The organism is Shewanella maritima (assembly GCF_004295345.1).
In the GTDB taxonomy this organism is placed as follows: domain Bacteria; phylum Pseudomonadota; class Gammaproteobacteria; order Enterobacterales; family Shewanellaceae; genus Shewanella; species Shewanella maritima.
The window spans coordinates 749,728-865,070 of sequence record NZ_CP036200.1 but is presented as its reverse complement, the minus strand read 5'-3'; the positions used below and the strand labels follow the sequence as shown (position 1 = coordinate 865,070).

The following is a 115,343-nucleotide window of genomic DNA, read 5'->3' as shown; positions in this document are numbered from 1 at the left end:
CATTTTTGTACACACCAAGGAATATGGATATATAGACTAAGTGGGGGAAGCTGCAGCATCCAAATGCCCTCGGTAAATTGCGGATTGGTTAAAAAATTCTGGCATTAAAACAGCTTGAGTTAGGGTTTACTGACCTTGGTGCGGTATTTAAACATGCTCAGCTAAATCCGACTCAAGCTCTAATGTGAAATCTAATTTAGGCTCTAACTCAAGTGCTAACTAAAATAGCGAGTTGGCTAAATAACGCTTTTGGCTTTAAATGCCTCTAGTAATAAGGCTAGTGCTTTTCCGCGATGACTGATGGCATTTTTCTCATCACTTGATAGCTCAGCGGCCGTTTGTTCATAGCCGTTAGCAACAAAAATTGGGTCATAACCATGGCCCTGCTCACCCACTGGCGCATGATTTATTTCACCTTCCCAAGCAGCCTGACAAATAATTGGTGTTGGGTCATCAGCATGGCGCATGTATACCAGTACGCATTGGAATCTAGCACTCCGGTTTTGCTCACCGCTCATTGCTTGTAATAGCCTTTCGTAGTTTGATTTCGCTGTCGCATCAATACCTGAATAACGCGCAGAATAGATGCCTGGTTGACCATTTAGCGCATCTACCTCAATACCTGAGTCATCAGCAATGGCGGGTTTGCCAGTAATTTTGGCCGCATGACGCGCCTTAATAATCGCATTTTCCACAAAGGTGGTACCGGTTTCGGCGACTTCTGGCACATCAAATTGGCTTTGCGGCAGAACCTGAATGTTAAATTTGGCGAGCATTTGATCAAATTCGGCAAGTTTACCCTTGTTGCCGCTGGCAAGTACGATTTGCTGCATGAAGCACCTCTAGCTAGAAACGATAAATCGGCGCATATCATACTCTGCTATCTGATGGTTTTGAACTGGATTATTGAGTTTGCGGTTAATGAAGCTAGCGGTTAACGCACTTAACAGTAATCAAAAAGAAAAAGGGCAATAAGCCTGCTTTGCTTACTGCCCTTAATAACTCATGACTTGGTTGAGCCTGAAGTTTTCCTTCGAATTGTCGAAGTTAATTTACATAGAATTTTTGCTTGAACTTTAGGCTGGTGTTCAATTCGTTGTCATGGCGAATGGCTAAGTTAAAGTGGATAACTTCTTCATCGCGAAAAGGTACTTGAGCGATGTAGTAAATTGCTTGTCCTTCACGTATTTCTTTAAACTCGAGTTCGGCGCGAGCATCAAGTAAGTTTTTGGCAAAGCCTTTAATATCAACGGCAACTGCAGGGTTGCCGTCTTGGCGCGTATCTAACACGGTAATGTTAACCAAACCATTGTAACGGCTACGCTTTATGCCGTAGGTGCTGGCAACTTCAGGCGTAATGAAGGTGCTGTCTAGCGCTATGTAGTGGATTTCAAACTGACCAACCACTTGCTTTTGTTCAGCATGTACTGAGGCATTGATTAGCGTTAAGGCGGCAAAAACTAAGGCTAAGCTGAGTTGTCTCAACATACTGCATCCTTGATTTGGTGATATAAGTGAAGATAGAAGTGTGATCTAAGTCCGTTCAGGGTAACCGTTTTTAATAACAAAAAAAAGCCGTGAACCAGTAGATGATCACGGCTTATTCATTGATTTAGCTTGGTTGGACTATTCCGATATTAAAGTAAGTAGTTACTTACTGTACCCGAATGAGTACTTGGCTTTGTTTTGATTAAATAAAAGCCCAAAACGGGATGTACTGACTAAACAGAATATTTAAAAAGTTCATCGCGATAAACAGCACCAGTACTGATAAATCCAAACCACCGATAGGTGGAATAATGCGGCGGATAGGCGCGATTAGTGGCTCAGTAAGTTGCCCCATAATCATCACTACAGGGTTGTAGCCCTGGTTGAACCAGCTCAAAATTGCGCGGATTAACAGCATCCAGAACAGCAATACACCTGTCTTTTTAAGCACTGCCACAACTGAATACAAGATAAACGTTAGCGCATCAAACTGGGCTCCAGCCATGAGAGTAAGTACTAACAATTTTGCCATCACCACCAGAATTGCTAGCACAATCGATGAGGTGTCTACGCTTCCAATCGATGGCAGCACGCGACGCATCGGCGCAATAATCGGTTGGGTGGCTTTTACTACAAACTGACTAAACGGGTTGTAGAAATCCGCGCGTACCAGCTGCAGCCAGAAACGTAGGATCACAACCATCAGGTATAAATCAAAAACGGTATCGACAAGAAAAGTCATTGCATCCATATAGAGCCTTTGAATTCATGTTTGTTAAATCAACTTTTGTTAAGGTGCCATATTAGCATTAATGACGCTTGCTGCTGATTAAATTAATATTTAGGTTTAATTTTTGCTATCTCAGCCTATATTCTCTGGCCTCTTAGTGAAAGCTTTTGTGTTTTTTGGGGAGTAGATTCCCGCTCAAAAGCGCTGCGGGAATGACGGTGTTGGGGCGATGGAAATGCCCACCATTCGTCACACTCGAGGTACTTCCCTCTCAATACGTCACACTCGAGGTACTTCCCTCTCAATACGTCACTTTCGAGATGCTTCCTTCATTCGTCACCCTCGAGGCGCTTTTAATCGAGGGTCTATATCGAGGGTCTATGCTGGTGTCGGGAATAGATTCCCGCTCAAAAGCGTTGCGGGAATGACGGTGTCGGATAGGTTGTGTGAATGAACTGGGTTGCATTGCGGGAATGACATGTGGTGGTTTGTTGTGGAATGCCCTTATTGCCGTCCTCGAAGTGCTCCCCTCTCAATACGTCACTTTCGAGATGCTTCCTCTCAATATGTCACTTTCGAGATGTTTCCTTTATTCGTCACCCTCGAAGCGCTTTTAATCGAGGGTCTCTCAGTAATAGGCCTCTTAGCAATCTAAAAGGTTTGCGCCATCTCTTTTGCTCGTGCAACACAGTTGTGCATTGCTTTATCAACTAGGCCACGTAGATCGCCTTGCTCAAAGGTGTTCACTGCCTGCGCGGTTGTGCCACCTTTCGAGGTAACGTTGTTTCTTAAGGTTGCCAGCGATTGCTCTGGGTTTTGAATAACCATTTTCGCCGCGCCCAATGCCGCTTGTTGAGCGAGCTCGCGCGCTTGTTGCTCGCTCATACCCATTTTTATGCCGGTTTCAATCATGGATTCGATAAACAAGAAAAAGTACGCTGGAGAACTGCCAGCAAGCGCAATCACCTGATCAAGCTCATCTTCCTGTTCAACCCAAACCACCTTACCGCCACTTTGCATTAGCAGCTCACAGATTTGTTTGTGCTCATCACTGATATTGTCTTGCGCGTGCAGACCTGTCATGCCATAACCAATTTGAGTTGGCGTGTTAGGCATAGTGCGGATTAGTTTAATCGGCTGTTTTAAGTAATCTTGATAACGCTTGGCTGGAATACCTGCTGCGATAGTCACCACAAGCTTATTGCTTAGATCTAACTGGGCTAAATGATTGCATACTTGCTCCATTAGTTGTGGCTTGACGCTAAATACAATAACGTCACATTGTTTTGCGACCGCTAAATTGTCGTTACTAGTATTAATGCCAAAGTCAGCTTGTAAGGCATCGAGTTTTGGTTGGCTAGGGTTGCTTGCGTAAATCAATTTAGGGTCATAGCCATTATTTACCATGCCGCTGATAATACTGCGGCTCATGTTGCCGGCACCGATGAAGCAAACGCTTGCTTGAGTCATATTTATGTTGTTCCTGAATAATTAGTTTTGTTCTTTTAATTGTTTAAGAGGTTGTCAGTTTTCTTTGAGAGCAAACGATCAACCATCCATATAGAAATTAATTTCGTTTACCAAAAATGGCGCTACCAATACGCACCATAGTTGAGCCTTGTTCAATGGCGATATCTAAATCGTTACTCATCCCCATCGATAAGATATTGACTTGATTATATTTAGCTTTAAGCTGCTTGAATGCTTCATTTAATGCTGCGAATTCTTGTCGCTGTAGCTCTGTATCATCGGTCGCTGTCGGAATAGCCATAAGCCCGCGAAGTACAAGGTTACCTTGCTGATGAATATGCTCAGCGAGCTCTGTGAGTTCAGTTAATGCGATTCCCGACTTAGATTGTTCATTGCTGACATTAACTTGAATACAAACGTTAAGTGGCGATTTATTCGCTGGGCGCTGCTCACTCAACCGTGTGGCAATTTTGGCGCGGCTAACTGTATGCATCCAGTCAAAGTTCTCTGCAACGATTTTGCTTTTGTTAGATTGCAGTGGGCCGATAAAGTGCCACTCGATGTCAGGGTATTGCGCGCTCAGCTCAGCAATCTTTTGCTCGCCTTCCTGGACATAGTTCTCGCCGAATTTACGCTGCCCAGCTTCATAAGCTTCTATAATGTCAGCTACAGGTTTAGTTTTACTCACGGCAAGCAGCGCAATATCTTGTTGTTGGCGTGCACATTTTTGCGCCGCTTGATGAATTCTACTCTGGGCGATTGATATTCTGTCTGCTATTGTTGTCATAGTGTTGATTATATGGATGTCATTTAAATGGAAATCACTGAATTACTAGCCTTTAGTGTAAAACACAAGGCGTCAGATTTGCACCTTTCTGCAGGTGTTTCACCTATGATCCGTGTTGATGGTGAAGTGCGTAAAATTAACGTGCCAGCACTCGATCATCAAGGTGTTCATAGCTTAGTTTATGACATCATGAACGATAAGCAGCGTAAAGACTATGAAGAGCACCTTGAAATTGACTTTTCGTTTGAAGTACCTGGTCTTGCGCGTTTTCGTGTAAACGCATTTAACCAGTCTCGCGGTGCTGGTGCTGTTTTCCGTACTATTCCCTCTGAAATCTTAACTCTTGAGCAGCTAGGCGCGCCTGAAATCTTTAAAAAGATCTCTAGTTTCCCTCGTGGCCTAGTGCTGGTCACTGGCCCTACTGGTTCGGGTAAGTCAACCACGCTTGCTGCTATGGTCGACTATATTAACGAGAATCGTCACGACCACATTTTGACCATTGAAGACCCTATTGAATTCGTGCACCAGAACAAACAATGTTTGGTTAACCAACGTGAGGTGCACAAACATACTCATAGCTTCAACGCTGCGCTACGTAGTGCACTGCGTGAAGACCCTGACGTTATTCTTGTGGGTGAGATGCGTGACCTTGAAACCATTCGCCTAGCAATGACGGCAGCAGAAACCGGTCACCTAGTGTTTGGTACCTTACATACCACCTCAGCGGCAAAAACCATTGACCGTGTGGTTGACGTATTCCCAGCGGGTGAAAAAGACATGGTAAGAACCATGTTGTCAGAGTCACTACAGGCGGTTATTTCGCAAACTCTTATCAAGAAAATCGGTGGCGGGCGAGTCGCCGCTCACGAGATCATGATGGGTACGCCAGCTATTCGTAACCTCATTCGTGAAGATAAAGTCGCGCAAATGTACTCGGCAATTCAAACTGGTATGGCTCATGGCATGCAGACGCTTGAGCAATGTTTGCAAAACCTGGTTAACCGCGGCCAAATTACCCGTGAAGATGCGATGTCGAAGAGCTCGAATAAACAAGCTAACTTTTAATTGATAGATTAGCGAGATAATAAAAGGACTACCCAATGGATGTCACACCATTTCTAAAAGTAATGGTTGAGAAGAAAGCCTCGGATTTATTTATCACTGCAGGCTTTCCACCCAGCGCCAAAATTGATGGTGAGCTACGTGCGTTAAGTGAGCATAGCTTTAACTCTGAGCAGTCATTAGATTTCGTAGAATCGCTAATGACAGATGCGCAAAAACAAGAGTTTAAAGATACCAGCGAGTGTAACTTTGCATTTGCTGCTAAAGAACTTGGCCGTTTTCGTGTTAGCGCATTTTGGCAGCGAGAATCTGCAGGTTGTGTGATGCGTCGTATCGAAACGCGCATTCCTGAAGTGGAAGAACTAAAACTACCGCCAATTTTAAAAGACCTAGTTATGAGTAAACGTGGTCTTATTATTATGGTTGGTGGTACAGGTACGGGTAAGTCTACCTCGCTTGCAGCCTTGGTTGGTTATCGTAATGCTCACGCTCGCGGGCACATTTTAACCATTGAGGACCCGGTAGAATTTGTGCACGATCATCGTAAAAGCATTATTACTCAGCGCGAGGTGGGTATTGATACTGAATCGTTCGATGCTGCGCTTAAAAGCTCATTGCGTCAGGCACCTGATGTTATCTTGATTGGTGAGATCCGTACTCAAGAGACCATGGAGTTTGCACTGTCGTTTGCTGAGACGGGCCACCTTTGTATGGCAACGCTTCACGCTAACAACGCTAACCAGGCATTAGACCGTATTATGCACCTTGTGCCAGAGAATAAGCACAACCAGTTATTGTTCGATTTATCTTTGAACTTACGCGGTATTGTGGCGCAGCAGCTTGTTGCTAAGTCTGACGGCAGCGGACGTCGCGCTGCGATTGAAATTTTGATTAATACGCCGCGTGTTGCCGACCTAATCGCTAAGAATGATCTACACTTGCTTAAAGAGACCATGGCAAAATCAAATGAGCAAGGGATGCAGACATTCGACCAAGCGTTATTAGCCTTATATCTTGAGGGTGAAATTAGTTATGCTGATGCACTACACCATGCTGACTCACCAAATGATTTACGCTTGATGATCAAGCTACAAAACAACGATACCTCAAGTACTGGTGGCTTTATGGAAGGTGTCACCTTAGATTTGGATTAGCCCTAACATATAGGTCAATAGAATATTTAGCTAAAGCTCGTAATGAGTTTAAGACGACTGATATACAAAATGCCGTAACTTTAAGTTACGGCATTTTTGATCGAATTAGTGCCTTAAAGCGTATAAAGTGAGTACATATTTAACAACTAATTCATGCAGTTTGAGTTCAAAATGAATTGTTTAATACCAATTGGGATAAATAGGTGATCAAGTATTACGCAGGAAAAGTCGCTTAGAACAAGGCTGAAATTGCAGTTAGCTAGTTGCTCTACCTACAAAATTTCTAACGAAGTTATAAGCGACTTTAACCAGTAAGAATGATCATATACTTGTGCTAATTGGTATAAGCTGCAGGTTAAGGGAAATAACATGACTTCAGTTTTATCTTCATCGCAATCAAATCTTAAAATCGTCAAGTCACTTTTTACCGGTTCGCTGGTGCTGTCAGCGCTAAGCTTATCAACGGCGCAAGCGGCAAGCTGCCCAGATTACCTGGATGTAAAAGCACGCAAACTACACTCTGAAGATGTGGTGGATTTGTGTGATCTGACCCAAGGCAAACCTGTGCTTATTGTTAATACAGCATCAAACTGTGGTTTTACCCCGCAATTTGAAGCGCTTGAAGCGGTGCATAAGCAATATAAAGATGACGGACTTGTGGTTATTGGTTTTCCGTCTGATGACTTTTTCCAGGAAGAAAAAGATGAAGCCAAAACCGCAGATGTGTGTTTTGTTAACTACGGCGTAACTTTCACCATGGTAGCAACATCTGAGGTTCGCGGTGATGGTGCGAACTCAGTTTTTCAACATTTGAATGACAAAACCTCTTCGCCTAAATGGAATTTCTATAAGTATCTTGTCAGCGGTGATGGCAAGCAAGTTCAACAGTTTAACTCGCGTGTTAAGCCAGATAGCGCAGAGTTAAAACAGGCGATAGAGTCTGTTCTCTAATAGCACTGACACACAAAGTTGAATTTGTTAAACCTTATCTCGTGTTAAGGTTAATTAGTAACTGTGATTTAAAGCTAAGTTTACAACTAAGACTGCACAATGGTGCGATGGTTTTGATAACATCCAAGCACTGTGCAGTCTTTTGTTATTTACTCAACAATAATGAGTAAGACTATGATTACTTGGAGTCAATTGTGTATAAGTTTTCTGGGTTAGATAAAGATACTGGTCATCAAGCCAGAGGGAAGAAAGGCGTGTTATTAATGAATTTAGGAACGCCGGATGAGCCAACAACGCCATCAGTGAGGCGTTACCTTGCTGAGTTTTTGTCTGACCCGCGCGTGGTGGAAATCCCAAGATTGGTTTGGCTAACTATTTTGCACGGTATTATTCTGCGTACACGCCCAGCCAAATCTGCCGCACTTTATAAAGAGATTTGGACTGAAAACGGTTCGCCTTTGATGGATATTAGTAAACGCCAACAAGCAAAGTTACAAGCACAACTTGATGAGCAAGGTATCGATGCTAAAGTGTATTTAGCGATGCGTTACGGCAACCCATCTACCGCGTCGACGTTACAACAAATGCATAAAGAAGGCGTAGATGAAATCACAGTACTGCCGCTTTATCCTCAATATGCCGGCCCAACGAGCGGCACGGTATTTGATGCCATCGCGCGTGAGTTGATGAAGTGGCGCTTTGTGCCGTCGATTAACTTCATTAATACTTATCATGATAACCAGGACTATATTGATGCTTTAGCTGAGTCGATTGAGCAAGACTTTGCTATGCATGGCAAGCCTAAAAAGTTGGTTATGTCGTATCACGGTATGCCAAAGCGCAATCACTTGCTTGGCGACCCATACTATTGCTTCTGTGCTAAAACAACGCGTTTAGTGGTCGAGAAGTTAGGGTTAACAGAAGATGACTATGTGATGACCTTCCAGTCTCGCTTTGGTAAAGCGGAGTGGTTAGGGCCATACACTGACGCCACAATTGAACAGTTAGGTAACACAGGCGTTGATGACATAGCTGTTATCTGCCCTGCGTTCAGTGCCGACTGCTTAGAAACTCTTGAAGAAATCAAGGGTGAGAACCGTGAAGTGTTTGAAGAGGCCGGCGGTAAGCAGTTCCGCTATATCGAAGCATTGAATGACCACCCAAGTCACATCAAGATGATGCTAGGTTTGGTTGAGCCGTACTTAAAGTAAAGCCGTTTTTACTGCACCCGGCGGGACCATAAGCTTTTGATGCATGTGGCGCTAGAAAAGTGTGCAGAAGAATGAAAGAGGTGAGAGTGGATCTCGCCTCTTTTATTTTGGTTTGGTAAACTCAAACTATCCTATCTGTATAGAAGTAAAGCCAATCTCATGAGAATTGATCCTAATATTTCACTGGTGTTCAGCACTGACAAAGGTCGTATTGAACAAGAAAAGCCGGTGGAAGAAGTCCCTCAAGGTGACGGTATTGTCCGTATCCATAAAGATAGCAAAGGTCGTAAAGGCAAAGGTGTTAGCGTTATTAAGGGCCTTGGGCTAAATGCGAAAGAGCTGAAAGCGCTAGCACAAAAGCTTAAAAAGCAATGCGGCTGTGGTGGCACGGTGAAAGAGTTCAATATCGAGATCCAAACCGATAACCGTGAACAAATTAAAACGTTACTTGAAAAAATGGACTACAAAGTAAAACTAGCGGGCGGCTAGGCTTTACTCTGCATTAAGCGCAGCCAACACAGGAAGCATTTATGGAAAGCTTGCAAGATCATCTACTTATCGCCATGCCATCTCTTAACGACACCTTTTTTGAGAAGAGTGTGATTTATATCTGTGAGCATGATGACAAAGGCGCAATGGGGCTCGTTATTAATCGCCCCGTTGGTATTGATGTTGAAAGCTTGCTTGAACAAATGGCCATGGCAACCGATGATGAAGACGTTGTCGCGGTAGTAGCCCCATCGACGTCAAGTAACAAGCTCGCCGCTCAGGTTGTGGTCGGTGGACCTGTTGCGCCAGAGCGCGGCTTTGTATTGCACACACCTAAAAAAGCCTGGAGTAATAGTTTTCAGGTGAGTGACTACTGTGTGCTCACTTCATCAAGAGATGTACTCAGTTCGCTAGCAACAGAAGACGCGCCAGATAACTATATTGTTGCTTTGGGCTATTCAGGTTGGGGCAAAGATCAACTTGAGCAAGAGCTTGCAGACAATACCTGGTTAACCATTAAAGCAACGCCCGAGCTACTTTACGATTTAGATTACGATAGCCTCTGGCAAAAAGCGGCGAAACAATTAGGTATTGATATTTGGCAATTGACTGATCAAGTTGGCCATGCTTAAGGTAAAATGCGCTATTGCCTAATTTTGTGGTGAAAAACTTTTTTGTTAATTAAGTCACCTTTTATTTCTTATTTTACTGCTCTTAGTTTAAGTGGCTTATTCAATTTACATCGCCCTTCGAACTAATATTTAAACTTCCCATAATTAATCACATTTGAGACAGACATATGTTGCCACAAACGGTTTTAGGCTTTGACTTTGGTACAAAAAGTATTGGCATTGCTATTGGTCAAGGCGTTACAGCAACTGCTAGGCCGTTGTTATCAATAAAAGCGACTGACGGCATTCCTAATTGGGATAAAATCGGTGAGCTGATTAAAGAATGGCAACCTGATCTTGTTGTAGTTGGCCTGCCACTTAACATGGATGGCACAGAGCAAGAGATGACGCAACGAGCTCGAAAATTTGCCAACCGTATTAATGGTCGATTTGGGATCAAGGTAGCAACTCAGGATGAGCGTTTAACCACCGCCGATGCTAAAGCGCGTTTATTTGAATTAGGGGGTTACAAGGCGCTGACCAAAGAGCAAGTTGACGCTGTATCTGCTGTACTGATTGTTGAAAGCTACTTTGAGAATAGCTTTAGTTAACTAAGTACGACCGCATAAGACCCTCGATTAACAGCTTCTCGAGGGTGACGTTTGAATATAGCAACGAAACCCACAAGTCATTCCCGCAACGCTTTTGAGCGGGAATCAATTCCTAATTAATAAGCTAAACTTTCTTATTTGCTAAAACTTAATGCAAGGATTGCAAGTGCCTATAGGATATGTGTATATGATGGCCAATAAAAAGGATGGTTCAATTTATATCGGCGTCACCTCTAATTTGATCAATCGTGTTTATCAACATAAAGCGAAGTTGGTGAAAAGCCATACTCAGAAGTACAATATTAACCTGCTTGTATATTATGAAGTGCATGATGAAATTGGCTCTGCTATTGAACGAGAAAAGAAGCTAAAGCGGTGGAGGAGATCTTGGAAGTGTCAATTAATAGAAAAGCAAAATCCTGATTGGTTAGATTTATATCAAGAAATCTTATAATCGGCTGTAGAATACGTTTTGTTTGGGTTTTCCTATTTGCTCAGAGTTAACAACATAAGACCCTCGATTAACAGTTTTTCGAGGGTGACCAACCACACGTCATTCCCGCAATGCTTTTGAGCGGGAATCAATTCCAGCCTCCAACATAAGACCCTCGATTAACAGTATATCGAGTGTGACGTTTGGATATAGCAACCCAAACCACAAGTCATTCCCGCAAAGCTTTTGAGCGGGAATCTATTTCAACGACCAACATAAGACCCTCGATTAATAGCTTCTCTAGGGCGGTGCGAATGCCATTCACAACGACATGTTGCACTGACTTGGTGCAACAAATACTAAATCAGTACTTCAAATGGCAGACTTGATCCTTACCTCTTTAGTTATATTCAGCCTTTTTTTAATTAATAGTGTTTAAAATTAGTTACTTACGCCAACTTCACCCTGTCACCTCACAGCTCTACGTTAGCTGGCATAGTTCCTGAACCCATTTTAGTACCGAATCAGAGCGGGAACATGAACATATCATTGCACCTTTTAAGATATGAATGAGCTTTTTGGAAGCCAGTCTCTTTAGCAGGGATGCTAAAGCGGAGCTATCAGGGATGGTTTTACGGCGTCTTGAGCTTTCAAAGTTCATTTACTCCCTGTGCAATCGTAAATGCTCATGTTCTTGCCTAGGAATCGAGTTAGTTCAAAAAACTATCGAGCAAAATGGGGAAGGGTATGACAAAACAGCCAATAATCTATACCGATATGGATGGCACCTTGCTAGATCATTACGACTATAGCTTTACCGAGGCTATACCAGTAATGGAGGCTCTAGCTGAACGCAAAATTCCTATCATTGCCAACACCTCTAAAACCTTCGCTGAAATGGAATCTATTCAGCAAACCTTAGGCTTTAACGCGCCCTTTATTTGTGAAAATGGCGCTGCCGTTTACATTCCCAAAGGTTATTTCACCACACAACCGCAAGATACAGAGGAGCGTGGCTATTACTGGGTGAAATCGTTTTGCCAGCCTCGTAGTCACTGGATTGAGGTGCTTACGACCCAGGTTACTGAGTTCAAAAAATACTATGTTGGATTTTCTGCAATGACGGTTGAGTCGTTGTGCAGTGTGACTGAGCTAACCCCTGCAAAAGCCAAGCTTGCGCTGATGCGCGAACACACTGAGCCATTACTGTGGCTTGGAAGTGAGAATATCAAACAACAATTTATCGAAAAAATGCAGCAGCTTGGCGCTGAGATGCTAGAAGGTGGCCGCTTTTTGCATGTTGGTGGCCAGTCTGACAAAGCCCAAGCGATGAATTGGTTGACCATGCTATATGCCTTTGAGCGGGCTCAAACCATGTACACCATTGCATTAGGTGACAGTGGTAATGATATTGCCATGCTTAACGCTGCAGACGTGGCGGTGCAAATTAAATCTCCAGTTCATGATTTCCCCTTGTTGCATACCAAAAAGCCGGTGCTTAAAAGCCCGTATCCAGGTCCAAGAGGCTGGGCTCATTGTTTAAGTGAGCTGTTGCTTACTCCAAGCCTAGTCGAAATATGTGACCGCGCAGCTAATCAAGGTGCTTAACAAAGAGGGAAAATGAAATGGCTGATTTTTATCAAAATGGCATAGTGACCACATTACATAATCTTTCCCAACGAAGTGACGAAGCACTTGAAGCTGAGTTAATAAAGTTCGCCAAGGTGCGACCATTGGGTTTAATACTACCTTCATTGTTTTCAGAGCTCGAAGGCGAGGCAATGCCTGACATCGTTAGTAAACTTGCTCAGGTGCCATATCTTAGTGAAATCGTTATTGGTTTAGATAGAGCTGACAAAGCACAATACCAGCATGCACTTACATTCTTTAAGGATTTGCCTCAGCATCATAGAGTGCTGTGGAATGATGGCCCAAGACTAAAAGAACTTGATGCCAAGCTAGAAAAGCTTGGACTGGCACCGCAAGAAATGGGCAAAGGGCGCAATGTTTGGTATTGCATGGGCTACATTCTGGCGTCAGGTAAATCTGAATCTATTGCGCTGCATGACTGCGATATAGTGACATACGAGAAATCACTGCTTTCAAGGTTGTTATACCCAGTAGCTAACCCGCAATTTAACTATGAATTTACCAAAGGCTATTATGCGCGGATCGCCAACGGCAAGATCAATGGCCGCGTTTCCAGGTTGCTGGTAACACCGTTAATTAAAGCCTTAAAGCGAGTTGTTGGTTATAACGATTATTTAGAATACATGGATAGCTTTCGCTACCCGCTAGCGGGGGAGTTTTCTTTTAGGCGGGATGTACTCAATGACCTGCGTATTCCCAGTGACTGGGGACTTGAAATCGGCGTGCTTAGTGAAATGCAGCGCAATTATGCTCACAACCGCATTTGTCAGGTTGATATTGCAGATAACTACGATCACAAGCATCAGGACTTATCGCTAGATAACACTGAAGCTGGTTTGTCGAAAATGTCGATTGATATTACTAAGGCGTTTTTCCGCAAGCTTGCTACCCAAGGTGAAACCTTCAGCTGTGAAACCTTCCGCTCGTTAAAAGCGACTTATTATCGAATTGCCCTGGATTATGTTGAGAACTATCACAATGACGCGTTAATGAACGGGTTGACCACTGACATTCACCTGGAAGAAAAGGCGGTGGAGATGTTTGCGCAAAATATCGTTACGGCAGGGCAGCGATTTTTAGACAATCCAATGGAAACACCATTTATGCCAACTTGGAGCCGGGTGATAAGTGCGATGCCAGATGTGCTTACAAAACTCAAAGCGGCAGTTGATGCAGATCATGCGGAGTTTATGTAGCTTTGTGATTGCATGTCTGGCGGTTTTAGTTATAAGTCAGTCTATACGTTAGTGGTTCCAAGCATAAGCTATTCAGAATCAAGGGTAAGTGATATGTACAACACTAAACTCCAAGTTACTGATAATACATCAGGTGAGAGTTTAATTAATGAGAATAACTCAGCACATAGTGATGTGAGAAAACAAGCCAAATTACTGGATAGCTTAATTGCTAAATTAATCCAGCAATTGGCAATCATTTATGCAAACGTTGAGTTACAGCAAAACTACAGCGCTATTGCCGGAAATCTCGTTGAAACTATGGGATTGGATGCAGATTGCCATGAGCCAACGCCATACAGTAATTTGTGGAGCGAGCAAGATATTGTGCTCATTACTTATGGTGATAGCGTGTTTACAACATCATCAACCAGCAGCAGTGCACCTTTAGCGACCCTGGATAAGTTTTGTGACGAGTATTTACCTGAACTGACCGGTATCCATGTTTTGCCATTTTTTCCATATAGCTCAGACGATGGCTTTGCGGTAATGGATTATTCTACAGTGAATCCTTCCTTAGGAGATTGGCAAGACATTAATCGTATTGCGAGTAAGCGTAGGTTAATGGCCGACTTGGTGATTAATCACTGCTCAAGTCGCAGTGTATGGTTTGATAACTTCATTAAGCAAAAAACACCTGGCAAAGATTACTTTTTTACTGTTGACGAAGATGCCGATATCTCAGATGTCGTGCGTCCAAGGGTATCGCCTCTATTGCGGGCAACCCGAACAGAAAATGGTGTAAAGCAGGTGTGGGCGACCTTTAGTCACGATCAAGTCGACTTTGATTTTCGTAATCCTGAGGTGTTAATCCAATTTGTGAGGATCATTCGTCTGTATTTGGATATGGGCGTCAATATATTCAGGTTAGATGCAGTGGCATTTTTGTGGAAGGTCACTGGTACTAAGTGCATCAACTTGCCACAAACCCATGAGGTTATTCGTCTACTGCGCACGCTGGTGGAACACGCTCAGCCAGATGCGATGATCATTACCGAAACTAATATCCCTAACACTCAAAATTTAACCTACTTTGGTAATGCTAATGAGGCACATGGTATTTATAACTTTTCTCTGCCGCCGTTGTTAGTTAATACCCTGATTACCGGAAGCTGCTTATATCTAAAACGCTGGTTAATGAGCATGCCGCCAGCACAGAATGGCACTACGTATTTCAACTTCATTGCTTCCCACGATGGAATAGGCCTAAGGCCTGTCGAAGGGTTACTGCAGCAAGAAGAGGTGGATACATTAGTGGAAACCATGGAGCTGTTTGGCGGTAAAGTGTCATGGCGAGCAGATAAAGAGGCTCAAAAAGCCTATGAAATCAATATCGCGTTAATCGACGCTCTCAAAGGCACGATTAAGGGAGAAGACCACCTCGGCTTCGAGCGTTTTATTTGCGCCCATACCATCATGCTAGCACTTGAAGGCATACCGGGAATTTATATCCATTCACTATTGGCCACTCGCAATGATTACCAAAAGGTAGCTGCAACCGGGCAAAATAGGGCAATCAATCGCCATCGCTGGGATATAAATGAATTAATCGAATTGCTTGAAGATAAGCATAGCCAGCACCATCAAGTACTAAGCAGCCTTAATCATTTAATTAAGCTACGTAAACAACAGGCAGCATTTCATCCAAACGCGACTCAGTTCACCTTGCATCTAGGGTTACAGCTGTTTGGAATTTGGAGGCAAAGTCAGGACAGGCAGCAAAGCATTTTCTGTATCAGTAATGTGAGTGATCAAGACGTGACTTTACCGCTAACCGAAATCAACCTTATTGTGTCAGAGTCTTGGTATGAGCTAATTACAAGCACCAAATTAGAAGCGGATATGACCAGCATGACGCTAGCGCCATATCAGACGGTATGGATAAGCAATATTGCAACATAAGACCCTCGATTAACAGCGTTTCGAGGGTGACACTTGATGGAGCTGCACTTCCTGGGGGAACAACAACCATTCACTCCTACAACCTAACCCACATGTCATTCCCGCAATGCCTTTGAGCGGGAATCAAATCCAGCTGCCACTATAAGACCCTCGATTAACAGCACCTCGAGGGTGACATAAGGAGATAAACACCCGAGGGTTACGTATAAGGGGAAGCTGCATCTCGAGTACAATCCGGCGTTCATTCCCAAAACGTAACCAATCAGTCATCCTTATCTACAACCTACACGTCATTCCCGTAACGCTTTTGGGCGGGAATCTTGCCCGTCAATCACTATCCATTACGTTAACTAGTACTCGGATCAAAGCCATATTACAACGTTGAAAAATAAAAAAGTGGTGAGTAGCAACTAGATTGTGTAGCAGTCAGCTAAGGTTCAGCTAGCTAAGATATAATTAAGTTACTTTTAAAGCTGAAAGAAACCTTTAGCTGAGCAAATTGGTGCCGAACTTTCTGTCAACCCAAGCTTGTATGCCACCCGAGTTGTTTATCAGCTCAAGCTATAGTCGAGCTAAGTCGCATTCAAAATCTTCTACATGTGGTTATGTGAAAGAATTTAAGTGAGCCTACACATCGTTGTAGCGCTGAATGTAAATACATTAACTATGCTTGACTTGCCATACTGCGCAGATAAGCTAAAGAGAATCAACCTGTTGTTGGAGCAACACATGAAAAAATTATTTGCCTTTATCGCCATCGCTGCACTTTCTGCGTGTAGCTCGTTAAAAACTAACTCTGACTTCGATCCGGGTGTGTCATTTGACCAATACAAGAGCTTTGCCTGGATTGAAAAGAAATCAGATAGCCAGTACCACCTTGATGGCCTAATGGACCAACGTGTTCGCAATGCGGTAAATAACGAAATGACGGCAAAAGGGCTAAAACAAGTCGGCGCTGAATCTGCAGACTTATTAGTTAACTACTTAACCAAAGTAGACAAGAAGATTAATGTAGACACCTTCCATACGAACTATGGTTATAACCCATATTACTACCGTGGTTGGGGTTACGGTGGCAGCATGCAAAGCCACACAACCGTGCGCGAGTACGAGGTAGGCACATTGATTATCGACTTAGTTGATAATAAAACTGACAAACTAGTATGGCGTGGTACAGTTGCTGACACCATCAAAAACAAGAGCACACCTGAAGAGCGAGAGCAGCTGATCAATGAAGCGATCAACAAAGTGATGTTAAACTTTCCTCCTAAGCCAGAAAGCTAATCATCCGATGAGCTGAGTAACCTAGATAGTGTTTGAGAGCTGCTTATTAAAGCAGCTCTTTTTATGTTACCTAAGTATATGTTTAGTAGACTTAATCCGTCGTTAATTTCTGGGTTACTTTTGATAGGGGAAATAAGCTCAAGCTAGTACAAACAGGTAGTTAGATTATTCTAAAAAACTTCATACATATTTACTCAAATGAGGTATACTTTTGCTGTTACACTAGCTCTGCCCTAGAAAGTGATTGATATTGCATCGTATTGCGTTGATGTTACACAGCTACAAGCATAGGAAGTGTTTGTAAAGGACAGGTTTTAGATACTCATAATAGCGACCGGTAAAAACTGAATCACTGCAAAGGAAAACTTAAGGACAAGTATGGATTATTTTATTCCCCTTTTGAGTAGCTTTATCATTGCGTTCACCACAATTCGACTCTGTAAACCCATTGCCATTCGAACTGGCTTAGTAGACTCTCCAAACGCTAGAAAAATACATGTAGGCGAAGTACCCCTAGTCGGAGGTTTTGGGATATTTATCTCAATTCTTACCGCATCAATGCTGTTTATCGACAATAGCCGCCATTTAAATCTCTATCTGATCGCTTCCGCGCTAATTCTATTCTTAGGTACATTAGATGACCGTTACGACTTGAGTGTTAGAGTCAGACTCGTATCTCAAGTTATTGTAAGTTCGCTAATCATATTTGGTACTGAAATACACTTAACTAGCTTAGGCAACCTTTTTGGGGTGTTTGAAATACAACTAGGGTACATAGGCGCGCTAGTTACAGTGGTAGGGATTATTGCAGGAATTAATGCATTCAATATGATTGACGGTATTGATGGACTAGCTGGCTCGACTAGCATTATTACTTTTTGCTCTCTAGCTTATTTATTCGCTGATAGCGCAAATGAACTCTTTTTATTACCTGTTTTATTCATCGCGGCACTTGCGGCCTACTTAATGTTCAACCTTGGGTTGCACCGGTCACTATCTAAAGTGTTTATGGGTGATTCCGGTAACATGCTTATTGGACTGACAATAGTTTGGCTTATGGTGATTGGCGTTCAGTCAGAACAACAGTATCTAAGGCCTGTCACAGCCCTATACTTAATCGCGATTCCATTGATGGATATGGCGGCGATTATGATTAGAAGAGTAAAGCGAGGAGTCTCGCCGTTTAAAGCCGACCGAGAGCATCTGCACCATATTTTTGAAAGAGCAGGGTATTCACGTAAGCAAACCTTGTGCATCATCAGTCTGATGAGCGTGTTTTTCGCGGTAATAGGTTGTTGGTCAGAAGTTGAGCAAGTACCTGAGTGGATAATGTTTTTCACGTTTTTAATTGTATTTGCCATGTATAATTGGGCATTACAGAATATTTGGACAATTTTGACTTGGCTTCGCAAGAAGAGTTAACAGATGAAATTTAGATGTAATCTAGTAAGTATTGTTGGTGTATTGCTAATGGCGGGATGCTCGATGTCTCCACCTATTGTTGAGCCTAAAGTGAGCTTGGTTGAACAAGCTCCAGATATTTCCCGTTATCGACAAGTACCACAGCAGTATTGGGCAGACTTAAATCATGCATCATCGGGTACAGAGATAGTCCACAACAACAATGTGATTTCAGTTGGTCAACACTACTTCTCTGCGTTAGGGATGAGCTGTCGAAACTTAAATGTAAGTAAAGCAGCATCGATGAGCGAGCAACTAGTCGTTTGCAAAGATACAAACGCTGCATGGTATATCGTGCCACAAATTATTGACCGAGAATCGCAACCTGTCTTTGCGGAACAATAACAATAACAATAAACTGATAGATTTATCACTATGACAAAATTACTGAACGTTGCAGGCGCTATTTCACTATTGTTAGGCTTTATTGTGAGCTCAAATGCGGTCGCTGTTGATGAGCAACCTCAAAGCCTAAGCCAACTTCAATCTTTGGGTAACAATAACCAAAACATTTCTAATTCTAGCTTACAGCAGGGTACGTTTAATAAGACTAATCGCTCAGGTGTTTTGTTGCCAGGTGAGGCTAGTGCGCAAGAGTTACTTCCTGCCGCAGAAGAAGGATTGCCGCCGCCATTTGGTGCCAACTTATTCGCTGGTGGGTATGAGAGTGAACGCTCTGACGGCTTAAACGATGATTACGTAGTTGCACCAGGCGATAAAGTGTCTGTTTGGCTTTGGGGGGCAGTGAATCAATCAGAGGTACTAACGGTTGATAATCAGTCGAACCTGTTTATTACCAATGTCGGCCCAATAAATGTGGCCAATGTCAAAGCTAGCCAGCTCAACCAAGTGGTTACCGAGCGTATTAAACAAGTCTACAAGTCCAGTGTGAGCATCTATGTAAATCTACTTACAGCAACTCCTGTGAGTGTCTATATCACTGGAAGTGTTATTCGGCCTGGGCAATATGCTGGGGTAGCTTCTGACAGTGTACTGTATTATTTGAAACGTGCTGGAGGTATAGACTCAGAGCGAGGTAGTTATCGCTCTGTCAAGGTGCTAAGAAACAACGAAGTGATTAAAGAGATTGATTTATATGACTTCGTATTAGGTGGTTATTTACCTCGATTTAATTTTAAAGACGGCGATGTCATTTTAGTTGAACGTCAGCAGGCGACTATTTTGGTGACAGGGTCAGTAAGAAACCCATTTCGATTTGAGCTTGATAAAGACGAGTCGATAGGTACTGATCTAATTAAAATTGCGCGTCCATACGCCAAGGTAAGCCATGTAGGTGTTGTTGGCGATAGAGCTGACGGCCCATTTTCAATCTATGTACCTTTCGCCGAGTTTGCGCAGTTTCAGCTAAAAGACGGTGACCGCGTGTTTTTTAACGATGATATCAGAGCACAAATCTTCGACATTCAGGTTGCCGGCAGCTATTTAGGTCCATCGTATTTCGCAGTCAAAAAAGATACTCGTCTGTATGATCTTTTAGCACATATTGAAGTAGACCCTAACTTAGCTGATTTTCAATCTGTTTATATCCAACGTAAGAGTGTTGCTCAAAAGCAAAAGGAGCTTATCGATCAGTCTTTAGAGCGACTTGAGCGAAGTGTATTTACTGCACCAGCGTCTTCAGATGGTGAAGCAAGTATCAGGTTGCAAGAAGGGCAAATGATTCTGCAATTTACTGAGCGTGCGAGAAAAATTGTACCACTAGGCAAGGTAGTTATTGCAGAAAACGGCAAAATAGCCAACGTTTTGCTTGAGCAGGGAGACATTGTCCATATCCCTGCCAAAAGCGACCTTGTTCAGGTTGGTGGCGAAGTGATGATGCCGCAGGCCTTGGTGTACAACGAAAATGCAACTGTAGAAGATTACATTGCGTGGGCTGGTGGATATAGTGAGCGAGCTAACTATGAGCAGATTATGGTGATCAATCCAAATGGTATGGTTAGATTAAACGCAACAGGCGCGCTTAAGCCTGGAGACCAGATCCTAGTCCTACCGAAAGTTGACGCCAAGATCATGCAAAATGTTAAAGACATCACGCAAATTATCTACCAAATTGCTGTAGCGGCTAACGCGATTAAATAATATGACGACGTTAATAAAGCGCAATAATTGGCAGGTCTGGAAAGATGTTGTTTTTGCGCTTTTTGTAAGAGAAATTAGAACCGGATTTAACGACAAGTTTGGATTAGCCTGGGCGGTAATTAACCCTGTTGTATTCATTTTTGCGCTTGCCTACGGCCGTTCATTAATTTCAGGCCCTGAAACCCATAGTATGCCTGGATTTACCTTCATGGCACTAGGCTTGCTGATGATCCAGCTGTTTCTTGAAGTGCTAAATAATACGTCTAATGCAATTAAGAAGAACAAGGCTCTATACGCGTTCAGACAAGTTCAACCAATAAGTGGGATTATCGCTTCAGGTGTGTTTCAGTTGTTGGTGAAATTGGTTGCTATGTTAGTGATTGCCCTGCTGATGTTCCTGATGGGGATTGAATTGCGATTTGATAACCCGTTACTAATGCTTAGCAATATCTTAATGTTGTGGCTAATTGCTATGTCAATAGGGTGCACTTTTGCAATCATGGCTTGCTATGTAGAAGAGATGCAAAAGGTCTTAAGTTTACTGTCGCGGCCTTTATTTTTTATCTCGTGCGTATTCTTCTCACTTCAAGATGTTCCTAGGGAATACTGGCCATATTTAAATTGGAATCCTATTGCTCATGCAATTGAGCTTACTAGGTATGGGGCATATACCAGTTATGGGTTAGAGGGTGTAAGTCAACTGTTCTTGGCAATGTGTACGCTAACAACGGTATTTTTGGCTTGCTGCAGTTACTTCGTTAGCTGGAAACAAGCTATAAGCAGGTAGTCAATTGATTGTTATTGATAATCTAACGAAATTCTATCCTTCAAAACTTGGAAACCAATACGTTTTTAAGGATTTGTCTTTTGTTATTCCTGGCGGGCATAACATTGCTATTTTAGGTCGCAATGGTGCAGGTAAGTCCACGTTATTTAGGATCCTTGCAGGCAGTGAGTATCCAAATAAAGGGCGAGTGATTACTGATTTAAACTTGTCTTGGCCAGTTGCACTGACAACTGGAATACACCCGCAGATGACAGGGCAAGAGAATACGCGTTTCATCGGTACCATTAACGGCGTAGCCAATTTAGATGAGTTTGAGGACAAGGTTAGGGAGTTTGCGCAGTTAGGGGAAAGATACCTGTTACCTGTTCGAACATACTCTAGTGGCATGAGGTCTCGTCTTGCATTTGCATGTTCAATAGCGATTGATTTCGATGTCTATTTAATTGATGAAGTAACCTCGGTGGGTGATATGAAGTTTCGAAAGCGCACTAAGGATGCACTTACCGAAAAGAGTAAGCAAGCTAATGTAATTATGGTCAGCCATGAGATGAATGAATTGCGACACTTCTGTGATAGCGCTTTAGTTTTAAATCAAGGGCGACTCACGTTTTACGATGACCTCGAAGAAGGTATTGCAAATTATCAGGCGCTATAAAATATGAGCTCAAAAGAAATTAGTGATTTAACAGAACAAAAATTCGAGCAGCTTGAAAAACAGCAAGATGCAAAAGTTTGGAATAGTTGGCAAGATTTGCTGAATCTAGCAAATGACCTTAAAGGTGAAGATATTTATCTTGCAAGGCGAGTGTTGTGGCGCGCGAAGTTTTTGGCACCGGAGAATGAAGAGCAAGTGTTAGCCGCGATTAAGACAACTCAAAGAGAAATTAAAGCTGACGAAGTTGGGTCTGAGTATGATGAAGGTGAATCAAATTCTGGCGGTAAACGTCGAGCAACGTCACTGTTAGCAAAATTTGCTTTTCTGCTAGGAGAAACTGAGCAGCAAGATAAGGCTAGGCAAGTAGTTAAGCAACCATGGTTTATTTTTGTAGTTGCCCCCTTCTTATTATTTGCGTTTTATCAAATCGTTTGGTCTAGTCCACGCTATGAAAGCCGTGCTCAACTAATCGTTCAGCAACCTGATAGCATGGCTACAATGGATGCTTCGATGGCGTTGTTAACAGGGTTGGGGTGAGTAATGCAGGCGGTACTGATTCGGAATTGGTGAAAGCCTACATCAACTCAGAAGACATGTTAAATCACTTAAATTCTGAGCTTGGGTTGTTTGAGCATTACACCTCTGGCAATGTCGACTTTTTCTCAAGACTTGCCTCTGATGCCACTAAGGAAGAGTTTTACGAGTATTACTTGAAACGCACGATAGTCACTATTGATGACAAATCTGGTGTGATTAGTGTTTTTTCTCAGGGATTTTCTCCAGAGTATGCTCATCAGCTGACAGTTCAAATTATTGATAGAGCAGAGTGGTACATTAATTCAATAGGTCATCAGCTAGCGGAAGCTCAACTAAAGTTTATCCGACAAGAGCACAGCAAGGTTGAAAACCGATTACATGATGCCAAGAAACAGTTGATTGGTTTCCAGCAAAACAACAACTTATTAGATCCCGAAGCCGAAGGCATAGCATTGCAGCAAATTGCTTATGGTATGGAGGCTGAAGTTGCTAAAAAACGAGCTGAGCTTAAAACATTGAAGTCAATTATGACTGATCAGGCTCCACAGGTCATGATATTGCAAGCTGAGTTGGACGCTCTTGAAAAGCAGTTAGCTACTGAAAGGCAACGCTTGTCTTTAGCACAGAATGAAACCGCAGTCGTTGAAGGAAATTATTCTGGCGAGCCCAAAGCCATTAGCCAAGTTTTAGCGAATTACTCAGATTACAAGATTGAGCTTGAGTTAGCGTTGCAAGCATACACGTCTTCAGAGATCTCGCTTGAAAAATCAAGAATCGAAGCGTACCGACAATTAAAGTATTTAATTGTAGTGGAGTCGGCTACGACTCCTGAAGATTACCAGTATCCGCAGATTATTTATAATCTTACGTTATTTGCGGTGATACTGATAATGTTGTTTACCGTTGGTAAGATCGTACTCGCGACTGCGAGGGAACTTAATTAGTCCGATAGTGGGGTTCCATAGTTTAAGCGGCTAATAGAAATAGCATAACAGATTATTTTTAGGTGTAATTATTAATAACTTAAGCCCAATAAGTCGTTTGCCATCTTGTAAAGGTATTATCCTTGCCGGGGGACGGGAACGCGCTTGTACCCATTGACGCAAGTCGTTAGTAAACAGCTCATGTCTGTATATGACAAGCCGATGATTTATTACCCTATATCGACCCTACTGCTGGCAGGTGTAAAAGAGTTTTTGTTGATTGTTACGCCAGAAGAGCTTCATCGCTTTCAACGGCTGTTAGGCGACGGCTCTCATTGGGGGATCAGCATTGAATATACGGTGCAACCAAGTCCCGATGGTTTAGCTCAAGCATTTATTTTGGCTGAAGAATTTCTACAAGGAGCCCCAGCGGCACTAATTCTTGGTGACAACTTGTTCTATGGCCATGACTTGTCCAGCTCTTTGCAGCGCGTCGCTCAAAAAAGTTCAGGCGCAACAGTGTTTGGCTACCATGTATCTAACCCACAAGCCTATGGTGTGGTTGATTTTGATGGCTCTGGCAAAGCGGTATCGGTAGAAGAAAAACCCAGCAAACCTAAATCAAACTACGCAATCCCCGGCGTTTACTTCTTCGACAATAAGGTTGTTGAATTAGCGAAGACAGTTACCCCTTCCTCTAGGGGGAGCTAGAAATAACGGATTTAATTCATTTGTATCTCGAGCGCGGGGAATTAGATGTAGAAATCATGGGGCGAGGCACTGCTTGGCTTGATACTGGTACGCTTGACGACCTGTTAGACGCGGCCAACTTTGTTCGCTCTATTGAAAAAAGGCAAGGGTTAAAAATTAGTTGCCCTGAAGAAATTGTCTATCGAATGGGCTATATCGATAGCGAGCAGCTAAGACGCTTAGCACAACCATTACAAAAGTCTGGCTACGGTCAGTACTTGTTAGATGTATTAGAACAATCTTACTTTAGCGCTGCAAAAAATGAAGTTTATTGATACAGAAATTGAAGATGTAAAAGTAATTGAGCCTGTCGTTTTTGGCGATGAACGAGGTTTTTTTATGGAAACCTTTAGGGCGGATTTGTTTGCGCTTAATTGTGGCCAAACTGAGTTTGTTCAGGAAAACCATAGTAAGTCGACAAAAGGGGTGCTAAGGGGCCTACATTACCAGACTCAAAATACCCAAGGAAAACTTGTTCGGGTCACACAAGGTGAAGTGTTTGATGTAGCAGTCGATTTGCGAATAAATTCTAAAACTTTTGGTAAATGGGTTGGAGTTAATTTATCTGACACAAACAAGCGACAGCTATGGATACCAGAAGGTTTTGCGCATGGGTTTTATGTGTTAAGTGAGACGGCGGAGTTTGCGTATAAATGTACAGATACTTATAACCCTAATGCCGAAGTATCGATTAGCTGGGATGACCCCGATATTGCCATTGATTGGCCGATTTTAGATAACTTACCAGTTCAGTTATCAGGTAAAGATATAGCCGGGATTAGTTTTACCGAGGCACCTAAATTCGATGACTGACGCTATTAAAGTTCTAATTACCGGTAAAGGCGGGCAATTAGCAACCGAGCTAATTAAAGTATTCCCTAACAAATTCGACGTAGTTGCTTTGTCATCCCACGAGCTCGATATTGTTGATGCTGAGTCTGTTGAACGTTCAATTGCTGCTGTTAAACCAGCCATTGTGATTAATGCTGCAGCTTATACTGCAGTAGATAAAGCTGAAGACAATCAGCAACGTGCTTTTGATGTGAATTATTTGGGCTGTGAAAACTTAGCTCATGCATGTAAGGCTGCTGGTTGTAGCTTGATACATGTTTCAACAGACTTTGTATTTGATGGTAAAAAGGCGACGCCTTATTTTGTTGATGATGTGCCCAATCCTATTAACGTTTATGGAGCGTCAAAGCTGAGAGGTGAGCGGGGTATTACCAATGTGCTTGAGGATGCAGTTGTGATTCGCACTGCATGGGTTTATTCCGGCACTGGGAATAACTTTGTAAAAACCATGCTTTCGTTGATGCAAAATAAGCCTGAGTTAAGCGTGATATGTGATCAAATAGGTACGCCAACCTGGGCTAATGGTTTGGCGCAGTTTATTTTGCATATCGCATCAAAGTATGGCGAAGGCGAACGCCAATCACTTGTACCCAAGCCGGTTACTTATCATTGGACTGATGCCGGTGTGGCCTCTTGGTATGACTTTGCCGTTGCAATAAGGGATTTAGGCATAGAAAAAGGGATTCTGAAGCAGGCGATCCCTATTAACCCAATACCCGCGAGTCAGTATCCTCTTCCAGCCGAAAGGCCTAGCTTTAGTGTACTGGATAAGACAGAAACGGAAGGTTCGACTGGATTTAAGACCACACATTGGCGACACCAGCTTGATAAGATGCTGGATGAATATACTGAAGATAGTAAATTGTCAGAAGGCAAAACGTAAATTTAGGTTACAGCACAGTAAGTCAAAATCAGGTTAAGAAAATAATTAATGGAAACGAGAAAAATACTTGTCACCGGCGGTGCAGGGTTTATTGGAAGCAACTTTGTTCATTATTGGTTGCGTAAAAATCCGCAAGATAAACTTATTGTGTTAGACGCATTAACCTATGCAGGCAACCTCAACAATTTGAGTCATATCGACTGTGATAACTTTATCTTTGTTCAAGGTGATATTAACGATACCAAATTGGTGGAGCAGTTATTGATTGAGCATCACCTTAATACCATAGTGCATTTTGCTGCTGAGTCTCACGTTGACAGGTCAATTTTGGGGCCAGATGCCTTTATCGAAACCAATATTTTAGGTACACATAGTTTACTCAAAGCGGCAAAAAAAATATGGATTGATGTACCACAGGAAAATGGTGACCCAATTAAGGCCCATCGTTTTCATCACGTGAGCACCGATGAAGTATATGGTTCACTCGAAAAGGACGCCTCAGGTTTTACCGAGAAACATGCTTACGAGCCTAACTCACCTTATTCGGCCTCAAAGGCTGCGTCTGATCACCTTGTTAGGGCTTACCATCATACATATGGTCTTGAAGTGACGACATCTAATTGCTCCAATAATTATGGTCCGTTTCACTTTCCTGAAAAGTTAATACCGCTGGTGATTACTAATATTTTGCAAAATAAAGCATTGCCTATATACGGTGACGGTTTACAGATCCGCGATTGGTTATTTGTAGAAGACCATGCTAGAGCCATTGAGCTTGTTCTTGATAAAGGCGATGTTGGACAAACCTATAATATTGGAGGCAATAATGAATGGGCAAATATCGATATCGTAAAACTGATTTGTGATAGAGTTAACGCTCGGTTTAGCCATAACCCAAGCCTTGCTCGTAAATTCCCTAACGCGCTAGAAGCAATTAAAGGAAGTAGTGAAAATCTAATCTCCTATGTTACCGACAGAGCAGGGCATGACAGACGATATGCAATTGATGCTCAAAAAGTGCAAGATGAACTTGGCTTTGAACCTGAGCATTCATTCGAAACTGGTTTTGACAAAACGTTAGATTGGTTTTTAGAAAATACTTTATGGTGGCAGCAAATACTTGATGGAAGCTACCAGGACAATACTTAATCGGAAGGAACTAATGAAATTAACTCCAGTAATCATGGCAGGTGGTTCAGGAACTCGACTATGGCCGTTGAGTCGCTCACTGTTTCCAAAACAATTCTTAACGCTGGCTTCAAGTGTCAGTATGCTGCAGCAAACGGTTAACCGTACATTAAACCTACCATCTGAAGATTGTATTTTGCTGTGTAATGAAGAACACAGGTTTTTAGTTGCAGAGCAACTTAGAGAGCTTAATTATCAAAATGGTCGCATTATGCTGGAGCCAGCAGGTCGCAATACTGCTCCTGCCATTGCATTAGCTGCATTTGATATCGCCGAAAAAGATGGTGATGCATTGATGATGGTGATGGCGGCCGATCATGTTATCGAAAATCAGAGCGCGTTTGAAAAAGCCATTCTTAATGCCATTCCGTTAGCTGAAGACAATAAGTTAGTGACCTTTGGTATTGTGGCAAACTCGCCAGAAACAGGTTATGGCTATATCAAGCGTGGTAAAACGTTATCTGATGATGCTTTCGAGGTTGAACGTTTTGTAGAAAAACCAAATTTAGCTACCGCAAAAGATTATCTAGAATCAGGTGAATATTACTGGAATAGCGGCATGTTTATGTTCAAAGCAAGTGTCTACCTTGAAGCTTTGAAAACAAACGCTCCAGAAATTTTCCTAGCGTGTGAAGCAGCTTACAAAGCAAAAAGTGAAGACTTAGACTTTATTCGTGCAGGTAAGCAAGAGTTTCTCCAGTCGCCTGATGACTCCATTGATTATGCCATTATGGAGCATACAACTGACGCGGTTGTTGTCCCTATGGATGCGGGGTGGAGTGATGTTGGGTCATGGTCAGCCCTTTGGGAAATCGATAAAAAAGATGGCAACGGCAACGCGACCAATGGTGATGTTATTTTACATAACACATCAGACTGTTTAGTTCATGCAACCAGCCGTTTAGTATCTACTGTGGGCTTAAAAGACGTGGTTATAGTTGAAACTAAAGATGCAGTGTTGGCCGCGCATAAAGATCAGGTTCAAGATGTTAAAGAAATCGTCTCTAAGCTAAAAGCTGATGAACGCACGGAGTTTAAACATCACCGCGAAGTATACCGCCCATGGGGGCATTATGACTCGATTGATTGTGGTGAGCGTTACCAAGTTAAGCGCATTACAGTCAAACCTGGGGCTAAACTATCCGTACAGATGCATCATCACCGCGCCGAGCATTGGATTGTGGTTTCAGGTACCGCAAAAGTGACTAACGGTGATATAGACATACTCCTCACTGAAAACCAGTCAACTTATATCCCTGTAGGCGTGGTTCATGCCTTAGAAAATCCTGGTAAGGTAGATTTAGAGCTGATTGAAGTGCAGTCTGGTAGCTATCTAGGCGAAGACGATATAGTACGTTTTGAAGACCGCTACGGTAGAGTTAAGGGTTAAATAATGGCGATGTTAAATACTCAGACTCTATTGCAAAGCTCTAATATCGCTTTCGGTACCAGTGGCGCAAGAGGGCTCGTTACCGATTTTTCTAATGAGGTATGTTCGGCGTTTACCCACGCGTTTATTGACGTTATGCAAGCTGAAAATAAACTAGATAAAATCGCAATCGGCATCGATAACCGCCCTAGCAGTTATCAGATGGCTATGGCTTGTGCTAGTGCAGCTATAAAGGCTGGGGTTAAGGTTGACTTTCATGGTGTTTTGCCAACACCTGCATTAGCTTTTTTTGCGTTAGAACAAGCTATTCCATGCATAATGGTTACTGGCAGCCATATTCCATTTGACCGAAATGGTCTAAAGTTTTATCGCCCAGATGGTGAGATAACTAAGGCCGACGAGCTGGCAATATTATCTGTAGATAAAGGCTTTGATTTGGTTAATGAATTACCAAAGCTTGAAGTGGATAGTAGAGCTGTAGATGCGTACATTAATCGCTATTTGAGCCTATTTGACGGCGAGCAACCGCTTGCTAATAAACGTATAGGTATATATGAACACTCTAGTGCTGGACGGGATATTTACCGTGACATTTTTGAGCGTCTAGGCGCAGAGGTTATCTCATTAGGCAGGACTGACACTTTTGTCCCTATTGATACTGAAGCGGTTGCAGAAGAAGACATTCAACGAGCAAAATCATGGTCTGATGAGCATAAGCTTGATGCTATTTTTTCTACAGATGGCGATGGCGATCGCCCATTAGTTGCCGATGAAAGCGGCAACTGGCTGCGAGGTGACTTGCTAGGTCTTTTGTGTGCGGACTCGCTAAACATAGAGGCACTAGCCGTGCCTGTTAGTTGTAATACAGCTTTAGAGTTATCCCAAGCATTTAACAGAGTATCTCGCACTCGTATTGGTTCGCCATATGTTATTGCACAGTTTTCTGAGCTTTCAAAAGATTACGCATCTGTGGCGGGATTTGAAGCTAACGGCGGGTTCATGCTGGGCAGTGACATAAAGGTTAACAACAAGCTTTTAAAAGCGTTACCTACAAGGGATGCCGTCTTACCTGCATTAATTGTTTTGGCCGCATCAGCTAAAGCACCTGTTGCTGAGATGCTTCATCGCTTACCTTCTCGCTATACCGCCAGCGATCGAATCAAGAATTTTGAAACTCAACGCAGCAAAGCGTTACTCCAATCTGCAGAGCAAAAGCCACAAGCATTGCTAGATGCACTTGGAATTGAACAACAAGTCGTAAATACAGATAACACTGATGGTTTACGGATGTCGCTTAATAGTGGTGATGTGGTCCATTTGAGACCTTCAGGCAATGCACCAGAATTACGCTGCTATGCAGAATCTAAGCATGAAGACAAAGCTAAGCTGCTAGTCAAACATACCCTGGACGCAATTGTTAACATAAAAATATAACGACAAGGTTAATTATGGAATCGGTTTTAGTAGTTGGTTACGCCCTAGATGGATGGCGAGAAGAAATTGAACAATGGTTCGATGATTCCGTTAAAGTTACTACACTAAACATATCTCAGCAGGAACAACCAATCGAACAGGTTGCAGACTCCGTAGATAAAGTTATTGTAATCACTAGTTCTCCCGTAAACTTTCTGACAACTTGTATCACTGATAATGTAATAGATGTGGCAGTGCTACTCGAAACTCAGCTGCAATCTTGGTTAGATTGTAGCGTTCAATTGCTTCAGCTTATTACGAATTTCAGACATAAGGTTTTTGTGGTCGATGAGTCATTGTTGCTTGAGCTTGTAGATGATTGCAGAGCTAGGTTAGAACGTTTTTTGAATAACAAAGCGCAGCTAACTCAATTACAAAATATTGCTTCCTCGTCGTTAAATAGATTAATTGCTCAATGCTTTTTGATGAAATCTGATATAGCGACAACAGTCCGTACTGAACTAGTTGCAATGTCTAACGTTGCATATCAGGACAAGTGCCCGGACAACGCTATTTATGAACTTATTCCCCGTGTATTTTGTGACGTTGCTGATTATAGAAATGAGCTTAAGCAAGTCAATCAAGTGCTAAAACATGAGAACGATATTACATCAAGTGAACTTGGCGTAGCTTTGCAAAAAATAGAGAAAGAGGTAAGAGCCCAGAAAGAGCTTAAAGTTAAGCTTCAGCAAGCGGGTAGTGATACGGCACAATTAGAACGTGAACTTAGGCTGTTACAGCGAAAGAGAGCTGATAGCCAAGTTGAAATTAACTCACTAGGTTCACAAAATTCACAATTGCAATCTGAGCTCGAATCATTAAAACGGACAAATGCTGAGTATGAAACTAATTCAACTGTATTGCAGCTTCAAACTTCTCAACTGCAATCAGAGTTAGAGCTGGAATATGGCAAGCGCAGCTGTGCAGAATTAAAGTACAAGGAGCAGATGCTTGAGTTGCAGCGACAAAATGCGGAGTTAACATCGGATAACCAGTTACTAAATTCAAAGCTAGTAGAGTTGAAAGAAGAAGCCAGAAAAGAGCTCAATGCTGGCTCAAATGAACCATACCTGAAAATAAAAACAGAGCTAGATAGTGCACGAGTAAATCTGCAGCTGATTCAAAGTGAACTAGCAACTGAAAAAGATGCGAAGATAATGCTACAAAGCGAAGTGGAGTTGGCGGACTTACAAGTTTCCATGCTGCTAAAAGAGTTAGAGGTTTGTGCTAGTTACAAGCAATCAAGTAAACAAGAGCAAGCTGACTTTTTCGCATGCTCCGTTAATCGGGATATACCAGAAACAACGCTATATTTATTATCAAATTTAAAAAGCTTAGCTAGTATCTGATTTATGAAAGAGCTAATAGTAGTTGATGCAGGGCTAGCAACTTTAAGTGGTCATCATGCCGCCGTTATCGATAAATTGGCAGCGGTTCGACAGTTAAAAGTCTGTATATATAGTCATGTTTCTGTTAACTCAGATGTTATAGAGCATGCAGATAGCTATGGTATTGAACTGCATCCTTACTTTGAAACAGAATTTTATGGGTATTTGTCCAGTAACGAAAATAGAGTGGGATTTTCGAAAACGCTTAAGCTATTAGCTACAGAATACATAAACTTATTGACTTTACATAGAGAAAAGGAAGCTCGTTACCTATTTCATACAATGGATTGGATTCACCTTTGGGCTTTGTCTTTAGCATTAGAGCTTATCCAGCGAAAAAAGCATCAAGTTCCTTCCGTTATTGTTTTGCTAATGTTTAACCCTTTGAGCAAGGCTTTGTATGGCGCTTCTAGAACACTATATGCATCAGCAGTTAAGTTGATGCTGAAGTTTGGTAAATCAGTATCAATGTGGCCATCAGACTTCGAAGTGGCTCAGGCTATCAACCTTTTGCTTGGAAGTAACATATTTGCGCAAGTCCACCCTTGTTTATTACCTTTTGAACAACAAGTATGTAATGCTGAATCAAGGAAAAGAGGGATACGTCAAGTGTTGCTGTATTGTGGAGATGCCAAGGGAAGCAAAGGTTTTACTGAGTTACCTGAAATATTAGGCAAAGTTCTACCTAATAGTAACGACGATATACGGTTTGTTATTCAGTATACCAACGAGAGTCTAGATCCTAAATTGCTAAAGGCTGAGGCATTGTTGGAGCATATAGCTTATAAAAGTGATAAGTTGAAGCTGATTAAAGGTTATATGTCTGATGCAAGGCTGGCTAAATTGTATAAAGCAAGTCATGCGTTACTTGTGAATTATTGCCCCTTAGTATACCAATATAAAAGTTCGGGCATGGTCTGGTTAGCTGCTAAATATAATACTCCAATTGTAAGTTTATCTGAGTCTTGGTTGACGCGAGAAGCACATCGTTTAGGTGTTGCATGTGATGTAGTAGCGTTAGACAGCTTAACTTCAGAGTCATTTTTTGAAGAGCCTAGAGAGCGTAAGGTAACGACATATTACCAAGAGTTAATGGCTAGCTTCGATTCTTGGTTATGTAATCAATTTTAATATTTGGATAATGATAACAAATGAACTTAATTGAACAGAACAACATCGAAGAAGTTATCAAAAGAGAGCATTTTAAGACCGATAAACCTTTAGGAACTGTGCTGTGGGTAGGATGCGGCAGTTACCCTAATATCAAAGAAATTATAAAGGAAAACTTTAGGCATATTGTATTAGTTGATGCACAATCCGATGTGAGTGAGCAATTAGAGAAAGACTTCGCCGGAGTTGACAACGTAACTGTACTTAATCGATTGGTTACAGCTAAAGGTGAACCATGCACGTTTTTTAAAGCCTCCTTGGATAAATACAGCGGGGTTGAAGTTGCAAATGATTTAATTGACCTTTATCCGAATATGCAAATAACAGAACAGCATTTTAATAAGGCGTATAAACTAACTGAGTTAGTCAATGAGATTGGAATGAGCTCACGTGAGTTTAACACGCTAATCATTGATACCCCTTATATCGAAGAGCAGTTAATTAGTTCGCTAAGTGATGAGCATATAGCTGTTATTGACATGTTCTATACTCCTTCCTCAACGCTTTCATCCGCATCTCAACTTCATAATATGACGGCTTTATTAAATAGCCACTGCTACGACAATGATGATGCACCCAATGTATATATCAAAGATTATTGGCGAGAAAAGGCCGTTAACTTAGAAAGTATGGTCAATATTGAGGCCCGCAGGAGCCTTGCCTTGCAAGAGGAATTATCACTAAGCCTTAGGCAAATAGATAGTTTGAGGGACAAGCTATCAGCAGAAAAGGCAGCTGTATCTGAACTCAATGAAATTAACGAGAATGCGCTTGAAGTATACGCCGACCTTGAGTCTGAGCTGTCTAATTTCGAAAAGGAACACCAAGAAAAACTGCAGTCGTTTGACAGAGAGGTTGCTGATTTACAATCGTGTTTGTTGGCTACACGACATGAATTGAATGGAGTGATAGAGAATAATATACAAGCACATAGAAGTGAAAAGCAGGCTTTACAGCAAACAGTTGAATATCTTGAAAGTAAACTTAATAAATTGCAGCAAGAGCTTAAATCAAGTAACAAACAGAATTCAGAGCTACGGGATGCAAACTCAGCGTTAGAGCAAAAGTTAAATGACGCACAAGCGCAAACACAAGTAGCAATTGACAGGGTTGAGTTAGAAGCTAAGCAGGAGCTTGAAAAGGTATTAGCTACTTATAAAGACAAGATTACTTCTGGTATGTCAGAAGTTAAGTCTTTAGAGGGTGAGCTTTCTCAGTTAAGTGCAGAGCTTGTTTCAGTTACGAGTGCTCATCAAGTTTCAGAGAAAGTTAATTGTGATTTGAAGGCTCAACTAGAAAAGTTAGAGTCAGAAAAATCTCAAGTCGATAGCGAAGTGCAGTCTCTTAACGATCAGCTACGTCAATCTTTAAAAGAAAACGCCGAGTATCAAGTCCAACTGGAGGAGACAAAGGTGCTGTTGGTTAATGCAAACGCAGAAACAGAATCAATAAATAGTTTATTAGCTTCTAGTGAAGAAGCCAAAGAAGTACTGGCTACTAACTTGGAAAAAGAAAAGGTAGCACTTGCTAAATGTACTGGAACAAACCAGTTTTTAAATGATGAGCTTCTTCAGGTAAAGACTATTTCCGAACAAGCACATAACCATAGAGTTGAAATTGAAGAAAACTTTAAGGAATACAAATTAAACTCTGAAGTTCAAGCCGAGAAATTGCAGCTGGAGGTAGAGTCTTTGAATGAGCAGATCGGAGATTTAAAATTGGCTTGTGATAGTTTGCAGCAAGAACTGTTATCCAAGGAGCATAGCTTAGCTAAAGTCAACTCCGATTTACAACAATTAGAGAGTAGTTATAAAGAGTCAAAAGATAGTATTGCTACGTTAGAGGCGCAGACTATTGATACCATTGCGTTAGCGGATGCAAAGATAAAGGCTAATGGAGATGAAGTTGCAGCTCTAAATGACAAAGTAGAGAAAGCGCAGGTAAGATGCTCTGCTTTGGAAAATGAGCGTTCGCACTTTCAAAAGGAGATTGGAGAGTATAAGCGTGCAGAGCGAATCAATCAGAAAATGTTGAGTAAGGCACATGTTGACCTGGAAGACCTGCGAGCTAAGTATGCTGAAAAAGCCGACTCAGAGGCTGAGTTGTTAGAGTTGATTAAAGAGCTTCGAGAAAAACTGACTATTGCGTCAAAGTACTATTATAGACTACAGCAAGAACATCCGGAATTGCTTTCAAACTCTATTAGTGAAGACGTGATATGACTAGTAATTTTGAAAGGTTCAAAGGTGAGCTAGATCAAGCGTTGGGGTTAGTTGAAACATCTGAAATGGTAAAGTCGCTCGAGGTACCGCAAATTTCGGCTCCACAAATAGTTGATGCTGAATCCTTGCTGGCAAGGTGCGACCAAATTTGCGACAGTTTTACGAGTCGGAAACCAATGCTGAGGATTATCCATCATATAGCATGTAGTGGTGGAACTTTGGTTTCTAAATGTATTTCTGCTTTGCCTAATGTTTATTTGTTAAGTGAAGTTCACCCATTCACTGAGTTAGGGCTAGATAAAAATAAACCTAAGTATTCACCTACAGATATTGTTTCCTTAGTGAAATATGCGGGTGTTCCAAACTCGACCGAACTGGCTGCTGATCTCTTTAAGTCTTCAATAAAGCATGTCGATAGGCATGTAACACGCTACGGTGGCACCTTAGTGTTAAGAGAGCATACCCATGCAGACTATTTTACGCGGGCTACTATTCCCAAAAGCTCACCTTTAATTGAGCTTTTAAAAACAGATTATGAAATTGAGTCAGTGTTCACAGTTAGAGATCCGTTAGAATCATACACTTCATTACAAAATAATGGTTGGCTACATTTTGAACCTAATGACTTTAGAGAATACTGCCGACGCTTATTACTATGTATAAAGCAGTTTGACCGCGATAGGGTTTTTAGATATGAAGACTTTGTCGCTGAGCCTTCATTAATTTTAGGGCAAATTTCTGCTAAATTACAACTGCCATTTGATGACGGGTTTGAAGACATTTTTGGTTTATTTAAAGTGACTGGTGACAGTGGAAGAACGTCGGACACTATTGAGATAAAAACTGCAAAAGTTTCAGAAGATTTATTGATGGAAAGCAAGTTAACGGATACTTATCAAGAGTTTATCCAATACATGGAACAAAAAATTTAAAGTAGAGGTAGTTATGATAAAAGTTTTAGACTGTACGCTTCGCGATGGTGGTTACTATAACGAATGGGATTTTGATGCCGAAGTTGTTGCTAGTTACCTTTCAGCAATGGCGAAGGCTCGAGTTGATTATGTAGAGTTAGGCTTGCGCAATTTTACCAAATCTGGCTTTTTAGGAGCATTCGCGTACACGACTGAAGCATTTTTACAAGAATTAGAACTGCCAGAAGGGCCTGTGTATGGCGTCATGGTAGATGCTAAGACCATTTTGTCATCTGAGTTACCTTTAGAACAGGCAATGAGCAAGTTATTTGTTCATGCTGATGACAGCAAAATAGGTTTGGTAAGGGTTGCAGCACATTTTCATGAAGTTGAAAGCTCTGGTGAAATTGTCAAATGGTTAAGTGACAATGGTTATATTGTGGGTTTTAACCTCATGCAAGCTGGTGGCAAGCCGACAGCGGTGATAGCTGAAAAAGCTAAGCTAGCTCAAAGCTGGGGGTATTAGACACACTATATTTTGCCGACTCATTAGGCAATATGGATACTGCTGAGGTATCACGAATTTATGATGCGGTAAGGTCGGAATGGCAAGGCCCGATTGGTATCCATACTCATAATAATATGGCTAGAGCGATTGATAATACCTTAGCCGCTCGAGAAAAGGGTGTAACCTGGCTTGATGTTACGGTGACAGGAATGGGGCGTGGTGCTGGCAACGCTCAGACCGAGACCCTGTTAGCAATCCTAGCTAAGGAAACTGATACCTATGAGCCTGCACCTGTGTATGAGTTAGCTATCAGGCATTTTGAACCAATGCAGCGATCGCATGGTTGGGGAAGTAACTTGCTGTACTTTTTAGGTGCGCAAAACGACATTCACCCTACTTATATCCAGAACTTATTGTCTGATACTCATTATGGTACAGATGAGATCGTTGGGGCGATTGATTACCTAAGTAAGCTTGAGAATACAACAAGCTACAAAGGGGATATTCTTGCTGAGGCTTTATCTTTGAATTCAGCAGTTGAATCTGTTTCTGGAACTGCAGATTTAGCAGGGCTTGCTGAAGATCGCGAAGTACTCATTTTAGCTGATGGCCCAGGTTTGAAAAAGTATGGCTCGCAGCTGTCGGTTTACATTAAACAAAGAAACCCAATTGTTATTGCGATCAATAATTTAAGTGTTCCTTCTGATTTAGTTGATTACTATTGTGTTACTCATAATACGAAATTCTTATCAGAAAAAGACGAGTATAACCGCATTACTAAACCAGTAATCTTACCGAAACATCGATTCACACAAGAAGAGTTATCTGCCTTTTCTAGCAATGTAAAGTTGTATGACTATGGCTTAGAGGTGAACAAGGGCGAGTTTAGCGCTGGTGATTCAATGTGTGTTGTTCCTTACGATGTAACAGCAGCCTATGCTCTTGCTATAGCCTATACCATGTCAGCAAATAATGTGAGTCTTGTAGGGTTTGATGGCTATGAGGCACATGACCCAAGACAATTAGAAATGTTGAAGTTATGGAGCTTGGTTGAAAATTATGCAGGCTTTTGTGATGTAGTTGCGATTACACCGACAACTTATCCAATTACTCAGGGGTCAATTTATGCCCCAGTTTAATAATTACGAGGCAATTATATTTGACTGTGATGGAGTCATTCTTGACTCCAATCAGTTGAAAATTGAAGCAATGAGGAATGCGCTTGTAGCTCAGAATTTAGCCGAAGAGTCTGTTAATGAGTGCGTGGAACTTTTTGCTAAAAATTTCGGACGTTCACGTTTTTATCACGTTGACATTTTTTGTGATGAAATATTGGATGTCGATGATGATGTTAAGCATCACTTAAAAGCCCAGCTGTTACAAAGCTATTCACAGCAGTGCAAAAAGCTATATATGACAGCGAGTCTTACACCTTCAGTTGAAGTAGTGCTTCAACGTAGTGAAGCGGTAAAGTATGTGGCGAGTGGTTCTGAGCAAAACGAGCTGAATACTATTTTCGAGCGAAGAGGGTTAGCTAAGTATTTTTCTAAGATTTTAGGTTCCCCAACTAAGAAAACTGAATTAGTGCGGCAAATTGTTAGTGAGGTTTCTGGAGTTGCCGTAATGATTGGAGATGCAAGGTCAGATCTCGAAGCTGCTCAGGAAAATAACATTGACTTTATATATTACAGCCCGTACTCAAATGTAGACGAGACTATGAGGGAGCTAGCTAAGGAGAGTGGCTTCAGGGTAATTGATTCTTTTGATGAAATTTTGGGTGAATTATGACAAACCAAGATAATTTTGCAGTAGTAATTCCTGCCAGATACAAATCATCTAGATTCCCGGGAAAGCCACTGGTGGATTTATGTGGTAAACCAATGATTCAGCATGTTTGGGAAAGATGTTGTGAAGCGGTTTCTCCTGATAAAGTATTTATTGCAACTGAAGACGAGCGAATTCGTGAGGCTGTAGAAGGTTTTGGCGGCCAAGTTGTTATGACGAGTGATAAGTGTTTAACGGGCACAGATCGTTTAGCAGAAGCGAACTTGAAGTTAGATTGTGATTTTATTGTGAATGTACAAGGTGACGAACCTTTAATAGACCCAGCTAACATCAATGTTGTGATTAAACGTTATTTAGCAAGCGGAAATATAACCAATGCATACAGCGAAATTACTGATGACGCTGAATTTACCTCTTTGACTGTCCCAAAAGTTGTTTGCTCCAAAACTGGTCGTTTGGTGTATATGAGCCGCGCAGCAATTCCATTAACTAAGAGTGGTGAATTTATAAGAGCGCACAAACAAGTTTGTATTTACGCTTTTAGTCGTGAGCACTTAGCCTTTTTTGCTTCGCACAATGAAAAATCACCATTAGAGGAAATTGAAGATATTGAAATTCTTCGATTTTTAGAGGCCGACTATCAAGTTGATATGATAGAAGTGCCGAGTGGGTCCTTGGCAGTTGATGTGCCAGAAGACGTGGATAAAGTAGTTGATGTTATGGCAAGGGTTGAACGATAAATATGGAATATCCAAAAATATCAATGGTGATTGGTAGTTACAATAGACTGCCGATGCTGAAATTATGTATAGATGCAGTTCGAGAAGAGCTGAAAGACACATCTTATGAGATTATCGTTGTGGATGGTGGCTCAACTGATGGTGCTGTTGAATGGTTGGCTGAACAAAAGGACATTATTTCAATTGTTCAGCATAATCGTGGAGAGTGGCTAGGAAAAACAATTGAAAGAAAGCCGTGGGCCTATTTCATGAACTTAGGGTTTAAATGTGCAACTGGTCAGTACATTTGTATGTTGAGTGATGACTCGCTCATTGTTCCTGGGGCTATTAAAAATGGCGAAGCTCTTTTTGACTTGATGTTGCAGCAAGATATTAAGCTGGGTGGAGTAGCATTTTATTTTAGAGACTTTCCTGTTCGGAAAAAATATGCTGTAGCTGTAAATGTAGGTAACCTCTATGTAAATCATGGTTTGTATTTGAATAGTGCCCTGCGTGAAGTCGGATATGCTAATGAAGATTACCACTTTTACTTTTCTGATACAGATATGGTTTTAAAGTTGAAAAAGAATGGTTACCTTTGTATTCCTTCTATGAGTTCTTTTGTCGAGCACTACTTTGAGGCAACCCCTGAAATTAGAGCATCAAATAATGATTGGAAAAAAGATGAAGATCGCAACAGGTTGATCGACTCATGGAAGGGTATTGCTTATCCTGAAAGTGATTATGATAAGTATAAAAAAATCGTAGGGTATTGGGACTGGCATCCTACCGGTTTCGATGACCCTAACAATACAATTCAAAAACTAATTGATGCACATTCTTAAGGAAGACAAATGGAAAGTGGTGATTTTCAAGCCAAATTACTAAAAGGTTTGGATTGGAAAAAAGTGCTTGAAGCTGACCTTTATTGGATACGAGTTAACTTTCTTAATAAGGATGATGCTTTTAAGAAACGAATGGTAGAGCGTTGGTATAAGGATTTTGTATTTTCAACATATGATATGGTGCAGGAAGTCGATGTTGATATCTTGTTCTTCAGATTCTTAGTACGGGACGATTACAAATTTTTCTTTGAGGATGTTGCTTCCCAGTTTTCAGGAAAAAAAGCAATTATTCAAGATTACAAGAAGCAGTCTGAAAGGGTGAATATAGACGCGAGTAAGTGGCTTAATGAAGTTTCCAAGTTTATGCCTCGGTTAGATCTAGATTGCCATTTAGCTAGGGCTTGTATTGCAATCAAGCTTGCTATGTACTCTTTTATATTGAGAAAAGTCGTAAATAACAAGTTTAAAACTATCGTTCTTTTTGCTGATATGCAGCCAGTTGAAAACTTAATAGCTCAATATTGCAAAAGGCTAGGAGTAAGAACTGTAACCATGCAGCATGGTTTGTATGTAGAGTACGAGAATTTAGATACGATTAATAAGATAAATTATGAGCACGTAGTGTCTGACTACTTTTTGGCATGGGGAAACAACACATCAAAGCTCGTTTCTAAATATAACGCTGACGTTAACATTGTTAATTGTGGTAAGCCTGAGATTCAAATGTCTGGTAACTCGAACCCTGATGATAGCGAAGGGTATATTTTAGCTGTGTTAGATCAGAGGATTTTTGATGAACAAAATTTGGAGATGTTAAAAATTTTGTTTGAATATTCCTCTCTACACAATGTAGAATTGAGGGTTAAGTTTCACCCATCGAATAATAAGAAGTCGTATACGGATGCATTTCCTGAATTGGTTGAGGGTGGTGTAGTCAAAAAAGCCAAAATTGTAGTTGGGCATACAACATCTTTGATATATGAAGCAATGAGACTTGGAAGCAAGGTTGCCAAGTTTTATTCTCCAGTTCCTTCTATCCGACTCGACGCTAGTTTGGAGTTTGATTCTTTATCAAAGTTCGAGGATATTGCTGCTTCCAAGTCTGTTGTAGTTCATGATGGTAAGGAGTACATCGAGTACATTGGGGATGAGTCGCGACAGCGTTATGCAGACTTTTTCCACAGCAAACTTATTTGCCACAGCTAGTTTCGTAATAAAATATGTTACTAATAGAACTTTAGAGTTATTGACCGTATATTGAGGGTTTTATGAATATAAAAAAGAAAGTGCTTGTAACTGGGGGAGCCGGTTTTTTAGGGTCTCATCTCTGTGATAAATTGATTCAAATGGGGTGTGAGGTTTTATGTGTTGATAATTATTTTACGGGAAGACGTGATAATATTTCACATTTACTAGATAATCCAAACTTTGAGTTGTTGCGCCACGATGTTACATTTCCTTTGTACGTAGAAGTTGATGAAATTTATAACTTAGCTTGCCCAGCTTCACCAGTACATTATCAGTTTGATCCTGTACAAACCACAAAGGTGAATGTCTTAGGTGCTATTAATATGTTGGGTTTAGCCAAGCGTACAAAAGCAAAAATATTCCAAGCTTCAACTTCAGAAGTATATGGTAACCCATCTGTTCATCCGCAACCAGAATCTTATCATGGGGATGTAAATCCGATTGGTATTAGATCTTGTTATGATGAAGGGAAACGTTGTGCAGAAACATTATTTTTTGATTATTATAGGCAGCATAAATTAGATATTAAAGTTGTTAGAATATTTAACACTTATGGTCCTCGAATGCACCCAAATGATGGACGTGTAGTGTCTAATTTTATTATGCAAGCACTTGCAGGCGAAGATATCACTATATACGGTGATGGTAGTCAAACTCGCTCATTTTGTTTTGTGGATGACCTCATTAACGCTTTCATTTTAATGATGGACTCTGCTAGTGATGTTACCGGACCAATAAATGTCGGTAACCCTACCGAGTTTACTATGAAAGAACTAGCCGAATGTGTAATACGATTAACAGGTTCTAGTTCTAAGATCACTTATCAACCTTTACCGCAAGATGACCCATTACAAAGGAAACCAGACATTGTTCTTGCCAAGGAAAAATTAGGTTGGACGCCAACAATTGAGCTAGAACAAGGATTAACTAAGACTATCGAATACTTTAAGCAGTATATAAGGTAGCCCTGCATTTGAGTGTACCTATGAATTTTATGAAAAGTGAGTGGATTGCAAAGTCCGAAGTATTACTAAAACTCGCTCGAGAGAATAAATTAGACAATGATACTTCATCTGCCGAGAAAAATTATCTTGAGGCGTTAAAGTATGACTACTACTCCAAAAATCTACGAGAAGAAATCGGAGAGTTTTACAAGTCATTGAGTAGGGAGGTAGAGGCTGAAAGGGTAATGCATACCCCTTATGTTCCTTTGGATATTAAGACGTACAAAATGTCTTCTCAGGAAGAATATCATATGAGTAAACATTTAGTTGACAAGCTTGATGGCTTGGGGTTAAGCCCATTGTATGTCGATGAGTGTTCCCGCTCGTATACTATGAGATGTCCTGATGGTTACGATTTGCTATCAGAATCATTACAGCAGCATGATGTCTTTCAGTGTATAGGCACCGAGCAGTTACTTAGTAAATCTACTGTTCGTTGCTACGGGAATGCATGTTTTACTCCTAATGGAGCATTTACAGTTGATGACTATTATTTCAAAGAAAATCGAGTAACATCTGGCTCATTTTTAAGGTACGTTTTTTTTCACCCTTTACTAGGGTTTATTTCTGATAAAACTCAAAAACCAGATAAGGTAGAGTGTGATTTAGGTTTTGTTTTCCAAAGGCATCCGATGCTCAATTATTATCACCTTATGGTTGAGCAAGCACCAGCTCTTTTGAACTATAAGAGGTATCTCGAGCCAAAAGGTGTAAAGCTTATAATCTTGAGAAACAATTATGAAGGATTAATTAAGCAAATTCTGTCATTGTTATCTATTAGTGAGTCTTCCGTAGTCTGGGAGAGCGCGCGTTATATTCAATGTGAGTATACATATAAACAGGATGCAGCAACCAATAATTGTAATCAGGTTGTTAAATTTGTTACTAATAGTACAGTTGAGTTTTTTGATTATTTATCCTTGCAGCATTCCGTACCCTTCCGTGTCAAGAAAAAACGTATATTTATATCTCGTGAAGATAGTCCAAAGCGGACGATGAAAAATGAAAAACAAGTATTTGAGCTTCTAGAAACATTTGGTTTTGAAAAAGTTATATTGACTGGCATGTCGTTAACGGATCAAATTAGGCTATTTGCAAGCTCAGAAGCTGTTGTTGGTGCTCACGGTGCAGGCTTGACAAATATTGGTTTCTGTTGCCCAGGTACATTTGTATTAGAGCTTACTAGGACGTTCACACTTGGAAGGTTGAGAATCTTTTGGGACTTAGCAATTATTAAAAAACTGAAATACTCAGTTGTATGTGCTGAAGATAGCGTTAATGACCACGCTGCTCCATTTGAAGCTCCAGTTGACAAAATATCTGAGTTATTAAGTAATGTTTTTGTCAAAAATAAGTAGAGTTGTAAAGGTAATTTAGAGGACATCTTATGAAGATTGCGGTTGTTGGAACCGGATACGTTGGCTTATCAAATGCGATGCTCTTAGCTCAGCATAACGAGGTCGTAGCGCTAGACATAGACGAGCACAAGGTGTCTCAACTTAATAAGGCTATTTCACCTATTGAGGATGAGTATGTCACAGAGTTTTTAGAGGATAAAAAGCTTAATTTCTCTGCTACATTGGACAAAGAAGCAGCTTACTTAAATGCCGATATTGTAATTGTGGCTACTCCAACTGATTACGATCCTGAAACTAATTATTTTAACACCAGTTCAATTGAAGGTGTTATTAATGATGTTAATTTTTATAACCCGAATGCATTGATCGTTATTAAATCTACTGTTCCTGTTGGATATACCCTTAAGATTAAAAAGGAGCTGGGAGTCGATAATGTCATGTTTTCTCCAGAGTTTCTGAGAGAAGGGAAAGCGTTATTTGATAATCTTTACCCTTCAAGAATTATTGTCGGCGAGCAGTCTGCGCGAGCAGAGCAATTCGCAAACTTGTTAATTCAAGGTGGACGTAAGAAAGATGTCCCTGTGCTGTACACCAATCCAACAGAAGCTGAAGCTGTTAAGCTATTTTCTAACACTTATTTAGCATTGCGTGTAGCATATTTTAATGAGCTTGACACTTATGCTCAAACTCATGAGCTTAATACTGCCCAAATTATAACAGGAGTCGGATTGGATCCAAGAATCGGTGAACATTATAACAATCCTTCTTTTGGGTTTGGTGGCTACTGTCTCCCCAAGGACACCAAACAGCTTAGGGCTAATTACGAGGATGTTCCAAATAATATAATAGGCGCTATTGTTGATGCTAATAGTACGAGGAAAGATTTTATAGCTGATTCTATTTTGAGTTTAAATCCTAAGCGAGTAGGTATTTATCGTTTAATAATGAAAGCTGGTTCCGATAATTACCGAGCATCAAGTATTCAGGGGGTTATGAAACGTCTCAAAGCTAAAGGCATTGAGGTTGTCGTTTATGAGCCTGTGTTCGAAGGGAGCGAATTTTTTCATTCCGAAGTGGTACATAACTTACACGAGTTTAAAAACATGTGTGACGTTATCGTGAGCAATCGCATGTCTAAAGACTTGGCCGATGTCTCTGACAAAGTATATACCAGAGATTTATTTGGAAACGATTAGTTTTAACAAATTGATGTAATTATTAGGGCACGAGAATGAAAAAAGCACTAATCACCGGTGTAACCGGTCAAGACGGCTCTTATTTAGCCGAGTTTCTGTTGGAAAAAGGATATGAAGTACATGGAATTAAGCGTCGTGCTTCTTTATTTAATACTGCTCGAGTTGATCATATTTACCAAGATCTCCATGAGGACAACCCTAAGTTCATTTTACACTATGGTGACTTAACAGATAGTTCTAACCTTACTCGTATTTTGAAAGAGGTTCAGCCTGACGAAGTTTATAACTTAGGTGCCCAGTCTCATGTGGCGGTATCTTTTGAGGCTCCAGAATATACAGCTGACGTTGATGCAATTGGTACTCTACGATTGCTTGAAGCGATTCGCTTTTTAGGACTTGAAAAGAAAACTAAGTTTTATCAAGCATCGACTTCTGAATTATATGGTGAAGTGCAAGAGATCCCGCAAACTGAAACGACGCCATTTCACCCTCGTTCGCCATATGCAGTAGCTAAGATGTATGCCTACTGGATTGTGGTTAACTATCGTGAATCATACGGGATGCATGCTTGTAACGGTATTTTGTTTAACCATGAATCACCTCGTCGTGGTGAAACGTTTGTAACGCGCAAGATCACTCGTGGGATCGCTAATATTGCCCAGGGCCTTGAAAACTGTTTGTTCCTTGGGAATATGGATGCACTTCGTGACTGGGGGCATGCTAAAGACTATGTGCGTATGCAATGGATGATGCTTCAACAAGACGAAGCAGAAGATTTCGTTATCGCGACAGGTAAGCAAATTTCTGTACGTGAGTTTGTGAAGATGTCTGCTGCTGAAGCGGGTATTGAATTAGAGTTTAGCGGTGAAGGTGTCAATGAAATTGCTACAGTGGTTGGTGTTAGCGGTGAAGATGCTCCAGGCGTTAAAGTTGGTGATGTAGTTGTTCGCGTCGACCCTCGTTACTTCCGTCCTGCAGAAGTAGAAACCCTACTTGGTAACCCGGCTAAAGCCAAGGTGAGGTTAGGTTGGGAGCCTGAAATAACTGTTGAAGAGATGTGTGCCGAGATGGTGCGTTATGACTTAGGTCAAGCAAAGCAGCATGCATTACTTGAGAAGCACGGTTTTGATGTGGCAGTTGCAAAGGAATAGCGTGTACATTTTGATACATTAGGGCCTGTATATACAGGCTCTTTTGTTTTGAGGTTAGTTAAATGAAAAATACTGAAGTAGGAAGTGTTACATCTGAACGCGACGGTAGTGGTCCAAAATCATGGGCAGAAAACCATTGGCATAAAGTAAATGCTTCTGAATATCCTAAAACAAAAGAAGTATTTAGCGATGTAAAACGTTGTATCGAACAACATATAAAAACTGGACACTGTCCAGTTACCCCATTGCTTAATTCAAATGGCAATGTTATTACAATTGGTTCCTGCTTTGCAGCTGAATTGAGGCACTTCTTAACTTCAGCTGGCCTATCTTCTAATAGCTTTTGGATCCCTTCAGGCCTTAATAACACCTTTGCGTTACGCGATTTTATTAGCTGGGTTGTAACAGGAGTGGAAACCTCAGAGGGCTATAGATATGAGCGAAATGAAGATGGTGTGGTCAATGACTGGAAACCAGAGCATGAGCGTTCGTTTTATTTGGAGCATTTCAAATCAGCCTCAGCATTCGTGTTTACCATAGGGTTAGCTGAAATTTGGGAAGATAGAGTAACAAATAAAGTTTTTTGGCGTGGAATACCTTCATCTATTTTTGAAGAGGGTAGGCATTACTTCAGATTATCATCTGTCTCGGAGAATACTGAGAACATTAACGCTATTATCGCATTATTACGTCAAGTTAATTGTGCCGCCCCGGTTGTGTTAACCTTGTCACCTGTACCTCTTAAAGCTTCTTTTAAGGGGGAGTCTTGCGTGACTGCTGATTGTGTTTCCAAATCCACGCTCAGAGTGGCATTGAATGAAGTGTTAGCTGGTTCACCTGAAAATACCTATTACTGGCCTTCCTTCGAGATTATCAAATGGTTAGGTTGCCATTTACCTTTCCCCGTATATGGTACAGATGACGGGGTTGTTCGTCATGTTTCACGCTTTATGGTGTTACAAATTTTAAAGGCATTTACTGACACGTATTATGGTGAAAGTATCGGCAAGGATACTTTTGAAAGTTTTGATTCTTCCTTGGAGGAGATTGAAGGGAATGCAGGAGAACCGCCGATAATATATAAAGGCACTTTAGTTTCAGCATAATTAACATATTAGAGAAAGATAAATGAGAAAAGTTTTTGTTGCAGGCCATCGTGGTATGGTTGGTTCGGCTATAGTCCGCAAACTTCAAGAGCGTGATGATGTTGAGATCATTACTAAAACTCGCACTGAATTAGATTTAACTAATCAGCAAGCGGTAGCTGATTTCTTCGAATCTGAACGAATTGAGCAAGTCTATCTTGCTGCTGCCAAAGTTGGTGGTATTCATGCTAACAATACTTATCCTGCAGAGTTTATATATGAAAATTTAATGATTGAAAGTAATATCATTAACTCCGCATATCAAAATGGTGTTACCAAATTACTGTTTTTAGGTTCATCTTGCATTTACCCTAAGTTGGCTCTACAACCAATGCAAGAGAGTGCCCTGTTAAGCGGTACACTTGAAGAAACGAACGAGCCATATGCAATAGCCAAGATTGCAGGTATAAAGCTATGTGAATCGTATAATCGTCAGTATGGTGTGGACTATCGTAGTGTTATGCCTACAAACTTATATGGGCCTCATGATAACTTTCACCCTGATAATTCACATGTCATCCCTGCATTATTGAGGCGTTTTCATGAAGCTACTGAACGTGGAGATGCTCAAGTTGTTGCATGGGGAAGTGGTAAACCAATGCGCGAATTCTTACATGTTGATGATATGGCGGCAGCGTCAATTCATGTGATGGAATTAGACAAAGAGACTTATGATAAGAATACAGAACCTATGTTAAGCCATATCAACGTCGGGACTGGTGTGGACTGCACTATCCGTGAGTTAACCGAAACGGTAGCTAGAGTTGTTGGTTTCGAAGGTGAAATCGTGTGGGATACCACTAAGCCTGATGGTGCCCCTCGTAAACTTATGAACGTGGATAGATTAGCAACTTTGGGCTGGAAATATTCTTATAGCTTAGAAAAAGGGCTTGAGGACGCATATCAATGGTTCTTGGCTAACCAAGATAACTTCCGCGAATAGGGTTGTCTTTTAGGTTAGCGAGTAGAAATAAGAAAGGAGCTAACTAAGCTAGCTCCTTTTTTACTTCAGCGGTATCACCAATAAGGGTAGTTATCGTTTAGCTGCTTCTAGTTTGGCAAGTCTAGATTCTAGCTCTTCAATTTTTTTATCTTTCTCTTGGCTTATCTTATATAGAGCTTTTACAGCAGCCAAAGATACACCACTGGTGTCTACACTCGAGAGGTGCTTATCACTAGCCCCTAAGTTGAAGGCATTAAAGAAGTCCTGAGCCATAGGACCTATGTGCTTAACACTTCCTTTATCCTTTATGTAACTCCAGCTACTAATTGCTAGTTTATCAATGCTTGATAGGATATCGTTGTAATCTACCTCACTGATGTTCTCTTTTAACAGCTTACTAGAGCTTTCGTTAACGACCCCAGATACTGTTACGTCACCGTTGTTCGCAATTTTAAAAGGCACTGACATCGTATTTGTATTTTGGTCAAGTAGTACTACACTAAATGAACCTCCTCCATTAGATAAAATCCATTTGTTGTTTTGGGTAGTATCTTCCATGGAAATCCATCCAGGAGCATTATTCTTTAATGCTAAGAGGGTTCTTCCTGTTGTAGCTGAATTGTTTTCTTCAATAGTTGCAATTGCTGTAAATCTTCCGCAGTCTAATCCACCACATGAAGTTGAGTCAGTATCAATATAATCACTTTGTAAGTGTGTTACTCCATCATTTTTCACAATCAAATTGTAGTCGGTTTCATTAGCACCTACTAAAAAGCTATTTGTGTTGTCTGTCAATACGTGTAAGTCTGCTTTAGGTGATTGTGTTCCAAGACCGATATCACCATTAGAATCAACAAATAAAGAGTTTGTTGGCGCATTGGGTTTTATCTTAAATGGTAGTTTTGAACCATTAGTTACATCGCGAACAAAAAAGTTGGTCTCATTACCGGCAATGTCCCAGGTTTGTGCGGTAAAACCTGAGCTGCCATCTTGTTCAAGTCTCAAAGTAGGACTATCGCCGTCTACCACTTGAAGTTCCACTACCGGAGTTGATGTACCTAGACCTACACGGCCGCCGTCATCAACGTATATAGCATGGCTTTGAGCACCAGCTTCGATAGTAAAAGGGGTTTTGCCGCCATCAATGTCATCGATTGAAAACTTGTTTAATCCACCATTTGAAGAATCGTTAGCTGTTAGCTGCCAGTCATTACTCGGGAAGCTAGCGCTGTTACTGGTATCTTGAAATTTAATTCTGAGGTTGTTTTCCTTCAAACGAATAGTGTCGAAGCCAAAAGATTCGCCATTAACACAATCTTGGCCGATACAAGCACTGCTTGTCACGATTAGATCATCGTTAAAAACCTGATCTGCGATTGCATTGTTGGCGACAACAGCAAGCGCAGCAGCAAGTGAAGTTTTTACTAGAGTGTTCATATTTATTCCTGTTATAAGACGTTTAACTATTTCAACTACTGCTCTTGAAACTTGGGTTCAATGACTGAGTTTTGTTCGTCGACGGTTACAAACTCACTGTCCACGACATTGAAAAAACCTGTTTTAGTTTGTACTAAGCCTTTATTCCTAGTCGCGCCATCTCTTCCGGTAGACGCATCGCTAATAATTTCAATTTTGCCATTACTAATGTATTGAGCTTTGTAGGAGTAATTTCCCGATGCAAGAGTACCAAGGGCATCAATGTCTAATTGCAAGTTGTCATCGTATAAGTCGATTTGGGTGGAAAAACCATCTGGACCTGTAATGCTTATAGACACTTGGTTAAATGGGCTCTCTACAGCGAAATCTAATACGGTTTTACTGGCAACTACACCATTGCTGTTTGCAGCAAAGGAGCTGAGTGCAAGAGCAAATGCGACAACACGTAAAGTAGTTTTGTTTCTCATATTATTCTTAAGACTCACAAGCTGAGTTGTTATTATGTTGTTAACGGTATTATATACCTTAGTGTTGCTAAATGTAACAGGTAACTGGTTTGATGACGGGCGAATCTGTCATATTCGCAAGAAATAATACTTTCGTATGTGACTGTTTTAAATGATTAAACTGAACGTTTTTTGACCAGTGGCACGATTAATGTCTGTTGATGATAAATATTGCTGCCCATTTTTTTGTGTTAGGTGTTATCATTTTGTGAATTAATGTTAATGGCTGGCAGGCGAAAAATGTTATTCAAGTATCCTCTTTATTTCCTTACTTTTATTGTTAACTTGTTAGTCGTTGCTTCGGCATATGCTGCAGGTACAGATTTGGTTGTTTCCGGAAGCTTTAGCAGCACCAGTGTTAGCTCTGGTAACAACTCGACGTTAACCTATACCTTGACCAATAACTCTGTAGATACCAATGCGACTGCTATTCAATTTGATATAAGTTTGCCAAGCGGCTTGACAATCTCTGATCCAGTAGGCGCTAGTATTAGCTGCTTAACGGGAACTCATAACCTATCTGCAGGTGCAAATTCTGCAAGTTTTTCCGGATTCGAGCTAAATTTTGGGCAAACCTGCGAAGTGTCATTTTCTATTACCGCCCAGTCAGCCACACCGCAATCATTTAACGTTGCGACAAGTGGATTCCAATCTAGTCTAGGGGCTGCCACAGATATCTCGACAAGCCTTGCGGTAACTACTGACACGGTTTCAGCCAGTTTGAGTTTTGTTGAGAGCCAAATACCCTTTCAGGAGACGGCAAACCTAGAGCTTATCTTTACCAACAATAGCGCGGGTTTTGCCTATGGTTTAACAGGCTCTGTAACACTTCCTGCTGGATTAACGTTCGAAGAAGATATTAGCCAAAGTAATTGTGGGGCGTACTTAACTGTTACCAAAACAGGTGATGACACAGTTAATCTAAGCTCGTTCAATCTAAATAACCAAATAGTAGCGTTTGTAAATGGCTTGAATGATCAGTGTATTGTTTCAATGCCCGTGACTGGCAACTTGCCAGGCGATTATGAAGTTGCCACAGGAGATTTATCTTATACCGGAACTTCGGTGAAAATTGGTCAGGCTGCTACGTCGCTAACGGTGGATAGCATTGGTTTTGTTAATGCTAAATTTAACCCTAAGTTAGTTCAGCCTGGTGATACAACGTCACTAGATATTGAGATTACTAACTTTGATCGCTCAAACCAAGCAAATAGCATTGTATTTGTATCTGATTTTGATGCCACTTTGTCAGGGCTTATCGCTACAGGACTTCCAATAAATGATGTGTGTGGTGCTGGTTCTACCATCACAGGAAGTGGCAGCGCCAGTTTAAATGCTGGTTCGTTAGACGGAGGACAAAAGTGTAGTTTCTCTATTCCCGTTACCGTTCCTGGTAATGCTAGCAATGGCACATATAATCATGTTATTTCTTCGATTAGCTCTTCATTGCAAGCGTATCCTGACACCTCAAGTAATCTAATTGTTACCAATGCTCCCACTGTGACAATGGATATCGTCGAAACAAACATTGCCGCTGGTGAACAAATTACGTTGCGTTATACCGTTACTAACATTGATTCAGTAAACGCGGCAACCGGAATAAGTTTTGATACATTTATTGGCTCGCCTTCCGTTGCTACTATTACCACACTGCCCGGAAATAACTATTGTCAAAGTACAGGAGCGAGCAGTGTAATTTCTCCTTCTACGGATTTGTTTGCTGCTAGCTACTCTGCGATGGATTTAGCGGCGGGGCAGTCATGTACTTTTGACTTATTAGTGACCCTTAATGCAGATGCAAACGCCGGGCAGCAGATGTTTTATAGCGAGTCAGTGTCTGCAACAATCAATAGTAATTTGGTTACGGGATTAGACGTATCTGCATCTGCAATTTTTGATATCAACACTGCGCCAACTGTGTCGTTATCATTGAATGATACTACTTTGTTGCCGGGAGACAGTGCTAATTTAATTGTTAAGTTGGATCACAGTGCTAACAATAGCTTAGCGGCAGATAATATTGGCTTGTCGATTGATCTTGATTCAGCTTTTACAGGATTGGTTGCGACAGGTTTACCTCTTGCTGATATGTGTGGCAGTGGTTCGAGTTTAACTGGAACAAGCATAGTCAGTTTAAGCTCCGCTTCACTAGCCGCGGGAGAGTCTTGTGAGTTTAGCATTCCTGTTCAGTTGCCAGCAGATCAAGTAGGGGCTGTTACTGTAACTAGCTCAAATGTGTCTGCGCTGCTTGGCGCAAAAACAATAACCTCTCTTGCATCAAGTACTAGCTTTTCTGTTTCAGGGTTAGCGTTTACTAAATCAATTTCTCCAACTAGTCTGCGACTCGATAACGCGAGTAAAACAGTAGATGTTACCTACCTGATCACTAATCAAGCTGGAGCTGGTGATGCAACAGCGGGCTTTTTAGTCGACAACATTAGTTCGTTCATCTCAGGAGCTCAAGTTACCAGCGCTGCTTTAAGTGGTTTTTGTGGAGCAGGCAGTACGACTAGTGGTACATCAACATTAATAGCCACAGGAATAGAGGTTGCTGAAGGCGGTCAGTGCTCATTCTCGGTTCAAGTGACAATTCCTGGTAGCACAGTGGCTGCGACATACAATAGTGGCTTGTCTAATTTTACCGCGACGGTAAATTCTGCAAGTCAAACAGTTACGTCGAATGCTTTTTCTTTGTCGGTAGAAAAGTTAACTGTGTCTTTAGATATCGATGTTACTAGCCCAACATCTGAGAGTTTAGTGAATCTATCAATAGCATTCTCATCACCTGTATCAGGATTTAATGCTAGTGATATTACTTTGGTTAATGCAACGAAAGGGGCATTTACGGGAGCTGATGCAAATTACACTTTAGAAGTCATCCCTACGTTAGATGGCGACGTGACCATTCAATTACCTGCTGGCATGGCGCTTGATGTTGCTGATGCAAGTATTTCAAACGAAGCAGCTTCAGATTTAGTATTTAACTATCAGTCGGTTGCTCCAGCTCCAACGCCAAGTATTGCTATAGGTTCACCTTCTGCTTTGCTCACGAGCTCGCAAAACGTAAGCTATTCAGTTCAATATACCGATGTCGAGCAGGTTAATCTGCTAGCATCTGATATTACTTTAAACACCACTGGTACGGCTAACGCTTCAATTGCAATTGTCAATGGTGACTCTAGCAATCCTACCGTCGAGTTAAGTGGTTTCACTGGTGATGGTACATTAGGAGTGAGTATCGCTGAAGGAACTGCACGTTATAGCGTTAATTTGGCACCGTCAGCTGGGCCGTCTAGCGTATTTGCAGTAGATACTCGAAAGCCGAATGTCGCGATAAGTGCAACAAATAATCAATCAAGTTCTTTTACGATGTCAATCGTGTTTGACGAGAATGTCACAGGATTAGAGCTTAGTGATATCAATGTGACGAATGGTTCGGTTTCGAATCTAGTCGCGTTAGATGCCAAGAATTATCAAGTTACCGTAGAGGCCGCGGGTGAAGTACAGATCTCTCTATCAATTGGTAGCGATTCGGTTGTAGATCAGGCTGGCAACGGCAACACCGCTTCGATATTGTTGCAAGTGGATTATGATGATGTTCAACCTGATGTCGTAATCGGGGGGCCATCTGGTGTAGTGTTGGGCGCCTTTACAAGCACAATTGCATTCAGTGAAGCTGTTACAGGGTTTACTCTATCTGATATCGCTGCAACTAATGCTAGCTTATCAAACTTTACTTCAATCAATTCTGCTTCCTATTCAGTGCTGGTAACGCCGTTGACTCAAAATCAGGTGTCATTGGATATTGCAAGTAATGTCGCGACAGATTCGTTTTCGAATAGCAATACAGCAGCCACCACCTATAGCGTTATATATGATATTAATGATGCACCAGTGATTTCAGGTACGCCTGCTACTTCAGTCAATGAAGACAGCGCTTATAGCTTTACCCCAAGTGCCAGCGATGACGATGTGAGTGACACGTTAACCTTTAGCATTGCTAACAAGCCAAGTTGGGCTGCGTTCAATACTGCTAATGGTCAATTGTCGGGTACACCAACCAACGCGGACGTGGGTACCACCGCCGGTATTATCATTTCTGTATCAGACGGCACAGTCACAACAAGTTTAAGCGCCTTTAGCTTAACGGTGACGAACACCAATGATGCACCAGCGATTTCAGGTTCGCCTGCAACATCAGTCAATGAAGACAGCGCTTATAGCTTTACCCCAAGTGCCAGCGATGACGATGTGAGTGACACGTTAACCTTTAGCATTGCTAACAAGCCAAGTTGGGCTGCGTTCAATACTGCTAATGGTCAATTGTCGGGTACACCAACCAACGCGGACGTGGGTACCTCTGCCGGTATCGTGATTTCGGTGAACGATGGCACAGTCACAACAAGTTTAAGCGCCTTTAGCTTAACGGTGACTAACACCAATGATGCGCCAGTGATTTCAGGTACGCCTGCAACATCAGTCAATGAAGACAGTGCGTATAGCTTTACCCCAAGTGCCAGCGATGACGATGTGAGTGACACGTTAACCTTTAGCATTGCTAACAAGCCAAGTTGGGCTGCGTTCAATACTGCTAATGGTCAATTGTCGGGTACACCAACCAACGCGGACGTGGGTACCACCGCCGGTATTATCATTTCTGTATCAGACGGCACAGTCACAACAAGTTTAAGCGCCTTTAGCTTAACGGTGACGAACACCAATGATGCACCAGCGATTTCAGGTTCGCCTGCAACATCAGTCAATGAAGACAGCGCTTATAGCTTTACCCCAAGTGCCAGCGATGACGATGTGAGTGACACGTTAACCTTTAGCATTGCTAACAAGCCAAGTTGGGCTGCGTTCAATACTGCTAATGGTCAATTGTCGGGTACACCAACCAACGCGGACGTGGGTACCTCTGCCGGTATCGTGATTTCGGTGAACGATGGCACAGTCACAACAAGTTTAAGCGCCTTTAGCTTAACGGTGACTAACACCAATGATGCGCCAGTGATTTCAGGTACGCCTGCAACATCAGTCAATGAAGACAGTGCGTATAGCTTTACCCCAAGTGCCAGCGATGACGATGTGAGTGACACGTTAACCTTTAGCATTGCTAACAAGCCAAATTGGGCTGCGTTCAATACTGCTAATGGTCAATTGTCGGGTACACCAACTAATGCGGATGTGGGTACCTCTGCCGGTATCGTGATTTCGGTGAACGATGGCACAGTCACAACAAGTTTAAGCGCCTTTAGCTTAACGGTGACTAACACCAATGATGCGCCAGTGATTTCAGGTTCGCCTGCCACTTCAGTTAATGAAGACAGTGCGTATAGCTTTACCCCAAGTGCCAGCGATGACGATGTGAGTGACACGTTAACCTTTAGCATTGCTAACAAGCCAAGTTGGGCTGCGTTCAATACTGCTAATGGTCAATTGTCGGGTACACCAACCAACGCGGACGTGGGTACCACCGCCGGTATTATCATTTCTGTATCAGACGGCACAGTCACAACAAGTTTAAGCGCCTTTAGCTTAACGGTGACGAACACCAATGATGCACCAGCGATTTCAGGTTCGCCTGCAACATCAGTCAATGAAGACAGCGCTTATAGCTTTACCCCAAGTGCCAGCGATGACGATGTGAGTGACACGTTAACCTTTAGCATTGCTAACAAGCCAAGTTGGGCTACGTTCAATACTGCTAATGGTCAGCTATCAGGTACACCAACCAACGCGGACGTGGGTACCACCGCCGGTATTATCATTTCTGTATCAGACGGCACAGTCACAACAAGTTTAAGCGCCTTTAGCTTAACGGTGACGAACACCAATGATGCGCCAGTGATTTCAGGTACGCCTGCAACATCAGTCAATGAAGATAGCGCGTATAGCTTTACCCCAAGTGCCAGCGATGACGATGTGAGTGACACCTTAACCTTTAGCATTGCTAACAAGCCAAGTTGGGCTACGTTCAATACTGTGAATGGTCAGCTATCAGGCACGCCAACTAATGCGGACGTGGGTACCACTGCAGGTATCGTGATTTCGGTGAATGATGGCACAGTCACCTCAAGTCTAAGCGCCTTTAGCTTAACGGTGACTAACACCAATGATGCGCCAGTGATTTCAGGTTCGCCTGCAACATCAGTCAATGAAGACAGTGCGTATAGCTTTACCCCAAGTGCCAGCGATGACGATGTGAGTGACACGTTAACCTTTAGCATTGCTAACAAGCCAAGTTGGGCTACGTTCAATACTGCTAATGGTCAGCTATCAGGTACACCAACTAATGCGGATGTGGGTACCTCTGCCGGTATCGTGATTTCGGTGAACGATGGCACAGTCACAACAAGTTTAAGCGCCTTTAGCTTAACGGTGACTAACACCAATGATGCGCCAGTGATTTCAGGTTCGCCTGCCACTTCAGTTAATGAAGACAGTGCGTATAGCTTTACCCCAAGTGCCAGCGATGACGATGTGAGTGACACGTTAACCTTTAGCATTGCTAACAAGCCAAGTTGGGCTACGTTCAATACTGCTAATGGTCAGCTATCAGGTACACCAACCAACGCGGACGTGGGTACCACCGCCGGTATTATCATTTCTGTATCAGACGGCACAGTCACAACAAGTTTAAGCGCCTTTAGCTTAACGGTGACGAACACCAATGATGCGCCAGTGATTTCAGGTACGCCTGCAACATCAGTCAATGAAGATAGCGCGTATAGCTTTACCCCAAGTGCCAGCGATGACGATGTGAGCGACACGTTAACCTTTAGCATTGCTAACAAGCCAAGTTGGGCTACGTTCAATACTGCTAATGGTCAGCTATCAGGTACACCAACTAATGCGGATGTGGGTACCACTGCCGGTATTATCATTTCTGTATCAGACAGCACAGTCACAACAAGTTTAAGCGCCTTTAGCTTAACGGTGACTAACACCAATGACGCACCAGTGATTTCAGGTACGCCTGCAACATCAGTCAATGAAGACAGCGCTTATAGCTTTACCCCAAGTGCCAGCGATGACGATGTGAGTGACACCTTAACCTTTAGCATTGCTAACAAGCCAAGTTGGGCTACGTTCAATACTGTGAATGGTCAGCTATCAGGCACGCCAACTAATGCGGATGTGGGGGTTACTGAAGGGATTGTTATTTCAGTGTCAGATGGTACCGAATCATCAAGTTTGAACGCGTTTGATCTGACAGTAGCCAACACTAATGACGCACCGGTGATCTCTGGAACACCTAGTTTGAGTGTTGATCAAGGAGATTATTATCGCTTTGAGCCTGTCGTTACCGATGAAGACGTTGATGACGAGTTGCAGTTTAGTATTCAGGGGAAACCTAGCTGGGCCAACTTTGATACGGTATCTGGTGTCATCTCTGGTACGCCAGAAAACCAAGATGTTGGTATTTATAACGACATCTTACTCTCAGTAAATGACGGAACCATTCAAGTTGACATGGCAAGTTTCAGTATTGAAGTTATTAATGTTAATGATGTTCCTGAGTTTGTCTCTGAGCCCGTGCTAACCGCGCAAGCTTTAGTGAATTACGTTTATCAGATTGAGATTAACGATATTGATGCCGATGCTCAGCTTTCATTAATGTTATTGAGTGGCCCTGAGTGGCTATCAATCAATGGGTCGAACCAATTGGTGGGTACACCACCGTTAGATAGTGGCGAGCAAACCTTTGGTATTCAAGTTGGACTGACTGATGGCTTAATCGAAGATTATGTCGTTCAGGAGTTTACGCTAGAAGTTGAGCGCCCGGTGAATACTGATGTTTCAGTAACAAGCTTTTTTGCACGTTCACCTGCGACATTAGGTGATAGTGTGAATCATATTGTCACTATTGCTAATGTGGGTTTTGCGCACGCTGACAACCTAACTTGGAGCATCGAGTTTGATAGTGCGCTTAGCTTGGATTCATTGCCAGATAATTGTGAGCAATCTTCTGCAAACATCCTGAGTTGTAGTCTGGAGCAGTTAATGATTGATGATTCAAAATCATATACTTATGCATTTGAAGTTATCGATGTAACAGCTGGCTTCTCTGATGCAAGTCTCTCTTTAAGTGGTGAGAATTTAAATGAGGCATCAGTGGAGGCTAAGAGTTCATTGCTCCTTGCAGAATCTTTGCTCACGGAGTTTGGTGATATTCTACTAGAAGCAAATGTATCTCAAGGTGTAGTGGTCGATATGAATAATGACGGCTATGACGACCTAGTGGTTTATCTCGCAGAGCTGAATACGATGCAAGTGCTACTCAACAATACTGCTGGTGAGTTAATTCCTAGTGCAGATATTGTTATTACGACGCCGTTTATCAGCGTTGCATTTGATGACATCAATGGTGATGGCTCAATTGATGTCGTCACTGCAGGTGGTAGTAACGGTAATTCGGCATACCTGTTAGATGATAACTATATGGTTGATAGCACAATTGCTCTTGATGACATTCAAGCTGGATTAGTCGCAATTACCGATCTAAACCTTGATGGTGACAAAGAAGTGTTGTTTGCGGGTTACTCTCCGCTTGGTTTAGGTATCTATCAAGGCTTCAGTGCTGATGATGTTACTTACACATTTGTTGACGTATTTGCTATCAATGATCAAGCTCAGTTGAGTTCACTTGCTACTGAACAACAACCTGATACCCAGTTGCAAGTTGACGTGCTAATGCACGTTGTCAAATCTCAAGACCTTGAGCAAGTTATTATTAGTGCACAAGGTAGCGGCAGTAAGCTAGTTTCGCATGACGGCAAAGAGTTAGTTGTTGTAGCGGTAGATAGTCTATCAACGTCTGTTGAAAACTTAATGCTAATTGATCTCGATGCAAACCAAATGCTTGATGCTGTAGTGGTAGACGACTCAGGGTGGAGCATCATCTATGACGTGCTGTCTAATAACTCAGAGTCAAATGCCATTTCTCTGCCGCTTGCTAAAGATGTTATCGCAAGTGACTTTGATAATGATGGCGTGCATGAACTCGTGCTGCAAACTGATACATCAGTCAGTATTTGGGAGCTCGATTCTGGAATTGTGTCTCCGACTGGCATGGTGATTAAAGCCAGTTCAGTTAGCAGTGTTGACCTTATGGATTTGAATAATGATGGCTATCAGGACTTGCTGGTATTTGATCAACAAGAAGGCTTAAAAATTTGGTATTGGAGCGCGTCTGAGTCATTAGGCCGACAGGATGTTGACCTCGGGCTTTTATCGTCTGGTATTAGTTACTCACGTATTTCTGAAGCAACACCTTTGAGTTGGCAGTTAACTAATTACAGCGCATCTAGCGCAAGTGAAGTGCAAGTTGACATTCAACTGTCACGCGGAGCGCGTATTGAACAGCTTCCTACACAATGTGTTAAACAGTCTAATTCGCGCGCAGTATGTTCTTATGGCGTGATTCAGGCGTCTGAAGTGGTTGATATTGCATTAGTTGTAGTAATGGATGACTTTATTGATTACCAATTGGTGGCCGCAGTATCGAGTAAAGAGTTTGACGTTAATGCATCTAATAACAGTTTCACGGTTAAAACCTCGATTGTGAGAGATGATAATGCTAGTTCACTGTCAGGTGTACTTCTACTAATGCTTATGCTGTGTTGGTATCAGCGAAGACGATATTACTGTTAATTGTTATAAGAATGTTTTATGAAGTTAATGCGCCGTATATACTACGGCGTATTATTTTGAAGAGCGAATAGCGTAGTTTAGGTATGAAGAACAATAATAAAGCCTTAGTTTTAAGTATTGCTTTAGCGTTAGGCACATTACCAGGTGTATTAAATGCAAAAGTCGAATTACCACCAAAGCCAGACCCCCGCTTGCTGGTTGATATAATCGGCAATCTAGAGGCTGAGCGCGATCCTAAATGTCACGCGACAGCTACGCGTTTAGAAGGGCTGATTTACGGTACGCCTCTTTCAGAACAAGCAAGGTATTTAAAAACTGAAGTTCAAAAACAGCTGGTTAAATCTATCTGGCAAGCTGCCGCAACGGTTGCTGGTCAGAGTGTTGCTACACTTAATAAAAGCCACGTCGATTCAGCTGTCAGTGATTTGTTTTCAATTGAGCGTACAGTCAGTGTTGTGGGTGCAAGCTGGAATGTGGAAGTGGGTGATAACATCACAGTTATTGATGAGCGCGATCAGCAACATTATGGCTCTGTGGCATATACGTTGAGAGCAATGCTGGCAGTGCAGCAAGACGTGTTGTTAGATTTTGACAGTGAACTGCCACAGTTAGATGATGAGGCCGCCAATGAGATTAATCGCCTTGTCGATTTGTTAACTCTCACTTTATTGAAAAAAGCTGACGCTTTAGCTCGTGACGATAATGCCCATCAAGTCGCAAAAACGCATATCGCTGCGGTTGATAAAGCGTTATTTTCGAGCATTACTCAACCAAGCAAAGTGGAAACTCGTGTCGCAAGCAAAGGAACATCTGCAACCGGAGTGTTAGATAGTGTTATTGCCCAAAAGATTGCCGCATTTAACAAGTATAATGAGGTCAGTCAGCCACTGTTTTACCGCAACCTTCAGGTTTATTTTGCAAAAGCTGCAATGCCTGAGAGTAAAAATGCGCAGGCTGAGTTTAAACAATACTTTACTGAGGCGATGATTGCGTTTTCTGCCAGTCTTTATTTATCTGCACAGGCAAATGTTGATGCGGGCGTCACAATTAAAGAACAACACGTAGCTCAAGCGATTTCATCTATTTTGCCTCATGATGTCAATGAATATGAAGACGTCATTTTTTACCCTAAGTACCCAAACACTAAACAAGTTGTCATTGAGTCTTACGACATGGACGCCTTTCGCGACTCAGGTCTTCACTGGCAATATTTTCAGCAAGCCTTAGTTGATATTCGCCAACAGGTTCAATTAGAAGCAGACCCTTTTGCTGCTGAGCTAATTAGCGAAGCTATTGCTCACTATGGGGTGTTGCTGCTAAGAGGCGCTGGTGACAGTGTAAAAGCGCTTGGTAAAGAGCATTTAACAGCGCAGTCCTTAGTGCAAAGTTACGAGTCAATTAATGCGAGTGTTGCACACCATGGTACTTATAAGCCTGAAGTTATTGAAGGGGCAGCGATTATTTCAGCGCAGCCTACGCAATCACTAGAGCAGATAAAGTACTTTAATGATATTACAGAAGTGAGTCAGTTTAAGGCTGAGCATCGCTCTTCTGATTGGCTAAGCAGGCAGCTACGCAGTTATTTAGAGAAAGACAACAGTACAGGGGTTATCACTATTCCTCCAGCTTTTGGAGGCAGTGGTATAGCAGCTGAAGACATAAACGGTGATGGTTTAATTGATATATTGGTGCTCAGTGGCCTGGGCAATAAGCTATTTCTGAATGATGGCAATAAATTTATCGATGTCACGGCAAAATCTGGGTTAGATGTAAAAAGCGCTAAATTTGGTCAAACTCAAAATTATGGTGAGCCACGCCAGCCATTGATCGCGGATTTTGATAATGACGGCGATCAGGACATTATCATCACCTATGTGGATGAGTCACATCGGATCTTTAGCAATAATAGTGATGGCACATTTACCGATATTTCAAAACAAGTGAATCTAGGTGGGGAAGGGCTGGTTGCAGGTCCAGCGACCACATTTGATGTTAATAATGACGGCCTATTAGATATTTACATCCAATACTTTGGTAATTACCTCAAAGGTGATTTGCCTACCTTAAAGAGACGTAATGATAACGGTGGAGAAAACGTTTTATTCATTAACAAAGGTGACTTTAAGTTCGAACAAGCTGCCGAGGCTTTAGGCGCCAATGACACAGGTTGGGGACAATCTGTCACCCATACCGATCTGAACATGGATGGCTGGCAAGACCTAATAGTCGGCAACGACTTTGGGGTTAATGCTTATTATATCAATCGTAACGGTAAAACGTTTATTGATTATGCCGCTAAGCTAGGCACGGACAAGCCTTCGTATACCATGAACATTAGTCTCACCGATTTGAATCGTGATGGGCTTGCGGATGTGTATATTTCCAACATTGTTACCATGAATAAAGATCAAAAATACGTTCTGCCAACCGAAGATACCCAAGCTGAATTCAACCCCGATAAGTTGGCAAATATGCGTGTGGTCGAAGGGAATGATTTATTTATATCAGGTAAGAATAAACATGGCGCGTTAGCTTATCAGCAAAGTGACTTAGTAGGGCGAGGCTACTCAACGACAGGGTGGGCATGGGATGCAGACTTCCTCGATGTTGATAATGATGGCGATGATGACCTATACGTGCTTAATGGCATGAATGACTACTATGTATATTCAACCAAAAACCCATATTACACCGACCCAGTTACCGGTGAGTCTGTGAGTAATATTCACTTCCCTGATGCTTCCAAAGCGAGCAATGTGTTCTTTTTGAACAATAACGGTAAGTTAAATAATGTGTCTAGGCAAAGTGGTATAGACATTATTGCTAATTCGCGCTCAGCGACATACCTAGATTTTGATAATGATGGTGATCTCGATGTCGCGTTAAACAACTATCATGATACTGCCAAATTGTTTGAAAATAATGCCGAAAAGCTGTCTAACAATTGGTTGAAAATTAAGTTAGTTGGTTCTCCTGAGCACGGTATTAATCGTGATGCGATTGGAGCACAGGTGCTTGTTGGTACCGCTAGTGGTGGTTACAGTTGGCGTCAAGTCTCTGGTAGTCAAGGATATATGTCTGTTCACCCTAAGTTACAGCATATTGGCTTGGGCAAAGCTGACAGCGCGCGCGTTACTGTTATTTGGCCAAATGGTGAGCGCACATTCTTTGAAAAACTTGCTGCGAACAACAGTTATACCATCTCTTACAAGGCGCAGTAGTGTTGACAAAAACTTTGTGTAGAAGCTTTAGAACTTGTGCTTTTTTGAGCTTGGTATTTACTACCCTACTTGCTGTCATCACCCCTACAGAAGTGGTGGCGGTAAGCTCTGCTGCAAAAATCAAATCATTCGAAAGTCAAAAACAATGGTTATTTGACAATCAGGTTATTCAAAATCTGCAAACTACGCCTAACTTCATTAATGATTTAATTGATTCTGATTCGCCTTACTTATTATCTCACGCTTTGCAGCCTATCAATTGGGTTGAGTGGAATGAACAGTTAAAGAGCGGGGTAGCAGATAAAAGTAAGCTAATTTTTATCTCAATTGGTTATTCAACTTGCCATTGGTGCCATGTGATGGCGCAGGAGAGCTTTGACAGTCTCGAAGTCGCTGAGTTACTCAACGAAAGTTATATCAGTGTCAAAGTAGACAGAGAGCAGTGGCCTTTAGTCGACAGTCACTTTAAGTCGGCACTTGAACTACTGAAGGGTGAGGCCGGCTGGCCAATAAACGCGATATTAACGCCAGATGGTCAGCTAGTTTGGGTTGATTCTTACATCGATAAAGCTAAGTTCATTAAAACTATCAAGGGGTTGGGGCGAAGGTGGCAAAGCAATCCAACGCAGGTATCACAGGTTGCAAAAAGGGTAGAGCAACAATTAGCCGCAAATCTCCTGACTATTTCTAGTGATAAATTAGCTCGTGCAAGCAAGTCTGACTGGCGGAAGGCTCTGCCAAGTATTCATCAAGCCGCCGTCAAAGCGTTGTCAGATGAACAATCAAGGCCAGGTCCGCGTTTTTTTCGTGAGCCTTGGACCCTAGGGTTATTAGAAGAGTATTTAAGAACGTTTGACCCTGAGTATTTACAGTTAGTTCAGGACCACCTAAATGCCATAATTGTAAGTCCAACTTATGATGCTGTTGAAGGGGGCTTTCATCGCTATGCTGTTGATGGTAATTGGCAAAAGCCTCATTACGAAAAGATGCTATATACACAGGCGAGTATGCTAAAGGTACTCGCAAAGCTCTATTCAATTACGCTAAATGACAAGTATCGGATTGCTATTGAGCAAACTCATGACTGGGTTAATCAATGGTTAAAACAAGATACTGGTTTGGCTTCGGCAGTTTCTGCATTATCTTCGGGTGTTGAAGGTGCATATTATCAAGTGCCTTATGGCTACAAAAGACCAATAATTAGCGAACAAGATTGGCGAAAAAGTCCTGAAGTAGAAACGTTAAAAGAGCATCGACGCCATCTTGATAAGCCATTAGTCGATGAGAAGGTTCTGCTGAATTGGAATAGCATGTACGGTGTTGGATTAGTTGAGGCTTATGTGGCAACTAATCAACAAGCTTACTTGAACGCCGCCAGGCAGTTAGCTAATTCGCTGTGGCATACCTTTAAACGTCAAGATACGCTTTACCGTAGTGAGTTCTCTCAGCGTATGTCTATTGTCGCACAGCCAGAAGATGTGGCCTGGTTTGCGTTGCTTTATATCCATTTGTCAGAGCAAACGATAAGTGATGCGAATACTCATCAAAAAATGCAAACACGAGCTAACTGGCTAGTTGAAAAGTTAGTCTCGATGCTTGATAAAGATGAAGATAGCATTTCATCTGTTGCGAACTTAAACCGCGATGAAGAAATACCGTCAACACGCTCAGCGGTGCTGGAAGCTTTGTTTTTTGGTTATAAGCAAACAAAATCTGTGTCGATGAAGCAGCTTAGCAAACAGCTTGATATTGCTGATACGACAGAGGTAGAAACGCTTGTTTCAGAGTACAGCTACGCTAGGTTTAAAGCCAATGAGCTTAAAAGAGTACATACTAACTACGCTAGATTTGCTAACGGTAATGGCCGTATTAGTTTGTCCATGCAAGGTCCTGACCTTGTAGCTAAGTTTGCAATGAACCCTGGCTGGCATATCAACGCTAACCTAGTTAGTAACAAGCGCTACTTAGCTACGGTTGTTGAAGTCGATACACCTCAACAACAGAATATTCCGTTAAGTATTGTTTTTCCTGAGTCACTAAAGAAGCACTTAGCGTTTGACGAAGTGCCATTAAATTTATTTGAAAATAAATTTGAGGTGATTGTTTCGGACTATACCGCAGTGCAGCAACCTTCCATTGTCTCTATACAGCTTCAAGCATGCTCAGATTCATTGTGCTTGTTACCTGAAAAAGTATATCTACTGGGGACTGTGAGGTAATAGCATTGTAAAATGTAAGTCCATAGGAGTTCAAAGCCGCTGTTCGATGTTGGGAGAAACCGCTCCCTTAAACCTATCGAGTATTCATAACCCATAACTGTCTTTTTACCACAATTAGCTTGTTGGTTTTCATTGGCTTAGTTATCATGTTGCACGACTTATGGAGAGATAAATTCTTAATGGATTAGAAAAGCAGGAGTTGTATTTTTAATGTACTGCAGCCAACTAACAGCAAAGCTCTTTTCTTCTAGCCCTCCTCAATTTTTCCATGTAAACGCCGGGCCCATAGCGATTAATACAAAGCAGTGAACTATTTCATAGGTGTTTGATGTTTTTAGATAAAGATACATTCGAAACGGTAATTGAATCTACCCCGCTAATATCCATTGATTTAGTGGTAGAAAACTCTAATGGCGCAGTATTGCTTGGCCATAGAAATAACCGCCCGGCTAAAGGGTATTGGTTCGTACCCGGCGGAAGAATTCGCAAAAATGAGAAGCTAGATGATGCTTTTTTAAGATTGTGTGTTGAAGAACTTGGGGTTGAGGCTACTCGTCAGCAAGCTCATTGCTTGGGGCCTTACGAACACTTCTATGATGATTATGTTTTTGGAACTGAGGTGTCGACACATTATGTGGTTATCGGATACAAGATCATTGTCGATATTGATATTGAATCATTACCGGAGAAACAGCACAATCAGTACCGTTGGTTTACTAAAAATGAAATGAAGTCTTCTTCTGACGTTCATCTACATTCTAAATGGTATATTGAATAACTCCAGCGGCGAATTACAGCGGTTGCTCAATAATAGAATTGATAAAAATCTAAGTTACAAGGACAACAAATGAAACGTGCACACAAAGACAATGAACGTATTTTGTCAGATATTAAACACTTCAAAGCCATGGTCGCTAATGAGTCGGCTCAGTTAAGAAAAGATATCACTCAGCACGTATCAAGAAGCGAAGGTGATAGTACAGAAGCTCTCATTGAACGAGTTTCAGAGCACCTTGCAAAGTTAAACGCTAGAATGCAAATTGTGGAAACTGTATTAGCGTCTGAGCTACCTGTTAATCGCAGTGTTGGTGATCAATTAACCAATACTATTGAAGTTCAAGGCTCTCGAAGCCAACCAGCTGCATTGCCAAATTTATCCAAAAAAGTGATTCTTAATACTCAACACTTCGCTACTAATACCAATATGGACAAAGCAGAACTTACTGACACGGGGTTAAGTTACTGCTGGACGAAAAGCAATCCCATAACCAATTTTAAAGCTTTGATTTCGCGAGAGCAACCAATGCAAATTAAGGTTCGTTTAGTGAGCTTAATTAAAGAGGACATGAAGCAAGACATCAAAGTTTTGGTCGATGGGAATGTTGTATCGAGCAAAATTGAATTTGATGGAACATTAGATTGCCTAGTCGCTGAAATACCTGAATCTAAAGGTAAGGTAGATGAGACTAAAGTTGCAGTACAACTTCCAAATACCTTTTCTCCTCAAGAACTGGGTAAATCACCTGATGAACGTAAGCTTGGTATTGCCATTAATATTGTAGAGTTCAATGAGCCAGAAAAGAAAAAGAAGCGTTTTTTCTCATTTAGATAATAGGTTGCGGTTTGTATAAAACACTTAAAGCTTGGGCTAACAAGCTGAGCTTTGCGGTTAAGTTGATTTCGTATAGCCGTGTCAAAACCCTAGTAAGATTGCTGATAACTGAGTCTCCTGGTGCTGTAATTGCTCGAGCTAAACGATTTTGGCAACTGAAACGCTATCAAAAGTTAGGAGGCACACCTCCACAGAGTTGGAATGACTCTGAGGATAACGTTTGCCCTGACCTCATAGTAAGTGACGTTTCTGAGTTTGAAGTTACATTACCACTTAATATTCCTACATTTGATGACATCGAAGTTTCGATAATTGTCCCTGTGTATAACCAATGGGATTACACGGTTAGATGTATTCATTCAATTATTGAAAATGTTGAAGGGGTAAGTTTTGAGGTGATTGTTGCTGACGATTGCTCGACAGATGAAACCATAAATGCTCAGCGGCACCTGCCCAATGCTAAGATTGTTCGGCCTGAAGAAAATCAGGGGTTCTTGAAAAACTGTAACTTTGCAGCTAAGCATGCTGTTGGTGATTTCATCGTCCTTTTAAATAATGACACTGTTGTACACGAGCACTGGTTGTCGAGTTTACTTAGCACTATCAAGCGCGATGATGATATTGGAATTGTTGGCTCAAAGCTGGTGTATCCCGATGGGACATTGCAGGAAGCTGGTGGTATCGTCTGGAGAGATGGTTCCGCGTGGAATTATGGTAATGGCCGCAACCCTAGTTTGCCCGAGTATAATTATTATAAAGAGGTCGATTATATTTCTGGTGCCAGTGTTCTGATCCGAGCTACCTGCTGGCATCAACTAGAAGGCTTTGATACTCGATACGCACCAGCATATTATGAAGATACAGACTTTTGTTTTGCACTGCGTGATTTAGGGTATAAAACTGTTTTTCAACCTCAATCTGTCGTAACCCACTTTGAAGGTAAAAGCCACGGCACTAACACCGCTTCTGGATTGAAAGCGTACCAAGTTACAAATCAAAAGAAGTTTCGAGAGAAATGGCACAATATTTTAAGGACAGAACACTCTGCAAATGGGCAAGGTGGTTTTGTTGCCAGAGATCGTAGTCGAAATAAAAAGTCGATTTTGCTCATTGATCATTACGTGCCTTGGTATGATCAAGATGCAGGTTCTCGTTCAACCTTCATGTATGTAAAGTTCTTCGTTGACGCAGGCTACAACGTAAAGTTCATCGGCGATAACTTTTATCCGCACCAACCTTATACTCAGGTGCTCGAGTCCATGGGGGTGGAGGTGTTATATGGTGGTCACTACGCCGAAAACTGGCGAGGTTGGTTTTTAGAGCACCAGAGCTTTATCGATGTAGTGTATTTTCATCGTCCACACATTGCGCCCAAGTACTTACCTTTTATTAAACAGCATAGCGCTGCTAAGTTAGTGTATCAATGCCATGACTTGCATCATTGGCGTCTCGCTAGAGCGGCTGAAATTTCAAGTTGTGAGAAAACCAAACAAGAGGCACAACATTGGAAAGGAGTCGAATTGGACATATTTGACTCTGTTGATGTTGGATTAACCTTTTCTCATGATGAAAAGGCCTACTTAGATGCTTTAAATCTAAAAAGCGACATACAGCAGGTACCTTTGTTTGTGTATGACAAGCCCAGTAGTCCAGACTCTCAGCTCCCTTTTGCAAAGCGCCAAGATTTATTGTTTGTTGGTGGCTTTGGACACGCGCCAAACGAAGAGGGCGTACTGTGGTTTTTGGAGAGTGTTTGGCCTTTCGTGCAGCAAAGACTCCCTGATATTTGCTTTCATATTGTTGGCAGCAAGATGCCAGATGCAATCAAAGCATACGGTTCAGATACCGTTATCATTCATGGCTTTGTATCTGATGAAGAGTTAGCAACACTTTATAGAAAGGTGTCAGTTAACATTTTGCCCTTGCTGCATGGTGCAGGCGTTAAAGGCAAGCTAGTTGAATCTTTGTTTTATGGAACCCCAGTGGTGTCGACTGCAATTGGCTTAGAGGGTATAAATGCCGCTGATTACGGACTGGTTGCTAGTAATACCCCACAGAAATTCGCTGATCAGGTAGCGAAATTAGTCATGAATGAACAAGATTGGCAACGACAGATGTCGCAGCAACAGCAATTGTTTATAGATAATTTTTCACGGGGTGCTGTTGCAGAGCATATTAAACGTGTTTTTTAAGTATTAAGAGGTTTTTGTGAGTCAAGTTTTTATATTTTCAGCTTGTTGGAGAACAGGTAGTACGTTAATTCAGCGCTTTTTAAATACCTCTGATGATTTACTGATTTGGGGGGAGCCAAATTACTTGCTGCCTTTTCATAATGCATTTACCAAGTCTGTTGCTCATTTTAAAGCAGTTGAATGGCAGCATACGTCTTTGGAGGAGTTGGGGTTTCAAAAGGCTTGGATCCCTGTACTAAACCCTAAATCACAGCAGTTGCTAGAAGGCTATAGAGCATTTTTTAACACGACTTATGGCGGTCAGTTAGCGCAATATGGCAAGCGTCGTTGGGGGTTTAAAGAAGTTAGGCAAAATGCTTATCAGCACGCTGAGATGATGAAAACCTTATTTCCTGATTGCAAGATCATTTTTCACTATCGCAACCCTTATGAAGTTTATGAGTCGTTGTTATCTACGGACTTCCACCAAAGTTTCAATGACCCGTATCAACCGATTCGATTTTGGGCTAATAATATGAAAGATTTCATTGATACAGCAAAAATTGAACGGTTAGGTGCAATTGTGATTGCCCACGAAGACTTTGTCGACGAAGTTAAGTCAATGAGCGAAATGGAAAAAGTTGCAAGTTTTGCAGGTGTAAAACTGACTACTACTATGGTTGAGACTTTACATCATAAAGTTGGCGGCACTTCAAGCCAAGTCGGGTTAGAAGCAAATGTGGTTAATAAGATAGATCAGGTTATTAGTGGCACACTAGGACAAGAGCTTAGTGAGAAGGTGATGTCATTATTTGCTAAACCTAAGTTGGCTTAAGGTTAAATGTAATGAAAAAACTAGTCTTGCATATTGGACCGCATAAGACCGCGTCAACTTATATCCAGAAAAGCCTTCTTGAAAACACTGCCTATCTTTCATCAAAAGGTTGGACTTATCCAGACGATGAAATTCTTCAGTATGGACACCACCCTTTTGTTAATTGGTTGCTAAACGGTGACTATGATCAGCTTGAACACTACACCGAGAGGTTAAAGGCACTCAATAGCAATATTTTGTTATCATCTGAGAATTTTGATCGTTTAAACCAACAGCAAATTCAAAAGCTTCACGATGTTGTTAATAAATGCTTTGAAGTCCATATTCTTTACGTATACAGGCGAGCTGATGAGAAGTTGATATCGAGTTGGTCAGAGTCTATTAAACACGGCAATGTGCAAGTATGGCAAGACTACGCGTTAGAGCACTTATTAAGGCCCTTTGTAAGTAGCTGCCTTGGTGACACTGGTATCTTGCTTAAGTATGCAAAGGTTTTTGGTAAGCAATATATTGCCGTTGTCGACTATGATATTGCTAAATCTGATAACCAAGATTTAGTTGAGTTGGTTTTGGCGTTATATCAAATTGATGACACGGGTTATTGTTATAACAATCAAGTGATTAATCAGGCTCCAAATAAGAAAATTATCGAAGTTTTAAGGTTGTTAAATCGATACCATAGTAAGAAGACAGGTACGAATGCGCAATCAAAGCGGTTAAGGGCTAGGTTTTTCAAGTATTTAAACAATGAAGCTGCAGTAAGAAAAAAAATCGATAACTTACCTGCTTGGGAGGATAAGGTGTCGATAGCGGATACCTTCGTGCTTAACAGGTTAAAGGCGAACTTTCATAAAGAGTTTGACGCTAACATCGTCAATTATGATGATTCGTTTGTTTTACCTGCGAAAGTGTTTGCGCTTCCAACTGTGGAATTACAGTCAGATAGTGACTTTATCAAGAAGTTATATGCTGATGTTATGTCTGTCGAAATTTAAGTTAAATGTAGGCCACATAGATGAGAAAAAGATTAATTTCAGCCGCCTTAAAAATTATTCCTAATCGACTTCAACTTAAAGCACTAGAAAAAGCATGGCACTTTGTGTTTGCGAATGAAAAAATTGAAGTGGGCAGCCACGTCAGATTAAATTTACAAGATTTTAACGTGTCTTGGCTGGTACCTGTGACTAAGACTGAACAGAGCCAGGGCGAACAGCACCCGCTAACAGTGTCATTCACCCTAGAAAAATTACTTGAATGCCGACGAAAAAGTGTACTCCAGACAGCGATAGATGATGGCTGTATACATGTTGAAGGTGATGCAGCTAAAGCACAAGTATTTAAGAAAGCAGTCAAATCTGTATCTCAACCACATTTAGATCGTTTAGTCTCTCGTTGTTGCTCATTTTTACATATAAAACCTGAACCTAGGATTGATTTAGCAACAGTTTCGGTGAGTGATATCGAGTGTGATGAAGATATAGACTTTATTCGAGATTCTGCTATTAGTGTGCAAAAAAAGGATACGCAACAAGCACTAAGATTAATGCTTGTTGCTCAACAAGCTAGACCTAGTGGCTCTCATATCAATAGAAAAGTTAAAGAATATCAAGCCCAGCTTCGTTAATACGCCTTCACGCTAGCTTATGCAACAAGTGCTAAGGCTTATAACCGTTACATGCAATACGTATTTAAATTTAAAGAGAGTGAAATACATTGTCTGACTTAAAGTGCTTTATCTCTAAAGTTGTAGGCAGTGTGCTGAGCTTGCTTCCCGAGCGCATTAAAGCTGAACTTAAAAAAATAGCAGCCCTTAGAGCGTTACATGTTAAGTTATCAAATATTGTCGCTAAGCCTATGTCTGCAGTTGAACTTGACCAAGATCAAGAGCGCTTTCATCGCTATTTGAATTGGCAGAATACACAGCTTAATGAGCTCATTTCAAAACCACTCACTGATTTTGATTGCAACATTTTAATATGCGTCCCAGATGGGCAAGAAGACCTTATATCAGCAACGCTAGATAGCATCTCAAAATTACTAGGCTTCAATGGAAGCGTCATTTTTTGGGGCACACGGTCGTGCACATCAGAGCTTGAGCTATACACGTCGAAATTTAACCTAGAATGCTATTTTGTCACTCGATTAAATGATTGTGAGCCTAGCTTATTTAACGAGCCTATTTTTATTATTAATAGTGGAGATACCCTTGACCCGCGATGTCTATTGGCCTTAGTCGATAATACTGAACATAGTCAATTTGCGTATGTAGATACTTGTATTTATCTTGCTTCTAACAACCAATGGTTAGAACCTGATTTTAAGCCTGATTTTAATCCCGATTTTCAATACAGTAATGGTTACGTAAATACTGGTCTATGGTGTAAGGCACTTGAGAGTTTTAGTTCTATTTCAAACCAAGTTACAAGCCACAGTATTGCAGCTTTTGTTTGTCATTTAGGTTTAAATCGACGAAGTGGCGATATTCACCACATACCTTGGGTGTTGCTTGCTCAGCGCCAAGCATTTGATATGTCTGCCGGGGTGAGTTCACTTGAGCATACATTCCATGGTCACGCTGAATTATTACACTGTAACAAGCAAGCTTCTAGTATCACGCTGAATTGGCCGTTAAGCTCTCAGCCGTTAGTCTCGATTATTATTCCTACCCACAATGCCAAGGCGTTAGTTAAGTCCTGTATTGACTCGATTCTTGTTAAAACCAGTTATCAGAACTTTGAGATTATCTTAGTCGATAACAATTCTGATGACCCTGAAAGTATTAGTTACTTTAAGCGCCTTTCTGAACAGCCTAAGATTACCGTTATTGAATACCCTCATGCTTTTAATTATTCAGCGATAAATAATTTTGCTGTAAAACATGCTGCGGGAGACGTCGTTGCGTTAGTTAACAATGATGTCGAAGTCATTTCAGCAGACTGGCTAGAGCAACTTGTTCGGCAAGTAATACGCCCAGATATAGGTTGTGTAGGAGCAAAACTACTCTACTCTAATGGCACTGTGCAGCACGCAGGTGTCATTTTAGGCTGCGGTGGCTCAAGCGGGGTTGCAGCTCACGCACATAAGCACTTTCCTGGTGAACATCCTGGCTATCAAAATAGGTTGGTTTGTACCCATAATGTCAGCGCTGTCACCGCGGCTTGTCTCATCGCTAAGAAGTCTCATTACGAAGCTGTCGGTGGGTTAGATGAATTAAACCTTGCGGTTGCATTTAATGATGTTGATTTTTGCTTAAAAGTGCTTCAGTTAGGAGTAAGAAACCTTTTTTGTGCAGAGGCTGTGCTTTTTCACCACGAATCGGTTAGCCGAGGTGGAGAAGATACAACAAGCAAACAGAAAAGGTTTCAACGAGAGTTGAACTACTTGAAAGGGCGTTGGGAGGAGTATGTTGAGCGGGATCCAATGTACCACCCTCATTTAACTAAACAAAAAGAGAACTTTTCAATAAACGATCGGTATACTTGTGGACATTACAAGGATCGATTGTGTAGCCAAAATCCAACTCGTAAGGATGAAGTTAGATAGATGATAGATAATGATGATAAGCAGTTTGTGGTACAAGCTTCAAATCCAATTCCAAGTAAGCTTAAAACTGTTTGTGGGATGTCAGTCTATAAACAAGACAAGTTTGAGTGGATAAAACGTGCTGTTGACAGTATTTTGCAGCAAACATTGCCCCCGTGTTTATATGTAGTTGTTATTGATGGTAATGTCGATGAGCAAGTGTCTAAGTATTTAGCTACACTCGAGTTGTCTGAATCGTCAGTGGTGCTGGTTCATTCACAAAGTAACATTGGCTTAGCTCGCTGTATGAATTTTGTGATTGATTTTGTTCAACCGCATCAACCTGACTACTTCTTTAGAATGGATGCTGACGACATATCTGTACCTCATCGCTTTGAAAAGCAGGTGGAACTGCTTGACTCCCATGCTGATGTTGACGTGCTAGGTAGTGCATTGTGGGAAGTTGATGAAAATGAGAATCGCGTAGGAGTTCGGCATTTACCAAAAAAGCATACGGCGCTTATAAAATCGTTAGCTAGACGTTGTCCTATTAATCATCCTACAGTCGCTATACGTTATAAGGTATTCGAACAAGGGCATCGGTATTTAGGGCATATGCTAAATACTCAAGATTATTTCCTATGGGTTGAACTCGCGGCTGCAGGCTATAAGTTTGCAAATGTGAAAGAACCATTGCTTCACTTTCGTCGCATCAATGGTTTTTATAAACGTCGTGGCAGAGGAAAGTCTATCAACGAGTTTAAGGCTCGCTTAATGGCGATGCGTTTACTTAATCAAGTGAGTGTTGTTAATCTGACATACGCAACTATGGTATTAACCTTACGTATGATGCCCGGATTTATAATAAAGTGGGCGTATTTTTTAGATAGGCGCTTGATGAAAATGAAAAAGAATAATTAAATTATGATTGGCGCAATTATTGTTGTTTACAATCCTGACTTAGCATTAGCGGAACGCTTGCTAACTAGGGTATATAATCAAACTGAGCATGTGGTGATTGTTGATAATAGCCCTAAAGCTCATGATTTTTCAAAAGTAATCGAACATTATGAGTACATGCATTTTCCTGCAAATTTAGGGATAGCTGCAGCACATAATCACGGTTTGCGTTATCTACTTTCTATCGGCTGTGAATATGGTTTGTTGCTTGACCAAGACAGTCAAATTACTACGGATTTTGTTTTTAGATTATCAAGTTTAATGATGGCCTCTAAAAGCCTGAAGCAAGATATTGCCGCCATTGGCCCTAGTATCAGTTGTAGTTTTACTAATAAAACCGAGCGCTCGCTTATTCAAAGAGAAGTGTTTGAGTATGAGGAACTCGTCGGTGTAACGCAGATTATCGCTTCTGGGATGCTTATCGATTTGGGTTTCTTGGATCAAATAGGCTTTAAGGACGAGAAACTCTTTATTGATGGCGTAGATCATGAATGGTGTTGGCGGGCCCGAGATATGGGGTTGCAAATCGCTAAAGCCAAGAAGATAGAAATGGTACATCGTTTAGGTGACTCACGCAGTAAATTCATTGGCGTTACCTATAAAGTTGGCTCGCCAATTAGGCTCTACTATCAATTTAGAAATATCTTACTGCTCAGCAGACGCTCTTATGTTCCCTTGTATTGGAAAGTTAGATGTCTTGGGCTTATTCCCGTTAGGTTTTTTCTGAATAGCACAATGCAACAAAATAGGCTAGATAGGATCCGTTATATGCTTTATGGCTTAGTTGACGGACTGAAAGGTATTTCTGGCTCGTACGCCACAAATCGGCGCTAGTCTTATATGTCATTTGGTTATATATTTTTATTTTTTTAGCTAAGTAAGTAATGAATAACCAAGTCGGAAGTGGTATTGTTTGAGCTTAGAACAGCATATCTTGATTGTGTGATTGAGCAATAAACGATTTTATTTTGGGAAACTCGAAACTGTTATGAACGAAGAAAGGTTAACTCACCTACGAGCGCTTGAGGCTGAATCAATTCATATTATGCGAGAAGTCGCAGCAGAGTTTGATAACCCTGTAATGCTTTACTCTGTAGGTAAAGACTCTTCTGTGTTGCTTCACTTAGCACGCAAAGCCTTTTATCCAGGAAAAATTCCTTTTCCTTTGTTGCATGTTGATACCAACTGGAAATTTAAAGAAATGATCCAGTTTAGAGATAACATGGCAAAGAAGTATGGTTTTGACTTAATCGTCCACAAAAACCCTCGCGGCTTAGAAATGAATATCAGCCCTTTTACTCATGGTAGTGCGAAGCACACTGATATCATGAAAACTGAAGGCTTAAAACAAGCCCTAGACATGCATGGCTTTGATGCTGCTTTTGGTGGTGCGCGTAGAGATGAAGAAAAGTCTCGCGCGAAAGAGCGTGTATATTCATTTCGTGATAGTAAGCACCGCTGGGATCCTAAAAATCAACGTCCAGAATTATGGAATATCTATAATAGTAAAGTTGATAAAGGTGAGAGTATTCGCGTATTTCCTTTATCGAATTGGACTGAGCTAGATATCTGGCAATACATTTACTTGGAAAACATTGAAATTCCTTCTTTATACCTCGCCAAAGAACGCCCAGTTGTAGAGCGCGACGGTACCCTAATTATGGTTGATGATGACCGTATGGAACTTGAGGTGGGAGAAGTCGCACAACCTAAGATGGTTCGCTTTAGAACGTTAGGCTGTTATCCACTTACCGGTGCCGTTGAGTCTGTTGCACAGACCCTTCCGGAAATTATTCAAGAAATGTTGTTGTGTACCACTTCAGAGCGGCAAGGTCGTGTGATTGATAATGACTCTGCAGGTTCTATGGAGAAGAAGAAAATGGAAGGTTACTTCTAGCTCTTTTTTCTTGTTAGAAACGACTTATATAGTCTCTCAGCCTGTTGTAAAGATTTAAAGGATTTAACGATGTCGAATAGTACGTCACTTATTGCTTCTGATATCGAAGCCTACCTAAAGGTACATGAAAATAAAGATCTGCTGCGAATTTTAACTTGCGGCAGTGTTGATGATGGTAAGTCAACGCTAATTGGGCGCTTGCTGTTTGATAGCAAGATGATTTTTGAAGACCAAATGGCTGCTATCGAAAAAGACTCTAAACGCTTTAACACTACAGATGAGTCCTTTGACTTATCTTTACTGGTTGACGGTTTGCAGTCTGAACGTGAGCAGGGAATTACTATCGATGTGGCTTATCGCTATTTTGCTACGGAGCAGCGTAAATTTATTATCGCTGATACTCCAGGTCATGAGCAGTACACTCGTAATATGGCCACGGGCGCTTCAACAGCAGATTTAGCTATTATCTTGATTGACGCTCGCCATGGTGTGCAAGTCCAGACGCGTCGTCACAGCTTCATATGTTCGCAGTTAGGCATTAAACATGTGATCATCGCCATCAATAAAATGGACGTCGTCAATTACGATCAAGGTGTTTATCAAGCAATTAAGAAAGATTATCGAGAGTTCGCTGAATCTTTAGAGTTTGATGATATTCGGTTTGTACCGATTTCTGCGCTTAAAGGTGACAATGTTGTCAACGAGAGCGACAACATGCCTTGGTACCCTGGCTCGACAATGATGAAATTGCTGAATACAGTTTCAGTCAATCGTGATAAATCAAGTACATTCAGAATGCAGGTGCAGTACGTTAATCGTCCAAACCTCGATTTTCGTGGTTTTTGTGGCACAGTTGCATCAGGCGATATCCGCGTTGGTGATACAATTCGTACGCTTCCTTCTGGTAAAGAAAGTAAAGTGCAGTCGATAGTCACCTTTGATGGTCAGCTAGAGAAAGCTTATGAAGGAATGGCAGTTACTATTACCCTTGAAGATGAAATTGATATCAGTCGCGGTGACATGCTGGTTCGTCCGCATCAACTTCCTTATTCAAGCAATAGTTTTGATGCCGACGTAGTATGGATGGCTGAAGAAGCTCTGCAGGTAGACCGAGAATATGTAATCAAGGTCGGTAGTAAGTCGGTTTATGGCTATGTTGAGAAGGTCAATAATCGTGTGGATGTAAACACGCTTGAGGTTTCAAATTCTTCATATCTTGCATTGAATGAAATGGGAAGTTGTCGTTTTGCTTTAAATGAAGAGATTCAATTTGATTCATATAAGGTTAATCGTTCAACGGGTGCATTTATTATTATCGATAGACTAAGCAATGTAACAGTAGGTGCCGGTATGATCCGTAATGCCCTCGATGATAAAGATATTACCCATAAAAAAGAACATTCGGAGTTTGAAATTGAATTAAATGCGCTTGTGCGTAAACACTTCCCACATTGGGGAGCAAAAGTTATTAGCTGATTGCTATTAATTGAAGCATATGTATAAATTAGGGCTGTTCTGCGAGATGCAGTGCAGCCTTTTGTTTTTATAAGTGTATCGATGAGTCTATGTCTCCACAAGCCATTATAACTACCACGATTTTTACGCTCACAATTGTTGGGTTGCTCAGGTTTCAAAATCGACCTGCGGCAGTATTCGGAGTGACATTCCTATCATTGATAACTTTTGGCTTGGTTTCCAAAGAACAACTGATCACCAGTATTGCAAACCCGGGGTTAGTCACGTTAATTTTATTAATTATTTGCTCATTCGCGATTGAGAAAACCAGAGCGCTCAGAACGATTGCCGCAAAAATCATCGTTCCTAGTTATGCCAAAACTTTCGTTAGGTTGTTTTCAACTACTGCAGTATGTTCTGCATTTTTAAATAACACCGCTGTTGTTGCGACGCTTTTATCTCCGATTCGAAATAACCCACACCACTATGCTAGCAAGCTGCTACTGCCGTTATCATATGCGGCCATCCTAGGTGGAACGCTTACTCTTATTGGTACTTCTACCAACTTGATTGTAAATAGCCTTTATATTGATGCGACAGGTAAGTCTATTGATTTTTTTGCCTTTACCGCAATTGGTATCATGTTGGTTGTTGTTTGCGGCTCTATACTGGGCTTTTTTGTCAGGTATTTACCAAATACGCACCAACAAACTGAAGGTGAGCAAGGCTATTTTATCGATGCTAAAGTCACCTCAGACTCTGAGTTAATAGGAAAAACGGTAGAATCTAATGGACTACGACATTTAGAGTCATTGTTCCTAGTGGAGCTTGTTCGCGATGGGAGGCTGATCAGTCCTGTTTACCCAAGCGAAACATTACAAGAAAATGATCGGTTAATTTTTAGTGGTGATATAACAAAGCTGGCTCAATTACAACAATTTAGCGGCTTAGAAACCTTTGCCCACCAGAGTGATTTAAAAGACTCTAACTTAACTGAAGTTGTTGTCCGCCATGAAAGCATTTTAGTTTGGAGAACATTAAAGCAAGTAGGTTTCAGAGCTTTGTTTGATGCAGCAGTAGTGGCGATTAGGCGTGATGGAGAACAGGTATCAGGTAAGTTAGGCGAGGTCAAAATCAAAGCCGGTGACTTTTTGGTGCTTGCCGTAGGTGATGATTTTAAGTCTCGTCGTAATCTCAGTAAAAACTTCATCCTGTTAAGTGGTGTCGAGACTGAAACGCGGTTGAGTGGTTGGCGTGCTTGGTTGGCAACCTTTGGTTTTGCGGCAATGATTGTGAGTGCATCCGTTGGTTTGATTGACTTGCTAGAAGGGTTAATTATTTTGCTTGGTGGACTTATTTTTACCCAATCACTTAATGTTAATGAAATTATTAGGCGACTCCCTATTGATATTTGGTTAGTGGTGTCTTCGGCAATTCTGTTGTCGCACGCTTTAGTTAACGCAGGTGTAGCAGAATCTATTAGTACACTAGCTAATGGGGCTTTTAGCGAGCAACATGTGTATTTAGCGCTAATTGCCGTTTATTTGATTACCTGGTTAATGACAGAGCTTGTGACCAACAATGCAGCTGCGGCATTGATGTTCCCCATCGCGTACAGTTTAGCATTAGGCTTTGGCGTGGATGTTATGCCATTTGTCATGACTGTAGCTTTTGCTGCAAGTGGTAGCTTTGTCAGCCCATACGGTTACCAAACTAACCTTATGGTATACAACTCAGGTAACTATAGACTAGGGGACTTTGTGAAAGTTGGACTGCCTGTCAGCATTGTTTATGGATTGATAGTGATAGTTTCTGTTCCTTACTTTTTCCCGTTTTAAAAATAGATTTAAATATATAGGTTTATGTATGTCTCAATCCCCTTACAAACAAGTTGACGTTACTGGTGATAAATCGAGCGATGTTGTTTGGCATCAAGCAAGCGTTACTCATGATGAACGGGTGCGTGCCAATGGACATAAATCAGCTGTGTTGTGGTTCACTGGTTTAAGTGGCTCAGGCAAGTCAACCGTTGCTAATGCAGTGGACAAGTTATTACATGACTCCGGTTGTAAAACCTACGTTTTGGATGGTGATAACGTGCGTCATGGCCTCAATGGTGACTTGTCTTTTTCTGATGTCGATAGAGTCGAGAACATTCGTCGCATTGGAGAGGTTTCAAAGTTGTTTGTGGATGCGGGTTTGATTGTTTCAACAGCATTCATTTCACCTTTTACTCAAGATAGGGATATGGTCAGAAAGCAGCTAAGCTCAGGCCAGTTTATTGAAGTATTTATCGATACACCGCTAGAGGTCTGTGAGCAACGCGATCCCAAAGGCTTGTATAAAAAAGCCCGTGCAGGTGAAATTAAGAACTTCACCGGAATTGACTCGAGTTACGAAGCTCCGTTAAGCCCTGAAATTATAGTGAATACGGCTGATAAATCTGTGAAGCAATGTGCAGAGCTTGTAGTTGAATATTTACGTGAATATGGATATTTAAGTAGGTAGAACATGACTCATTTTGATGTTTTTAATGGAGATGCAGACGGCATTATCTCTCTGATTCAATTGCGCCTTAACGAGCCGAAACAGTCAGTTCTGATCACAGGTGTTAAACGTGACATTACATTGCTTCAACAGGTTGATGCGAGCGAGGGTGACCGTGTCACTGTGTTGGATATTTCAATGGAAAAGAATTGTGTAGCACTGGAGCAAGCGTTAAATAATGGCGCAAATGTGTTTTACGCCGATCACCATCGCTCTGGCAGTATCCCTGAATCAAAAAGCCTTGATGCACATATTGATTTAGATGCGAATACTTGTACCGCGCTAATTATTGATAAGCTTCTAGGTGGCAAGTATCATGCTTGGGCAATTACAGCAGCTTATGGCGATAACCTTATTGCCAAAGCTGATCAACTAGCGGAAGCTGCGGGTTTGAGCCAAGAGCAAAAACTACGTTTGAAAGAGTTGGGTATACTCATAAATTACAATGGTTATGGCGCTGAATTAGCTGACTTGCACTTTTCACCAGCCGATTTGTATCAGGCGTTGTACAAGTATTCATCGCCGTTTGACGTTTTTGAAGCGTCAGATTCACCGTATTACAAACTTAAGGCTGCGTATGAACGTGATTTAGCTTCAGCTAACTCTGTGAAGCCGAGTTATCAAGGGAAGTTATTAACATTAATACATTTACCAAATGAAACTTGGTCAAAGCGTATTAGCGGTGTATATGGTAACCTATTGGCAAACCAAGCCCCTGAGCGTGCACATGCTGTGTTAACTCCGAATGCAGATAATAGCTATTTAGTTTCTCTGCGCGCACCACTCAATAATAAGTGTGGAGCTGGAGATATATGTAATCAATTTCTAACCGGTGGTGGGCGAGCTGGTGCTGCAGGCATCAATCGATTGGAAGCAGATCACGTACAACGGTTTATCGATATTACAGAAGACTATTACAGCAAACATTAATAGTAGTTTTGGTAGAATTACGGATTATTCTTTAAGCCCAATAAATTAAGGCGGTACATGAAAGTATTAGTAACGGGCGCTGCAGGATTTATTGGTTCGCATGCAGTAAAAAGACTCCTCGCTGAGGGGCATAGCGTAGTAGGTGTCGACAATCTCAATCAATATTATGATGTAGAGCTCAAATTAAATCGCTTGAAGTGGATTGGTGAGCAAACGGAGTTTCATTTTGAACAACTGGATATTGCAGATATCCAGCCATTACAACAAATTTTTGCACAATACAACTTTGACGCCGTTATTCATTTAGCAGCACAAGCCGGTGTTAGGCACTCTTTAGAAGACCCTCATTCGTATATGAACGCCAATATGATGGGGTTTTTCTCTGTTCTCGAAGCATGCAAAAGAAATCGTATCGAGCATTTGGTCTATGCATCTTCAAGCTCTGTATATGGCTTAAATTCACAAACACCGTATTCTACGGCTGACAATGTAGACCACCCGTTATCTCTTTATGCGGCGACTAAAAAATCCAATGAGTTAATGGCCCATAGCTATTCTCATTTATACCAGTTACCCACAACTGGGCTGCGTTTCTTTACTGTTTATGGCCCGTGGGGAAGGCCTGATATGGCGTTGTTTAAGTTTACCAAGGCTATTCTCGCTGGAGATACCATTGATATTTATAATCATGGCCAGTTAAGCCGCGACTTTACTTATATTGACGATATCATTGATGGTTTGATGACTGTCCTTGAGCACCCTCCAGTCGAAAATAGCGCTTGGGATACCAAGCAAGCCATGTATACCGAGTCTATTGCCCACAGTTCATCTCCCTACCAGGTATATAACATTGGTAGTGGTAACCCTGTTAGTTTAATGGATTTTGTTGCTGAGATTGAAAAGGTGTTAGGTAAGCAAGCTAAGAAACGTATGTTACCGATGCAAAAGGGAGAGTTACTCACTACTTGGGCTGATACGGAGCCACTGAGAGAGATGACCGGCTTTAGCCCAAGCGTTAGCTTTAGCGAGGGAGTAAAATGTTTTGTCGATTGGTATTTATCTTATTACCATAAACAATAAAGTATTTTTTATAGTTAATACAAAGGATTATTATGAAAGTAGTTATTCCCGTAGCAGGGCTAGGAACGCGCATGCTACCGGCGACCAAAGCCATTCCAAAGGAAATGCTTCCGTTGGTGGATAAGCCTTTGATTCAATACATTGTTGATGAATGTGTTGCGGCCGGGGCAAAACAGATTGTATTGGTAACACATGCCAGTAAAAATGCGATTGAGAACCACTTTGATAAATCTTTTGAGCTTGAATCTATTCTTGAAAAGCGTGTTAAAAGGCAGCTTTTAGAAGAAGTTCAATCTATATGCCCGAAAGATGTGACTATTTTGCATGTACGTCAAGGTGAAGCGAAAGGGTTAGGGCATGCAGTGCTATGTGCTAAGCCTTGTATCGGCAATAACCCTTTTGCCGTTGTACTACCTGATGTTCTACTTGCCAGCTATTCAGCTTGTCAAAAAACAGAAAACTTAGCCGCGATGATGTCACGCTTTAATGAGTCTGGTGCTAGTCAGATTATGGTTTCTCCAGTACCTAAGGAAGAAGTCAATAAATACGGTATTGCTGATTGTAATGGTGCCGAGCTTGGCAAAGGTGATTCAGCTGTGATTCACAGCATGGTTGAAAAGCCTGCCATTGAAGATGCTCCATCAGATTTAGCTGTGGTTGGTCGTTATGTTTTATCGGAGAAAATTTGGCCGTTATTAGCTAAAACCCCAGCAGGTGCAGGCGATGAGATTCAGTTAACGGATGCGATTGACATGCTGATTGAGCAAGATACTGTTGAAGCTTTCAAAATGTCTGGCGAGTCGCACGACTGTGGCGACAAGCTAGGCTATTTAAAGGCATTTGTAGAATATGGCATTCGTGACAAAAAGCTTGGCGCAGAGTTTAAGAAAAGTATCAGCGATATTATCAAAAACTATTAGCTTATCTTTCAAGCTTTATCTGATAGTAAAATAAAAGACCTTGCATTAAAACAAAGCAAGGTCTTTTATTTTTAATGTCGATTGTTACTTATGTATTAAAATTTGCGCTCCCAACCTGCATAAACGGTTGTTTCCCAGTCACTGCTATCAGTTGCCTCTGGATAAGTGCTATAGCCAACAGTGCCACCGACTTTGAGCTTGCCATCATAGAAAGGGCGATGATAGCTTGCATCTAGTTGATAAAGCATTTCGTACTTACCTGGGGAGACAGGATTGCCGCCAGGTGCTGCTACATCAGAACTATCTAGGTTTAATTTAGCCCAGCGTAGCTTAGTTGTTAGGCTTTGACCATTTTGTAAACGGGTGATACCACCTAGTACCAGTACGCGTGAGTCATTATCATAAGTCGTGCCTATGCTGCGGCCGTAATAGCGGTATCCGCTCTTATAAAATCCGTGCTCGTACATACAGTTATAAATTTTATCTGACAGCCCACATGATGCGGTAGTGTCGGTGTACTCTACAAATAAACGGGTATCAATTTCAGCAAAGTAGAAATCAACGCCCCCCATATTTGATGCATTAATAAGTTTGTGCTTTTCGTTATGATAATCTTCATGTATACGTTCGTAATAGATACCGTAAGGGATCCCCAGGCTGTGTCAGACCACCTAAAGTCATAGCCAGCTAACATATTTTCCTGGCCGTTCTTAACGTCGCCCTCGCTTACACCGCCATTAAACAAGCCGTTCCACCAATCACTTAAGCTATTTCCGTAACCATCGCCACCCCACTGCATGGTCCACGAAAAACCGACTTCAAGTTGAGTAAGCGGACGAAGAGTGCCTCGAGCTCCCCAATGACGAGCGTTCGGTACATATCGATCGCTTTCCATCTTGCTAAAGCTTGTAGTGAATGTCCAAGGGCCAGCCCAGCTAAGCCATGGTGTTTCAAAGGCGTTGCTGTCATTTCGAGACAGTGTAATACCTGGCAGAGGACGAGCATTATTGGTCTGGATTAAACCTGAGTCCCAACCTGGCCCCCAATATTTTTGTACCGCGCCGCCGGTGACAATCCAGTTTCCGAGTTTTACTGCAGCAAAGCTATTGTCTAAACGTGATTTATTACCGTCGATTGGGTCATGGTGATAGCTTGCCGCTAATCGGCCGCTGAACCATTCTTTAGTTACTTCAGCATTTACTTTAATTTCCGCTTTATCTCGGTAGTCATTACCGTAACCAATAAAACGTGCTGTTTCGTTTGCACCAGCTAACCCTATGCTCACCGATGTAGGTTGATGATCCTTACTGTATGCTCTCATCACGCGTGCATAAGCATCTTTTTGTCGCACTGTCATTGATGTGTTTGCGGCTTTATCTAAATCCTTTTTTATTGCAGACCACATTAAAGGGTAGGTGGTGACAGGTTGAGTGATGACACCTGTATCTGCAAGTAGTTGAATGTCTGCTCTAAGTGGTAAGTCTGTTGGCTCTACCCACCAAGCTGACTGTGCGGTGAAACTGGTGAGTAAGGTTATTCCAGCAAGCAATTTTAGTTTCATGAAAACTCATCTCAGTTAACCCAATACACCTAATGTATTGCGGTTGGATAAACATAATAAGGAATTAATTTGATGGAGGGAGATTAAACCTAAGCTATTTGGTATGCAAAGGTACAATTTGGTCCATCAAATTTGCACTCAAAATAAATACTATCATAGCAAACAGTATATTTAACGAGTTAATCCATGGTACTGCTGTAAAATCATGGACAGTTGCGAGTTATTGATACAAATTGACTGAGGGGATGATGAGAATGTATTAACTAAGCTTTATTCACTTAACTTGTGAATAGTTATAGATATTGTTTAGGCTTGAGTTAAGCTAATCAGTTGACCTGCTTTAGTGCAATGTCATAGATTGGATTTTGTAGCTATTGTATTGATAAATGTTACGTGACTATTGAACAACAGCGTATTGATATTAAGGCGGGTGTACATACGTTCAGTGGTTATTCTCCTCATGCAGCTCAGAAAGATATGATTAACTTTGTAAAGCGAATGTGCTACAAACCCGAGCATATTCGCATTGATTATGGAGATGAAGTCGCTAGGCAAGCGTTTGCTGCATGCTATCGAGAGTTACTGTCTTATTGCGAGGTAGTGGCTGTCAAATATCATGACAAAGGCCGCTAAATAGGTTCAAGCCTGCTCAACAATCTTGTTATGCAGGTTATTCCATTGCTCTGGGAATTTTCCATCGAGCATATAAACAAAAGAGATAAGCTCTGCGATGAGTAAGTACAACTCTTTGGGAATGTCTTCGCCTAGCTCTAGCATCTGCAAAAAGTTGCTCAAGTGTTCATCTTGATGGATGTATACACCAGCCTCTTTGGCAACGGCAATAATCTCCTCAGCCAAAAGGTCTTCACCTTTTGCACTGACCTTAGGCGCATTCTTGCCATCAAAGCTTAATGCGACGGCTTGCTTCTTTAGTGGTTGTTTATCTTCGCTCATTCATTTCAGCTCTTGTGTCCGTATCGTACGTTCAATGTTTAGTTTTAGATGCTTGATTAACGTTTACGCCATTGTTTTTACTAAAAAATGGTCGCCAGGTAATAGCGTTGGCGGGATTGAAGCCACTTCGGTTTTAATGCTATTTAAGTTAAAGCCTATGTCGTTTATCTTCTGCGTGAGCGCCTCTTCAAAGTTAGCCACTTTATCTATTGTGGATTGATTACTCGCCTGAATTTTAAGGTCAAACTGCTCGCCATGTTTGTGTGCAGCAAATACGATAGCGCCTTGAGAAAGATTAAATTTTAGTTGTAAGCGCCAACCTTTTTTCTGCTGTTGCTCGTCCAGCTCCTGTTCAAACTTACCCTCAAATTGCTCCTGTTTGTTATTAATTATATAGGGCAGGGCAAAATACCAGGTGGCAGCTTGATTGGCTTCACCACTCGCTTGTTGGTATACGTTTAGGCTTTGGGCGAGTTGACCGAGTGATTCTAAGGTGCTTGATTTGTCTAGTCCCGCCAATAAGCCGCTGCTGGTAGCTAATCGACTTAATGCAGTTTGTTGTAGCTTTTGTACATGGGCGGCAAGTTTTGGTGACAACTTAGTGTTGCTATTGTTTGCACGCACGCCTAAAAGTACCTGAAATAACGTGGTAATGGCGCTACCTGTGATAAGCGGCGTGCTGTGAACCGCGGGTTGACTGAGCTGAATCGATGCTAATCCCATAAGCTCTGCTTGTAGTTGTTTTGGCTCTGCAAGCGTCGTGAGTGGTTTCGGAGATAGCTGAGGTAAGAGTTTAAGTAGCTCGTTGGCAAGACTCACTTTTACACTCGGCTGAGCTTCTGTTGCCGTCATAGCTCCTGCTTTTGATAGTGCTTTAGACAATACTTTGAGCGGCGACATGACCTCGGCGCTCTCGGTCTTAGTATTAACCTGCTTTGGTGCTTGCCCCAGAATTGATTTGTCTTGTTGGGCTGCAGCATTTAGTTGTGAAGTTAGCGCCTTTGCATCAACTTGAGCGGACTTTATCGATTCGCCTTTAAACTCACTTGCTAGCTTATTTGGTACTGCTGATTGCTGTTGAGCTGTTTCTTTGGCTTTTACTCCATCAAGGTTTGCCTGCACTGTACTTGCTGAGTTACTAGCTGTTCCTGTTGAGTTAATTCCAGTTTGACCTGGGTTAGTCATTGCTTTCGAAGAGCTCGCTTCTGCGCCCTTGCTACTCACTAAGTCGCCTTGAATTGTCGAGGCTAAAACTTGTTTTGATTGACCGCTCTGTAGTTGGACTGCTTGTGCTCTCGCGACATCAGCTTTAGTTGGCGCAAGTTCTGGTTTAGTTAGAACAACTTCAGCTTTAGTTGAAGTTGCATCGCTTTTTGCTGATTGACTTAATAACTCTGCAGAGTGTTTCAGTTTGGTGCTGTCAGCTGTGATTTTACCTTCGGTGAGAGCCTTTGCTGCTTGCTTTGCCAGCTCTGCCATTTCGCTGTTTAAAGGGCTAGATGTCGACGAACTTGTGGCGGAAGTAGCTGATGATGATAAATTTGTTTGTTGAGTCAATGCGCTTGGTTGCATCGCCGTTTTAGTAGCTTCTTGATTCACTGTACTTGATGGTGAATTCGAGCCGGTACTTTGCTTTACGTTTTGAGCATCATTAAGCGGTGTAGCATCAAGTTTTTTTAGCATTTGCCCCAAGATTCGTGCCGGCTCTAGCTTGGCTATGACGACATCATTGTGTTTAGCTGTGGTTATGTTCGATTGCGTTTTAGGTGACAGTTCAACATCAATTGAGCCAAGAATTTTTGTTAGTTGCAGTGCGAGTTTATCGCCGTGGCTCACAATTTTTGCCAGGTATTCGCCACCACTTATTCTAGGTTGACTATCAAGCTGAATTTTCGGTCCATCAGCAAATTGCATCTGCTGCTGTTGAATTTGGCTTGTAGGTAGCGGGTAGCCCTGTGAGCGTGATGCTAGGTTGGCAAGCTGTGTATCTGAAACGCCATTTTGCTGTGCTAGTTGCTGCAGTGCTTGCGGCATTTTTATTTGCATACTCTGAGCTAACAAAATGAGCTGACTTGCGAGCTTTGTCTGCTGTGCACTCGTGGCTTGGTTTGATTCAGCTATTGCCGCTTGTTTTATTGCATCTAATTTTAAGGAATCGGGGCTTGATGCTGCTACTGCAAGCTTGGCTAACTCGGTGAGTAACGCTTTAGATTGCGCCTGTGTTATTACAACTTGCCCGGCTTGATGCAATTGTTTCGCTTGAGACTGCGACAATTCTGCCGACAGGGTGTTCCCTGAAATCGAAACCACGGCTTGTGCGAACGAGTTTGAATTAGTTTGTGATTGCTGACTATTACTTTGAACTGTGATGGTTGGATTGTTTTGGGTATTAGGTTGAGCGTTAGACTGAGTAGATAGCTGAGTTGTCAACTTAGCAGTAGGTTGAGGCTTTGCTTGAGTGATAGCCACTTCGACGGTTTTAGCTAGTGCTAGTTGCTTATCTAAACGATTTAATTGCTCTAGGTTTTGCACTTGTACTTCAACACGTTGAGCATTGGAGCTCAAGGCTCGAGTATCGACGCCGTGTTGTCTATTTGAGGCATGAGCAGAGTTGGTAGTTGCATCGGGTGGCGTTACTTTGCTGGCTTGTGCTTGTTGTGTTTGTGCTTGAGTTTGTTGACTAACAGATTGCTTTGATTGGCGTTGCTCACTATTAGGTGTCCGTTCACTATTAACTTGAGCTTGCTGCTTGCTTAACTGATCAGGCTTACCTGAAGTAACAAGGTTTGTGCGCGCGCCATTGGTTTGCTCTGACGTGCTGACATCAGACTTGCTATTTACTGGTGACGTCCGAGCTGAGTTCATAAGGTTATCGTGTTATCCAATATCACCCTTGATATAGCTATGAGATATTACCAAGGCCAATTGTTTATGAAGTTTTACAAATATTTGTTTTGTTTGTTGCCAACTAAGCAGTATGCTTGCTAGCAAAATCACTGCGTTGTTCTCAATTATTATCGGCTTAGGCGTTCATTGCTTGAGAGCCATTGCATTTGCTTTAGTGCTTGCTTTATAGCTAAGCCTTGGCTTTTAGCCACACCTTAGCATTAGCACTATAGTTCGAGAGTTACAGTGTGTTCACCAGAATGTCAATTTAACGATGCAGTGACGTTTGGTTAATACCAACTTAGATAGATAAAGTGACCAGAGATTACGCCGGAAAAATCGCTTATAACGCGGCAGAAATTGCAATTAGTTAGTGAGCCTAACTTCCAAATTTCTAAAAGTTATAAGCCATTTTCACCAATAAAAATAACCAGTAAGAATGATCACTTAGTTGTGTTGGTTGGTATCAATTCCTATCCTAAGTTTAGATAGTAAGAGATGTATATGAAGTATGTAAGGACGTTACTTCCTTTTTTCACTGTTTTGTGTGCCAGTACTGCCTTGTTTAGTCACTCTTTAGCGGCTTTTCCAAGCAGCCTTCCTCCTGCACATACCACACAAGATGAACAAGAGCCTATGGTTGAAGTCGTTTATAACGACGAGCGCGATCCGTTTGAAGGTTTTAACCGCGCTATGTGGCACCTCAACTATCAGTATTTTGATAAATACCTGTTTCGCCCTGTCGCCCATGGCTACAAGGACTATGTACCAATGCCGGTAAAAAGTGGCGTAAATAACTTTGTACTTAACTTTGAAGAGCCAAGTTCCATGGTTAACAATGCGCTTCAGGGTAAGTGGGGCTGGGCTGCCAACGCAGGTGGACGCTTTACTATCAACACGACTATCGGCCTGCTAGGTGTGGTGGATGTTGCTGATATGATGGGACTTTCTCGTAAACAAGATGACTTTAACGAAGTGCTTGGTTATTATGGCGTTCCCAACGGTCCTTACTTTATGGCACCTTTCTTTGGTCCTTATGTAACGCGCGAACTCACAACAGATTGGGTGGATGGTCTATACTTTCCTTTGTCGGAGTTTACTTTTTGGCAATCAGTTTTAAAGTGGGGCTTAAAAAGCCTACACAAACGCGCAGCAGCAATCGATCAAGAAAGATTATTAGATAATGCGCTCGACCCATATACCTTTGTAAAAGAAGCTTACTTACAGCACATGGATTACAAAGTTCATGACGGTATTGTCCCTTCAGACTACGAAGAAGACGAATTATTAGATGAGTATATGGACGAGCTAGATTAGTCAGAGAAGCCACTCCCTGACTAAGTCTGGGAGTTGTTTATGGCACTAACAGATATTGCTGTACTTTTAGTGGAAGATGACCCAGTTTTTCGTCAACTAGTCGCTGATTTTTTATCTTCTCAGGGTGCATCAGTTAAGCAAGCAAGTAATGGTGAGCAGGGCGTGCAACTGTTCACCCAAGAACATTATGATATCGTCATTGCAGATTTAAGCATGCCCATTGTTGATGGTTTAGAAATGCTTAGGCAGATGGTCGATATCGACCCCGCTATTCCTTCAATTGTTATCTCTGGTAATGATGCCATGTCTGACGTCGTAGAGGCGCTGCGCATTGGTGCCAGCGACTATCTGGTTAAGCCCGTCGCAGATCTGTTTATTATCGAGCAAGCGGTAGAGCAAGCACTACTTACCGGTTCTAAGCCGGTAGAGCAGGCTATTGCGCCCCATAGCACAGAGCTGATTGAGCTTTCTTATCAAGAGCTCAATGACAATTTGCTATTGCTAGAGCAAAGCGCTGAGGCCGCTAAAAGTGTGCAGCAGCAGTTATTTCCGTCCTCAAGCGTTGAATACCCTAATGCGCTGATTAATTACACCTTGTATAAAAATAGCGATGTCAGTGCGTTTTTTATTGACTCTACCATGGTGGGCGACGAGCACCTAGTGCTGTATATGGCGCACTTTATGCCAGAGGATAACAGCGCAGCATTTGGCTGCGTGCTGCTTAGAAGCTTTGTCAATCAGCAATTAAAGCTGTTTCGTAATGACCAAAGTGAAGTGCTCATTCAACCGTCTAAAATGCTTGAATACCTCAATGAGCGCTTGGCGAGCTCTGGGTTACATATCTTGATGGATATTATCTACGTTAGCCTAGATTTGTCTGAATATCGTGTTGCCATTGCACAATCTGGCAAAGGGTTAAGGAGTTACCTTCGTAATCCAACAGGTTTAGCACCGCTTGCCATTTCTGAAACCGACCCGATAGGCTTTCCTACCTGGAAGGCGCCAAAGGTTTTATCGCGTCATTTAGCCCTAGGCGAGCAGCTTTGTATTGCGACCTATTTGCCGGAGCATAAACAGGCACTGCTTGAGAATAAGTTTGAAGGGTTAGTATTTGACGCTAGCACTAAGGCTGGTGGCTTTATTCAGCTAGAGTGTGAATAGCGATTGTAGCGTTGGCCGCTTGACTCATCCTTTTGAAATAACCTGAATTACAGGTACAAAAAATCCCCAATTAAGGGGATTTTTTAGTTTTGGCTAGTTGTCTGTGTAGTGGCTAGCTATGTAACGAGCTGTTCATGCAGCTAACTACTCATGCTACTAGCAAACGTATAAGCTTAGAATTAACGCTTGATTGCTTCATGTTCAGCTGTAACAGCAATCTCTTCTTCTAGCATTTCTTCTTCAGACTCAGCGTGACCTTCAGCGCCGTGCATCCAGTCAACTAGCTTATCAGCCATGAAGTACAAGATGATACCTGAAATAGTCGCTGTAATCGCAATACCTGAGAAGATTGCCATCGCGTTAGCGAGTTGTTCTTCTTTCTCGCCGCCGTGACCGATGAGTGAGCCAACTAGACCACCAATCTTGTTCGCTGCCGCGATGAATAGGAACCAAGCACCCATCAGTAGTGATGCAATACGCAGAGGAGCAAGTTTAGTTACCATTGATAGACCAATTGGAGATAAACATAGCTCACCCATGGTGTGGAAGAAGTATGCACCCACTAACCACCACATGCTTGACTTAGCATTTGCGTCGCCACCCATCTCTAGTACAGCACCGATCATGAATAGGAAACCAACAGCAAGTAGGAATAGACCTAGCGCAAACTTAACAGGTGAGTTTGGCTCGTTCTTACCTAAGCGGATCCAGATAGATGCGATAACAGGCGCGAAAATTACAATGAAGATAGCGTTAAGAGACTGGAAGTAAGTCGTTGGTACTTCCCAACCACCAATCATACGGTCAGTAAAATCGTTGGTGAACAGGTTCATTAGACCACCAGCTTGCTCGAAGCCAGCCCAGAAGATAATGGTAAATAGACCCATTACCATGATTACTTTAATGCGGTCACGCTCTACTTTGGTAAGTGGCTCTTTGCGAACTTCACCTTTCGCTTCGTTCTTTTGCTTCTCAAGCTTAGCAGCCGGAATAGTACCGATGTCACCAAGTAGTTTTTGAGCGAACATGAACTGGATGATCAGTGATAGCACCATACCAACACCTGCACAGAAGAAACCAGCTTGCCAGTTGTTGATCATCACTTCTTGGCCGTCAACCATAGCTGTGTGACCGAATGAAGTGTAAGCCCAAGCTACGATGAAGCCAGACAGCGCAGCACCAACGTTAATACCCATGTAGAAGATGGTGAATGCACCATCACGGCGATGATCGCCTTCTTCGTATAGATCACCAACCATGGTCGAAATGTTTGGCTTAAATAGGCCGTTACCAATGATCAGTGTACCTAGACCAATATAGAACAGAGTCGTTTCTAAGCCAGGGAACCAGCTGTGTGGTGCAGCCAGAGTAAATTGACCTGCTGCCATTAAGAAGCCACCAATATAGATAGCTTTACGTTGACCAAGAATGTTGTCGGCTAACCAGCCACCGATGAGGGGAGTTAAGTAAACAAGACCGGTAAAGGTACCGTATAGGGATAGTGCATCGGCTTGGGTCCAACCTAGACCACTACCGCCTTCCGACTGTACTTTATCAACCAAATAAAGTACCAAGATTGCACGCATTGCGTAGTAACTAAAACGTTCCCATAATTCTGTTGTGAATAAAAGGAACAATCCTTTTGGATGCCCAAGCATAGTGCCCGGCGCTTTTGCTTCACTCATTAAGTCTTCCACCTTAAGCTTGTGATTGCCTGCAAAAAACTTTGCAGAAATTGTTTGCAAAATGCGGCTGTTGATGAACTCGTAACAAAATGTAAATCAAAGTTAACTATTCAAAAAAGCGCGCTTAATTGTTTATTTTTTATATTAAATAACTTCTTTTCGGTGTCGATACACCGTCAAACATTAAAAAGTTAACCTTATATACCCTTTTAATGGCGGTAAAGTCAATGCTAATGCGGTTAGCAGGCGATAAGACATGCAAATTAGATGTAAATAACTTGTCACGTTTATCCTACTTTAGTCAGCCTTTTACTTGTTGTTAGACGCGCACTAATCCCAAACTTACACCACTTTGATTTTTTGAGTGAGTAGGGGCTCAATAACCACATTTTTGTGAGTACAGTTATCCAGCTGCTCGCCGATATAAAATAAGTCGAACCAGATCAATAATGATGGGGCATCGGCTAATTCGGGTAAGAGAACGCCATTCGTATGTAAATCTTAAATTGCTTTTGCATATCATTAACAAATGTTTACAATATTGCCAAAGTTAACTATCTCTTACCTGTTTGACACTCACTTAAGCTTTTATTTACACAGTGAACGCGCCTGTGTGTTGCTTAAAACCTTGTCGGTAGAGGTAAAACATGAAGGTAAATATTTTTAGCTGTGATCAGGTAGGCCTTTTTCGCGTCTCAAACGGCAAGTTGCTTGATTTAGCTATCAGGGCTGCAGCACGTGTCATTTTACTGTTTGCATTGCTTGTCGCTTTTTCTGCAAGCGCAGCTTGGCAAGACACTGACAAAGACGGGGTGCCTGATAAAAAAGATGCTTGCCCAGATTCGCCTGCAAATGTCGTGGTGATGGCAAACGGTTGTCAAGACCCAGACGATGTAGCGCTAGCTAGTGCGCTTAAACAATCCGCCAAGCAAGCAGTGGCTCAAGATGCCTTACTTGATGATAACCGCCCAGACCAAGCAAGCAGCAAAATGAAGTCAGCACTTGCTAACGAGATAAAACAGCAAGTTCAGGCATGTGCGGAGAAGGCGGGTTTAAATTCTGAAGAATTTACTTGCCTTAACAACTTGTTAGCACCTGTTTATTTTGGCGTTGGAGAGAATAAGGTGTCAGCAACGCAGTGGCCGAGTTTGTATAAACTGCTGGTGGTTGTGGAGTCTTTGCCGAAAGGTTTTAGCCTAAGCATTGAAGGGCATACCGATACTAGCGGAAGTGATTCGGTAAATATGAATTTGTCATTGGCGCGAGCAGTCGCCGTCAAGAACGCCTTAATGGCAGAAGCGACAAGTATTAATTTTGACAAGGTGAATGTCGTAGGTTTAGCGGATAAACGCAGCGTAGCCAGCAATGATACTGCACAAGGTCGATTGCTTAATCGACGGGTAGAGTTTGTAATTTCGGCAGAATGATTCTGCTATTTTAAGGGAGTAAGACAATGGAAAACCTTCAAGGTTTATTAGAACAAGCGCCAGTGTTTGTGGCCACTTATGGTCTAAAACTACTTGCCGCGATTGTTATCTTTGTAGTGGGTAAATACTTTGCTGGCGTGTTCAAACGTTTGACAGACAAACTCATGACAAACCGTGGTATCGACAAAACGGTAGCCTCGTTTGTCGCAAACTTGGTTTGGGGCTTAGTGTTTGTATTTACCGTTATTGCAGCACTAGGGCAAATTGGCGTACAAACCGCGTCGCTTGTTGCGGTCATTGGTGCGGCTGGTTTAGCCGTTGGTTTAGCGCTTCAGGGCTCGCTATCTAACTTTGCAGCCGGTGTACTTATGGTTATCTTCCGTCCTTGCCGCGTAGGTGATTTTGTTGAGGCGGCTGGCGTTGCCGGCGTAGTTGATGAAATTACTATCTTCTCTACCAAGCTTCGTACTGGCGACAACAAAACCATTATTGCGCCAAACTCAGCAATGATGGATGGCACCATTGTTAACTACAGTGCTCAAGAGAATCGCCGCGTTGATTTAGTCATTGGTGTGGGTTACACCTCTGATATCGCCAAAACTAAGCAAGTGATTTCAGCGGTATTAGACAACAACCAATACGTGCTAAAAGATCCTGCTTACACTGTTGCATTAGGTGAGTTAGCAGATTGCTCAATTAACTTTGTTGTGCGCCCATGGGTGAAAACCTCTGATTACTGGCCAGCACACTTTGAATTACTAGAGCAAATCAAAAATGCACTAGATGAAGCCAGCATTGAAATCCCATTCCCACAAATGGATTTGAATGTAAAAGAGCTTCCAGCTCAGTAAATTCAGTAATGATGAAAAACCAGCTTCGGCTGGTTTTTTTATGTCCGTTTATCACTAAATTGGGGCGCCAACAGGTACAAGCATTTGAAGAGAGGTTATGATAGCGGCCAAATAATCCAACACACCAGGTAACAGAAGATGTTCGATTTCAGAAGCGATACCGTAACCATGCCAACTCAAGCTATGCGTCAGGCCATGGCAAGTGCAGAGGTAGGAGATGATGTTTATGGTGACGACCCAACGGTGAATGAGCTGCAAGACTTTGCTGCTGATATGTTTGGTTTTGATAGTGCGTTATTTGTATGCTCGGGCACGCAAGCGAACTTATTGGCGTTAATGGCTCATTGTGAGCGTGGTGATGAGTACATTTGTGGTCAGCAAGCGCACAACTATATGTTTGAAGGTGGCGGTGCTGCAGTGCTTGGCAGTATTCAACCTCAGCCGTTAACTAACCAGGCTGATGGCAGCATTTTACTGAGCGATATTGAACAAGCGATTAAGCCCAAGGATATTCATTTTGCGCAAACGCGCTTACTGAGTTTAGAAAACACCATCGGCGGTAAAGTGCTGCCTCAAGAGTATTTAGCTAACGCGCAGCAATTGGCGTTTAACCATAATTTAAAGATCCACCTTGATGGTGCCCGCGTAGCTAATGCGGCTGTCGCACAAGGAACGAGTATCGCCAATATCACTCAGTATTTTGACTCTGTTTCAATTTGCTTATCTAAAGGTTTGTGCGCGCCGGTAGGCTCAATTTTGCTTGGGGATGAAAGGCTGATTAACAAGGCCACTCGCTGGCGTAAAATGCTTGGTGGTGGCATGAGGCAAGCAGGTGTGCTAGCCGCTGCAGGTAAGCTAGCACTCACTGAACAAGTTGACCGCTTAGCTGAAGACCACGCTAATGCACGCTTACTTGCGAGTTTGCTTGCTGAAATGGATGAGTTCAATGTCGAGCCAGTACAAACTAACATGGTTTATTGTGATTATTTAGGTGAAGCGCAGGGTAACAAGCCGCTTAAGCAACTTGCTGCAGAGCTAGCCAAGCAAGGCTTTGTGTTTAGCGTGGCGAAAAAGCTGCGTTTAGTTACTCACAAAGATATTAGCGAGCAAGGTGTGAGACAGTTTGTTGATGCGCTCAAACAAGCGCTTTGCTAATCATACCAATTAGCATAAGAATGTGATCATTCTTACTGGTTAAAATCGTTTATAACTTCGTTAGAAATTTTGTAGGTAGAGCAACTAGCTAACTGCAATTTCTGCCTTGTTCTAAACGATTTTTCATGCGTAATATCTGATCACTCATTTATCCCAATTGGTATTACTGTACTGAAAGCTTGATAATAGACTTAGTACCAGTTCAACGAAAAAGCTCGCTTATATTAGCGAGCTTTTTTTGATTTAGGCTTAAGACTGACAAGTTTGCTGTTAATAAGCCGCGTTTAGTTACGTAACATGCTCTTAAGCCAACTATTGTTACGCTACCTTAGCAATACGGTTTTTGTAATCGCTAACTAGGTGGTGGGTAATTTCAATTGGATCAGCGTCTTTACAGCAGTCGTCGAGGAAGATTTTAAAGGTAACCAGTGAATGACCATCGTGAGGCAGGCGATTACTTTGTACTACAAAGTAGGCTTCTTCATTGTCAGCCTTGCGAATAATAAAATTCTCTACTTCGCCTAACTTAGTGCCAGAGTTGTTATGCCATTTGGTGATGCGATTAAGGGCAATCTCAGAAGAGTTATTGATTTCGATATGGTTAAGCCAGCTTGCTGGTTGGTCTTTATCTTTGTAATGCGGGCAGCGAACAGTGTAGTTGTAAACATGGGTAATAGCAGTCATTGGTACCTACCTATTGCGATTGAATTAACTTCATCATAGTCGTTAAATTTTGAAAGCGTCAAAGTTAGCGAGCAATATTTAGAGCTAGCTACCATTAATTAACAAAGACGAATTTAAATACCAATATTTGTAATTAACCACTTGTGATTAATACTAAAAAGGCGCTTAATATAAGGTTGAAGTGTTTGATTTTCTGTCCCTCAATCTCTCGTCATTTTTCTTTTAGCTCTCTCATTTCTATCACCTAAATGCTTGTTGCAGGCTGAATTGCCTGGCTCAGAGCTAAATTGATATTCACTTAGTAAACCTGAGTGCTGCGCTGTGACGCTAGATATAGAGCAAGTTAAAAGGGCTAATAAACAAGCGCCAATAAAAAAGAGAGCCGAAGCTCTCTTTTTAACCTTTGTGCTCACTCTAGACAATAAGCTGTGCTTAGTCAGCGAGCATTAAAGCGCTGCTGTAAAGATGGCACAAATCTCTTCGTGGGTTGCCTGTTTAGGGTTGGTTAGACCGCAAGCATCTTTAAGTGCATTGTCAGCAAGCGTTGGAATGTCCTCTGCTTTTACACCCAACTCAGTTAAGTTTGCAGGAATGCTTACTGCAGCAGATAGCGTGCGAATCGCTTCAATTGCTGCTTGTGCACCTTGCTCATCAGTTAAGCCTGCTACATTTTGCCCCATAGCAATTGCTACATCTTTAAGGCGTGCAGGGACAACTTGGGCGTTGTACTCTTGAACATGTGGCAGTAATACCGCGTTACATACGCCGTGTGGTAGGTCATAGAACCCGCCTAACTGGTGCGCCATTGCATGCACATAACCAAGGCTTGCGTTGTTAAATGCCATACCCGCTAAGAATTGAGCGTAAGCCATCTGCTCGCGTGCATTAATATCATCGCCCTTATTCACCGCATTAACTAGGTTAGCTTGGATTAGCTCAATCGCTTTGATTGCACAGGCGTCAGTAATAGGGTTTGCTGCGATCGACACATAAGCCTCTACTGCGTGAGTTAGTGCATCCATACCGGTTGCCGCTGTTAGTGCTTTAGGTTTTTCGAGCATCAACTCTGGATCATTCACCGACAAAATAGGTGTGGTGTTTTTGTCTACAATTGCCATTTTGATATGGCGCTCTTCATCGGTAATGATGCAGAAACGGGTCATTTCACTTGCGGTGCCGGCAGTTGTATTAATGGCTACCAATGGAAGTTGCGGTTTGCTTGAAACGTCTACACCTTCGTAGTCTTTAATTTCGCCACCATTGGTTGCAACGAGCGCAATGCCTTTGGCGCAGTCATGAGGTGAGCCGCCGCCAAGTGAGATCACGAAGTCACATTTGTTGGTGTTTAAAAGCTCAAGACCGGCATTAACGTTACCGGTTGTTGGGTTTGGTTGAACGCCGTCAAAAATAACTGACTCAATACCTTGAGTTTGTAGTTTATCAACCACGTTTGCCACCAACCCAATATCAACGAGTGGTTTGTCGGTCACAATAAGTGCTTTGGCAAAGCCTAGCGCTTTGATGTCGTTAATGGCTTCGTTCACGCTGTCTTGACCAAGAATGTTTACGCTTGGAATAAAGAATTTAGCTGCCATAAGTGCCTCTCTAAAGTTTCAATTTAATGTTTTAAAATTTCAAATCTGAATTAAAATTAGCAGGCTACGGCGTTGGAGAGTGTGATCTAGTGCTAACAATTGTTGCCAGATTATCACTTTAGAGGTAATTGGTTGTAATTTGTTAACCATATGGCATTTTTGCGCATAAAAAATGCCAGAACCTCGATTCTGGCATAGACAATGTATTGCTGTTTGACGGTTTATCCAGCGAGAATCACTGGTATGAAACTATAAACTAGTTATGCGTAGTAATTAACCTGAATTCGGGATAATAAAACGGTTTCTAACGGCTAGTTTTGGTTATTTCTGTGTTGAAGCCACTTGCAATAGACTAGCTATTGACGCGCAGCTCCGCCTTGAACTAAACAAAACTATCTCGCTAGAAACATTAATCTTGGTATAGCACTGTTCAAGATAGCTATCGACACTTCCTTACCCCGACCTCAGGTTAAATAGACTAGTTTGCCGGGCAAGTTGTTGCTGTCACAGAGTTAATGACAATATTATCCACTGGGGCGTCTTGAAAGCTGAACTCACCAATTGTCTTGGTTTCCGTTGTCACAGCATTCATCATATCCATGATCTCAATTCCTTCTAAGATCTTACCGAATACGGCGTAGCCGCCTTGGCTTGGATAGTCGAGGTTTGCATTGTCGTGAATATTAAAGAAAAACTGCGCTGTTGCTGAGTCAAGCGACTGAGTGCGCGCCATCGCTATGGTGCCACGCTCATTCTTGAGACCAACGCTTGATTCATTTTTGATTGGGTCATTGGTGGTTTTAAAGCTGTAGTCTGCTGTTAATCCACCGCCTTGGTTGACGAAGTTATTAACGATGCGATGGAAAATCGTACCATCGTAAAAGCCATCTTCAACATAGTCGATAAAGTTTTGACCAGTAATTGGGGTGTTAGTGGTGTCGATACCTAATGTCATGTCGCCCTCAGTGGTTGACATAACAAAGCAGTGATCGATGCTTAACACTACTGGTTGCGGCTCAGGGTCGCTTGAATCTGAGCCACCACAAGCTGTAAGCAGGCCGATAAGCGCAAGCGATAAGCAGGTTTTTAAGGGTAAACTAGTTGTTATTGTTTGAGTTTTCATTGGTGATGTTATCCATAACTGCAGGAAATAAGTGAGCACTTTTCACACCGTCATGAACAGCTGCAAAAAGTGTTGGGCAAATGTTGCCTGAGTTAGGTTTGTGCTTCAATTCACAAAACACGTTTGGATACAAATTGTTACCTCAAGGTTGCTTGAAGTTATATTTTAAAGTTACCCCTGTTCGCTATTGATTTAATCGTGCAAATAATTTGCCTTAAAGCTGAAGTTACCCAGCAGAACCCGTTACAATAACCCTTTGTATTTTTTATCGAGTCTGATGCATGTCGTTTCAATCTTTGCCTTTATCGCCAACCATCTTAAAAGCCATTGAAGAAGTGGGTTACCAGCAGCCCACGCCAGTACAGCAGCGCGTTATTCCTGTTGCTGTTGACGGACAAGATGTGTTGGCAAGCGCTGAAACTGGCACGGGTAAAACCGCTGCATTTGCGTTGTCGACTCTGCAGCAGCTTGAAGTGAACGATGTTGCCCAGCAAACTGAGCTAAGTCATGGCCGAGCCGTGCGGGTGTTGGTGATGACGCCAACCCGTGAGTTAGCGATTCAAATTCAGCAGTGCTTTAGTGATTATGGCAAGCATCTTCCTTATCGCTCACTGGCAGTTTATGGTGGTGCGAGTATTAACCCGCAGCGCAAAGCATTAGCGCAAGGCATTGATATTTTGGTGGCAACCCCTGGACGCTTATTCGACATTGTTGGTCAATATCAGTTAGATCTATCGCAAGTGGTGCATCTGGTTATTGATGAAGCAGACCGTATGTTAGACATGGGCTTTGTTAAAGATATCGAAAAGGTGCGCCGTTTAGTCAACCTGCAGCATCAAACCATGATGTTTTCGGCGACTTATTCTCAAGCGGTGGAGCAGCTTGCCAAGAATATGCTTGAACAACCCGCCTTAGTGAACATTAAAAGTGAAGCGACCACTAAACAAATTACTCATAAGGCATTTAAGCTTGATAAACGTCGTAAAGCTGAGTTGTTGTCTGAGCTAATTGGTAAATACAATTGGCAGCAATCGATGGTTTTTGTCAGCAGTAAAGAGTCGGCAGAGTTTTTAGTGTCTGAGCTAAAACTTGATGGTATCAGCGCCGCTGTGTTTCATGGTGATAAAACTCAGGGTGCACGCAATCGCGCATTAGATGAATTTAAAGCAGGCAAAATTCGGGCACTTGTTGCCACTGATTTAGCTGCCCGCGGCATCGATATTGAAGCGCTGCCAAGGGTGATTAACTTTGAATTGCCTGAAGAGCTAGAAGACTTTGTTCACCGCGTAGGTCGCACCGGTCGCGCAGGCTTATCAGGTGAAGCCATGACTTTTTTCAGTGAACAAGAAAAATCTAAATTTGCTGAAATTGAAGCTTTAATAGAACAAACTATTCCGGTTGTTATTCCAAAAGGCTATGAGCCTGGCGCGCCTATGCCTGCAAGGTATCGTGAATTAAATTTAGATAGCAGTGCTGTAGGTAAAAGGGCGAGCGGTAAAAGTTCATCGGGTAAGAACGGTAAGTTTAAAGGTACTAAACACACGCACGGCAAAAAAGGCAAGTTTGCTTCAGGTAATAAAACAAATCGCTCTGGTAGCGCAGCTAGTAATGGTAAAAGTGGCGCAGCTAGCAAAGGAAAAAGTAAGCCTAGTCGTCAAGGCAAATACGCATCTAACAAAGGCTAGAGACTAATGCGTATTTGCAGCTAAAATTAATGATTAGTTTCAAAGAAGAGCTTATGACTAAAGGGATGTCATGCGCATAGCAAAAACAATTAAAACCAATGTGATTACCGGTTTTTTAGGTGTGGGTAAAACCACGCTAATCCAGCAATTATTGGCGAATCGACCCGAGGGCGAAACCTGGGCAGTGCTGGTTAATGAGTTTGGCCAAGTCGGTATCGACGCAGAGCTGTTAGCTTGTAAGAAAACAGGCAGTTCCCATATCATCAACAGCCAAAACGGAAGTGCTCAAACCGGAAGCTCTCAAACTAAAGCGCAGCAAGCAAATACTAATCAAGGACAGGTGGCGATTAAGCAAGTGCCCGGCGGCTGTTTATGCTGCGCGGCGGGTTTGCCTGCGCAAGTGGCAATTAATCAGCTTATCCAACAAGCCAAGCCAGATAGAATTTTGATTGAGCCCACAGGGCTTGGGCATCCCAAAGAGATCCTGCAAACCCTGCAAAACGAGTTCTTTAAGCCGATTATTTCCCTTGGCAACGTGATTACCTTGGTAGATGCCCGCAAAGTGGCTGACGAGCGTTATACCAGCCATGAGATATTTATCGACCAAGCCAAAGTGGCGGATTGTATTTTGGTTAGTAAAGACAGTCTGTACCAAGCAGATGAGGCCGCGCAGCTAAGTCAATGGTTAGACAGTATTGGCTGCGGCGCTACGCAGCAATTACTGAGTAGTGACTTGTACCGCGTTGATGCAGAAAACGTTGTGAGTACCGACGGGCAATTTGCCAGTCATCTGGTTAATGATGTGCAGTTGCAAAGTGGTTTTGAGCAGATTTATGACCTATTAAATCAGCCTAGTGCCTTTGCCAAACGTGTACCGCAGGTTAAGCCAAAGTTGTTGCAGGTGCCAAGTCATCAGGATATTAGCCTATTCAAGCCCAGTAATGCAGTGGCCCCAACAGAGCTTGCTGAGTTCGACTGGCAAGGTGAAATCTTCCACCGTTTTTCTCAGCAGCAAGGCGAGTTTGCGAGCATCGGTTGGGTGTTTTCGCCAGAAGTAAGCTTTGGCTTTGAGCGCGTTATGTCTTGGGTTGAACGCCTAAAGCAAGCTGATGTGCTGCGTTTTAAAGCGGTGGTCATTACCTATGACGGTATTCTTGGGGTGAATTACGCTGATGGCGCTTTGTCACTGTCTGAGATTGATGATGCGCTAGACTCGCGTATCGAGCTGATCAGCGATAAACCTCTCGATGACAAGGAGCTTGAGCAAAGTTTGCTAACCTGTGTCGGCGGGCATTAGTCATAACACTGTGTCACCAGCTGGCTTAAAGTTAAGTTTCAGTTTGTTGCGTACTTCTAGCTTTTGGTACTTTTCCTTTCAATTTTGAACCATCTACTGCATTGGATGGTTCAATGCAGTTAACTGCCACTAATCACTACACTAATAGAAACGCACATGTATTGCCTGAATATTGGCCGCAGATGGTGAATGAAATAGGTTCTACCTCAATGGTAAAAAACAGTTATCAGTTCAGGTAAATATTGTCACCACGATAGGTTGTTTTGCGGCAGCATAGACTCATCTTGCATAGCCAGCTCCTTTGGAATTACGCAGTCCTAAGGCAATAGTTAGATTTCAAAATTACAACTAAGGCATAGTTTTATTGTGTGTTTAAATAAAATCTTGCCTGTCAGCTATACTGTTTGCTTATGTTATTGAGTGTTGTTCTTATTTAGGAAATCAAGAATCCTTCGCTGCCTATTACTCATATCCCGTAGGTTCACGATATACTTTCCTTTGGAACTAATGCTTTGATAACACGAATTTTATTGTAGCCCCTAGTTTCATATTGGCTAGTTACTATCAAGATTGTTATTTCGTGCAAGTTCATCTATTGATTAATGATAAATCAATTTTTTTAGGCTGATTTTATGAAAGAAAAAAGTAGCGAATTAGCTAACCTCTCAGAAGCAGAATCTGGATCAGATGTTATAGAGCAAGGTAAAGACGCTGAAGCTATTGCACAGAAGCCAGAAAAAGTTCGTAAGCTCACGAACTATTTACTCTTGCTGATTGGCGTGATGATTGTGTTTAGTATGATCGCTGATCGCATAATTCCTATCACTGACAATGCTCGTATCAAGGGTTACGTTGTGCCGATTAAGCCACAGGTATCGGGACAAGTGATGGACATTCTTGTTCAGCCTAACCAGCTTATTAATCGTGGTGACGTATTAGTTAAGCTAAACCCCGCAGATTATGAAATTGCTGTTGCTCAAGCAAAGCAGAGCCTTGAGCTTGCCGGGCAACAAGTTGGAGCACAGACTGCGAGTATTGCGTCTGCTCAAGCTCGATTGACTAGTGCAAACGTAGAAAAAGAAGCGATAGAGCTACAAACTAAGCGTTTGCTCGCGATGTCAGAAAGAGGCGTTATTTCAAATGCTGAGGCGGACGATGCAAGAGCAAAGTTGGCTGCGGCAAGGGCGAATGTACTAAACGCCGAGGCTGATTTAGAGAGAGCTAAGCAGCAACTAGGCAGTGATGGTGAGGAAAACACTCAGGTTAAGTCTGCACTGTTAGCATTAGAACAAGCACACCTTAATTTAGAACGATGTGTGATAAAGGCGCCAACAGACGGTGGTGTTTCTAACTTTAGTTTGTCTGAAGGGTTTTATGCCTCGGTGGGGCAGCCTTTAATGACTTTTGTGTCAACTGAAAGCCTGTGGGTGGAAGCTTATTTTAGGGAAAATAGCCTTGGAAATGTAAAAGTCGGCGATCCTGTTGAAATAGCATTAGACTTTGCGCCTGGAAAAATAATTAAAGGCAAGGTGTCGAGTGTCGACTGGGGAATAGATTGGGGTCAAAGCAATCAGGCAGGAAAACTTGCTGAAGCCTCTACCCAAACCGGTTGGTTAAGGCAAACGCAAATGTTACCAATCACTATAGAGTTTGAGCGTAACGAAGCTAAAGGTGTGCTGAGAATAGGCGGTCAAGCAGATGTCATCGTTTATACCGACGATAATTGGTTCTTCAACACATTGGGTAAGTTTTGGATCCGCGTTGTGAGTTATTTGTCGTATGCAAGATAACGCTCAAACACAAAGACAACTCGAACTTAGCATTTTTCGCTATGCCTTTGGAGTTGGGCTTGCGGTATTTCTAGCTGCATGGATCGACTGGCCGTTGGCATTCGTCGCTCCAGTATTTACAGCAAAGTTCTTGTTAGATAAGCCAACATATAACTGGGCAACCGTTTATGAGTTATTGATAGCCATGATTGTGACCATGGCTTTAGGTCTTGTTTTATCTGGGGGGATTACGGAGTATCCCGTAGCTTTAATGTGCCTTGTTGGTTTGATGATGCTTTGGGGGTATTTCTTATTTACTAACCCTAAATGGAATTTGTTTGCGACCATGCTTATTATTGCCGTTTTGATGCTACCTTTTGTCGCAATGTCGAGTCCATCAGCATCATTGTTCCTGGCGTTTGGTCTAGCTGTGTCTGGAGTTGTTGCGGTAGCAATATTCGCATTGATGCATATATTGATGCCTGATGTTAGTGAACGAACGGCTGAACCAGCTCCTATGCTAACCACTAACCAGAGGTGGTATACCACAGTTAGAGCAATGCTGATTTCATTTCCTGTTGTTTGTTTCTTTTTCGTTTTTCAAATCTCTCAAGCACTACTTACTATGATGTTTATCGCTGTGTTCTCGCTTATGATAACCAAAGAAAATTCCGTCAAATTGAGTTCTTTTTTAGTTTTAAGCAACGCTATAGGTGGTGCGATCGCCGTTGTGGCTTTTGTTATCTTAGGTCTTAATGCGACTCTTGGTTTCTACGTGATTTTCATTACATTTTTGGCGCTGATTATTTCAACAAAAATCTATACTGAACCAAGTAAAGGCGCTGTTTATGCCACAGCGTTTTCGACGGTATTAGTTTTACTCGGTAACACACTCATGAGTAGTGGCGATATAGGCAATAACATGTGGGTTAGAATTGTACAGTTGGTCTTAACCAGTGTTTATATGATCGCTACCGCCTACTTTCTAGAAACTCGGCAGTGGAAGTTTTTACAGCAACAATCCTTGTGAGTAGCGCGGCTTGCTTAGTGCCTTATATTTGGCTAAACAATGCTGCGTTTTAGTTGCATTCAGTTTTTTGGTTACTAATAGAGCCGCAAAGTATACCAGCCTAAATTAACCTAAGAATAAAACAGCCGCTTGATTGCTCAAGCGGCTGTTTTGTTATTGAGTTAAAGCAAGACTAGGCTTAGTTAACGCGTACACTCTTCCAGTAGATACACCAGGTGGCGATATGGAATGCCGCTGTGCTGAGTTAAACCCACTTCACACATACGGTTAGCGTAATAACCTTCTTTCGTTTCAGTAGGGATTAGCTTTTTAATATTTCGCAGGGCGCTGGCGTTAATTTCAGGCTTATACAAACCTTTCTCACCGGCGTAACCACAACAATAAACGCCTTCTGGCTCAACGATTTGCTCAGCGCAAGCCTCTGCAATACCTTGCAGTTTCGGCTCAAGCTTCATCTTACGGGCACTACAGCCTTGATGCAGAGTAATGCTCGACTTCTTAGTGATTTGCATTTTTGGCAGCAACTCATCATGCATAAACTCAACCAAGTCCAGCAGCTCGACCTTAGGGTTGCCTGTTAGGGCGCGGTAGGTACAAGATAGTGCATCGACAACTACAGGCACTTTGCCGTTGTCAGATAGCTCAGCTAGCGCATCAATCAACTCATCGCGTTTAGCATCGGCGTTTTTAAAGTCGCCCTTTGACTCCCACATTTGACCGCAACACAGGCTGCGCGTGTTATCTGGGGTGATGACGTTGTAGCCGCTACGTTCAAGTAAGGTCACTACCACTTCTGGTAGCGTTCGATTATCCGGATCTTTTGGCGTTGGACCAAATGTACGACCGCCACAAGCTGGGAAGTAAACCACGCTTGGTTTGCTTGGGTCTACTGGCGCAGTTTTCGCTAGCTTGCCGCCTTTAGGGAAATCAGGGTTCCAGTAAGGGACTTCTTTAGATACCTTACGGCCAACATCCATAATGGCTTTAGTGACGCCATCGCCAGTGACTTTGTGGATAATATCGAGCGCATCGAAACCTGTGCTGATCACCTGATTAACCGCGCCAAAGTGCTTGGCTTGGAAGTCCAATACCTTTTGCTCTGTCGTGGTGATGTATGGCGTGCGCAGTTTGCGTACTAAATTACCCATAGAGTTATCGACAGGGCAGGCAATGGTACACAGCTGACAAGCGGCGCAGGTATCAATCACATCATACTTAGCATCTGCGCGCATTTGCTCCGCGGCTTGCTTATCACCACTTTGCTCTAGACGTTCAATTTCACGAAGGGTCGCAATACGTTGGCGCGGCGAGAAGTTTAACGCCGATGTAGGGCAGGTCTTTTCACAGAAACCACACTCAATACAGCGGTCAACATAGTCATCAACCACTGGGCATGGCTTGATGTTTTTAACGTGAATTTCGGTATCGTCATTTAAAATGACGCCAGGGTTTAGTAAGTTCGTTGGGTCAAAGATGTGCTTGATTTGCTTCATCAAGGTGTAAGCATCTGCACCCCATTCCATTTCAACAAACGGTGCCACAGCACGGCCAGTACCATGCTCGGCTTTCATTGAGCCGTCGTATTTGTTGATTACCATCTCAGCCACATCTTGCATAAAGTCGTGGAAGCGCTGAATGTCAGCTTCACTCGAGAAAGTTGGCGTAATGATGAAGTGGAAGTTACCTGCTAGAGCGTGACCATAAATCACGCCTTCTGGGTAGCCGTGTTTGTGGAATAGTTCGGTTAAGTCTGCGGCAGCTTGTGCAAGGTGCGGTAGTTCAAACGCTACATCTTCAATGATGACTGAGGTGCCTTTTGCACGCTCGCCACCAATAATTGGGAATAGCCCTGAGCGCATTGCCCAGTATTCACCAAATACCGCAGGGTCATCACTAAATTCAATTGGACGCTCTGTTTGAATGTGGGCAATTTTCTCAACTACAGTTTGAGTGTAGTTATTCAAGGTTTCGCTATCGTTAGCGCGGCATTCGATAAGCAAAATTGCTGCGCCTTGTGGTAGCTCAGATAACCACTCAGGCATGCCTGGCTTGCCGGTTACTGCTTTAATCGATGCCCAGTCAAGCAGCTCTACAGCTGCCACTTCGTGGATGTCTAATGGCGGCACCGCTTTTGCCGCATCTTCCATGTTGAAAAATACCGCTAGGGCAGATGCCTTGCATTTAGCTTCTTCTACCGTGTGGTAGGTCACCTCATTAACAAAGGCGAGTGTACCTTCAGAGCCCACAATTAAGTGGTTAATTAAGTCAAACGGTTCGCTGTAATCCACTAAGGCATTGATTGAGTAGCCAGTGGTGTTTTTGATAGCGAACTTCTTGTTAATACGCGCGGCTAAGGTCGGATTGTTTTGCGTCATCTGCGCAAGGTCAGCCAATGATTTGAGCATGTCACCATTGCTTGCTGCAAACGCGGCTTTTGATTGCTCACAGCCTGTATCCAACTCTGTGCCATCAGCAAATACTAGTTTGGCTGACTTGATGGTTTGATAGGAATTTTGCGCGGTGCCACAGCACATACCAGAGGCATTGTTGGCAACAATACCGCCAATTTTACAGGCAGATAAAGTTGCTGGGTCTGGACCAATTTTTTTGTTAAGCGGTTTGAGCGCTGCGTTGGCATCAGCGCCAATTACAGCGGTACCAAGTGTTACTAGGTTTGCATCATCACTAATTTCAATTTTTCTAAAGCCATCGTGACCTAAGATTAGCAAGATGCCTTCACCAATAGCTTGGCCTGAAAGGCTGGTACCAGCAGCACGGTAAGTGACAGGCGCTTGATGGTTACGGGCAATGGTTAGTGTTTGTTTTACTTGCTCTACATTATCGGCATGCACCACAATTTCTGGCACGATTCGAAAATAGCTTGCATCGGTAGACCAGGCGAAACGGCGCACTGGATCGTTACTTACGGCATCCTTACCAAGTACAACTACAAGCTCATCCATGACGGTTTGATAATTAATCGACATAGTTTTTCTCAATACAGGTGTGATTTTGAGTCAAACGGCACTTAGATTCGACTCAAACAAAGTTTTAGCAACTAGCCTCATCAATGACTAGTTGCACGACATATCTATAAGTGTAGGCGTTAGTTAGAAACCACCCCAAATCATTGCAATTGTGCCGGCAGTAAATGCATAGAGAAGTGCAACCGGCATGGTTTTACGGATGATTTCAGATTCGCGGCCGGCCATTCCCACAACGGTTGCAGCAGCCACTACGTTCATCACACACATCATGTTGCCAGCATTAGCACCAATTCCTTGCAGGGCGAGCACTAGGGCATGGTTCATGCCGATATTGTCAGCAACAGAATACTGAAGGCCTGAGAACATCATGTTTGAGAAGGTGGCAGAGCCAGATAAGAAGGCACCGAAAATACCCACAACTGGCGCCATCCACGCCCAAATTGCGCCCATTGATGAAGCGAGTAAATCTGCAAGTGCAACGGGCATAGACTCAAGACCTGCATCATTTTGGCCTGAGTTAAGGAAGATTTTCACCATAGGTACTGACGCACCCAGGGAGATAATGGTTGGCAACATAGAGCTACAAGAAGTCGTGAACGACTGTTTGATGCTTTTACTGTTCATTTTAAACAGTACAAAGCCAACTAAACATACCACCACGAAGAAAATGCCTGGCGCGTAGAAGGTCGCAAAACCCGCTTTAAGCTCTGTGCCTAATAGATTGGTCCAGCTGATGTTAAAGCTGGTTAGGAAGCTTTTAAATGGTTCGATTACACGAGATAACACTAGCAGTGCTGCCATAATGATGTATGGAGACCATGCTGCTACCTGACTGAATTTAACCTCAGTTCCAGGATTACCAGCAAAGGCTTTGGTGTCGCTGTTGTCATCTTCAGCAGTTTTCTCGAAATCGTTCCAGGCTTTCTCTGGTAATAAGTAACCTTTTTTCGCTACTGGAATAACAATTGCCATACCAACCAGTGCGCCAATGACAGACGGGAATTCAGGGCCGGCGAAATAGTTAATTAACCAAGCTGGTACGGTAAAGGCTAAGCCTGAGAATAGGGCAAACTTCCAAATTTCAAGGCCTTCTTTAAAGGATTTGTTTTTGCCAAAGAAGCCGGTTAACACACACACTAGTACCAGTGGCAGCAAAGAGCCTGTGATCAGATCGATGGTGATCATGTGCATTGCAATATATTGGGCAAAGTCGGCAAAACTGCCACCATGCTCGGCAATTTGCGCCGCGGCCATGTTGACGCCACCTTCGGTTAGACCTTGCTCCATACCAAATAGCACTGGTAAGCCAATTGCGCCGAATGATACAGAGGTAGAGTCAGCGATTAATGCCACAACTGCTGCTGCAATAGGTGGAACACCCAGCAGCACTAGCAAGGGCGCGCCGATGGCTGCAGGAGTACCAAAACCAGCAGAGCCTTCAATAAATGAACCAAACAGCCAACAAATAATAATGACCTGCACACGAGCGTCGCTACTAATATTGGTAAAGCCGGCGCGGATAGTATCCATGGCGCCTGAGTATTTAAGGGTATTTAGTAAGAAAACAGCACCAAAGATAATGCTTAGTGGGGTAAGGGCGGAGAGTAAACCTTCAACGACAGATGCAGCTAAAAAGCCGCTGTCCATCTGCCATACAAATACTGCTGCGAGTGCTGTTGCCACCATAGAAATTGGCATAGCCTTTGAAGCAGGAAGTTTTAGCAATACTAAGAACACCAGTACACTGATCACAGGTGTTAGGCTTGCTAGAAGTTGTATTGTAGTCATACGTACCTCTATTTGAGTACATTTAAGGGTATTTGTTTTTTGACGACGGTTAATAAAAGGTTACCGAGTCAAAAGGTGCATGTAATAGACGACATTTGCCTTATTAATAAATTGATCAAGATCATTCGAAATTGTTTCAACTATGCAACATTAGTAAAGTGTGAAGTAACTCGATTCTGCTCCTTATTCAATGTGATCTCGATCACGCTGGTTATGCTGGCTTTAATCAGCTAACTAGGTAAAAAAGTTATAAAAGTGATTTTAGTTAGAATTATTGCTTATCGGCCCATATTGCCGTAAAACACCTTGTATACCTTTATAGGTACTCAAGTGGGTGAAGCGATTCGATGCTAGCTAACAAATCCTAAAATAGTCTTAAAATAGCTTAGAACCCCAGCCAAGTTTGTTGCGCAATACATGGAAGTAGTTATGACCTTTAGGGTGAATGAGTCTTAGGCGCTCTTCAGAGCGGCGAATAATGATTTCATCGCCCGGCAGGACCGCGAGGTGCACATGGCCATCACAGCTGACCTCAAGGTTTTCACCATTGTTTGGTGATACGACAAGCTTAATCGTGCTGCAGGCATCAACCACGATAGGTCGACACGATAACGTATGTGGGAACATCGGCACTAAGATCATCGCTTGCAGATTTGGAGTTAATATCGCGCCGCCTGCAGAAAGCGAGTAGGCAGTTGAGCCTGTTGGGGTGGAGACAATCATGCCATCAGCTCGTTGGCTGTACATAAATTGCTCATCGATATAGACCTCAAATTGGATCATGTGGGCAATTTTGCCAGGGTGAAGTACGGCTTCGTTAACAGCAGTATTGCTAGAGGTAATTTTGCCATGGCGATGCACCTCAGCTTCAAGTAAAAAGCGGTGCTCGGTTTCAAACTCGCCTTCGAGTACTTTTGCGAGTGTGTCTTCAAAGCCATCAGGAGGTAGGTCGGTTAGAAATCCAAGATTACCGCGGTTTACGCCAATTACCGCAACATCAAAGCGAGCAAGCACGCGAGCCGCGCCAAGCATATTGCCGTCACCACCTACTACAACGGCAAGATCGCACAGCTTACCCATCTCCAATAAGTCCATTGATTCAACATTGCTACCAAGTTCCATAGCAACTCTCTGCTCAACGATGACCTTATAGTCTTGCATAGAAAGCCAGTGATGCAGACGCTTTAAGGTAAGGTTGGTACCTTTATGGTGAGGCTTACCTATTAATCCAATGGTTTGAAACTTTTTGCTCATAAATGAATTTGATTGGCCTAAAGCCTTGAAAGCGTAAAATTGATCCCCATAATATACCCAAACTAGCCTAATGTGTGAGTGTTCGACCTCAGAGTCTGGCGAATATCTCAGGTATTATTGAATGAATTTTTAAAAGAGCATTTTTAGCTGGAGTGAAAATGAGCAACGAGTCAAACACTGCCTCTCAGGAGCAAGTAGAAGAAGTGGTAGCAACTGAAGTAGAAGTTGAGACGGGTGAAGCCACAGTCGAGAGCGTAACGGATGAATTAACTCAAGCTAATTTCCGTATCGAAGAGTTAGAGCAACAGCTTGCAGAGACTCAAGCGCAGCTTGCTGAGCGTAAAGACGTAGAGCTACGTGCAGCGGCGGAAACACAAAATATCCGTACTCGTGCGGCACAAGATGTTGAAAAAGCACGTAAGTTTGCTTTAGAAAAGTTCGCTAACGAGCTACTACCTGTTATCGACAATATGGAGCGCGCGCTTCAAGGCACCAGTGCTGATGATGAAGCAACCAAAGCTATCCATGAGGGTGTTGAGCTAACCATGAAAGGTTTCTTAACTACCGTTGAAAAGTTTGGTGTGAAACAAGTTGACCCACAAGGTGAAGACTTTAACCCAGATCATCACCAGGCTATCGGTATGCAGCCAAGTGCTGAGTTCCCTGCGAACAAGGTGATGATGGTAATGCAAAAAGGTTACCTGCTAAATGACCGCCTATTGCGCCCAGCAATGGTAATGGTGTCACAAGGTGGCGGCAGTGTAGATACCCAAGCATAATTTGCTAGGGCATTTATGATTGAGTGAAAAACCGAGCTTAGGCTCGGTTTTTTGTTTTCAGCCTCAAAGCATAGGTGGTTATCATTCGATTAGGCTTGGCCTGAAAATTCCAGTGTTTCCTGTTCTGGCAGCGCTAAAGATTAACTCAATGCTTTAGGTATAGCTTCAGCTGGTTAGGTAAGGCATTTTTCACCTTCATAAACGAAAAAGCCCCAGCATAATGCTAGGGCCTTATAAACATAGGTAGCGGTTCGCTACCCAGCTCGCTATTTATCTACTTTTTTACTTAGCTAAATAAGCACGAACTTGTTTTTCAATACCCGCAGCATCAAGTTCAAGCTCTGCGATAATCTCATTTGGAGCACCGTGCTTAATGAACTCATCTGGCAGACCAATTTGTAGCACTGGCTTGGTGATTTTATGCTTTTGCAATAACTCCAGAACGCCAGAGCCGGCGCCGCCCATAATGGCGTTTTCTTCTATGGTAACAATAACGTCATGGCTGTTAGCGAGCTCAAGCACTAACGCTTCGTCAATTGGCTTAACAAAGCGCATATCAGCAACCGAGGCATCTAACTGCTCGGCAGCAGCTAACGTTGCCGCAAGCGTGGTACCAAAGTTAAGCATGGCAACTTTTTTAGCCTCGCTTTGGCGTCTTAGCACACCTTTACCGATTTCAATTGCCGTCATTTGCTCAACTTGCTCAGCACCTGTTGCACTGCCGCGAGGATAGCGCACGGCACATGGGCCATCTTGATACATGTGGCCAGTGTATAGCATTTGGCGACATTCGTTTTCATCAGATGGCGCCATAATTACCATATTTGGAATGCAGCGCATAAAGCTTAAATCAAACGCTCCTTGGTGGGTTGGACCATCTGCGCCTACAATGCCGCCGCGGTCAATAGCAAATAGTACCGGCAGTTTTTGCAGTGCAACGTCATGAATAAGCTGATCGTAGCCACGTTGCAAGAAGGTCGAGTAAATCGCCACAATTGCATTTAAGCCTTCTACCGCAAAGCCAGCACCTAAGGTTACCGCGTGCTGCTCAGCAATGGCTGCGTCAAAATATTGCTTAGGGAATTTCTGTGAAAACTCCACCATGCCTGAGCCTTCACGCATTGCTGGGGTAATTGCCATTAACTTGTTGTCGGTTGCCGCCATGTCGCAAAGGAATTTACCAAACACTTGTGAAAAGGTGGGTAAGCCAGGTTTAGTGGCAGGCTTTTTAAATTGCGATGGGTCGAACTTAGGTACTGCGTGCCAGCCGATTGGATCTTTTTCAGCAGGCTCATAACCGCGGCCTTTTTTGGTCATAATGTGCAGGAATTGCGGGCCTTTTAAGTTGCGCATATTACGCAAGGTATCCACCAAACCGTTTACATCGTGGCCATCAATCGGGCCGATATAGTTAAAGCCAAGCTCTTCAAATAAGGTGCCAGGCACCACCATGCCTTTTAAATGCTCTTCGGTACGCTTAGCCATTTCTTTCAGAACTGGCATATCTTTGAGCGCGCGTTTAGAGTTTTCGCGAATAGTGGTGTAGAAGCGGCCTGACATCAGTTGCGCGAGGTGATTGTTCAGTGCGCCCACGTTTTCCGAAATTGACATTTCATTATCGTTGAGTACCACGAGCATGTCGTCATGCAGATCGCCTGCATGATTCAAGGCTTCAAACACCATGCCGCCAGTAAGCGCGCCATCGCCAATCACAGAGACCACTTTACGGCCTTTTCCTTCACGCTCAGCCGCCACAGCCATACCTAAGGCTGCGCTGATTGATGTGCCTGAGTGGCCAACGCTAAAGGTGTCGTATTCGCTTTCTTCGCGCCATGGAAAAGGGTGCAAGCCGTTCTTTTGACGAATGGTATGCATCTGCTCACGGCGGTTGGTTAGAATTTTGTGTGGGTAGGCCTGATGACCGACATCCCAAACCAAGCGGTCGAAAGGGGTGTTATAGACGTAATGCAGGGCCACGGTAAGCTCGACTGTGCCTAGTCCTGAGGCAAAGTGTCCGCTTGATGCGCCCACAGATTGCAGTAAAAACTGTCGCAACTCATCAGACAGCTGCGTTAACTGGCTTTGTGGGATCTGTTTTAAGTCTTCCGGTGTATTAGCACGGGCTAGCACTGGATATTGGCTATGATCAAAGCTCATATTGGGAAGTTCTGCTCTTTTTATAATCTACGCTCGACAATATAGCGGGCGAAATTTTTAATTAACTGGCTATTGTAAGGCAAATTAGTCAGCGCTGATAGTGCATCTTCAACAAGTTGCTTAGCACAGTTTTCGGCACCCTCTAGTCCCATTAATTTAGGGAAGGTACTCTTGTTTGATTGCTCGTCACTGCCTTGTGGCTTACCAAGCTCTTCAGTGCTGGCGGTAATATCAAGGATGTCATCTTGCACCTGAAATGCTAAACCGAGTGCTTGACCATACTCAGTCATGGCGGTTTGTTCTAGCTCACTGGCACTGGCGGCAATAAGGGCAAGTTCAATAGCGCAGCTGATGAGGGCGCCGGTTTTCTTATTGTGTAATTCTGTCAGTCTTGTTAAATCAATACGCTTGTCTGTTGAGCTCAGATCAATTGCTTGACCACCACACATACCCACATAGCCAGAGGCTCTTGCTAGGGCTTTAACCATAGCTAATTGCTGAGCTGGTGCCAGTTGAGAATTGGGTTCGCTAATGAGCTCAAATGCTAAGGTTTGCAGCGCGTCACCCGCTAGAATTGCTGTCGCCTCATCGAAGGCGATATGTACGGTTGGCTTGCCGCGGCGTAGCTCGTCATCATCCATTGCCGGTAAATCATCATGGATAAGAGAGTAGGCGTGAATGCACTCAATGGCTGCGGCTGCGCTATCAAGTTGCTCAAGTTTAGCGCCAAGCATTTCGCCAACAGAGTAAACTAGAAATGGTCTGATGCGTTTGCCGCCAATTAGCGCGCCGTGGCGCATGGCTGCTTTTAAGTGTGAAGCTGAGTCGTCGAGTTGATCGATAGTCTCTGCCAAAATGGCATCAACTCGAGTTTGGTAATGCTTAATCGCCTCAGAAAGAGGAAGTGAGGAAGTATCCACTGAAAACCTTGCCGTGTTAAATTGCTAACTATGGATGCGCTTGCTAGTCGCGTTAGATTATTCGCTGTCAGGCTCAAATGTTTGTAGCTGACTGTCGTCATCTAAAAGAATAGAGACTTTTTGCTGGGCTTGATCAAGCTTAGTTTGGCTTTGGCGAACTAGCTTGATGCCTCGCTCAAATTGTTTCAGTGCGTCATCAAGGGCAACATCACCTTGCTCTAAGTTGTCAACGATTTGTTCTAGCTCTGAAATAGCCTGCTCAAAACTGAGGCTTTCTAACTTTTTGGCCACGATAATTTTCCCTTAAGTTCAGCGTGTGACAAGGTATATCAGCAACGACTTGTGGTCAAATTAAGTCGGCGGATATTTGCACAAGGACACGCTTTATTTAGAAACTTTTATGACAAAGCGCTAATTAGTTCTAAACTTGCCTCGCATCTTACCGATAAGTAATTGTAATACCTGTTTGTTAGCCTAAAATAGAATTCAAATCAGCAGCGTAAAACTGAATACTGTTGAGTGTGGGATACGTTGATTATTACAACAGTCACAGATAGCGCTGTATGCGGTATTCATTAGCAACATGATCAAGGCAGATTAGAAGTATAAGCTCAGGTTGAGGAGATATTGTGGATTTAGCGACCCTTAT

Annotated in this window: 93 protein-coding genes and 1 pseudogene (2 of these 94 only partly in view); 72 read left to right on the top strand and 22 right to left on the bottom strand. The window is 42.3% G+C overall.

Features of this window, described 5'->3' with window-relative positions:
• The 6 genes from hemW to EXU30_RS03670 form a co-directional block, all read right to left on the bottom strand.
• Positions 1 to 59: the 5' portion of a radical SAM family heme chaperone HemW gene (hemW, locus tag EXU30_RS03695; RefSeq protein WP_130597876.1), read on the bottom strand. 1,078 nt of this gene lie to the left of the window's left edge; 59 of the gene's 1,137 nt are visible here — the first part of the coding sequence; its start codon is at positions 57 to 59; its stop codon lies off the left edge, out of view.
• A gap of 177 nt (positions 60 to 236) precedes the next feature.
• Positions 237 to 833, bottom strand: a complete 597-nt coding sequence (rdgB, locus tag EXU30_RS03690; RefSeq protein WP_130597875.1) for an RdgB/HAM1 family non-canonical purine NTP pyrophosphatase — start codon at positions 831 to 833, stop codon at positions 237 to 239.
• Positions 834 to 1,047: 214 nt separating this feature from the next.
• Positions 1,048 to 1,488, bottom strand: coding sequence for a DUF4426 domain-containing protein (locus tag EXU30_RS03685; RefSeq protein WP_130597874.1), 441 nt, complete (start codon positions 1,486 to 1,488; stop codon positions 1,048 to 1,050).
• Between the two features lie 202 nt (positions 1,489 to 1,690).
• Positions 1,691 to 2,239: a YggT family protein gene (locus EXU30_RS03680; protein WP_130597873.1), complete on the bottom strand. Its 549-nt coding sequence runs from the start codon at positions 2,237 to 2,239 to the stop codon at positions 1,691 to 1,693.
• 630 nt (positions 2,240 to 2,869) lie between these two features.
• Entirely contained in the window at positions 2,870 to 3,688 is an 819-nt protein-coding gene (gene proC / locus EXU30_RS03675; RefSeq protein WP_130597872.1) for a pyrroline-5-carboxylate reductase, read from the bottom strand.
• 97 nt (positions 3,689 to 3,785) lie between these two features.
• Positions 3,786 to 4,475 carry a YggS family pyridoxal phosphate-dependent enzyme gene (locus tag EXU30_RS03670; protein WP_130597871.1) on the bottom strand — a complete coding sequence of 230 codons (690 nt, stop codon included), beginning with the start codon at positions 4,473 to 4,475 and terminating at the stop codon, positions 3,786 to 3,788.
• A 27-nt stretch (positions 4,476 to 4,502) separates the two neighbouring features.
• Here EXU30_RS03670 and EXU30_RS03665 point away from each other — a divergent pair, with 27 nt between their 5' ends.
• From EXU30_RS03665 to fcl, 41 genes and pseudogenes are all read left to right on the top strand, one after another.
• The gene (locus tag EXU30_RS03665; RefSeq protein ID WP_130597870.1) at positions 4,503 to 5,540 is read left to right on the top strand and encodes a type IV pilus twitching motility protein PilT; all 1,038 of its coding nucleotides are present in this window, start codon (positions 4,503 to 4,505) and stop codon (positions 5,538 to 5,540) included.
• A gap of 35 nt (positions 5,541 to 5,575) precedes the next feature.
• Positions 5,576 to 6,691 (top strand): PilT/PilU family type 4a pilus ATPase, encoded by a 1,116-nt coding sequence (locus EXU30_RS03660; RefSeq protein ID WP_130597869.1) that lies wholly within the window; start codon positions 5,576 to 5,578, stop codon positions 6,689 to 6,691.
• Between the two features lie 369 nt (positions 6,692 to 7,060).
• Positions 7,061 to 7,642, top strand: coding sequence for a glutathione peroxidase (locus EXU30_RS03655; protein WP_130597868.1), 582 nt, complete (start codon positions 7,061 to 7,063; stop codon positions 7,640 to 7,642).
• A 194-nt stretch (positions 7,643 to 7,836) separates the two neighbouring features.
• The gene (hemH, locus tag EXU30_RS03650) at positions 7,837 to 8,853 is read left to right on the top strand and encodes a ferrochelatase (protein WP_130597867.1); all 1,017 of its coding nucleotides are present in this window, start codon (positions 7,837 to 7,839) and stop codon (positions 8,851 to 8,853) included.
• A 159-nt stretch (positions 8,854 to 9,012) separates the two neighbouring features.
• Positions 9,013 to 9,342 (top strand): stress response translation initiation inhibitor YciH, encoded by a 330-nt coding sequence (gene yciH, locus EXU30_RS03645; RefSeq protein WP_130597866.1) that lies wholly within the window; start codon positions 9,013 to 9,015, stop codon positions 9,340 to 9,342.
• A gap of 41 nt (positions 9,343 to 9,383) precedes the next feature.
• Complete coding sequence (locus tag EXU30_RS03640) at positions 9,384 to 9,974, top strand: YqgE/AlgH family protein (RefSeq protein ID WP_130597865.1); 591 nt, start codon at positions 9,384 to 9,386, stop codon at positions 9,972 to 9,974.
• Positions 9,975 to 10,141: 167 nt separating this feature from the next.
• Complete coding sequence (gene ruvX / locus EXU30_RS03635; protein WP_130597864.1) at positions 10,142 to 10,564, top strand: Holliday junction resolvase RuvX; 423 nt, start codon at positions 10,142 to 10,144, stop codon at positions 10,562 to 10,564.
• A 187-nt stretch (positions 10,565 to 10,751) separates the two neighbouring features.
• Positions 10,752 to 11,018: a GIY-YIG nuclease family protein gene (locus EXU30_RS03630; protein WP_242620311.1), complete on the top strand. Its 267-nt coding sequence runs from the start codon at positions 10,752 to 10,754 to the stop codon at positions 11,016 to 11,018.
• 726 nt (positions 11,019 to 11,744) lie between these two features.
• The gene (locus EXU30_RS03625; protein WP_165398956.1) at positions 11,745 to 12,605 is read left to right on the top strand and encodes an HAD-IIB family hydrolase; all 861 of its coding nucleotides are present in this window, start codon (positions 11,745 to 11,747) and stop codon (positions 12,603 to 12,605) included.
• Between the two features lie 17 nt (positions 12,606 to 12,622).
• Positions 12,623 to 13,843 carry a glycosyltransferase family protein gene (locus EXU30_RS03620; protein ID WP_130597861.1) on the top strand — a complete coding sequence of 407 codons (1,221 nt, stop codon included), beginning with the start codon at positions 12,623 to 12,625 and terminating at the stop codon, positions 13,841 to 13,843.
• 93 nt (positions 13,844 to 13,936) lie between these two features.
• Positions 13,937 to 15,784: a sugar phosphorylase gene (locus EXU30_RS03615; protein WP_130597860.1), complete on the top strand. Its 1,848-nt coding sequence runs from the start codon at positions 13,937 to 13,939 to the stop codon at positions 15,782 to 15,784.
• Positions 15,785 to 16,513: 729 nt separating this feature from the next.
• Positions 16,514 to 17,068 carry a DUF4136 domain-containing protein gene (locus tag EXU30_RS03610; RefSeq protein WP_130597859.1) on the top strand — a complete coding sequence of 185 codons (555 nt, stop codon included), beginning with the start codon at positions 16,514 to 16,516 and terminating at the stop codon, positions 17,066 to 17,068.
• 378 nt (positions 17,069 to 17,446) lie between these two features.
• The gene (wecA, locus tag EXU30_RS03605; RefSeq protein ID WP_130597858.1) at positions 17,447 to 18,490 is read left to right on the top strand and encodes a UDP-N-acetylglucosamine--undecaprenyl-phosphate N-acetylglucosaminephosphotransferase; all 1,044 of its coding nucleotides are present in this window, start codon (positions 17,447 to 17,449) and stop codon (positions 18,488 to 18,490) included.
• Positions 18,491 to 18,493: 3 nt separating this feature from the next.
• Positions 18,494 to 18,874: a DVU3141 family protein gene (locus EXU30_RS03600; RefSeq protein WP_130597857.1), complete on the top strand. Its 381-nt coding sequence runs from the start codon at positions 18,494 to 18,496 to the stop codon at positions 18,872 to 18,874.
• 30 nt (positions 18,875 to 18,904) lie between these two features.
• Complete coding sequence (locus EXU30_RS03595; RefSeq protein ID WP_130597856.1) at positions 18,905 to 20,629, top strand: polysaccharide biosynthesis/export family protein; 1,725 nt, start codon at positions 18,905 to 18,907, stop codon at positions 20,627 to 20,629.
• A 1-nt stretch (position 20,630) separates the two neighbouring features.
• Complete coding sequence (locus tag EXU30_RS03590) at positions 20,631 to 21,416, top strand: ABC transporter permease (protein ID WP_130597855.1); 786 nt, start codon at positions 20,631 to 20,633, stop codon at positions 21,414 to 21,416.
• 4 nt (positions 21,417 to 21,420) lie between these two features.
• A complete protein-coding gene (locus tag EXU30_RS03585; protein WP_130597854.1) occupies positions 21,421 to 22,071 on the top strand; it encodes an ABC transporter ATP-binding protein in 651 nt (216 codons plus the stop codon).
• 3 nt (positions 22,072 to 22,074) lie between these two features.
• Positions 22,075 to 22,608, top strand: a complete 534-nt coding sequence (locus EXU30_RS20475) for a hypothetical protein (RefSeq protein ID WP_242620310.1) — start codon at positions 22,075 to 22,077, stop codon at positions 22,606 to 22,608.
• Positions 22,605 to 23,552 (top strand): KpsE/RkpR family capsule polysaccharide export protein, encoded by a 948-nt coding sequence (locus tag EXU30_RS20470; protein ID WP_242620309.1) that lies wholly within the window; start codon positions 22,605 to 22,607, stop codon positions 23,550 to 23,552. Before EXU30_RS20475 ends, EXU30_RS20470 begins: the two co-directional genes overlap by 4 nt.
• A 97-nt stretch (positions 23,553 to 23,649) precedes the next feature.
• Positions 23,650 to 24,556, top strand: a pseudogene (gene rfbA, locus EXU30_RS03575) (glucose-1-phosphate thymidylyltransferase RfbA).
• A complete protein-coding gene (gene rfbC / locus EXU30_RS03570; RefSeq protein ID WP_130597853.1) occupies positions 24,543 to 25,094 on the top strand; it encodes a dTDP-4-dehydrorhamnose 3,5-epimerase in 552 nt (183 codons plus the stop codon). The pseudogene rfbA and the gene rfbC overlap by 14 nt, the downstream one beginning before the upstream one ends.
• A 4-nt stretch (positions 25,095 to 25,098) precedes the next feature.
• Positions 25,099 to 26,016 carry a dTDP-4-dehydrorhamnose reductase gene (gene rfbD / locus EXU30_RS03565; RefSeq protein ID WP_130603225.1) on the top strand — a complete coding sequence of 306 codons (918 nt, stop codon included), beginning with the start codon at positions 25,099 to 25,101 and terminating at the stop codon, positions 26,014 to 26,016.
• Between the two features lie 48 nt (positions 26,017 to 26,064).
• Complete coding sequence (gene rfbB / locus EXU30_RS03560) at positions 26,065 to 27,165, top strand: dTDP-glucose 4,6-dehydratase (RefSeq protein WP_130597852.1); 1,101 nt, start codon at positions 26,065 to 26,067, stop codon at positions 27,163 to 27,165.
• A 13-nt stretch (positions 27,166 to 27,178) separates the two neighbouring features.
• Entirely contained in the window at positions 27,179 to 28,594 is a 1,416-nt protein-coding gene (locus tag EXU30_RS03555; protein ID WP_130597851.1) for a mannose-1-phosphate guanylyltransferase/mannose-6-phosphate isomerase, read from the top strand.
• A gap of 3 nt (positions 28,595 to 28,597) precedes the next feature.
• The gene (locus EXU30_RS03550) at positions 28,598 to 30,028 is read left to right on the top strand and encodes a phosphomannomutase (protein ID WP_341274639.1); all 1,431 of its coding nucleotides are present in this window, start codon (positions 28,598 to 28,600) and stop codon (positions 30,026 to 30,028) included.
• A gap of 14 nt (positions 30,029 to 30,042) precedes the next feature.
• Entirely contained in the window at positions 30,043 to 31,416 is a 1,374-nt protein-coding gene (locus EXU30_RS03545; RefSeq protein WP_130597849.1) for a coiled-coil domain-containing protein, read from the top strand.
• A gap of 3 nt (positions 31,417 to 31,419) precedes the next feature.
• Positions 31,420 to 32,586, top strand: a complete 1,167-nt coding sequence (locus EXU30_RS03540; RefSeq protein WP_130597848.1) for a hypothetical protein — start codon at positions 31,420 to 31,422, stop codon at positions 32,584 to 32,586.
• A 20-nt stretch (positions 32,587 to 32,606) separates the two neighbouring features.
• Positions 32,607 to 34,847, top strand: coding sequence for a coiled-coil domain-containing protein (locus EXU30_RS03535; protein WP_130597847.1), 2,241 nt, complete (start codon positions 32,607 to 32,609; stop codon positions 34,845 to 34,847).
• Positions 34,844 to 35,779, top strand: a complete 936-nt coding sequence (locus EXU30_RS03530) for a sulfotransferase family protein (RefSeq protein WP_130597846.1) — start codon at positions 34,844 to 34,846, stop codon at positions 35,777 to 35,779. The genes EXU30_RS03535 and EXU30_RS03530 overlap by 4 nt, the downstream gene beginning before the upstream one ends.
• 13 nt (positions 35,780 to 35,792) lie before the next feature.
• Complete coding sequence (locus tag EXU30_RS20465; RefSeq protein ID WP_242620308.1) at positions 35,793 to 36,284, top strand: beta/alpha barrel domain-containing protein; 492 nt, start codon at positions 35,793 to 35,795, stop codon at positions 36,282 to 36,284.
• Positions 36,285 to 36,316: 32 nt separating this feature from the next.
• On the top strand, positions 36,317 to 37,405 hold the full coding sequence (locus tag EXU30_RS03525) for a beta/alpha barrel domain-containing protein (protein WP_242620307.1): 1,089 nt from the start codon (positions 36,317 to 36,319) through the stop codon (positions 37,403 to 37,405).
• Entirely contained in the window at positions 37,392 to 38,054 is a 663-nt protein-coding gene (locus EXU30_RS03520; protein ID WP_130597845.1) for an HAD family hydrolase, read from the top strand. Before EXU30_RS03525 ends, EXU30_RS03520 begins: the two co-directional genes overlap by 14 nt.
• Positions 38,051 to 38,791 (top strand): 3-deoxy-manno-octulosonate cytidylyltransferase, encoded by a 741-nt coding sequence (locus EXU30_RS03515; RefSeq protein WP_130597844.1) that lies wholly within the window; start codon positions 38,051 to 38,053, stop codon positions 38,789 to 38,791. Before EXU30_RS03520 ends, EXU30_RS03515 begins: the two co-directional genes overlap by 4 nt.
• A gap of 2 nt (positions 38,792 to 38,793) precedes the next feature.
• Positions 38,794 to 39,615 carry a glycosyltransferase family 2 protein gene (locus EXU30_RS03510; protein WP_130597843.1) on the top strand — a complete coding sequence of 274 codons (822 nt, stop codon included), beginning with the start codon at positions 38,794 to 38,796 and terminating at the stop codon, positions 39,613 to 39,615.
• A 9-nt stretch (positions 39,616 to 39,624) separates the two neighbouring features.
• Positions 39,625 to 40,821, top strand: a complete 1,197-nt coding sequence (locus tag EXU30_RS03505; protein ID WP_130597842.1) for a hypothetical protein — start codon at positions 39,625 to 39,627, stop codon at positions 40,819 to 40,821.
• Between the two features lie 62 nt (positions 40,822 to 40,883).
• Positions 40,884 to 41,828 (top strand): UDP-glucuronic acid decarboxylase family protein, encoded by a 945-nt coding sequence (locus tag EXU30_RS03500; RefSeq protein ID WP_130597841.1) that lies wholly within the window; start codon positions 40,884 to 40,886, stop codon positions 41,826 to 41,828.
• A gap of 20 nt (positions 41,829 to 41,848) precedes the next feature.
• Positions 41,849 to 43,225, top strand: coding sequence for a glycosyltransferase family 61 protein (locus EXU30_RS03495; RefSeq protein ID WP_130597840.1), 1,377 nt, complete (start codon positions 41,849 to 41,851; stop codon positions 43,223 to 43,225).
• A 29-nt stretch (positions 43,226 to 43,254) separates the two neighbouring features.
• Complete coding sequence (locus EXU30_RS03490; RefSeq protein WP_130597839.1) at positions 43,255 to 44,421, top strand: nucleotide sugar dehydrogenase; 1,167 nt, start codon at positions 43,255 to 43,257, stop codon at positions 44,419 to 44,421.
• 35 nt (positions 44,422 to 44,456) lie between these two features.
• Positions 44,457 to 45,572, top strand: a complete 1,116-nt coding sequence (gene gmd / locus EXU30_RS03485; protein WP_130597838.1) for a GDP-mannose 4,6-dehydratase — start codon at positions 44,457 to 44,459, stop codon at positions 45,570 to 45,572.
• A gap of 62 nt (positions 45,573 to 45,634) precedes the next feature.
• Complete coding sequence (locus EXU30_RS03480; protein WP_130597837.1) at positions 45,635 to 46,678, top strand: GSCFA domain-containing protein; 1,044 nt, start codon at positions 45,635 to 45,637, stop codon at positions 46,676 to 46,678.
• A 22-nt stretch (positions 46,679 to 46,700) separates the two neighbouring features.
• On the top strand, positions 46,701 to 47,660 hold the full coding sequence (gene fcl / locus EXU30_RS03475) for a GDP-L-fucose synthase (protein ID WP_130597836.1): 960 nt from the start codon (positions 46,701 to 46,703) through the stop codon (positions 47,658 to 47,660).
• A 90-nt stretch (positions 47,661 to 47,750) separates the two neighbouring features.
• Here fcl and EXU30_RS03470 read toward each other — a convergent pair whose 3' ends face one another.
• Both EXU30_RS03470 and EXU30_RS03465 read right to left on the bottom strand, forming a co-directional pair.
• On the bottom strand, positions 47,751 to 49,097 hold the full coding sequence (locus EXU30_RS03470) for a tail fiber domain-containing protein (RefSeq protein WP_130597835.1): 1,347 nt from the start codon (positions 49,095 to 49,097) through the stop codon (positions 47,751 to 47,753).
• Positions 49,098 to 49,132: 35 nt separating this feature from the next.
• Positions 49,133 to 49,564, bottom strand: coding sequence for a hypothetical protein (locus tag EXU30_RS03465; protein ID WP_130597834.1), 432 nt, complete (start codon positions 49,562 to 49,564; stop codon positions 49,133 to 49,135).
• A 279-nt stretch (positions 49,565 to 49,843) separates the two neighbouring features.
• Between EXU30_RS03465 and EXU30_RS03460 the strand changes: the two genes are divergently transcribed.
• From EXU30_RS03460 to galU, 19 genes are all read left to right on the top strand, one after another.
• Positions 49,844 to 59,260: a putative Ig domain-containing protein gene (locus EXU30_RS03460; protein WP_130597833.1), complete on the top strand. Its 9,417-nt coding sequence runs from the start codon at positions 49,844 to 49,846 to the stop codon at positions 59,258 to 59,260.
• A gap of 83 nt (positions 59,261 to 59,343) precedes the next feature.
• Positions 59,344 to 62,481, top strand: a complete 3,138-nt coding sequence (locus EXU30_RS03455) for a CRTAC1 family protein (protein ID WP_130597832.1) — start codon at positions 59,344 to 59,346, stop codon at positions 62,479 to 62,481.
• Positions 62,481 to 64,700: a thioredoxin domain-containing protein gene (locus EXU30_RS03450; RefSeq protein ID WP_130597831.1), complete on the top strand. Its 2,220-nt coding sequence runs from the start codon at positions 62,481 to 62,483 to the stop codon at positions 64,698 to 64,700. The genes EXU30_RS03455 and EXU30_RS03450 overlap by 1 nt, the downstream gene beginning before the upstream one ends.
• 328 nt (positions 64,701 to 65,028) lie before the next feature.
• Positions 65,029 to 65,478, top strand: coding sequence for a GDP-mannose mannosyl hydrolase (locus EXU30_RS03445; RefSeq protein WP_130597830.1), 450 nt, complete (start codon positions 65,029 to 65,031; stop codon positions 65,476 to 65,478).
• A 69-nt stretch (positions 65,479 to 65,547) separates the two neighbouring features.
• Positions 65,548 to 66,312 carry a hypothetical protein gene (locus EXU30_RS03440; RefSeq protein ID WP_130597829.1) on the top strand — a complete coding sequence of 255 codons (765 nt, stop codon included), beginning with the start codon at positions 65,548 to 65,550 and terminating at the stop codon, positions 66,310 to 66,312.
• Between the two features lie 11 nt (positions 66,313 to 66,323).
• Positions 66,324 to 68,504: a glycosyltransferase gene (locus EXU30_RS03435; protein ID WP_130597828.1), complete on the top strand. Its 2,181-nt coding sequence runs from the start codon at positions 66,324 to 66,326 to the stop codon at positions 68,502 to 68,504.
• Positions 68,505 to 68,520: 16 nt separating this feature from the next.
• Positions 68,521 to 69,318 (top strand): sulfotransferase, encoded by a 798-nt coding sequence (locus tag EXU30_RS03430; RefSeq protein WP_130597827.1) that lies wholly within the window; start codon positions 68,521 to 68,523, stop codon positions 69,316 to 69,318.
• A gap of 11 nt (positions 69,319 to 69,329) precedes the next feature.
• Positions 69,330 to 70,313, top strand: a complete 984-nt coding sequence (locus EXU30_RS03425; RefSeq protein ID WP_130597826.1) for a hypothetical protein — start codon at positions 69,330 to 69,332, stop codon at positions 70,311 to 70,313.
• Positions 70,314 to 70,333: 20 nt separating this feature from the next.
• The gene (locus EXU30_RS03420; RefSeq protein ID WP_130597825.1) at positions 70,334 to 70,942 is read left to right on the top strand and encodes an SCP2 sterol-binding domain-containing protein; all 609 of its coding nucleotides are present in this window, start codon (positions 70,334 to 70,336) and stop codon (positions 70,940 to 70,942) included.
• Positions 70,943 to 71,031: 89 nt separating this feature from the next.
• Positions 71,032 to 72,861, top strand: a complete 1,830-nt coding sequence (locus EXU30_RS03415; protein ID WP_130597824.1) for a glycosyltransferase family 2 protein — start codon at positions 71,032 to 71,034, stop codon at positions 72,859 to 72,861.
• Entirely contained in the window at positions 72,862 to 73,761 is a 900-nt protein-coding gene (locus EXU30_RS03410) for a glycosyltransferase (RefSeq protein WP_130597823.1), read from the top strand. It abuts the gene before it with no gap.
• A gap of 3 nt (positions 73,762 to 73,764) precedes the next feature.
• Positions 73,765 to 74,634 (top strand): glycosyltransferase family 2 protein, encoded by an 870-nt coding sequence (locus EXU30_RS03405; protein ID WP_130597822.1) that lies wholly within the window; start codon positions 73,765 to 73,767, stop codon positions 74,632 to 74,634.
• 154 nt (positions 74,635 to 74,788) lie between these two features.
• Complete coding sequence (gene cysD, locus EXU30_RS03400) at positions 74,789 to 75,697, top strand: sulfate adenylyltransferase subunit CysD (protein ID WP_130597821.1); 909 nt, start codon at positions 74,789 to 74,791, stop codon at positions 75,695 to 75,697.
• 69 nt (positions 75,698 to 75,766) lie between these two features.
• Entirely contained in the window at positions 75,767 to 77,173 is a 1,407-nt protein-coding gene (gene cysN / locus EXU30_RS03395) for a sulfate adenylyltransferase subunit CysN (RefSeq protein WP_130597820.1), read from the top strand.
• An 89-nt stretch (positions 77,174 to 77,262) separates the two neighbouring features.
• Positions 77,263 to 78,990, top strand: coding sequence for an SLC13 family permease (locus EXU30_RS03390; RefSeq protein ID WP_130597819.1), 1,728 nt, complete (start codon positions 77,263 to 77,265; stop codon positions 78,988 to 78,990).
• A 28-nt stretch (positions 78,991 to 79,018) separates the two neighbouring features.
• Complete coding sequence (gene cysC / locus EXU30_RS03385; RefSeq protein WP_130597818.1) at positions 79,019 to 79,660, top strand: adenylyl-sulfate kinase; 642 nt, start codon at positions 79,019 to 79,021, stop codon at positions 79,658 to 79,660.
• 3 nt (positions 79,661 to 79,663) lie between these two features.
• Positions 79,664 to 80,629, top strand: coding sequence for a DHH family phosphoesterase (locus tag EXU30_RS03380; RefSeq protein ID WP_130597817.1), 966 nt, complete (start codon positions 79,664 to 79,666; stop codon positions 80,627 to 80,629).
• 57 nt (positions 80,630 to 80,686) lie between these two features.
• Positions 80,687 to 81,709 (top strand): NAD-dependent epimerase, encoded by a 1,023-nt coding sequence (locus tag EXU30_RS03375; protein WP_130597816.1) that lies wholly within the window; start codon positions 80,687 to 80,689, stop codon positions 81,707 to 81,709.
• Between the two features lie 32 nt (positions 81,710 to 81,741).
• A complete protein-coding gene (gene galU, locus EXU30_RS03370) occupies positions 81,742 to 82,629 on the top strand; it encodes a UTP--glucose-1-phosphate uridylyltransferase GalU (RefSeq protein WP_130597815.1) in 888 nt (295 codons plus the stop codon).
• 95 nt (positions 82,630 to 82,724) lie between these two features.
• Here the strand turns inward: galU and EXU30_RS20840 are convergent, their stop codons facing one another.
• Both EXU30_RS20840 and EXU30_RS03365 read right to left on the bottom strand, forming a co-directional pair.
• Positions 82,725 to 83,252 (bottom strand): capsule assembly Wzi family protein, encoded by a 528-nt coding sequence (locus tag EXU30_RS20840; RefSeq protein ID WP_341274644.1) that lies wholly within the window; start codon positions 83,250 to 83,252, stop codon positions 82,725 to 82,727.
• The gene (locus tag EXU30_RS03365) at positions 83,150 to 84,190 is read right to left on the bottom strand and encodes a capsule assembly Wzi family protein (protein ID WP_341274638.1); all 1,041 of its coding nucleotides are present in this window, start codon (positions 84,188 to 84,190) and stop codon (positions 83,150 to 83,152) included. Before EXU30_RS03365 ends, EXU30_RS20840 begins: the two co-directional genes overlap by 103 nt.
• Before the next feature lie 393 nt (positions 84,191 to 84,583).
• On the opposite strand from EXU30_RS03365, the gene EXU30_RS03360 reads away from it, so the two are divergent.
• On the top strand, positions 84,584 to 84,823 hold the full coding sequence (locus EXU30_RS03360) for an MBL fold metallo-hydrolase RNA specificity domain-containing protein (protein ID WP_130597814.1): 240 nt from the start codon (positions 84,584 to 84,586) through the stop codon (positions 84,821 to 84,823).
• A gap of 6 nt (positions 84,824 to 84,829) precedes the next feature.
• Here the strand turns inward: EXU30_RS03360 and EXU30_RS03355 are convergent, their stop codons facing one another.
• Complete coding sequence (locus EXU30_RS03355) at positions 84,830 to 85,144, bottom strand: EscU/YscU/HrcU family type III secretion system export apparatus switch protein (RefSeq protein ID WP_130597813.1); 315 nt, start codon at positions 85,142 to 85,144, stop codon at positions 84,830 to 84,832.
• A 63-nt stretch (positions 85,145 to 85,207) separates the two neighbouring features.
• The gene (locus EXU30_RS03350; protein ID WP_130597812.1) at positions 85,208 to 88,009 is read right to left on the bottom strand and encodes a hypothetical protein; all 2,802 of its coding nucleotides are present in this window, start codon (positions 88,007 to 88,009) and stop codon (positions 85,208 to 85,210) included.
• A gap of 525 nt (positions 88,010 to 88,534) precedes the next feature.
• Between EXU30_RS03350 and EXU30_RS03345 the strand changes: the two genes are divergently transcribed.
• Positions 88,535 to 89,347, top strand: a complete 813-nt coding sequence (locus EXU30_RS03345) for an MlaA family lipoprotein (protein ID WP_242620306.1) — start codon at positions 88,535 to 88,537, stop codon at positions 89,345 to 89,347.
• A 39-nt stretch (positions 89,348 to 89,386) separates the two neighbouring features.
• A complete protein-coding gene (locus EXU30_RS03340) occupies positions 89,387 to 90,508 on the top strand; it encodes a response regulator (RefSeq protein WP_130597811.1) in 1,122 nt (373 codons plus the stop codon).
• Positions 90,509 to 90,687: 179 nt separating this feature from the next.
• Here EXU30_RS03340 and EXU30_RS03335 read toward each other — a convergent pair whose 3' ends face one another.
• Positions 90,688 to 92,193, bottom strand: a complete 1,506-nt coding sequence (locus tag EXU30_RS03335; RefSeq protein WP_130597810.1) for a peptide MFS transporter — start codon at positions 92,191 to 92,193, stop codon at positions 90,688 to 90,690.
• A gap of 647 nt (positions 92,194 to 92,840) precedes the next feature.
• Here EXU30_RS03335 and EXU30_RS03330 point away from each other — a divergent pair.
• The 3 genes from EXU30_RS03330 (at position 92,841) to ltaE (ending at position 95,626) form a co-directional block, all read left to right on the top strand.
• Complete coding sequence (locus tag EXU30_RS03330; protein ID WP_130597809.1) at positions 92,841 to 93,620, top strand: OmpA family protein; 780 nt, start codon at positions 92,841 to 92,843, stop codon at positions 93,618 to 93,620.
• A 26-nt stretch (positions 93,621 to 93,646) separates the two neighbouring features.
• Complete coding sequence (locus tag EXU30_RS03325; RefSeq protein ID WP_130597808.1) at positions 93,647 to 94,471, top strand: mechanosensitive ion channel family protein; 825 nt, start codon at positions 93,647 to 93,649, stop codon at positions 94,469 to 94,471.
• Between the two features lie 138 nt (positions 94,472 to 94,609).
• Positions 94,610 to 95,626: a low-specificity L-threonine aldolase gene (gene ltaE, locus EXU30_RS03320; protein ID WP_130597807.1), complete on the top strand. Its 1,017-nt coding sequence runs from the start codon at positions 94,610 to 94,612 to the stop codon at positions 95,624 to 95,626.
• A gap of 318 nt (positions 95,627 to 95,944) precedes the next feature.
• On the opposite strand, the gene EXU30_RS03315 is transcribed toward ltaE, so the two are convergent.
• The 3 genes from EXU30_RS03315 to EXU30_RS03305 all read right to left on the bottom strand — a co-directional run bounded on the left by EXU30_RS03315 (position 95,945) and on the right by EXU30_RS03305 (position 99,028).
• A complete protein-coding gene (locus EXU30_RS03315; RefSeq protein ID WP_130597806.1) occupies positions 95,945 to 96,310 on the bottom strand; it encodes a cytoplasmic protein in 366 nt (121 codons plus the stop codon).
• Between the two features lie 446 nt (positions 96,311 to 96,756).
• Positions 96,757 to 97,905 (bottom strand): L-threonine dehydrogenase, encoded by a 1,149-nt coding sequence (gene yiaY / locus EXU30_RS03310; RefSeq protein ID WP_130597805.1) that lies wholly within the window; start codon positions 97,903 to 97,905, stop codon positions 96,757 to 96,759.
• Positions 97,906 to 98,383: 478 nt separating this feature from the next.
• Positions 98,384 to 99,028, bottom strand: a complete 645-nt coding sequence (locus EXU30_RS03305) for a peptidylprolyl isomerase (protein ID WP_130597804.1) — start codon at positions 99,026 to 99,028, stop codon at positions 98,384 to 98,386.
• Positions 99,029 to 99,309: 281 nt separating this feature from the next.
• On the opposite strand from EXU30_RS03305, the gene EXU30_RS03300 reads away from it, so the two are divergent.
• The 4 genes from EXU30_RS03300 to EXU30_RS03285 all read left to right on the top strand — a co-directional run bounded on the left by EXU30_RS03300 (position 99,310) and on the right by EXU30_RS03285 (position 104,809).
• Positions 99,310 to 100,713, top strand: a complete 1,404-nt coding sequence (locus tag EXU30_RS03300) for a DEAD/DEAH box helicase (RefSeq protein WP_130597803.1) — start codon at positions 99,310 to 99,312, stop codon at positions 100,711 to 100,713.
• A gap of 70 nt (positions 100,714 to 100,783) precedes the next feature.
• On the top strand, positions 100,784 to 102,010 hold the full coding sequence (locus tag EXU30_RS03295) for a CobW family GTP-binding protein (protein ID WP_130597802.1): 1,227 nt from the start codon (positions 100,784 to 100,786) through the stop codon (positions 102,008 to 102,010).
• Between the two features lie 632 nt (positions 102,011 to 102,642).
• On the top strand, positions 102,643 to 103,800 hold the full coding sequence (locus EXU30_RS03290) for an HlyD family secretion protein (RefSeq protein ID WP_130597801.1): 1,158 nt from the start codon (positions 102,643 to 102,645) through the stop codon (positions 103,798 to 103,800).
• Complete coding sequence (locus EXU30_RS03285; RefSeq protein WP_130597800.1) at positions 103,790 to 104,809, top strand: DUF2955 domain-containing protein; 1,020 nt, start codon at positions 103,790 to 103,792, stop codon at positions 104,807 to 104,809. Before EXU30_RS03290 ends, EXU30_RS03285 begins: the two co-directional genes overlap by 11 nt.
• Before the next feature lie 182 nt (positions 104,810 to 104,991).
• Here EXU30_RS03285 and EXU30_RS03280 read toward each other — a convergent pair whose 3' ends face one another.
• The 3 genes from EXU30_RS03280 to nadK all read right to left on the bottom strand — a co-directional run bounded on the left by EXU30_RS03280 (position 104,992) and on the right by nadK (position 110,838).
• Positions 104,992 to 107,796 (bottom strand): FAD-binding and (Fe-S)-binding domain-containing protein, encoded by a 2,805-nt coding sequence (locus EXU30_RS03280; RefSeq protein ID WP_130597799.1) that lies wholly within the window; start codon positions 107,794 to 107,796, stop codon positions 104,992 to 104,994.
• Positions 107,797 to 107,919: 123 nt separating this feature from the next.
• Positions 107,920 to 109,584 carry an L-lactate permease gene (locus tag EXU30_RS03275; protein ID WP_130597798.1) on the bottom strand — a complete coding sequence of 555 codons (1,665 nt, stop codon included), beginning with the start codon at positions 109,582 to 109,584 and terminating at the stop codon, positions 107,920 to 107,922.
• A 375-nt stretch (positions 109,585 to 109,959) separates the two neighbouring features.
• Complete coding sequence (gene nadK, locus EXU30_RS03270; RefSeq protein WP_130597797.1) at positions 109,960 to 110,838, bottom strand: NAD(+) kinase; 879 nt, start codon at positions 110,836 to 110,838, stop codon at positions 109,960 to 109,962.
• Between the two features lie 158 nt (positions 110,839 to 110,996).
• Between nadK and grpE the strand changes: the two genes are divergently transcribed.
• The gene (gene grpE, locus EXU30_RS03265) at positions 110,997 to 111,617 is read left to right on the top strand and encodes a nucleotide exchange factor GrpE (protein ID WP_130597796.1); all 621 of its coding nucleotides are present in this window, start codon (positions 110,997 to 110,999) and stop codon (positions 111,615 to 111,617) included.
• A gap of 282 nt (positions 111,618 to 111,899) precedes the next feature.
• On the opposite strand, the gene dxs is transcribed toward grpE, so the two are convergent.
• Genes dxs through xseB form a run of 3 tightly spaced genes read right to left on the bottom strand, consistent with a single transcriptional unit; the run spans position 111,900 to position 114,985 of the window.
• On the bottom strand, positions 111,900 to 113,774 hold the full coding sequence (dxs, locus tag EXU30_RS03260) for a 1-deoxy-D-xylulose-5-phosphate synthase (RefSeq protein WP_130597795.1): 1,875 nt from the start codon (positions 113,772 to 113,774) through the stop codon (positions 111,900 to 111,902).
• A gap of 20 nt (positions 113,775 to 113,794) precedes the next feature.
• Positions 113,795 to 114,694 (bottom strand): (2E,6E)-farnesyl diphosphate synthase, encoded by a 900-nt coding sequence (gene ispA / locus EXU30_RS03255; protein ID WP_130597794.1) that lies wholly within the window; start codon positions 114,692 to 114,694, stop codon positions 113,795 to 113,797.
• Between the two features lie 57 nt (positions 114,695 to 114,751).
• Complete coding sequence (gene xseB, locus EXU30_RS03250) at positions 114,752 to 114,985, bottom strand: exodeoxyribonuclease VII small subunit (RefSeq protein WP_130597793.1); 234 nt, start codon at positions 114,983 to 114,985, stop codon at positions 114,752 to 114,754.
• A gap of 338 nt (positions 114,986 to 115,323) precedes the next feature.
• On the opposite strand from xseB, the gene pomA reads away from it, so the two are divergent.
• Positions 115,324 to 115,343, top strand: partial view of a flagellar motor protein PomA gene (pomA, locus tag EXU30_RS03245; RefSeq protein WP_130597792.1) — the start only. It continues 748 nt past the right edge of the window; the window shows 20 of its 768 coding nt (coding positions 1-20); its start codon is at positions 115,324 to 115,326; its stop codon lies beyond the right edge, outside the window.

What these genes read in the sequence shown, in the direction of transcription:
- EXU30_RS03685 (WP_130597874.1), bottom strand. Translation starts at nt 1,488, where the DNA reads ATGTTGAGACAACTCAGCTTAGCCTTAGTTTTTGCCGCCTTAACGCTA.
- EXU30_RS03460 (WP_130597833.1), top strand. Translation starts at nt 49,844, where the DNA reads ATGTTATTCAAGTATCCTCTTTATTTCCTTACTTTTATTGTTAACTTG.
- EXU30_RS03380 (WP_130597817.1), top strand. Translation starts at nt 79,664, where the DNA reads ATGACTCATTTTGATGTTTTTAATGGAGATGCAGACGGCATTATCTCT.
- EXU30_RS03455 (WP_130597832.1), top strand. Translation starts at nt 59,344, where the DNA reads ATGAAGAACAATAATAAAGCCTTAGTTTTAAGTATTGCTTTAGCGTTA.
- EXU30_RS03500 (WP_130597841.1), top strand. Translation starts at nt 40,884, where the DNA reads ATGAATATAAAAAAGAAAGTGCTTGTAACTGGGGGAGCCGGTTTTTTA.
- EXU30_RS03530 (WP_130597846.1), top strand. Translation starts at nt 34,844, where the DNA reads ATGACTAGTAATTTTGAAAGGTTCAAAGGTGAGCTAGATCAAGCGTTG.
- EXU30_RS03390 (WP_130597819.1), top strand. Translation starts at nt 77,263, where the DNA reads ATGTCTCCACAAGCCATTATAACTACCACGATTTTTACGCTCACAATT.
- EXU30_RS03490 (WP_130597839.1), top strand. Translation starts at nt 43,255, where the DNA reads ATGAAGATTGCGGTTGTTGGAACCGGATACGTTGGCTTATCAAATGCG.
- EXU30_RS03340 (WP_130597811.1), top strand. Translation starts at nt 89,387, where the DNA reads ATGGCACTAACAGATATTGCTGTACTTTTAGTGGAAGATGACCCAGTT.
- EXU30_RS03350 (WP_130597812.1), bottom strand. Translation starts at nt 88,009, where the DNA reads ATGAACTCAGCTCGGACGTCACCAGTAAATAGCAAGTCTGATGTCAGC.
- rdgB (WP_130597875.1), bottom strand. Translation starts at nt 833, where the DNA reads ATGCAGCAAATCGTACTTGCCAGCGGCAACAAGGGTAAACTTGCCGAA.
- EXU30_RS03355 (WP_130597813.1), bottom strand. Translation starts at nt 85,144, where the DNA reads ATGAGCGAAGATAAACAACCACTAAAGAAGCAAGCCGTCGCATTAAGC.
- dxs (WP_130597795.1), bottom strand. Translation starts at nt 113,774, where the DNA reads ATGAGCTTTGATCATAGCCAATATCCAGTGCTAGCCCGTGCTAATACA.
- fcl (WP_130597836.1), top strand. Translation starts at nt 46,701, where the DNA reads ATGAGAAAAGTTTTTGTTGCAGGCCATCGTGGTATGGTTGGTTCGGCT.
- EXU30_RS03680 (WP_130597873.1), bottom strand. Translation starts at nt 2,239, where the DNA reads ATGGATGCAATGACTTTTCTTGTCGATACCGTTTTTGATTTATACCTG.
- EXU30_RS03335 (WP_130597810.1), bottom strand. Translation starts at nt 92,193, where the DNA reads ATGAGTGAAGCAAAAGCGCCGGGCACTATGCTTGGGCATCCAAAAGGA.
- EXU30_RS03505 (WP_130597842.1), top strand. Translation starts at nt 39,625, where the DNA reads ATGGAAAGTGGTGATTTTCAAGCCAAATTACTAAAAGGTTTGGATTGG.
- EXU30_RS03425 (WP_130597826.1), top strand. Translation starts at nt 69,330, where the DNA reads ATGAAAAAACTAGTCTTGCATATTGGACCGCATAAGACCGCGTCAACT.
- ruvX (WP_130597864.1), top strand. Translation starts at nt 10,142, where the DNA reads ATGTTGCCACAAACGGTTTTAGGCTTTGACTTTGGTACAAAAAGTATT.
- EXU30_RS03655 (WP_130597868.1), top strand. Translation starts at nt 7,061, where the DNA reads ATGACTTCAGTTTTATCTTCATCGCAATCAAATCTTAAAATCGTCAAG.
- EXU30_RS03375 (WP_130597816.1), top strand. Translation starts at nt 80,687, where the DNA reads ATGAAAGTATTAGTAACGGGCGCTGCAGGATTTATTGGTTCGCATGCA.
- EXU30_RS03315 (WP_130597806.1), bottom strand. Translation starts at nt 96,310, where the DNA reads ATGACTGCTATTACCCATGTTTACAACTACACTGTTCGCTGCCCGCAT.
- grpE (WP_130597796.1), top strand. Translation starts at nt 110,997, where the DNA reads ATGAGCAACGAGTCAAACACTGCCTCTCAGGAGCAAGTAGAAGAAGTG.
- cysN (WP_130597820.1), top strand. Translation starts at nt 75,767, where the DNA reads ATGTCGAATAGTACGTCACTTATTGCTTCTGATATCGAAGCCTACCTA.
- EXU30_RS03525 (WP_242620307.1), top strand. Translation starts at nt 36,317, where the DNA reads ATGGATACTGCTGAGGTATCACGAATTTATGATGCGGTAAGGTCGGAA.
- EXU30_RS03615 (WP_130597860.1), top strand. Translation starts at nt 13,937, where the DNA reads ATGTACAACACTAAACTCCAAGTTACTGATAATACATCAGGTGAGAGT.
- EXU30_RS03465 (WP_130597834.1), bottom strand. Translation starts at nt 49,564, where the DNA reads ATGAGAAACAAAACTACTTTACGTGTTGTCGCATTTGCTCTTGCACTC.
- EXU30_RS03440 (WP_130597829.1), top strand. Translation starts at nt 65,548, where the DNA reads ATGAAACGTGCACACAAAGACAATGAACGTATTTTGTCAGATATTAAA.
- EXU30_RS03590 (WP_130597855.1), top strand. Translation starts at nt 20,631, where the DNA reads ATGACGACGTTAATAAAGCGCAATAATTGGCAGGTCTGGAAAGATGTT.
- EXU30_RS03630 (WP_242620311.1), top strand. Translation starts at nt 10,752, where the DNA reads ATGATGGCCAATAAAAAGGATGGTTCAATTTATATCGGCGTCACCTCT.
- EXU30_RS03280 (WP_130597799.1), bottom strand. Translation starts at nt 107,796, where the DNA reads ATGTCGATTAATTATCAAACCGTCATGGATGAGCTTGTAGTTGTACTT.
- EXU30_RS03670 (WP_130597871.1), bottom strand. Translation starts at nt 4,475, where the DNA reads ATGACAACAATAGCAGACAGAATATCAATCGCCCAGAGTAGAATTCAT.
- yiaY (WP_130597805.1), bottom strand. Translation starts at nt 97,905, where the DNA reads ATGGCAGCTAAATTCTTTATTCCAAGCGTAAACATTCTTGGTCAAGAC.
- cysC (WP_130597818.1), top strand. Translation starts at nt 79,019, where the DNA reads ATGTCTCAATCCCCTTACAAACAAGTTGACGTTACTGGTGATAAATCG.
- EXU30_RS20465 (WP_242620308.1), top strand. Translation starts at nt 35,793, where the DNA reads ATGATAAAAGTTTTAGACTGTACGCTTCGCGATGGTGGTTACTATAAC.
- EXU30_RS03470 (WP_130597835.1), bottom strand. Translation starts at nt 49,097, where the DNA reads ATGAACACTCTAGTAAAAACTTCACTTGCTGCTGCGCTTGCTGTTGTC.
- EXU30_RS03595 (WP_130597856.1), top strand. Translation starts at nt 18,905, where the DNA reads ATGACAAAATTACTGAACGTTGCAGGCGCTATTTCACTATTGTTAGGC.
- EXU30_RS03545 (WP_130597849.1), top strand. Translation starts at nt 30,043, where the DNA reads ATGGAATCGGTTTTAGTAGTTGGTTACGCCCTAGATGGATGGCGAGAA.
- galU (WP_130597815.1), top strand. Translation starts at nt 81,742, where the DNA reads ATGAAAGTAGTTATTCCCGTAGCAGGGCTAGGAACGCGCATGCTACCG.
- EXU30_RS03480 (WP_130597837.1), top strand. Translation starts at nt 45,635, where the DNA reads ATGAAAAATACTGAAGTAGGAAGTGTTACATCTGAACGCGACGGTAGT.
- EXU30_RS03295 (WP_130597802.1), top strand. Translation starts at nt 100,784, where the DNA reads ATGCGCATAGCAAAAACAATTAAAACCAATGTGATTACCGGTTTTTTA.
- EXU30_RS03495 (WP_130597840.1), top strand. Translation starts at nt 41,849, where the DNA reads ATGAATTTTATGAAAAGTGAGTGGATTGCAAAGTCCGAAGTATTACTA.
- rfbC (WP_130597853.1), top strand. Translation starts at nt 24,543, where the DNA reads ATGAAGTTTATTGATACAGAAATTGAAGATGTAAAAGTAATTGAGCCT.
- EXU30_RS03610 (WP_130597859.1), top strand. Translation starts at nt 16,514, where the DNA reads ATGAAAAAATTATTTGCCTTTATCGCCATCGCTGCACTTTCTGCGTGT.
- EXU30_RS03550 (WP_341274639.1), top strand. Translation starts at nt 28,598, where the DNA reads ATGGCGATGTTAAATACTCAGACTCTATTGCAAAGCTCTAATATCGCT.
- rfbB (WP_130597852.1), top strand. Translation starts at nt 26,065, where the DNA reads ATGGAAACGAGAAAAATACTTGTCACCGGCGGTGCAGGGTTTATTGGA.
- cysD (WP_130597821.1), top strand. Translation starts at nt 74,789, where the DNA reads ATGAACGAAGAAAGGTTAACTCACCTACGAGCGCTTGAGGCTGAATCA.
- EXU30_RS03405 (WP_130597822.1), top strand. Translation starts at nt 73,765, where the DNA reads ATGATTGGCGCAATTATTGTTGTTTACAATCCTGACTTAGCATTAGCG.
- EXU30_RS03510 (WP_130597843.1), top strand. Translation starts at nt 38,794, where the DNA reads ATGGAATATCCAAAAATATCAATGGTGATTGGTAGTTACAATAGACTG.
- EXU30_RS03275 (WP_130597798.1), bottom strand. Translation starts at nt 109,584, where the DNA reads ATGACTACAATACAACTTCTAGCAAGCCTAACACCTGTGATCAGTGTA.
- EXU30_RS03535 (WP_130597847.1), top strand. Translation starts at nt 32,607, where the DNA reads ATGAACTTAATTGAACAGAACAACATCGAAGAAGTTATCAAAAGAGAG.
- EXU30_RS03365 (WP_341274638.1), bottom strand. Translation starts at nt 84,190, where the DNA reads ATGAAACTAAAATTGCTTGCTGGAATAACCTTACTCACCAGTTTCACC.
- EXU30_RS03325 (WP_130597808.1), top strand. Translation starts at nt 93,647, where the DNA reads ATGGAAAACCTTCAAGGTTTATTAGAACAAGCGCCAGTGTTTGTGGCC.
- EXU30_RS03290 (WP_130597801.1), top strand. Translation starts at nt 102,643, where the DNA reads ATGAAAGAAAAAAGTAGCGAATTAGCTAACCTCTCAGAAGCAGAATCT.
- EXU30_RS03540 (WP_130597848.1), top strand. Translation starts at nt 31,420, where the DNA reads ATGAAAGAGCTAATAGTAGTTGATGCAGGGCTAGCAACTTTAAGTGGT.
- proC (WP_130597872.1), bottom strand. Translation starts at nt 3,688, where the DNA reads ATGACTCAAGCAAGCGTTTGCTTCATCGGTGCCGGCAACATGAGCCGC.
- EXU30_RS03420 (WP_130597825.1), top strand. Translation starts at nt 70,334, where the DNA reads ATGAGAAAAAGATTAATTTCAGCCGCCTTAAAAATTATTCCTAATCGA.
- nadK (WP_130597797.1), bottom strand. Translation starts at nt 110,838, where the DNA reads ATGAGCAAAAAGTTTCAAACCATTGGATTAATAGGTAAGCCTCACCAT.
- EXU30_RS03520 (WP_130597845.1), top strand. Translation starts at nt 37,392, where the DNA reads ATGCCCCAGTTTAATAATTACGAGGCAATTATATTTGACTGTGATGGA.
- yciH (WP_130597866.1), top strand. Translation starts at nt 9,013, where the DNA reads ATGAGAATTGATCCTAATATTTCACTGGTGTTCAGCACTGACAAAGGT.
- gmd (WP_130597838.1), top strand. Translation starts at nt 44,457, where the DNA reads ATGAAAAAAGCACTAATCACCGGTGTAACCGGTCAAGACGGCTCTTAT.
- EXU30_RS03600 (WP_130597857.1), top strand. Translation starts at nt 18,494, where the DNA reads ATGAAATTTAGATGTAATCTAGTAAGTATTGTTGGTGTATTGCTAATG.
- EXU30_RS03445 (WP_130597830.1), top strand. Translation starts at nt 65,029, where the DNA reads ATGTTTTTAGATAAAGATACATTCGAAACGGTAATTGAATCTACCCCG.
- ltaE (WP_130597807.1), top strand. Translation starts at nt 94,610, where the DNA reads ATGTTCGATTTCAGAAGCGATACCGTAACCATGCCAACTCAAGCTATG.
- EXU30_RS03665 (WP_130597870.1), top strand. Translation starts at nt 4,503, where the DNA reads ATGGAAATCACTGAATTACTAGCCTTTAGTGTAAAACACAAGGCGTCA.
- EXU30_RS03515 (WP_130597844.1), top strand. Translation starts at nt 38,051, where the DNA reads ATGACAAACCAAGATAATTTTGCAGTAGTAATTCCTGCCAGATACAAA.
- EXU30_RS03620 (WP_130597861.1), top strand. Translation starts at nt 12,623, where the DNA reads ATGGCTGATTTTTATCAAAATGGCATAGTGACCACATTACATAATCTT.
- EXU30_RS03330 (WP_130597809.1), top strand. Translation starts at nt 92,841, where the DNA reads ATGAAGGTAAATATTTTTAGCTGTGATCAGGTAGGCCTTTTTCGCGTC.
- EXU30_RS20475 (WP_242620310.1), top strand. Translation starts at nt 22,075, where the DNA reads ATGAGCTCAAAAGAAATTAGTGATTTAACAGAACAAAAATTCGAGCAG.
- EXU30_RS03625 (WP_165398956.1), top strand. Translation starts at nt 11,745, where the DNA reads ATGACAAAACAGCCAATAATCTATACCGATATGGATGGCACCTTGCTA.
- EXU30_RS03285 (WP_130597800.1), top strand. Translation starts at nt 103,790, where the DNA reads ATGCAAGATAACGCTCAAACACAAAGACAACTCGAACTTAGCATTTTT.
- EXU30_RS03410 (WP_130597823.1), top strand. Translation starts at nt 72,862, where the DNA reads ATGATAGATAATGATGATAAGCAGTTTGTGGTACAAGCTTCAAATCCA.
- EXU30_RS03660 (WP_130597869.1), top strand. Translation starts at nt 5,576, where the DNA reads ATGGATGTCACACCATTTCTAAAAGTAATGGTTGAGAAGAAAGCCTCG.
- EXU30_RS03555 (WP_130597851.1), top strand. Translation starts at nt 27,179, where the DNA reads ATGAAATTAACTCCAGTAATCATGGCAGGTGGTTCAGGAACTCGACTA.
- EXU30_RS03305 (WP_130597804.1), bottom strand. Translation starts at nt 99,028, where the DNA reads ATGAAAACTCAAACAATAACAACTAGTTTACCCTTAAAAACCTGCTTA.
- wecA (WP_130597858.1), top strand. Translation starts at nt 17,447, where the DNA reads ATGGATTATTTTATTCCCCTTTTGAGTAGCTTTATCATTGCGTTCACC.
- EXU30_RS03345 (WP_242620306.1), top strand. Translation starts at nt 88,535, where the DNA reads ATGAAGTATGTAAGGACGTTACTTCCTTTTTTCACTGTTTTGTGTGCC.
- EXU30_RS03640 (WP_130597865.1), top strand. Translation starts at nt 9,384, where the DNA reads ATGGAAAGCTTGCAAGATCATCTACTTATCGCCATGCCATCTCTTAAC.
- EXU30_RS03300 (WP_130597803.1), top strand. Translation starts at nt 99,310, where the DNA reads ATGTCGTTTCAATCTTTGCCTTTATCGCCAACCATCTTAAAAGCCATT.